98 protein-coding genes (1 of these 98 only partly in view) are annotated in these 113,508 nt (G+C 69.7%); 55 read left to right on the top strand and 43 right to left on the bottom strand.

What is annotated here, in order from left to right; translation table 11 throughout:
• Positions 1-605 carry the 5' portion of a glycosyltransferase family 2 protein gene (locus JUB11_RS14055; protein WP_207459177.1) on the bottom strand. 1,216 nt of this gene lie to the left of the window's left edge, so the window shows 605 of its 1,821 coding nt (coding positions 1-605); the start codon lies at positions 603-605; its stop codon lies beyond the left edge, outside the window.
• Between the two features lie 206 nt (positions 606-811).
• Between JUB11_RS14055 and JUB11_RS14050 the strand changes: the two genes are divergently transcribed.
• Positions 812-2,356, top strand: a complete 1,545-nt coding sequence (locus JUB11_RS14050; RefSeq protein ID WP_207459176.1) for an NAD(P)/FAD-dependent oxidoreductase — start codon at positions 812-814, stop codon at positions 2,354-2,356.
• Positions 2,357-2,406: 50 nt separating this feature from the next.
• Here the strand turns inward: JUB11_RS14050 and JUB11_RS14045 are convergent, their stop codons facing one another.
• Complete coding sequence (locus JUB11_RS14045) at positions 2,407-2,757, bottom strand: hypothetical protein (protein WP_207459175.1); 351 nt, start codon at positions 2,755-2,757, stop codon at positions 2,407-2,409.
• A 261-nt stretch (positions 2,758-3,018) separates the two neighbouring features.
• Between JUB11_RS14045 and JUB11_RS14040 the strand changes: the two genes are divergently transcribed.
• The 4 genes from JUB11_RS14040 (at position 3,019) to JUB11_RS14025 (ending at position 5,305) form a co-directional block, all read left to right on the top strand.
• Positions 3,019-3,558, top strand: coding sequence for a peroxiredoxin (locus JUB11_RS14040; protein ID WP_207459174.1), 540 nt, complete (start codon positions 3,019-3,021; stop codon positions 3,556-3,558).
• Between the two features lie 134 nt (positions 3,559-3,692).
• Complete coding sequence (locus tag JUB11_RS14035; RefSeq protein WP_207459173.1) at positions 3,693-4,226, top strand: carboxymuconolactone decarboxylase family protein; 534 nt, start codon at positions 3,693-3,695, stop codon at positions 4,224-4,226.
• Between the two features lie 166 nt (positions 4,227-4,392).
• The gene (locus tag JUB11_RS14030) at positions 4,393-5,064 is read left to right on the top strand and encodes a DedA family protein (protein WP_207459172.1); all 672 of its coding nucleotides are present in this window, start codon (positions 4,393-4,395) and stop codon (positions 5,062-5,064) included.
• Positions 5,065-5,134: 70 nt separating this feature from the next.
• Complete coding sequence (locus JUB11_RS14025; RefSeq protein WP_207459171.1) at positions 5,135-5,305, top strand: hypothetical protein; 171 nt, start codon at positions 5,135-5,137, stop codon at positions 5,303-5,305.
• A gap of 127 nt (positions 5,306-5,432) precedes the next feature.
• Here JUB11_RS14025 and JUB11_RS14020 read toward each other — a convergent pair whose 3' ends face one another.
• Positions 5,433-8,156, bottom strand: coding sequence for a TIGR02302 family protein (locus JUB11_RS14020; RefSeq protein WP_207459170.1), 2,724 nt, complete (start codon positions 8,154-8,156; stop codon positions 5,433-5,435).
• Between the two features lie 264 nt (positions 8,157-8,420).
• Positions 8,421-10,874 (bottom strand): ligase-associated DNA damage response DEXH box helicase, encoded by a 2,454-nt coding sequence (locus JUB11_RS14015; RefSeq protein WP_207459169.1) that lies wholly within the window; start codon positions 10,872-10,874, stop codon positions 8,421-8,423.
• A 222-nt stretch (positions 10,875-11,096) separates the two neighbouring features.
• Between JUB11_RS14015 and JUB11_RS14010 the strand changes: the two genes are divergently transcribed.
• The 5 genes from JUB11_RS14010 to JUB11_RS13990 all read left to right on the top strand — a co-directional run bounded on the left by JUB11_RS14010 (position 11,097) and on the right by JUB11_RS13990 (position 15,252).
• Positions 11,097-11,267, top strand: a complete 171-nt coding sequence (locus JUB11_RS14010) for a hypothetical protein (protein WP_207459168.1) — start codon at positions 11,097-11,099, stop codon at positions 11,265-11,267.
• Positions 11,268-11,498: 231 nt separating this feature from the next.
• Complete coding sequence (gene proV / locus JUB11_RS14005; protein ID WP_207459167.1) at positions 11,499-12,707, top strand: glycine betaine/L-proline ABC transporter ATP-binding protein ProV; 1,209 nt, start codon at positions 11,499-11,501, stop codon at positions 12,705-12,707.
• Positions 12,708-12,710: 3 nt separating this feature from the next.
• On the top strand, positions 12,711-13,655 hold the full coding sequence (locus tag JUB11_RS14000; RefSeq protein WP_207459166.1) for a proline/glycine betaine ABC transporter permease: 945 nt from the start codon (positions 12,711-12,713) through the stop codon (positions 13,653-13,655).
• Positions 13,652-14,317 carry a uridylate kinase gene (locus JUB11_RS13995; protein ID WP_207459165.1) on the top strand — a complete coding sequence of 222 codons (666 nt, stop codon included), beginning with the start codon at positions 13,652-13,654 and terminating at the stop codon, positions 14,315-14,317. The genes JUB11_RS14000 and JUB11_RS13995 overlap by 4 nt, the downstream gene beginning before the upstream one ends.
• A 59-nt stretch (positions 14,318-14,376) precedes the next feature.
• Positions 14,377-15,252 carry a glycine betaine ABC transporter substrate-binding protein gene (locus tag JUB11_RS13990; protein ID WP_207459164.1) on the top strand — a complete coding sequence of 292 codons (876 nt, stop codon included), beginning with the start codon at positions 14,377-14,379 and terminating at the stop codon, positions 15,250-15,252.
• Positions 15,253-15,315: 63 nt separating this feature from the next.
• Here JUB11_RS13990 and JUB11_RS13985 read toward each other — a convergent pair whose 3' ends face one another.
• Positions 15,316-15,834 (bottom strand): YetF domain-containing protein, encoded by a 519-nt coding sequence (locus JUB11_RS13985; RefSeq protein ID WP_207459163.1) that lies wholly within the window; start codon positions 15,832-15,834, stop codon positions 15,316-15,318.
• 275 nt (positions 15,835-16,109) lie between these two features.
• Between JUB11_RS13985 and JUB11_RS13980 the strand changes: the two genes are divergently transcribed.
• The gene (locus JUB11_RS13980; protein ID WP_207459162.1) at positions 16,110-16,559 is read left to right on the top strand and encodes a PRC-barrel domain-containing protein; all 450 of its coding nucleotides are present in this window, start codon (positions 16,110-16,112) and stop codon (positions 16,557-16,559) included.
• A gap of 88 nt (positions 16,560-16,647) precedes the next feature.
• Here JUB11_RS13980 and JUB11_RS13975 read toward each other — a convergent pair whose 3' ends face one another.
• Genes JUB11_RS13975 through JUB11_RS13965 form a run of 3 tightly spaced genes read right to left on the bottom strand, consistent with a single transcriptional unit; the run spans position 16,648 to position 19,397 of the window.
• Complete coding sequence (locus JUB11_RS13975) at positions 16,648-16,878, bottom strand: hypothetical protein (RefSeq protein WP_207459161.1); 231 nt, start codon at positions 16,876-16,878, stop codon at positions 16,648-16,650.
• A gap of 4 nt (positions 16,879-16,882) precedes the next feature.
• A complete protein-coding gene (locus JUB11_RS13970; protein ID WP_207459160.1) occupies positions 16,883-17,410 on the bottom strand; it encodes a hypothetical protein in 528 nt (175 codons plus the stop codon).
• A 1-nt stretch (position 17,411) separates the two neighbouring features.
• Positions 17,412-19,397: a BCCT family transporter gene (locus JUB11_RS13965; RefSeq protein WP_207459159.1), complete on the bottom strand. Its 1,986-nt coding sequence runs from the start codon at positions 19,395-19,397 to the stop codon at positions 17,412-17,414.
• A gap of 348 nt (positions 19,398-19,745) precedes the next feature.
• On the opposite strand from JUB11_RS13965, the gene JUB11_RS13960 reads away from it, so the two are divergent.
• Positions 19,746-20,594 carry an aldo/keto reductase gene (locus tag JUB11_RS13960; protein ID WP_207459158.1) on the top strand — a complete coding sequence of 283 codons (849 nt, stop codon included), beginning with the start codon at positions 19,746-19,748 and terminating at the stop codon, positions 20,592-20,594.
• 9 nt (positions 20,595-20,603) lie between these two features.
• On the opposite strand, the gene JUB11_RS13955 is transcribed toward JUB11_RS13960, so the two are convergent.
• The 3 genes from JUB11_RS13955 to JUB11_RS13945 form a co-directional block, all read right to left on the bottom strand.
• Positions 20,604-21,080 (bottom strand): GNAT family N-acetyltransferase, encoded by a 477-nt coding sequence (locus tag JUB11_RS13955; protein ID WP_207459157.1) that lies wholly within the window; start codon positions 21,078-21,080, stop codon positions 20,604-20,606.
• 134 nt (positions 21,081-21,214) lie between these two features.
• A complete protein-coding gene (locus JUB11_RS13950) occupies positions 21,215-22,924 on the bottom strand; it encodes a hypothetical protein (protein WP_207459156.1) in 1,710 nt (569 codons plus the stop codon).
• A 476-nt stretch (positions 22,925-23,400) separates the two neighbouring features.
• Positions 23,401-24,306, bottom strand: coding sequence for a LysR substrate-binding domain-containing protein (locus JUB11_RS13945; protein WP_207459155.1), 906 nt, complete (start codon positions 24,304-24,306; stop codon positions 23,401-23,403).
• A gap of 124 nt (positions 24,307-24,430) precedes the next feature.
• Between JUB11_RS13945 and JUB11_RS13940 the strand changes: the two genes are divergently transcribed.
• Positions 24,431-25,690: an alpha-hydroxy acid oxidase gene (locus JUB11_RS13940; protein ID WP_207459154.1), complete on the top strand. Its 1,260-nt coding sequence runs from the start codon at positions 24,431-24,433 to the stop codon at positions 25,688-25,690.
• A gap of 9 nt (positions 25,691-25,699) precedes the next feature.
• Here the strand turns inward: JUB11_RS13940 and JUB11_RS13935 are convergent, their stop codons facing one another.
• A complete protein-coding gene (locus tag JUB11_RS13935; protein WP_207459153.1) occupies positions 25,700-26,590 on the bottom strand; it encodes a LysR substrate-binding domain-containing protein in 891 nt (296 codons plus the stop codon).
• A gap of 109 nt (positions 26,591-26,699) precedes the next feature.
• Here JUB11_RS13935 and JUB11_RS13930 point away from each other — a divergent pair, with 109 nt between their 5' ends.
• Together JUB11_RS13930 and JUB11_RS13925 are read left to right on the top strand one after the other, a co-directional pair.
• Positions 26,700-27,098 carry a tautomerase family protein gene (locus JUB11_RS13930; RefSeq protein WP_207459152.1) on the top strand — a complete coding sequence of 133 codons (399 nt, stop codon included), beginning with the start codon at positions 26,700-26,702 and terminating at the stop codon, positions 27,096-27,098.
• Positions 27,099-27,169: 71 nt separating this feature from the next.
• The gene (locus JUB11_RS13925; RefSeq protein ID WP_207459151.1) at positions 27,170-27,838 is read left to right on the top strand and encodes a VOC family protein; all 669 of its coding nucleotides are present in this window, start codon (positions 27,170-27,172) and stop codon (positions 27,836-27,838) included.
• Positions 27,839-28,004: 166 nt separating this feature from the next.
• Here the strand turns inward: JUB11_RS13925 and JUB11_RS13920 are convergent, their stop codons facing one another.
• The 7 genes from JUB11_RS13920 to JUB11_RS13890 all read right to left on the bottom strand — a co-directional run bounded on the left by JUB11_RS13920 (position 28,005) and on the right by JUB11_RS13890 (position 34,615).
• A complete protein-coding gene (locus tag JUB11_RS13920) occupies positions 28,005-28,271 on the bottom strand; it encodes a Txe/YoeB family addiction module toxin (RefSeq protein WP_207459201.1) in 267 nt (88 codons plus the stop codon).
• Entirely contained in the window at positions 28,252-28,518 is a 267-nt protein-coding gene (locus JUB11_RS13915; RefSeq protein WP_207459150.1) for a type II toxin-antitoxin system prevent-host-death family antitoxin, read from the bottom strand. Before JUB11_RS13915 ends, JUB11_RS13920 begins: the two co-directional genes overlap by 20 nt.
• Positions 28,519-28,600: 82 nt before the next feature.
• A complete protein-coding gene (locus tag JUB11_RS13910; protein WP_207459149.1) occupies positions 28,601-30,247 on the bottom strand; it encodes a GGDEF domain-containing protein in 1,647 nt (548 codons plus the stop codon).
• Positions 30,248-30,352: 105 nt separating this feature from the next.
• On the bottom strand, positions 30,353-31,876 hold the full coding sequence (locus JUB11_RS13905) for a CinA family protein (protein WP_207459148.1): 1,524 nt from the start codon (positions 31,874-31,876) through the stop codon (positions 30,353-30,355).
• 94 nt (positions 31,877-31,970) lie between these two features.
• Positions 31,971-33,422: an alanine/glycine:cation symporter family protein gene (locus JUB11_RS13900; RefSeq protein ID WP_211112527.1), complete on the bottom strand. Its 1,452-nt coding sequence runs from the start codon at positions 33,420-33,422 to the stop codon at positions 31,971-31,973.
• A gap of 170 nt (positions 33,423-33,592) precedes the next feature.
• On the bottom strand, positions 33,593-33,829 hold the full coding sequence (locus JUB11_RS13895; RefSeq protein WP_207459147.1) for a hypothetical protein: 237 nt from the start codon (positions 33,827-33,829) through the stop codon (positions 33,593-33,595).
• A gap of 24 nt (positions 33,830-33,853) precedes the next feature.
• Positions 33,854-34,615 carry a YajG family lipoprotein gene (locus JUB11_RS13890; protein WP_207459146.1) on the bottom strand — a complete coding sequence of 254 codons (762 nt, stop codon included), beginning with the start codon at positions 34,613-34,615 and terminating at the stop codon, positions 33,854-33,856.
• Between the two features lie 314 nt (positions 34,616-34,929).
• On the opposite strand from JUB11_RS13890, the gene JUB11_RS13885 reads away from it, so the two are divergent.
• Positions 34,930-35,883 carry an aldo/keto reductase gene (locus JUB11_RS13885; RefSeq protein ID WP_207459145.1) on the top strand — a complete coding sequence of 318 codons (954 nt, stop codon included), beginning with the start codon at positions 34,930-34,932 and terminating at the stop codon, positions 35,881-35,883.
• Positions 35,884-35,975: 92 nt separating this feature from the next.
• Complete coding sequence (locus tag JUB11_RS13880; protein ID WP_207459144.1) at positions 35,976-36,872, top strand: S-methyl-5'-thioadenosine phosphorylase; 897 nt, start codon at positions 35,976-35,978, stop codon at positions 36,870-36,872.
• Between the two features lie 148 nt (positions 36,873-37,020).
• Here JUB11_RS13880 and JUB11_RS13875 read toward each other — a convergent pair whose 3' ends face one another.
• From JUB11_RS13875 to JUB11_RS13855, 5 genes are all read right to left on the bottom strand, one after another.
• Complete coding sequence (locus tag JUB11_RS13875; RefSeq protein WP_207459143.1) at positions 37,021-37,389, bottom strand: helix-turn-helix domain-containing protein; 369 nt, start codon at positions 37,387-37,389, stop codon at positions 37,021-37,023.
• Positions 37,370-37,645 carry a BrnT family toxin gene (locus JUB11_RS13870; protein ID WP_207459142.1) on the bottom strand — a complete coding sequence of 92 codons (276 nt, stop codon included), beginning with the start codon at positions 37,643-37,645 and terminating at the stop codon, positions 37,370-37,372. The genes JUB11_RS13875 and JUB11_RS13870 overlap by 20 nt, the downstream gene beginning before the upstream one ends.
• Before the next feature lie 356 nt (positions 37,646-38,001).
• Positions 38,002-38,370, bottom strand: a complete 369-nt coding sequence (locus tag JUB11_RS13865; protein ID WP_247887039.1) for a hypothetical protein — start codon at positions 38,368-38,370, stop codon at positions 38,002-38,004.
• Between the two features lie 147 nt (positions 38,371-38,517).
• Positions 38,518-39,453 carry a pseudouridine-5'-phosphate glycosidase gene (locus JUB11_RS13860; protein WP_207459140.1) on the bottom strand — a complete coding sequence of 312 codons (936 nt, stop codon included), beginning with the start codon at positions 39,451-39,453 and terminating at the stop codon, positions 38,518-38,520.
• Positions 39,454-39,537: 84 nt separating this feature from the next.
• Positions 39,538-40,113 (bottom strand): hypothetical protein, encoded by a 576-nt coding sequence (locus tag JUB11_RS13855; protein WP_207459139.1) that lies wholly within the window; start codon positions 40,111-40,113, stop codon positions 39,538-39,540.
• A gap of 192 nt (positions 40,114-40,305) precedes the next feature.
• On the opposite strand from JUB11_RS13855, the gene JUB11_RS13850 reads away from it, so the two are divergent.
• The 10 genes from JUB11_RS13850 (at position 40,306) to JUB11_RS32765 (ending at position 53,416) form a co-directional block, all read left to right on the top strand.
• Positions 40,306-41,328 carry a ligase-associated DNA damage response exonuclease gene (locus JUB11_RS13850; protein WP_207459138.1) on the top strand — a complete coding sequence of 341 codons (1,023 nt, stop codon included), beginning with the start codon at positions 40,306-40,308 and terminating at the stop codon, positions 41,326-41,328.
• Positions 41,325-42,911 (top strand): cisplatin damage response ATP-dependent DNA ligase, encoded by a 1,587-nt coding sequence (locus tag JUB11_RS13845; protein WP_207459137.1) that lies wholly within the window; start codon positions 41,325-41,327, stop codon positions 42,909-42,911. The genes JUB11_RS13850 and JUB11_RS13845 overlap by 4 nt, the downstream gene beginning before the upstream one ends.
• An 80-nt stretch (positions 42,912-42,991) precedes the next feature.
• Positions 42,992-43,627 (top strand): flavin reductase family protein, encoded by a 636-nt coding sequence (locus JUB11_RS13840; RefSeq protein WP_207459136.1) that lies wholly within the window; start codon positions 42,992-42,994, stop codon positions 43,625-43,627.
• An 82-nt stretch (positions 43,628-43,709) separates the two neighbouring features.
• The gene (locus tag JUB11_RS13835; protein ID WP_247887038.1) at positions 43,710-44,786 is read left to right on the top strand and encodes a hypothetical protein; all 1,077 of its coding nucleotides are present in this window, start codon (positions 43,710-43,712) and stop codon (positions 44,784-44,786) included.
• A 124-nt stretch (positions 44,787-44,910) separates the two neighbouring features.
• Positions 44,911-45,891 carry an FkbM family methyltransferase gene (locus JUB11_RS13830; RefSeq protein WP_207459135.1) on the top strand — a complete coding sequence of 327 codons (981 nt, stop codon included), beginning with the start codon at positions 44,911-44,913 and terminating at the stop codon, positions 45,889-45,891.
• Positions 45,892-45,968: 77 nt separating this feature from the next.
• Positions 45,969-47,990 (top strand): tetratricopeptide repeat protein, encoded by a 2,022-nt coding sequence (locus JUB11_RS13825; protein ID WP_207459134.1) that lies wholly within the window; start codon positions 45,969-45,971, stop codon positions 47,988-47,990.
• Positions 47,987-50,329, top strand: a complete 2,343-nt coding sequence (locus tag JUB11_RS13820) for a tetratricopeptide repeat protein (protein WP_247887037.1) — start codon at positions 47,987-47,989, stop codon at positions 50,327-50,329. The genes JUB11_RS13825 and JUB11_RS13820 overlap by 4 nt, the downstream gene beginning before the upstream one ends.
• Before the next feature lie 125 nt (positions 50,330-50,454).
• Positions 50,455-51,159: a hypothetical protein gene (locus tag JUB11_RS13815; RefSeq protein ID WP_207459133.1), complete on the top strand. Its 705-nt coding sequence runs from the start codon at positions 50,455-50,457 to the stop codon at positions 51,157-51,159.
• A 12-nt stretch (positions 51,160-51,171) separates the two neighbouring features.
• Positions 51,172-52,284 (top strand): UDP-2,4-diacetamido-2,4,6-trideoxy-beta-L-altropyranose hydrolase, encoded by a 1,113-nt coding sequence (gene pseG / locus JUB11_RS13810; protein ID WP_207459132.1) that lies wholly within the window; start codon positions 51,172-51,174, stop codon positions 52,282-52,284.
• 49 nt (positions 52,285-52,333) lie between these two features.
• Positions 52,334-53,416, top strand: coding sequence for a ketoacyl-ACP synthase III (locus JUB11_RS32765; protein WP_207459131.1), 1,083 nt, complete (start codon positions 52,334-52,336; stop codon positions 53,414-53,416).
• Positions 53,417-53,427: 11 nt separating this feature from the next.
• Here JUB11_RS32765 and JUB11_RS13800 read toward each other — a convergent pair whose 3' ends face one another.
• From JUB11_RS13800 to JUB11_RS13790, 3 genes are read right to left on the bottom strand one after another with little or no spacing between them, the layout of a single operon-like run.
• A complete protein-coding gene (locus tag JUB11_RS13800; RefSeq protein WP_247887036.1) occupies positions 53,428-54,357 on the bottom strand; it encodes a hypothetical protein in 930 nt (309 codons plus the stop codon).
• Positions 54,354-54,914 carry a GNAT family N-acetyltransferase gene (locus JUB11_RS13795; RefSeq protein ID WP_207459129.1) on the bottom strand — a complete coding sequence of 187 codons (561 nt, stop codon included), beginning with the start codon at positions 54,912-54,914 and terminating at the stop codon, positions 54,354-54,356. Before JUB11_RS13795 ends, JUB11_RS13800 begins: the two co-directional genes overlap by 4 nt.
• A complete protein-coding gene (locus JUB11_RS13790) occupies positions 54,911-55,708 on the bottom strand; it encodes an SDR family oxidoreductase (protein WP_247887035.1) in 798 nt (265 codons plus the stop codon). Before JUB11_RS13790 ends, JUB11_RS13795 begins: the two co-directional genes overlap by 4 nt.
• Positions 55,709-56,004: 296 nt before the next feature.
• On the opposite strand from JUB11_RS13790, the gene JUB11_RS13785 reads away from it, so the two are divergent.
• The 6 genes from JUB11_RS13785 (at position 56,005) to JUB11_RS13760 (ending at position 63,419) form a co-directional block, all read left to right on the top strand.
• On the top strand, positions 56,005-56,913 hold the full coding sequence (locus JUB11_RS13785) for a glycosyltransferase family 10 (RefSeq protein ID WP_207459128.1): 909 nt from the start codon (positions 56,005-56,007) through the stop codon (positions 56,911-56,913).
• A complete protein-coding gene (locus JUB11_RS13780; RefSeq protein ID WP_207459127.1) occupies positions 56,886-58,097 on the top strand; it encodes a glycosyltransferase in 1,212 nt (403 codons plus the stop codon). The genes JUB11_RS13785 and JUB11_RS13780 overlap by 28 nt, the downstream gene beginning before the upstream one ends.
• Positions 58,098-58,207: 110 nt before the next feature.
• Positions 58,208-61,288 (top strand): FkbM family methyltransferase, encoded by a 3,081-nt coding sequence (locus tag JUB11_RS13775; RefSeq protein WP_207459126.1) that lies wholly within the window; start codon positions 58,208-58,210, stop codon positions 61,286-61,288.
• Positions 61,285-61,977, top strand: a complete 693-nt coding sequence (locus tag JUB11_RS13770; protein ID WP_207459125.1) for an FkbM family methyltransferase — start codon at positions 61,285-61,287, stop codon at positions 61,975-61,977. Before JUB11_RS13775 ends, JUB11_RS13770 begins: the two co-directional genes overlap by 4 nt.
• Positions 61,974-62,777 (top strand): hypothetical protein, encoded by an 804-nt coding sequence (locus tag JUB11_RS13765; protein ID WP_207459124.1) that lies wholly within the window; start codon positions 61,974-61,976, stop codon positions 62,775-62,777. The genes JUB11_RS13770 and JUB11_RS13765 overlap by 4 nt, the downstream gene beginning before the upstream one ends.
• 18 nt (positions 62,778-62,795) lie before the next feature.
• Positions 62,796-63,419, top strand: a complete 624-nt coding sequence (locus tag JUB11_RS13760) for a DUF1919 domain-containing protein (protein WP_247887048.1) — start codon at positions 62,796-62,798, stop codon at positions 63,417-63,419.
• A gap of 17 nt (positions 63,420-63,436) precedes the next feature.
• Here JUB11_RS13760 and JUB11_RS13755 read toward each other — a convergent pair whose 3' ends face one another.
• Together JUB11_RS13755 and JUB11_RS13750 are read right to left on the bottom strand one after the other, a co-directional pair.
• Positions 63,437-64,459 (bottom strand): sulfotransferase, encoded by a 1,023-nt coding sequence (locus tag JUB11_RS13755; protein WP_207459122.1) that lies wholly within the window; start codon positions 64,457-64,459, stop codon positions 63,437-63,439.
• Positions 64,460-64,467: 8 nt separating this feature from the next.
• A complete protein-coding gene (locus JUB11_RS13750) occupies positions 64,468-65,676 on the bottom strand; it encodes a tetratricopeptide repeat protein (RefSeq protein WP_207459121.1) in 1,209 nt (402 codons plus the stop codon).
• 155 nt (positions 65,677-65,831) lie between these two features.
• Between JUB11_RS13750 and JUB11_RS13745 the strand changes: the two genes are divergently transcribed.
• Entirely contained in the window at positions 65,832-67,049 is a 1,218-nt protein-coding gene (locus JUB11_RS13745) for a glycosyltransferase (RefSeq protein ID WP_207459120.1), read from the top strand.
• On the opposite strand, the gene JUB11_RS13740 is transcribed toward JUB11_RS13745, so the two are convergent.
• Positions 67,018-69,591, bottom strand: coding sequence for a glycosyltransferase family A protein (locus tag JUB11_RS13740; RefSeq protein ID WP_207459119.1), 2,574 nt, complete (start codon positions 69,589-69,591; stop codon positions 67,018-67,020). The two genes, JUB11_RS13745 and JUB11_RS13740, sit on opposite strands and share 32 nt — an antisense overlap.
• Positions 69,592-69,835: 244 nt before the next feature.
• Here JUB11_RS13740 and JUB11_RS13735 point away from each other — a divergent pair, with 244 nt between their 5' ends.
• The 13 genes from JUB11_RS13735 (at position 69,836) to JUB11_RS33190 (ending at position 87,291) form a co-directional block, all read left to right on the top strand.
• Positions 69,836-70,957 carry an SRPBCC family protein gene (locus JUB11_RS13735; RefSeq protein ID WP_207459118.1) on the top strand — a complete coding sequence of 374 codons (1,122 nt, stop codon included), beginning with the start codon at positions 69,836-69,838 and terminating at the stop codon, positions 70,955-70,957.
• Positions 70,944-72,521 carry a glycosyltransferase gene (locus JUB11_RS13730; RefSeq protein WP_207459117.1) on the top strand — a complete coding sequence of 526 codons (1,578 nt, stop codon included), beginning with the start codon at positions 70,944-70,946 and terminating at the stop codon, positions 72,519-72,521. Before JUB11_RS13735 ends, JUB11_RS13730 begins: the two co-directional genes overlap by 14 nt.
• A gap of 83 nt (positions 72,522-72,604) precedes the next feature.
• Positions 72,605-73,657, top strand: a complete 1,053-nt coding sequence (gene pseI, locus JUB11_RS13725; protein ID WP_348771427.1) for a pseudaminic acid synthase — start codon at positions 72,605-72,607, stop codon at positions 73,655-73,657.
• 11 nt (positions 73,658-73,668) lie between these two features.
• Positions 73,669-74,445, top strand: a complete 777-nt coding sequence (locus tag JUB11_RS13720) for a glycosyltransferase family protein (RefSeq protein WP_247887034.1) — start codon at positions 73,669-73,671, stop codon at positions 74,443-74,445.
• A gap of 94 nt (positions 74,446-74,539) precedes the next feature.
• Positions 74,540-74,773, top strand: coding sequence for a phosphopantetheine-binding protein (locus JUB11_RS13715; protein WP_207459115.1), 234 nt, complete (start codon positions 74,540-74,542; stop codon positions 74,771-74,773).
• 68 nt (positions 74,774-74,841) lie between these two features.
• Positions 74,842-75,654 (top strand): alpha/beta fold hydrolase, encoded by an 813-nt coding sequence (locus JUB11_RS13710; protein WP_207459114.1) that lies wholly within the window; start codon positions 74,842-74,844, stop codon positions 75,652-75,654.
• Positions 75,651-75,923, top strand: coding sequence for an acyl carrier protein (locus JUB11_RS13705; RefSeq protein WP_207459113.1), 273 nt, complete (start codon positions 75,651-75,653; stop codon positions 75,921-75,923). Before JUB11_RS13710 ends, JUB11_RS13705 begins: the two co-directional genes overlap by 4 nt.
• Positions 75,920-77,140 (top strand): AMP-binding protein, encoded by a 1,221-nt coding sequence (locus JUB11_RS13700; protein WP_207459112.1) that lies wholly within the window; start codon positions 75,920-75,922, stop codon positions 77,138-77,140. Before JUB11_RS13705 ends, JUB11_RS13700 begins: the two co-directional genes overlap by 4 nt.
• Positions 77,137-77,886 (top strand): SDR family NAD(P)-dependent oxidoreductase, encoded by a 750-nt coding sequence (locus JUB11_RS13695; RefSeq protein WP_207459111.1) that lies wholly within the window; start codon positions 77,137-77,139, stop codon positions 77,884-77,886. Before JUB11_RS13700 ends, JUB11_RS13695 begins: the two co-directional genes overlap by 4 nt.
• Positions 77,887-77,905: 19 nt before the next feature.
• Positions 77,906-79,012 carry a ketoacyl-ACP synthase III gene (locus tag JUB11_RS13690; protein WP_207459110.1) on the top strand — a complete coding sequence of 369 codons (1,107 nt, stop codon included), beginning with the start codon at positions 77,906-77,908 and terminating at the stop codon, positions 79,010-79,012.
• Between the two features lie 163 nt (positions 79,013-79,175).
• Complete coding sequence (locus JUB11_RS13685; protein WP_207459109.1) at positions 79,176-81,038, top strand: flagellin; 1,863 nt, start codon at positions 79,176-79,178, stop codon at positions 81,036-81,038.
• A 177-nt stretch (positions 81,039-81,215) separates the two neighbouring features.
• Complete coding sequence (locus JUB11_RS13680; RefSeq protein ID WP_207459108.1) at positions 81,216-81,629, top strand: flagellar biosynthesis repressor FlbT; 414 nt, start codon at positions 81,216-81,218, stop codon at positions 81,627-81,629.
• 10 nt (positions 81,630-81,639) lie between these two features.
• Positions 81,640-87,291: a tetratricopeptide repeat protein gene (locus tag JUB11_RS33190; RefSeq protein ID WP_207459107.1), complete on the top strand. Its 5,652-nt coding sequence runs from the start codon at positions 81,640-81,642 to the stop codon at positions 87,289-87,291.
• 78 nt (positions 87,292-87,369) lie between these two features.
• Here the strand turns inward: JUB11_RS33190 and JUB11_RS13670 are convergent, their stop codons facing one another.
• The 3 genes from JUB11_RS13670 to JUB11_RS13660 all read right to left on the bottom strand — a co-directional run bounded on the left by JUB11_RS13670 (position 87,370) and on the right by JUB11_RS13660 (position 92,465).
• Positions 87,370-87,555, bottom strand: coding sequence for a YdcH family protein (locus tag JUB11_RS13670; RefSeq protein ID WP_207459106.1), 186 nt, complete (start codon positions 87,553-87,555; stop codon positions 87,370-87,372).
• Between the two features lie 213 nt (positions 87,556-87,768).
• On the bottom strand, positions 87,769-91,515 hold the full coding sequence (locus tag JUB11_RS13665) for a tetratricopeptide repeat protein (protein ID WP_207459105.1): 3,747 nt from the start codon (positions 91,513-91,515) through the stop codon (positions 87,769-87,771).
• Positions 91,516-91,607: 92 nt separating this feature from the next.
• Complete coding sequence (locus JUB11_RS13660) at positions 91,608-92,465, bottom strand: tetratricopeptide repeat protein (protein WP_207459104.1); 858 nt, start codon at positions 92,463-92,465, stop codon at positions 91,608-91,610.
• Between the two features lie 246 nt (positions 92,466-92,711).
• Here JUB11_RS13660 and JUB11_RS13655 point away from each other — a divergent pair, with 246 nt between their 5' ends.
• Together JUB11_RS13655 and JUB11_RS13650 are read left to right on the top strand one after the other, a co-directional pair.
• Positions 92,712-93,326, top strand: coding sequence for a hypothetical protein (locus JUB11_RS13655; RefSeq protein WP_207459103.1), 615 nt, complete (start codon positions 92,712-92,714; stop codon positions 93,324-93,326).
• 46 nt (positions 93,327-93,372) lie between these two features.
• The gene (locus JUB11_RS13650) at positions 93,373-93,594 is read left to right on the top strand and encodes a hypothetical protein (RefSeq protein WP_207459102.1); all 222 of its coding nucleotides are present in this window, start codon (positions 93,373-93,375) and stop codon (positions 93,592-93,594) included.
• 29 nt (positions 93,595-93,623) lie between these two features.
• Here the strand turns inward: JUB11_RS13650 and JUB11_RS13645 are convergent, their stop codons facing one another.
• The 3 genes from JUB11_RS13645 to JUB11_RS13635 form a co-directional block, all read right to left on the bottom strand.
• On the bottom strand, positions 93,624-94,043 hold the full coding sequence (locus JUB11_RS13645) for a flagellar basal body rod C-terminal domain-containing protein (RefSeq protein ID WP_207459101.1): 420 nt from the start codon (positions 94,041-94,043) through the stop codon (positions 93,624-93,626).
• A 96-nt stretch (positions 94,044-94,139) separates the two neighbouring features.
• The gene (opgC, locus tag JUB11_RS13640) at positions 94,140-95,258 is read right to left on the bottom strand and encodes an OpgC domain-containing protein (protein WP_207459100.1); all 1,119 of its coding nucleotides are present in this window, start codon (positions 95,256-95,258) and stop codon (positions 94,140-94,142) included.
• 41 nt (positions 95,259-95,299) lie between these two features.
• Positions 95,300-96,325, bottom strand: coding sequence for an ATP-binding protein (locus JUB11_RS13635; RefSeq protein ID WP_207459099.1), 1,026 nt, complete (start codon positions 96,323-96,325; stop codon positions 95,300-95,302).
• A gap of 440 nt (positions 96,326-96,765) precedes the next feature.
• Here JUB11_RS13635 and JUB11_RS13630 point away from each other — a divergent pair, with 440 nt between their 5' ends.
• Positions 96,766-97,617, top strand: coding sequence for a protein phosphatase 2C domain-containing protein (locus tag JUB11_RS13630; protein ID WP_207459098.1), 852 nt, complete (start codon positions 96,766-96,768; stop codon positions 97,615-97,617).
• Here JUB11_RS13630 and JUB11_RS13625 read toward each other — a convergent pair.
• Positions 97,601-98,560: a DUF4384 domain-containing protein gene (locus tag JUB11_RS13625; protein ID WP_207459097.1), complete on the bottom strand. Its 960-nt coding sequence runs from the start codon at positions 98,558-98,560 to the stop codon at positions 97,601-97,603. The genes JUB11_RS13630 and JUB11_RS13625 overlap by 17 nt on opposite strands.
• A 250-nt stretch (positions 98,561-98,810) precedes the next feature.
• Between JUB11_RS13625 and JUB11_RS13620 the strand changes: the two genes are divergently transcribed.
• The 4 genes from JUB11_RS13620 to JUB11_RS13605 all read left to right on the top strand — a co-directional run bounded on the left by JUB11_RS13620 (position 98,811) and on the right by JUB11_RS13605 (position 103,010).
• Complete coding sequence (locus JUB11_RS13620) at positions 98,811-100,409, top strand: DegQ family serine endoprotease (protein WP_247887033.1); 1,599 nt, start codon at positions 98,811-98,813, stop codon at positions 100,407-100,409.
• 115 nt (positions 100,410-100,524) lie between these two features.
• Positions 100,525-101,214 (top strand): response regulator transcription factor, encoded by a 690-nt coding sequence (locus JUB11_RS13615; protein ID WP_207459194.1) that lies wholly within the window; start codon positions 100,525-100,527, stop codon positions 101,212-101,214.
• Entirely contained in the window at positions 101,214-102,710 is a 1,497-nt protein-coding gene (locus JUB11_RS13610) for an ATP-binding protein (protein WP_207459096.1), read from the top strand. The genes JUB11_RS13615 and JUB11_RS13610 overlap by 1 nt, the downstream gene beginning before the upstream one ends.
• Positions 102,711-102,788: 78 nt before the next feature.
• On the top strand, positions 102,789-103,010 hold the full coding sequence (locus JUB11_RS13605) for a hypothetical protein (protein ID WP_207459095.1): 222 nt from the start codon (positions 102,789-102,791) through the stop codon (positions 103,008-103,010).
• Positions 103,011-103,073: 63 nt separating this feature from the next.
• Here the strand turns inward: JUB11_RS13605 and JUB11_RS13600 are convergent, their stop codons facing one another.
• The 6 genes from JUB11_RS13600 to JUB11_RS13575 form a co-directional block, all read right to left on the bottom strand.
• Positions 103,074-104,807, bottom strand: a complete 1,734-nt coding sequence (locus tag JUB11_RS13600) for an ATP-binding protein (protein ID WP_247887032.1) — start codon at positions 104,805-104,807, stop codon at positions 103,074-103,076.
• On the bottom strand, positions 104,804-106,354 hold the full coding sequence (locus JUB11_RS13595; protein WP_247887031.1) for an ATPase domain-containing protein: 1,551 nt from the start codon (positions 106,352-106,354) through the stop codon (positions 104,804-104,806). The genes JUB11_RS13600 and JUB11_RS13595 overlap by 4 nt, the downstream gene beginning before the upstream one ends.
• Before the next feature lie 147 nt (positions 106,355-106,501).
• The gene (locus tag JUB11_RS13590) at positions 106,502-107,683 is read right to left on the bottom strand and encodes an HPP family protein (protein WP_207459093.1); all 1,182 of its coding nucleotides are present in this window, start codon (positions 107,681-107,683) and stop codon (positions 106,502-106,504) included.
• A 391-nt stretch (positions 107,684-108,074) separates the two neighbouring features.
• Positions 108,075-109,589, bottom strand: a complete 1,515-nt coding sequence (locus JUB11_RS13585) for a multicopper oxidase domain-containing protein (RefSeq protein ID WP_207459092.1) — start codon at positions 109,587-109,589, stop codon at positions 108,075-108,077.
• Positions 109,590-109,600: 11 nt separating this feature from the next.
• A complete protein-coding gene (locus JUB11_RS13580; protein WP_207459091.1) occupies positions 109,601-111,310 on the bottom strand; it encodes a GMC family oxidoreductase in 1,710 nt (569 codons plus the stop codon).
• Positions 111,311-111,319: 9 nt separating this feature from the next.
• Positions 111,320-111,925 (bottom strand): sugar dehydrogenase complex small subunit, encoded by a 606-nt coding sequence (locus JUB11_RS13575; RefSeq protein WP_207459090.1) that lies wholly within the window; start codon positions 111,923-111,925, stop codon positions 111,320-111,322.
• A 271-nt stretch (positions 111,926-112,196) separates the two neighbouring features.
• On the opposite strand from JUB11_RS13575, the gene JUB11_RS13570 reads away from it, so the two are divergent.
• On the top strand, positions 112,197-113,300 hold the full coding sequence (locus JUB11_RS13570; protein WP_207459089.1) for an AI-2E family transporter: 1,104 nt from the start codon (positions 112,197-112,199) through the stop codon (positions 113,298-113,300).
• Positions 113,301-113,508 lie beyond the last annotated feature (208 nt).

Raw genomic sequence — 113,508 nt, 5'->3', positions numbered from 1 at the left:
CCGCGCCAGAACAGCCTGACCATGATCTCGGTGTCGAAATCCATGCGCCGGCCCACCGTCTCGGAGTCCATCACCGCCAGCGTCGGGGCAACCGGGTAGACGCGGAAGCCGCACATGCTGTCGGCGATGCGCAGCGACAGGGTTTCCACCCAGACCCAGACATGGGTCAGCCAGCGCGCGATCTGGCGCGAGCGCGGCACGGACCCGTCATAGATCGGGCGGCCGCTGACGAGCGCGCCGGGATTTGCCCGATGGGCGGCGATCAGGGCGGGCAGGGCGCCCGCGTCGTGCTGCCCGTCGGCGTCCATCTGGAGGGCGTGGGTGAACCCCCTCGCCAGGGCGCGCCGCAGCCCGGCGGCGACGGCGGCACCCTTCCCCTGGTTCGGATCCAGCCGGATCACCTCGACGCCGTCCTCGGGAGCGTGCAGCGCGGCGATGGCCGTCCGGGCCGGGTCGTCGCTGCCATCATCCACCAGAATCACCGCCAACCCGTGGGCGCGCAGCCCCTCCACCACCTTGGGCAGTGCCTTGTGGTGGTTGCGGCTCGGCACCACCGCGCACAGGTTGGGGGCGCTGGGGTCCGCGGAAGGGCGCTCTGACGGCATGATGGCTCCGGAAGGCGGGACGGAATCCGGCCCGGTATGGGGTCTGCTATCCTCCAGCCGCGCGGACCGGTCAAGCGGAGACGCCGTGACATCCGGTCCCGGCGCTGCTCGGACCGGACCGTCACGCGTGCCAAGCGCACGAGAAAGTGGTAAGCGTTCGGCCGAGCCTTTCCGGATCCGCGCCCCGCCTTCGGTTTCCAGCCCTCATGACCTCTCATCCGACCGCAGGCCGCGACGAGCATGGCTGGCCGACCCTGTTCTCGCTTCCCTGGCCCCGTGACGAAGACCGCCATCATGCCGTCGTCGTCGGCGCCGGCATCGGCGGACTGACGGCAGGCGCCCTCCTGGCGAGCCGCGGTTGCAAGGTCCTGGTGGTCGAGGCGCACGACCGTCCCGGCGGCTACTGCTCCTCCTGGCTCCGGAAGGTGCGGGGGCGGGACGGGCGGGTGGGGCGCTTCATATTCGATGCCGGCGTGCAGGACATCAGCGGGCTCGGGCCGCGCGGCCCGGTGCGGCGCCTGCTCGCCGCGCTCGGAGCGGAGAGGCGCATCGGCTGGCACCGGGTGCGCCACCGCTACCTTCAGGACGGGCTCCGGCTCGACATTCCCGACGATCCCGCCGAATTGCCTGGGCGCCTCGCCGCGCTGTTCCCGGGGGAGGCCGAGGGGATCGCGCGATTCCTGTCGGAGATCGAGGCGGTCTACCGCGACTTCTACAGCGATGTGGACCAGACCGGCGGGGTGCCCGTGCCGCCCGAAACGGCGGAAGCGATGCTTGCCTGGCCCGGCCGCCACCCGCACGCCTGGCGATGGATGCACCAGCCCTACGGCGCGATGCTGGACGGTTTTTTGTCCGACGCGCGGCTGAAGCACCTGCTGACGACCATCGCCGAATACGTCACCGATCAGCCGGAGCGGCTGAGCGTGGGCGAGATGGCGCCCCTGTTCGGCTATTACTTCGAGGGCGGCTTCTACCCGGCGGGCGGATCGCAGAAGCTGGCCGACCTGCTTCGCGCGGTGATCGAGGAGAACGGCGGGCGGGTGCTTCTGAAGACCCGCGCCGACCGCATCCTCGTCGAGGAAGGGCGGGCGGCAGGCATCGTCACCGCGGGCGGCGTCGCGCACCGGGCACCGCTGGTCTTCGCCAACAGCGACGTCGTCCGTACCCTGTCCGGCCTGATCGAGCCGGCCGGCCTGCCGCGCCGCTACGCGCAACGGGTGGGGAGCCTGCGCCGGGGGCCCTCCGCCATCCTCATGAGCCTCGCCGTGCATGGGCTGCCCGACCTGCCCGCCCGCGTCTTCCTGAGGACGCCGGAGGGGCTGCATTTCGGCATCGGCAACCCCAGCGCCGTCGATCCCACGCTGGCGCCGCCGGATTGCGCCGCCCTGACCCTCCTCTGCCTGATGTCGGAGGAGGAGGCCGCCCGGTGGTTCGGCACCGAACGGAGGGAATATCGGGCGAGGAAGGAGGCCTTCGGCGACCGGCTGACCGAGGCCGCGGAGCAGGCCGTGCCCGGTCTGCGCGGGCGGGTTCTCTACCGTCAGGTGGCCAGCCCCCCGACCTTCGCCCGCTACGCCCTGACCGAGAACGGCAACATCTATGGTGCTGCGCGCGGGCAATGGTGCCCGCCCGTCCGGTCCCCGATGCCCGGCCTGATGCTGGTCGGCGCCGGCTGCCAGAACGGGCCGGGAGTCGAGGCGGCGGTGATTTCCGGCATGAGGGCGGCCAACCTGGTTTTTCCACCGGGGTGACGCAACACCACGGCATTCCCAACGGAAAGGGCGCCCGACGAGGGCCGTCCTCAGCGGTCGGCCTGACCGTTCAGCCCACGGCTCTTCTGGGCGGCGAGGGTGGTGTGGCCCGCCCCGGTGAGCCGGACGGCCTGTGGGTCCTCGGCGCGCTCGATCAGCCCGTCCTCGATCAGCGAAGGGATCGCGGCGGCATCGCCCGTCTCGAGAAGAGGAGAGTCCTCGACCATCCGGATCGGCGTGGCCCAGCCGAGGCTGCGGTCCATGATGAAGGCCAGCACGCGGATCTGCACTTCCGTCAGCAGGCGGACCGGTTCCTGTTCGGATTCCTGCCGCGCCGGCTTTCCGGCGCCGGTGTCTTGGCCACCGGTGTTTCGGGGGACGAACCGAAGGCGCGGCTGCATGACCTGGAAAATTCCCTTCCCGCGGAACGTGGCCCTGGCCGGCGGCCCCGCGTTTTGTTGCGTTGCATCACTGCGCCCGGCCAAGCTTCATGTCAAGTTTGTAACCCGGTTTGGAACCCTCTTGGAGGTTGCCGTTCCAGCCGCAATCCATCGTGTCTTTCTATCGCAGCGTTGCGAAAAAACGATTTGACCGCTCACCTCGATCCGGGCATTTTTAGACCGGTTCTAAACAAAGCAGCCAATCAATAAGGAGCAAGGCGCATGTTGACCGTTGGCGATAAGTTTCCGGAATTCGATCTGACCGCGACCGTCTCGACGGACATGAAGAATGCGTTCGCGCAGATCAGCAACGAGTCCGACGCCGGCAAGTGGAAGGTCTTCTTCTTCTGGCCGAAGGACTTCACCTTCGTCTGCCCGACCGAGATCGCTGCTTTCGGCAAGCTGCACAGCGAGTTCACTGACCGCGACGCCGTCGTGTACGGTGGTTCGACCGACAGCGAGTTCGTGCACCACGCATGGCGCGTGCACCACGAGGACTTGAAGGACCTGCCCTTCCCGATGCTGGCCGACATCAAGCGCGAGCTGTCGACCGCTCTCGGCATCCTCGACAAGAACGCCGGCGTCTGCCTGCGCGCCACCTTCATCGTCGACCCGGAAGGCATCATCCGCCACGCCTCGGTCTACGACCTGTCGGTCGGCCGCAACCCGCAGGAGATCGTCCGCACCCTCGACGCCCTGCAGACGGACGAGCTGTGCCCCTGCAACTGGAACAAGGGCGAGCAGACCCTGAACGCCGCCTAAGCCCCCGCTAGGCGGTTGCGGACGGACGGGCGCCCATCACCCCCACCCCCCGAAGGGTGTCCGTCCGTCTCCGCGCCCCGTTCTTTTGCTGTTTTCAGAATTCCCATTTCCGAGACTCCGAGGATTTGCCCGCGATGAGCATCGACGCGCTGAGGGGCACGCTGCCCGACTACGCCAAGGACCTGAAGCTCAACCTGTCCACGGTGCTGACCTCGCCGAACCTGACGCCGCAGCAGGCGTGGGGCACCGCCGTCGCGTCGGCCATCGCGTCGCGCAACGACGCCCTGATCAAGGCCGTCGCCGCCGACGCCGTGGCGCATCTGGAGCCGGCGGCGTTCAACGCCGCCAAGGCCGCCGCCGCGATCATGGGCATGAACAACATCTACTACCGGTTCGTGCACCTGTCCGGCCACCCGGACTTCAAGACGCTGCCGGCCCGCCTCCGCATGAACATCATCGGCAACCCCGGCGTCGATAAGCTCGACTTCGAGATGTGGTCGCTCGGCGTGTCCGCGGTCAACGGCTGCGGCATGTGCATCGAGGCGCACGAGCGCGAGGTTCTGGGCAAGGGCGCCACGAAGGAGGCCGTTCAGGACGTGGTCCGCATCGCCGCCGTCCTGCACGCGGTCGCCGTGACGCTGGACGCGGAGCGCGCGCTGGCGTCCTGACGCCCCGCACCGCGGCATTGTCTGCAAAAACCCTTCTCCCGCCGGGAGAGGGGTTTTTGCTTTTCCGGATCCGGCGTTTCCGGCGGGCACACGCCCCGATGGAACCGGCACGGGATGTTCCTTGTTCCTGTTGTCCCTCTATCGTTTGGAACATCGGCGGTTCATCATGGATGGCGGCGGTCTGACGGGCTGGCTGGTGGATGTGCTCCACTCGTTCCATTATGTCGGCATCTTCCTGCTGGTGATGCTGGCGCGCGTGATCCCACCGGTGCCGGCGGAGTCGGCGATCCCGCTGGCCGGCATCGGGGCCGCGACTGGCGAGTTCAACCTGTTCGCCGTGGCGCTGGCCGGCGGGCTGGGCTCGCTCGCGGGCCAGCTCGTCTGGTTCCTGCCCAGCCGGCTCCTCGGCCGCGAGCGGCTGGAAGGGTTCCTGCGGCGCTGGGGCCACTGGCTCACCATCCGGCCCGACAAGGTGCGGTCCACGACCGAATGGTTCGCCCGGCGCGGCTGGATCGCCGTGCTGCTGTCGCAGCCGGTGCCAGGCGTGCGCACGCTGATTTCCATCCCCGCCGGCATCTGCCGGATGTCGATCCTCCGATATTGCCTGTGGTCCGGCGTCGGGTCCTTCCTGTGGACGCTGGTGCTGGCCTGGAGCGGCTACATGCTGTCGGCATGGCCGCTCGCCTACCGGCTCGTCGGCTGGTTCACGGTCGGGCTGCTGGTGCTGCTGGTGGGCATCTACCTGTGGCGGCTGGTTCAGCATTTCCGCGAGGCGCGGATGGAAAAGAAGACCGCCGCCCCTCGGCCGGCTCCGCCGAGCAATGTCCGGATGGTATAGGCCGTTGCAGACGGCCCGATTCGGCGTAACATGATGTTCGGTTGTCCACATCATGAAAGGAGGTGATCCAATGTCTCATGGAGCCAATCCGGTCGTTGCCGCCCTGTTCGGTCTCACCGTTCTCCTGACGGCGGGGATCGCCAGTGCAGAGTGCTCCCCGACGCACAGCGCCAAGGCGCAGACGCCGGCCAGCGACACCACCGCTCAGCCGACGAAGCCGTCGGGCAGCAACGCCGGCTGACGACCGGCAGCACCATGTGGAACGGGCCGCTCCCCAGGGGGCGGCCCGTTTTTTCTTGCCCATTTTCCGAAGCGCCCTTTCCGAGGCGCCGTGCCCCGGCCCCGGCACTCCGGGGCTGGCCGCGCGGTCAGAACTGCTTCAGCAGCCGGTCGATGTATTCGCGCTCCATGCGGGGACGGTCGTATTCACCGGAGCGGCGGCGCAGCTCGTCCAGGATCTCGCGGGCGCGCTGCAGCTCCGACTGCTCGGGGACCTTGACGTCCTCGCCCTGGACCGTGCCGAAGCCCGATGGGCGCCGGCCGAGCGGGTCACGGCCGCGCCCCTGCTGCTGGCCCCGGCCCTGCTGCTGCCCCATCATGCCGGGCATGGGCTGGCCCTGCTGGCCGGGCTGACCCTGCTGCCCCATCATCTGGTTCATCAGCTGCTCGGCGAAGCTCTGCATGCCCTGCTGCAGCTCGTCCATGGCCTGGGTCTGGGAGGGCACGGCGTCCCAGGGCTGGCCCTGCTGAAGCGCCTGACCCGAATCCCGCATCGCCCGCTCCGCCCGGCCGAGCGGGCGCGGGATCTCGCCCATCATGTCGCCCATCTGCCGCATCATCTCGCCCAGCTCGCGGCGCAGGGCCTCCTGCTGCTCGGCCTGCTGCTGGGACAGCGGGCTGCCCGGCTGTCCCCGCTGGTTCTGGCCGCGCTGCCCCTGCTGGCCCTGCTGCCCTTGCTGCCCCGGCTGGCGGCCGCGCGGGCTCTGCTGGCCCATCTGGCCCTGCATGTCCTGCTGCTCGTTCGGCCCGGCCATCTGCTGCTGGGAGTTCTGGAAGGTCTGGTCCAGCAGCTCCTGCTGCTTGCGGGACAGCTCCTCCAGCTGGCGCATCATGTCCCAGGCCTCGTTCTGGCCCTGCTGCGGCTGCATCTGCGCCATGGCGCCGGAGCGCATGTTCTCCATCATCTGCTGGAGCTGAGACAGCATCTGGTGGGCGGCGTCGCGGGCGCCCGTTTCCGCCATCTCCCGCATCTGGTCCATCATCTGCTGGAGGTCGTTGCGGTCCACCATCTGGTCGGCCATCTGCGGCGGCACCATGGGCATCGGCTCGCCGCGCTCCATGGCCTCGCGCATCTGTTGCTCCATGGCGTCCAGGAACTCGTCCATGGCGGTCTGAAGCTCGTCCATGAGCTTCTTCAGCTCCTCGTCGGACGCACCCTTGTCGAGCGCCTCGGCAAGGCGCTCCTGCGCGTCGCGCAGGTTGCGCTCGGCCATGGAGAGGCCGCCGTCCTCAATGCGTAGCGCCGTCTCCCACAGGAGCTGCTGGATCTCGGGAACGGCCTTTGCGCTGTCATCCAGCATCAGCCGGGCGACGGAGGTCCGCATGGCCAGGAAGGCCACCGGATCGCCGGCATAGTCGCCGACGCGCGAGGAGATCTCCGACAGGGCGCGCGCGACCTCGGTACGGGCGTCCGGGCGGCGGGTCAGCGTCTTGCGCTCGGCGACGATGGCGCGGGCGATGGGGTGGTTGAAGACGCGTTCCGGCAGCGTCATCCGGACGTCCTCGGTGCTGCCGGTCTGGCCGGCGCCGTCGGTGGCGACGGCCCGCACCATCACGTCCAGCCCGGCCCAGGGGTGGGCCGTCAGGTCATGGAAGGAGGCGTTCCGCATCTCCTTCGGCCGCAGGCCCGAGACGGGCAGCGCCAGCCGGATCGGCTCGCCGGCCGGTGGAGGTGCCGCGGCGGGAGCGCCGCCGTTCTGGTCGGCCGGCGGCGGCGCCAGCCGGACGTCGGCCGACACTTCGGCGATGCCGTAATCGTCGCGCGCGGCGACTTCCAGCCGCAGGGCGGCGCGTTCCCCGGCGGCCGGCGGGGCGACCCAGGCGATGGAGGGGGGAGCGTCCGGCGTGACGGTCACGTCCCAGGAGCCGAGCGTCCGGCCGCCCTGGGTCACGGCGATGCGGTCGCCGGACAGGAGCGGCTGCTGGATCTGGAAGGTCGCGGAGTCCACCGCCTCGAAATCGGCCGTCTTGTCGCCGGCCTGGAGCGACGGCGTGCCGCTGCCGCCGGTGACGCGGGCCAGCACGAGGCTGCCGGCGGGGATGGCGATGGCCCGGGGCGCGGCCGGCGCTCCGGCATCGCCCGTGGCCGCGACCGTTGCGTTGGTGTCGCCGCCGGATTTCAGGAAGACCGGGGGAAGGCCGGTGTGCTCCGGCGGCGTCACCCAGAGGTCGAGCGTCGCGGCGGCCGTTCCGGCACTGCCGGCCACGTTCGGGCTGAAGGCGGCGGCAAGGCGCGGCGCCCAGTCGCCCCAGCTGGCACCGGCGGCGACGAACAGCAGCAGCGCCACCAGGGAGCGGAGCGCGTAGCGGTCGTGCGCGGGAACGTTCGGGCGCGGCCAGGACACCCGCAGGCGGCCCAGCGCGGCGCGCATGCGCTCCTGGTGCAGGCGCCACAGCTCGGCGGCCAGCGGGTCGCCTCCGGCCACACTGTCGCGCAAGGCGTTCAGGGGGCGGTGCGGCAGCCCGCTGTCCCGCTCCAGCCGGCGGCGCGCCGTCGCCTCGTCCGGCACGGCGAAGCCGCGCAGGCCCCGGTAGAGGGCGAAACCGATGGCGGCAAGGAAAAGCAGCAGCGCCAGCAGGTGCAGCCAGCCCGGCAGCAGCCCGAAGACGCCGGACAGCGCCGCCGCCAGGAAGGCGCCGATGATGGTCACGCCCAGCCAGACGGCCGGCCAAAGCCGTTCCCAGGTCAGGGCCGCGCGGGCCTGCCACAGGCGCAAGGCCGGCGCCTCCGGGGCGCCCGTGCCCTTGCCGCCGTTCCCGTCGCGGGAGAGGATCTTCCAGGGGAAGCGGTTCCGCTCTTCGCCGTCGCTCATGCCGCACTCCCGTCCCGATGCGCGCCCCCAAGTCGGGGCCATGCCCGCCGGCGCATGTCAGGATATAGGCGGCCGACCGCGCCTTGTCGCGGGCGGCCCGCATTTCGTTGAAGGACAGACCGTCAGAAGACCATCCGTCCATGACCAAAATATGGCCGTCCCCTTTGGGATGGCTTGGGGGCGGCGAAGGGGATCGTGACGGCTCCGCACCGCGAAGGGAAGGGGGCAAAGGGACGGGTGGCGAGAGGCCGGCTGGCGCCAAAGTCATGGGGCCGGTTCCCCCAGCTCCGGCATGGCCTCGTCGACGAGGTCGGCGGCGGCCAGGGCCAGCAGCTCGTCGGTGGCGCTGCCCTCCACCCGCTCCCGCCCGATCTCCAGGATCACCGGCACCGCGAGCGGGGAGACGCGGGGGAGGTCCTTGTGCAGGATCCGCCCGCGGATCCGCGCCAGGAAGTCGGACAGGCGCCGCACGTCGGTCAGGCCGCCGGCCGCGTCGGCCCGCGTGGCGCGCAGCAGCACATGGCCGGGGTCGTGCTTGCGCAGCACGTCGTAGATCAGGTCGGAGCTGAAGGTGACCTGCCGCCCGGTCTTCTCCTGGCCCGGATGGCGGCGGTCGATGATGCCGGTGATCAGGGCGACGTTGCGGAAGGTCCGGCGCAGCATGGCGGATTCATCCATCCAGGCCTCCAGGTCGTCGCCCAGCATGTCCTGGTCGAACAGCGCGTCCATATCGTCCGGCGAGCGCAAGGACCAGACCGCCAGCGCGTAGTCGCTGGCGACGAAGCCCATCGGCCCGAGATCCAGCCGCTCCATCCGCCGTGTCAGCAGCATGCCCAGCGTCTGGTGCGCGTTGCGCCCTTCGAAGGCGTAGGCGACGAGATAGCGCCGGTCGCCGCGCGGGAAGGTCTCGGCCAGCAGCCCGTCGCGCGAGGGAAGCGCCGAGCGAAGCCGCTGGAGCTGGAGCCACTCCCGCACGTCGGCGGTCAGCCCGCCCCAGGCGGCGGGTTCGGCGAGCATGGCGCGCACGCGCCCGGCGAGCTGGGTGGACAGGGGCAGACGCCCGCCGGCATAGGCCGGCACCTTCGGGTCGCCCGTGCCGCCGCGCGCCACCTGCACCTCCAGGTCGCGGATGCCCAGGAATTTCAGGAGCTGGCCCGCGAAGAGGAAACTGTCGCCGGGGGTGAGGCCCTGGACGAAATACTCCTCCACCTCGCCCAGCACGGGCCCTCGCGGCAGGCGCACGCGCAGCATCGCCTCCTGCGTGATGGTGCCGACATTCAGCCGGTACTGCCGCGCCACCGCCGGCCCGGAGATCGCCATGCGCCCGTCCTCCGCCGGGACCAGCCGGCGGAAACGCTCGTAGGCACCGAGCGCGTAACCGCCGGTGGCGACGAAATCCAGCACCGCGTCGAACTCGGCGCGCGCGAGCCCGGCGTAGGGGGCCGCATTGACCACCTCCGCATAGAGATCGTCGGGGAGGACCGGCCCGGCGCAGGCCACGCCCAGCATGTGCTGGGCCAGCACGTCGAGCCCGCCCTGCCGGGGGCGGTCACCGTCGAGCGTGCCGTCGCGCACGGCATCGACGGCGGCGCGGCATTCCAGCATCTCGAACCGGTTGGCGGGGATGAGCAGGGCGCGGCTCGGCTCGTCCAGCCGGTGGTTGGCCCGCCCGATCCGCTGCACCAGCCGGCTGGCTCCCTTCGGCGCACCGATCTGCACGACCAGGTCCACCGCCGCCCAGTCGATGCCGAGGTCGAGTGAGGAGGTCGCCACCACCGCGCGCAGCGCGCCGGCGGCCATGGCCGCCTCCACCTTGCGGCGCTGCTCGGCGGCGAGCGAGCCGTGGTGGAGCGCTATGGGCAGCGAATCCTCGTTGCGCCGCCACAGCTCCTGGAAGACCTGTTCGGCCTGGGCGCGGGTGTTGACGAAGACCAGCACCGTGCGCTGGCGGCGGATGCGCTCGTACAGCTCGCCCATGGCGTGGATGGCGAGCCGGCCCGCCCAGGGCAGCCGCGCCCTGGTTTCCAGGATCTCGATCTCCGCGGCCGCCCCGGCGCGTCCCTGCACCAGACGCACGTCATCGGCGTCGGCGCGCCCCGTCCGCGACAGCCAGGCCAGCAGATGGGCGGGTTCGGCGACCGTGGCGGACAGGCCGACTCGCCGGGCCTCGGGCGCCAGCCGGGCGAGCCGCGCCAGTCCCAGCGCCAGCAGGTCGCCGCGCTTGGTCCCCGCCAGCGCGTGCAGCTCGTCCAGGATCACGCAGCGCAGCCCCCGGAACAGATCGGGCGCGTCCGCGTAGGAGAGCAGCAGGGCAAGGCTCTCCGGCGTGGTCATGAGGATCTGCGGCGGCTTCGCCCGCTGACGCCGCCGCTTGGAGTCCGGCGTGTCGCCGGTGCGCGTCTCCGCCCGGATCGGCAGGCGCATCTCGGCGACCGGCTCCTCCAGGTTCCGCTGCACGTCCACCGCCAGCGCCTTCAAGGGCGAGATGTAGAGGGTGTGCAGGCCCTCGCGCGGGCGTTCGGACAGGTCGATCAGGCTCGGCAGGAACCCCGCCAGCGTCTTGCCCCCGCCGGTCGGCGCGATCAGCAGCGCGCTCTCCCCCCGCTCCGCCGCCTCCACCATGGCGAGCTGGTGCGCGTGCGGCGCCCAGCCGCGCGACCGGAACCAGCCGGCGATGTTCGGGGGCAATGGGCTTGGGCCGGGAGTGGGAGGGATCATGCGTACGGAAGTCTCAAGGGGCAGGGACGGAGTGAAACAGTTTGGACCAGGAAAACGCTTTCGGCTTCGTTCGGGCTTCCCCTCCATGTTCGAACCGACGCTTCCGTGATGCCCGAAAACCGCTCTACGAAAGGGGGGTAGCGCACGGTGACAATATGTGGCGAAAAATGCTTTGAATTGAATCAATGGTTTGGTAGCATTGCCGGGAAGCGACAAAGTCCTATGAGCATGTCCTATGTCGATGCTCAGGTTGCTTTATCAAAGATCCGGAATTCTTGGATTCCATTTGAAGAAGGAGTACAGGCGGAGCGCAGGGAATATTCAGAGGGAATCTCTTTTGATCTTTTAGGTCTTCAACTTGGCTTTTCAGAAGAAGCCATTCTGGTGCGGTGATCTTCGCGTTGCGAAGCGCCCCCGTCGTGACCGCCTCGCGCATCGCCGCAGGTCCTCCTCCCGTCCGACGGTGCCGGCACCGGCCCTTCCCCTCGACCCATCCACGTCCGGCCATCCATGTCCGGCCGTCCAATCCGGCCATTCATTTCCGGTCTTCCGTGACCGGGCACCAGGCCTGGATCGGTTTCCCTGCGCTGCCGCCGCACGCTCGAAAACGAAAGGCGTCAGCGTATGTCCACCAAGATTGCCGTAAAAGGCGTCACCAAGATCTTCGGGAAGCACCCGGAGAAGGCGCTCGACCTGCTCCGGCAGGGGCGCTCGAAGGAGGAGATCTTCGCGCGCACGGGCCATTCTGTCGGCGTCCATGACGCCTCGTTCGATGTCGAGGCTGGCGAGATCTTCGTCGTGATGGGCCTGTCCGGCTCAGGCAAATCGACTCTCGTCCGCCTGCTGAACCGCCTGATCGAGCCGACGGCCGGCGAGATCCTGATCGACGGGCGCGACATCACCAGGATGCCCGCGCGCGAGCTGATGGAACTGCGCCGCCGAGACCTCGGCATGGTGTTCCAGTCCTTCGCCCTCCTTCCCCATCTGAAGGTCTGGCAGAACGCGGCCTTCGGCCTGGAGGTCGCGGGCGTCGATCCGGCGATCCGCCGCGACAAGGCGCAGCAGGCGCTGGAAGCCGTCGGGCTCGGCACCTACGCCGAGAGCATGCCGGGGCAGTTGTCCGGCGGCATGCAGCAGCGCGTCGGGCTCGCCCGCGCCCTCGCCAACGAGCCGTCGGTGCTCCTGATGGACGAGGCCTTCTCGGCGCTCGATCCGCTGATCCGCGCGGAGATGCAGGACGAGCTGCTGCGTCTCCAGGCGGAACAGCAGCGCACCATCGTCTTCATCAGCCACGACCTGGACGAGGCGATCCGCATCGGCGACCGGCTGGCGATCATGGAGGGGGGCCGCATCATCCAGATCGGCCGGCCGGACGAGATCCTGCGCAACCCGGCCAACGATTACGTCCGCTCCTTCTTCCGCAACATCGACGTCACGAAGATCCTGACCGCCGGCGACATCGCCCGGCGCGACCAGGTGACGCTGATCCGCCACGCCGGCGAGGGGCCGCGCGCCGCCCTGCGCCAGCTTCGCGAGCGGGACCGCGAATTCGGTTACGTGCAGGACGGCCGCAAGCGCTTCCAGGGCGTCGTTTCGGTGGAAAGCCTGCTCGCCGCCGGCGAGGGCGCCGGTGATGGCGCCGCCGGGCCGAGGACGCTCGACGATGCCCTTCTGCCGGGGGTGGAGCCGGTGCCCGCCGACCTGCCGATGGAGGAGGTGCTGCGCCGCGTCGCCGCCAGCCCCTGTCCGCTGCCGGTCGTCGGCGCCGACGGAACCTATCGGGGTGCGATCTCCAAGACGGCTTATCTGGAAAATCTCGGACGGACTCTCTGACCCATGGAATACCGGATTCCGCTCGGCCAATGGGCCGAGGCCATCGTCGATTTCCTTCTCGACCACGCGCAGGGCGGCTTCGACGCCGTCGATCTCGTGGTCGGCACCTTCGCCGACGGCGTGACCGACGGCCTTGCCGCCTTGCCCTCGCCGGTCCTGGGCGGGCTGTTCGTCCTGCTCGGCCTGTGGCGCCTGGGGTGGCGCTTCGCCCTCTTCACGGCGGCGGCCCTGCTGCTCATCGGCAACCTCGGCCTGTGGGACGCGACCGTGGACACGCTGGCTCTCGTGCTGACCTCCACCGTGCTGACGCTGCTCGCCGGCATTCCGCTCGGCGTCTGGGCGGGGCGCAACGACCGGGTGGACCGGTTCCTGCGCCCGACGCTGGACTTCATGCAGACCATGCCGGCCTTCGTCTACCTGATCCCGGCGGCGATGTTCTTCGGGCTCGGCAAGGTGCCGGGCGCCTTCGCGACGATCATCTTCGCCATGCCGCCGGCCGTGCGCCTGACCAGCCTCGGCATCCGCCAGGTGCCGCGCGAACTGGTGGAGGCGGGGCAGGCCTTCGGCTGCAGCGCATGGCAGCTCCTGTTCAAGGTGCAGATGCCGACGGCGCTCCCCTCGATCATGGCCGGCGTCAACCAGACCATGATGATGGCGCTGTCGATGGTCGTCGTGTCCTCGATGATCGGCGCGGGCGGCCTCGGCAACCAGGTGCTGAGCGGCATCCAGCGGCTCGACGTCGGGCTCGGCTTCGAGAGCGGGCTCGCCGTGGTGCTGCTCGCCATCCTGCTCGACCGCATCACCCAGAGCTTCGGGACCCGCTCCGCCGCCCTGGACCTGCGCGCTCTGCTCGGCGGCCTGCGCCGGCCGCGCGCCGCTGGCGCGGAGGAGGCACCCGCCCACGGGGATGCCGGCGCTCTCGCCGGGCGCGCGGTGGAATCGCCATGATCGGCGGCCTGGAGCGCCCGCGGCTGGACGCGCCGGCACCATCCCGGACAGCTGCCGGCCTCACGGTCGTCAAGATCGGCGCGGATCCGGCGGAGTGGGACAGCCTGTCCGAATGGCTTGAGCTTCTCGCGGCTCCGGACGGATGCCCGGCCGTGCTCGTGCCGGGCGGAGGCGCCTTCCTTACCGCCGTGCGCGAGGTGCAGGACAGCTGGCGCGTGCCGGAGGAGGTGGCGCACCGCATGGCGCTGCTCGCCATGGAGCAGCATGGGCTCATGCTCCACGGCCTCTGCCCGTCCCTGCTCCTCGCCGACGGGCTGGACGGGCTGCTGAACGCGGCGCGCGCCGGACGTCCCGCGGTCTGGCTGCCCGCGCGGACGGTGGCGGAGCGGCCCGCCCTGGCGCGGCAGTGGGCCATGGGGACCGACAGCCTGGCGGTCTGGCTCGCGGCCGAACTCGGCGCCGCCCGCCTGGCACTGGTGGGCTCCGGGGAAGGCTCCGGCAGCCCCGCCGATCCCCTGGCGCTGGCGCGGGAGGGGCTGGTGGACATGGCTTTCCCCGTCTGGAGCCACCGCTTCTCCGGCGAGATCTGGCGCGTCCATCGCGACGACATCGCCCTCATGGCCGCCCTGATCGCCGGGTGTGAGGCCCGGCGCGGCGCCTGAAACCGAGCACACGACATCAAAACAGTACCAACTTCAAAAAGCAGGGAAGGAAAAGACCTATGAACAGAATCGGAAAGACGCTGGCGGCGCTATCCGTCGCGGCCGCCGTCCTGGCCCCCGTCACCGGGGCCAACGCCGACGACAAGACGATCAACATCGGCTGGACCGCCTGGTCCGACGCCGAGGCGGTGACGAAGCTCGCCAAGAAGGTCCTGGAAGACCGCATGGGCTACAAGGTCGAGCTGACCATGGCCGACATCGGCGTCCAGTACCAGGGTGTGGCCACCGGCAAGCTCGACGGCATGCTGATGTCCTGGCAGCCGGCGACCCACAAATCCTACATCGACAAGGTCGGCAAGGACCTGGTGGACCTCGGCCCGATGTACACCCAGGCCAAACTCGGCTGGGTCATCCCCGACAGCATCCCGGCCAGTGAGCTGAAGACTATCGAGGACCTGAAGAAGCCCGAGGTGAAGGCGAAGCTGAAGGGCCGCATCCAGGGCATCGACCCCGGCTCGGGCCTGATGCAGCTGTCGGAAAAGGCGATGAAGGCCTACAGCCTGGACGGCTACCAGCTCGTCTCCGCCAGCGACGCCGCGATGCTCGCGGGCCTCACCCAGGCGGTGAAGCGCGACGACTGGATCGTGGTGACGAGCTGGAGCCCGCACTGGATGTTCTCCAAGTGGAAGCTGCGCTACCTGGAGGACCCGAAGGGCGCGCTGGGCGGCGAGGAGCACATCAACAAGCTCGTCCGCAAGGGCTTCGAGAAGGACCACCCGGAGGCCCACGCCTTCCTGACCCGCATGGTTCTGCCGATCGGCGACGTGGAGTCCATCATGGCCGAGGCCCAGGACAGCAGCTACGAGGCCGCCGTCGACAACTACATCAGGAAGAACCCGGACCGCATCGAGTCCTGGGTCACCGGCAAGAAGTAAGCCGGGAGGAGTCCCCGTGGCGGGAGGGAGCCGGACCGGCGCCCTCCGCCATGGGGCCGGCCGTCAGGCCTCCGCGCGCTGGACATTTTCCAGGGTCGGAACCGGCTGTTCCTCCGGATCTCCGGACAGCACGCTGAACGAGCCGTCCGTTTCCAGCACCAGCGCGAACACCTTGTCCAGGCCGGTCAGCCCCTGGGAGCGGAGCACGGCCATCACCTCCTCGCGTGTGACGCGCTCCTGCTTCAGGGCTGCGGGAAGAAAGCTGCCCCGGTACACGAGCATCGTCGGGTGCGCCTTGATCAGTTCCTGGAAGCCGGGCGAGCGCACGGAAAGCCAGGTGATGCTGTACTGAAGGCCGACGAGCAGCGTCATCGCCAGCACGCCTTCCGCCAGGGCCACCGATTTGCTGAGCAGCACGGTCGCGAGGGTCGAGCCGAGCGCCACCGTCACGACGAGGTCGAAGGCGTTCAGCTTCGTCAGAGTGCGCTTTCCAGACACGCGCAGCACCAGCACGAGCGCGGCGTAGGCCAGAATCCCCACCACGAGCACGCGCCCGAGCCCAGCCCAGCCGTTGAAGAACATGCTTGCCTCCTTTCCAAATGCGCCGAATGGCACGCGATCCATCTTTCGGCAGGGCCAACTCCCTCGTGCGGGAAACGTTCCCTGAAAGTGGATTGGATAGGATTTCAACGCCGCCGTGCGTGTGAGCAGAAAGTGTAATGTACATTCAAAACAAAAGTTCGCTGTTTGTTGCATTTTTCTGGCAAGAAGGATGAATGTGCTACTCTGGATTTTTTAGGAACCCGGTAAGATTGGCGTTGTTGGTCTGGGGTATCCCAAGCCATTTGGAGGTTTCCATGCACAAGTCTATTGGCGGTGCCGTCGTCGCATTATTCGCTCTCGGATCGGCCGGCGCCTTCGCTCAGCAGCCGCCTCCCGCGGGCTCGCCGCAGCCGCAGACCCAGCAGCAGCCTCAGGCTCAGCAACAGCCACGGGACCAGCAGCAGTCCCAGACTCAGCAGCCCCAGACCCAGCAGCAGGCCAATCTCCCGGCCAGCGCCGACTCCATCATCGGAAAGAAGGTCATGGGGCAGAAGGGCGAGGAGATCGGCGAGATCAACAACGTGCTGGTCGACAAGGACGGCAAGGTCGCGGCCCTGATCGTGCAGCAGGGCGGTGCCATGGGGCTGGGCGGCAAGCAGACGGCCGTCCAATGGGACAAGGTCCAGCTGAACGGCGACATGGTCACGCTCAACATGCCGCCGGAGCAGGTTTCGCAGCTGCCGGAATACCAGGGCGCGCAGTAACCCGGCCCAGGGGCAGGGACCGGCGCCGAAGAGGCGCGGAAGATGGGGCATCGCCGGTCGGGCGGTGCCCTTTTCGATTCCGTTCTCCTTATTCCTTTTCGATGGCGCGGCGCTCGGCGGGTTCGATGAGGATGGCGAGTTCCTCGTCGGCCATCGTCAGGCGGGGCGGGACCACCAGCCCGAGCAGTTCCTGCATCCGGTGTTCCTGCTCCGACAGTTGCCGGCAGGCGGGACGCAGCCGGAAGCGCGCCCAGGACGGCACCGGGCCGAAACAGCGCTGCCGGCGCCGGCGCGTGAAGATGCGGTCGAGCCAGGCCATGCCGTCACCCCATGAGATGGAAGGGCAGCAGCAGGAACGCCGCCGCCAGGAAAGTCAGCGACAGCAGCACGAGGCGCAGAGCCCAGGTGCGGCTGCGCGCGCTGACCGTGTTGCCCCACAGATGCTGCTCGAAGGCGATGGAGTAGCTGGCGGTCATCAGATCCATCATGCCGGCGGCGACCTCGTCCTCGCCCATCACGGCGCGCATCCGCTCCTCCGCCTCCATCAGGTCGGGCAGGCGGGGCGCCTCGTGATGGACGAAGAGCCATTCCACCATGAAGACCTGGTGGACGGCGGCGAGCAGCACCACCACGCTGGTGGTGGCGAGCACGGCGATGGCCATTGCGGCCGGCTCGCCCAGCCGTGATGCGTCGAACTGCACCAGCAGGTTGCCGAGGGCGAAGACCGAGAAGGAGATCGCGGACACCGGCGTCCCGATGCTGCTGCGGATCGATTCCCGGCGCGACCGCTCGCTCATGTAGATCTGCCGGAAATGCTCGTGGCGGAGTTCGCGTGTCGAGGGAAGCGGCATCTCACCAGCCCACCCATTTGCCGTATTCCTGCACGAAGTCGCGCAGGATGGCCTCGCGGTTCATGCGCTCCGGCGGAAGCTGCTTGTGCAGGCCGCCGCGCAGGATGACTTCGGCGCGCGTCTGCCACGGCTGCCCGTCGTTCTTGATCTCCGGGAAGGCGAAGGTCATGGGGTGGTAGGCCCGCGCGCGGACGCTGTAGGTGAATTCCTCCTGCCCGTTGCGGAGCACGGCGATCCCGGCGCTGAAGGAGGAGGTGTCGATCTCCGTCCCGCGGCCATGGCGCTCCAGTTCGGCCGCGATGTCGCGGAAGGCCGGCAGGACGTCCTCGGCGATGAAGCGCGCGACTTCCCGCCGCGCGGCGGCCGCACCCGGCGGGGCCGCCGCCTGTCCGCTCCTGCGGCCCATCATGGCGGCAAGGCCCTGCCGCCAGTCCCCGGCGCCCGGCGGCTCCGCCGGCGCGGCCGCCGCACCCGCGCCCGGCGAGGGCGCCGCGCGGCGGGCCGGTTCCATCCTGCGCTCGCTGCGCAGGCTCATGACGAGGCTCACGCACATCAGCACCATGACGACCGCGAAGGGCAGGGCGGTGGTGACCGCCGCCGTCTGCAGGGCCTGAAGCCCGCCGACCAGCAGCAGCAGCGCCGCGACCACGCCGGACAGCAATGCCCAGAAGATGCGGGTGGCGATCGGCGGGTCCTGGTTGCCCCCGGACCCGATGATGTCGATCACCAGCGCGCCGGAATCGGCGGAGGTGACGAAGAAGGTGATGACCATCAGCGTGGCGATGGCGGACGTGATGGTGCTGAGCGGCAGCCGGTCGAGCATGACGAACAGCGCGGTCGGCACGCTCTTCTTCACGGCGGCGGCCATGCCGCCGCCCTCGAACATCTCCATGTGGATCGCCGTCTCGCCGAAGACGGTGAACCACAGGAAGGTCAGCGCGACCGGCGCGAACAGCACGCCGCCGATGAACTCCCGGATCGTGCGCCCGCGTGACACGCGGGCGATGAACATGCCGACGAAGGGCGCCCAGGAGATCCACCAGCCCCAGTAGAACATCGTCCAGCTCGCCTGCCACTCCGCTCCGGCGTAGGGCAGCGTGCGGAAGCTGGTGTAGGGCAGCGTCCAAAGATAGCGCCCGATGCTCTCCACCAGCGTGGACAGCAGGAAGACGGTGGGGCCGAGCAGGAAGACGAAGGTCAGCAGCAGCAGCCCGGCCAGCATGTTCAGCTCGCTCAGGCGCCGGATGCCCCGTCCCACCCCGGTGACGGCGGAGATGGTGGCCACGACCGTGATCGTGGCGATCAGCACGACTTGCTGCCACAGGCCGACATCGAGCAGGCCGAGATAGTCGAGGCCGGCGTTGATCTGCATGACGCCGAGGCCGAGCGAGGTGGCGATGCCGAACAGCGTGCCGAAGATGGCGACGATGTCCACGGCATGGCCGGCCCAGCCGTGGATGCGGTCGCCCAGCAGCGGGTAGAGGGCCGACCGGACGGTCAGCGGCAGGTCGTGACGGTAGGCGAAATAGCCGAGCGACAGCCCAACGATGATGTAGATGCCCCAGGCGTGCAGGCCCCAATGGAGGAAGGCGAGGTTCATCGCCTCGCGCGCCGCGTCCGGGGTTCCGGCCTCGCCCACGCGCGGGCTGGTGAAATGCAGCATCGGCTCGGCGACGCCATAGAACAGCAGGCCGATGCCCATGCCCGCGCTGAACAGCATGGCGAACCAGGTGGGGTAGCTGAATTCCGGCTCGTCGTCGTCGTGGCCGAGCTTGATCGCGCCGTATGGGCTGGCGAAAAGCCAGAATACGAACAGCAGGAATCCGGCGACCGTGAGCACGTAGAACCAGCCGAAATTCCCCACGATGAAGGCCTGGACCGCCGAAACGCGGGCGCCGAACGGCTCCGTGAACAGCGCCGCCAGAAGGACGAACAGGAGGATCATCCCCGCGGCGGTGAAGGAAACGGTCTTGTTGATCCCTTGCATGAACACTCCGGCAGTTTCGCATCATCGGGCCTGGGAAAGGCGGCCTTCCTTGGCACGACAACGGCGGGAGCGCCCCGGTATCACGCAATTCGTCGCGATTCCGGCGAAGAAAGCCCGCTCGATTCGAAATTGCCTATCATCGGCCGGCGAATCTCCCCCGGCGGCCCGCATCCAGGCGCCGGAACCCTCCTGGACGCGCATGGACGGGAGCCGGGACGTGCAATCGGCTGTTGCCGGTACCGGACATGTTCGTTTTCCCGCATGCCGGCGATCCGTTAAGCTTGAGGGCGGGAACGGAAACGCCGAACATCACCCAAGACGCCGAAGCCATCCAAGAAGGGGTCCGCCATGCCGTCCGACAGCTTCCGCACCGTCACTCTTCCGTCCGGCGAGGCCGTCCCGGCGCTGGGTCAGGGGACCTGGTACATGGGCGAGAGCGCCCAGGCCCGGAAGCAGGAGGCCGACGCGCTGCGTCTGGGCATGGACCTCGGCATGACGCTGATCGACACGGCGGAGATGTACGCCGACGGCGGGGCGGAGGAGGTGGTCGGCGACGCCATCGCCGGCCGGCGCGACGAGGTTTTCCTGGTCAGCAAGGTTCTGCCGAGCAACGCCTCGGCGCGCGGCACCATCGCCGCCTGCGAGCGCAGCCTGAAGCGCATGGGCACCGACCGCATCGACCTCTACCTGCTGCACTGGCGCGGCGGCGTGCCCTTCCGCGAGACGCTGGAGGCCTTCGACCGGTTGATCCGGGACGGCAAGATCCGCCATTGGGGCGTCAGCAACCTCGACCCCGCCGACATGGAGGAATTGGTCGACCTGCCGCAGGGACGCGCCTGCGCCACGAATCAGGTGCTCTACAACCTGTCGCGCCGGGGCATCGAATACGACCTGCTGCCCTGGTGCCGGCAGCGCAACATCACACTCATGGCCTATTCGCCGATCGAGCAGGGCCGCATCCTCGGCAACCCCGCGCTGAAGGCCGTCGCCGCCCGCCACGGCGCCACCCCGGCCCAGGTGGCGCTGGCCTGGCTGCTGCGCCGCGACGGCCTGATGGTCATCCCCAAGGCCGGCAGCGCCGAGCATGTCCGCCAGAACCGCGCGGCGCTGGACCTGACGCTCAACGAGCAGGACCTCGCCGAGCTGGACCGCGCCTTCCCGCCCCCGACGCGGCCCCGGCCGCTGGAAATGCTCTGAAGCCCCGGCTCAGCCGAGCATCTTCCGGTATTGCAGGAACCCCGAGCGGTCGGCGATGCGGTCGTAGAGCTGCATGGCGTCGGTGTTGGTCTCGTGCGTCAGCCAGTAGACACGCGCGCATCCGGCCGCCCTGGCCTCGGCATAGACATGCTCGATCAGCGTCCGGCCGAGGCCGGCACCCCGCCGGTCCGGTGCCACGAACAGGTCCTGGAGATAGCAGTAGTCCCCGGTTGTCCAGCAGGAGCGGTGCATGATCCAGTGCACCATTCCGGCCGGCTCGCCGTCCACGAGCGCCAGAGCCCCGAAGACCGGTTCCCGCGGGTCGAGCAGGCGGTTCCAGGTGACCTCCGTCGTCTGCTCCGGAATCTCCACCTTGTAGAAGGCCTGATAGCCGCGCCAGAGCGGAAGCCAGGAGCCGCGGTCGGCGGATTCGAGGGCGCGAACCTGTGTGGTCGGCGGGGTGGAAATGGTTTGCGTCGTCGCCATGGCGGCCTCCGATAGGTCTGGGGCTGATAGTGCAACAGCGCCGTTTTTCGGAGAAGCCGTTTCCCGCCTGCGCCAAATGGCAACGGAACCGCGCCGGACCACCCGTCAGGGCGGCCCGGCGCGGGCCGGACACCTTACCGTTGGATCAGGTTGCGAACGGCGAAGGGATTATCCGGCGTTGCCTTGGTCGGTGCCTGCGGCACCGGTTCCACGGCGCCCAAACCGGCCTTCAAGGGCTTTTCGAGCGAATGGGCGAACAGGAATCCCCAGACGAAGTCGGTCTGCAAGGCATTGAGATTGGCCGGAGCCTGGCTTGACAGATACCAGTCCGGGTTCGGGGTACCGAAGTGGCTCTGCGCGTAGCCGGAAATGTTGAGGTCATTCATGAAAACCCCGAGCGGGATGCCCGGACCGGCGGCGTTCGTGGTGGCGCGCGCGTGGCAGCTGATGCAGGACGAGCTGTTCACGAATCCGCCCTCGGTGACCGAGTTGCCCAACCGCGTGAATTTGCCGGTGGAATCGGTGAATTCGGTCTGGGATCCCTTGAGGCGATAGCTGCGCCATCCGCTGGACGTTGCTGAGGGAGTCCATGTGCCGTTGGCCGCAAGCTGTGTCTCGCCGCCGACATTCAGGCTGGTGAGGAGTTGGTCGAGGTTCGGCGAGATCGCGCCACCCGGATAAACCTGGCCCGTCTGGTAGATCCAACTTGGAATCGGCAGGTTGTCGCATTGCAGGATAGGCATGGTGAAGTTGTTCGCCTGCCCCGCCGCCACTGGATCCGGGCTGGAATAGCCATAAGAGTCGTTGCAGCCCGTGTAATCGCAACGCCCCGGATTGTTCACGTGCTCGAAGGTTGTCCACACCCAATTCGGGGTGTCCTTCGAAGACATATGCATGGCGATAAGCCAGTATTCACCAGGCTCGAAAATCTGGCTGTTGTTGTCATCGCTCTGGGAAAAGTTCTGCGTCATCGTCAGCTTGATGTAGGGATTTTGCGGATCATCCCTCATGCCGATCTTTTCCGCGCGATCACGGCGGATCCAGTTGCTTTTGATCATCACGGATGCGACTGGAAAATCGATCTCTCCCGTGGCGCCGTTGGAATTCGCCAGGCGATAGGGTGTTCCATTGGTCCCCGACGAGAGGTTCGCGGCGTTCACGTTATAGACGGCCGTGATGCCCTCCGTGTTGTACAGATCGTTCTCGAAAATGAACTGGAACATGGGCTTGTTGCGGAAAACGACTTCCGCCATGGACTGGCGGAGTTCCCGGCCAGGGTCGGCCGAGGCGCCCGCGGTGAGCGGCTGTGCGTTCGGCTTGGCGAACGGGTCGACGATGTGCGCCTTCGACGGCGGCTGTCCCACCCGCAGGCTGTTCTGTGCGGACGCCTTATGCTTGTGGTCGCCGGGGTAATAGGGGCAGGCCTGCGGTGCCGATGCGCCCCCCTCGTCCTGATAACCGGGGTTTGTCGCGGCCGACGGATCGCAGCAATCGGTCTTGTTGTCGGCCGTGCAGAGCCGCAAGGGATTCAGTGGCCAGGTTTGCTGGTCCGAGGCCCAATCCGCCCAGAACTGCTGCTGGATCCCCTCGATGAACAGCTTCCAGGCGAAGGTATCCGGGCAGGTCATGGCGGGGTTGGAAAGTCCATCCCCGATCACGATGCGGCCATTCTCCACACGTGCGTCGCACGTCCTTGCGTTCAGCGGTTTGCTGAATTGATAGAAGTTCGCGTATATCGCGGTCTTGGGTGTCGCCTGACAGGCCTGTTGCGCCCAGGCTTGACCCGAGGCGACAAGCGACGCAACCACCACAGTGGCGTGGAATGCGCGCAACGAAGATCTCATGACACTATCCCCATTCGTTGTTGTGCCTGCCGGACGTCACGACGGCGTGCCCGCGGTCGGTCCGGAGGGGAACCGGACTGCGGCCGGGCGAGGTTGAAGCCGAGCGCAGGCAGGCAATAACGCGGGTCCGGCCGCCATCCCCCATGGCTCTCCGGGACCTCGCAACATCAGAAAAACACTCTTTTAAAAGCAAAACGTTCGCTATACGCGGACGCTAGGGAGGAAACAATACGAAATCAACTGTTATTTGCTGATATTCACAAGTAATAATAAAACCACTCCAAGGTATGGCAATTAACTGTTGGGTAACATGCGGGGAATACATACGAACTATTCAAAGAAAGTGTAATCTACGCATCCGGTTCTTGCCGGCTGGCCCGGGGTGAACGCGGGCCATGGCGGCTCCGCATCATCGGGGCATGGCTGCACATGCCTGCCAGTGCCCATCGTGGTGCAGCTGAAACTCGCCCACAGCTTCAGGCCCGCGTTGCCCTCTCAGCCTGCGGCAGCAGCCAGTCCCGCAACGCCTTCAGCGCGGGGAAGCCGGCCTTCTCCGGCGGGTAGAGCAGGTAATAGCCCCGGTTGCCGGGAAGTCCCTGGTCCAGCGGCACGATCAGGCGGCCGTCGCGCAGTTCCTCCTCGACGAGGCAGCGCGCAACCAGCCCGATGCCGATCCCGGCCTCGGCGGACTGGATGAGGTGAGCGGTGAACTCGAATTGTGGCCCTGGGCGCATGTCGCGCAGGGGCAGGCGTTGGAGGGTGAACCATTCCCGCCAGGCCTCGGCCCGCACGGCGATGTGGAGCAGCGGGTGGCGTGAGACGTCGGCGGGGGTGTGGACCGGATGGCGGGCCAGCAGGGCGGGGCTGGCGACCAGCACCATCTCCTCATCCTCCAGCCGGTCGGCCAGAAGGCCCGGCCAGGGCTCGACACCGACGTTGATGGCGGCGTCCATGCCGCTGTCCTTCAGGTCGTATTCGCCGATGCGCGTGTGCAGGTGCACGACGATGTCCGGGTGCCGTTCATAGAATCCGGCAAGGCGTGGCAGCAGCCAGCGCGAGGCGAAGGTCGGCAGCACCGCCAGGTGGAGCGTCCGGCTCTCCGCCCGGTGAGCGGCGACGCGCGCCCCGGCGCCGCGGATGCGCGCCAGGGCGGGCGCGATGTCGCGGGCGTAGATCCCGCCGACCTCCGTCAGGGTGACGTGCCGGCCGGACCGGTGGAACAGCTCCACCCCCAGAAGCTCCTCCAGGGCCTGGACCTGCCGGCTGACGGCGCTCTGCGTCAGGGACAGCTCCTCCCCGGCTTGGGTGAAGTTCTGGTGCCGTGCCGCGGAGTCGAAGGCCAGCAGCATCGACATGGACGGGGTGAGGCGGCGCTCGCTCATTCCGAAAACTCATCAGCAAGCGGAATAATGATCGCTTATCCTATGCACGGCACCACTCTAAAGTCCCGTTCGGAATGGTTGGGAACGGAAACGATCCGTGCCCGCAGGAAGGAGAACAGGGGCGATGTCCGACGGTTCGGCACCTGTGAATTCGGTGATCGGCGGCGGTGCCGCCCCGGGCAAACCCGCCGCGCGCCCGGCTGCGCCCGCCGGGGCTCCGCGCCGGCTGCGCCGTATCCTGTCGCTCGACGATTTCGAAAGTGCGGCGCGCCGTTACCTTCCGAAGCCGCTCTTCGGCTATGTCGCGGGGGCGACGGAGACCAACGCCTCCCTGAACGACAACCGGGCGGTGTTCGAGGAGATGCGCTTCCTGCCGCGTGTCCTGAACAACGTGTCCGGCCGCAGCCAGGAAGCGGTCCTGTTCGGGAAGCGCTACGCCTCGCCCTTCGGCATCGCGCCGATGGGGATCACGGCGCTGACCGGCTATCGTGGTGACCTGTCGCTGGCGCGGGCGGCGACGCGGGCGAACATCCCCATGATCATGAGCGGATCCTCGCTGATTCCCATGGAGGAGGTGGCGGAGGCCGCACCCGACAGCTGGTTCCAGGCCTATCTGCCGGGCGAGCCGCATCGCATCGCGGCGCTGATCGACCGGGTGGCGAATGCCGGATTCGAAACGTTGGTGGTGACGGTCGATTCCGCCGTTGTCCCGAACCGGGAGAACAACGTCCGCACCGGCTTCAAGACGCCGCTCGACCCCAGCTTGCGGCTGTTCTGGGAGGGGCTGACCCATCCCGGCTGGGCGGTGAACACCTTCCTGCGCACGCTGGTCCGGCACGGGATGCCGCATTTCGAGAACAATTACGCCGAACGCGGCGCCCCGATCATCTCCCGCAACGTGGCCCGCGACTTCGCCGGGCGGGAGCATCTGGACTGGACCGAGATTGCCCGCATCCGCCGGCAGTGGAAGGGCACGCTCGTCATCAAGGGCATCCTCCATCCCGAGGACGCGCGCCTCGCGCGGGAGAACGGCGCCGACGGCATCATCCTGTCCAACCATGGCGGGCGGCAGCTCGACGGGGCGGCCTCGCCGATGCGCTGCCTGCGGGCGGTGAAGGAAGTCTCCGGCGACATGACGGTGATGATCGACAGCGGCTTCCGGCGCGGCACCGACGTGCTGAAGGCGCTGGCGCTGGGCGCGCAGTGCGTCTTCGTCGGGCGGCCCTTCAACTACGCCTCGGCCATCGCGGGCGAGGCGGGCGTCAGCCACGCCATCAACCTGCTGTCGGCGGAGATCCGCGCCGACATGGGGCTGCTGGGCATCACCAGCCTTGCCGAGATGGGACCGGACAAGCTGCTTCCCGCCGGGCCGCTGCTGCGCTGAACCCCGCCGTTATGGAATGGGCGCGCCGGCGGGGAGCCGGAGCGCCAGCGTGTCCAGCAGGGTGCCGCGCAGGCAGGCCACGGCGGCGCCGGGTTCCTCTTCGGCGGCGTGGAGCATCAGCCGGACGGCCGGAAGGGCAGGCAGGCCCGCCGTCCTGTGATCGAGGACGCGCAAAGAGCCAGGCACGCCCACGGCGGTGCGCGGCGTGACGCCGAGCCCCGCCCGGACCGCCGCCCACAGGCCCGACAGGCTGGGGCTGGCGAAGGCGTGGCGCCAAGCAATGCCCGCGCGCTCCAGCGCCTCCGTGCCAGCGCTGCGGAAGGTGCAGGGCGGATCGAAGGCGGCCAGGGTCAAGGCCTCCCCCGCGTTGCGGCGGAAGCCGTCCCGCCCGATCCAGACCATCGGCAGCTCAAGGATCTCCGAGCAATGGGCGCTGCGCCGGTCGCCCCAGGCGAGCGCCAGGTCCAGCGTGCCGCGCTCCACCCCCTCGACCAGGGCGCTGCCGCGCTCCACACGCACCTCGACGCGGACATTGGGGTGGGTTTCGGCGAAGCGGCCGAGCAGGGCGGGCAGCCAGTCCTCCGCGAGGTCCTGCGGCACGCCGACGCGCACCCATCCTGCCACCCCGGCGTCGCGCAACGCCGCCACGGCCTCGTCGTTCAGGTCGATGATGCGGCGGGCGTAGGCGAGCAGCGTCTCCCCGGCCTCCGTCGGCACCAGCCCGCGCCCCTGCTTGCGGAAGAGCCGGTGGCCGACCTGTTCCTCCAGCTTGCGGATCTGGAGCGTGACCGCCGAGGGCGAGCGGCCGACCCGCTCCGCCGCCTTGCCGAACCCGCCCAGCGCCACGCCGAGGCAGAAGGTCCGCAGCACGTCCATGTCGAGGTTGGTCGGCAGGCGCATGGTTGAGTTCTGCTGCATCGTCGCTTTGGAACTTCGAAATTTTCAAAACCATGCTGGGCCGGCAGGCTGCGGAGGTCAAGCCACGACAGACCCTTCCCAGGAGACTCCCATGCCCTTCGTCACCATCAAGACCGCCGGCCCCGCACTAACCCCCGGCCAGATCGAGCGGCTGCAAACCGGCGCCACCCGGCTGATGGCCGGCACCATGCGCAAGAAGGCGGAACTGACCGCCGTGCTGGTCGAGCAGGTGCCGGCCGCAGGCTGGTCCGTGGGCGGTGTCCCGGTGCCGGTGGCGGCCCACCTCGACGTGAAGGTCACCGCCGGCACCAACACGGCCGAGGAGAAGGCGCGCTTCATCACGGAAGCCGCCGCCCTGCTGAAGGAGGTGCTGGGTGCGGAGGCGCTGCCGGTGGCGACCTACGTGGTCATCGACGAGTTGCCCGCCGATGCTTGGGGCTATGACGGGCTGACGCAGGAGCAGCGGCGTCCGGCGATGGCGCCGGCGTGATACATGCGGGCGACGGTGCCGCGCGCCTGCTGTAGAGTGGGGCCGCCCCTTCCATCGCCGATGGCCGTCCCATGCCCCCCAGTCTTGAGCTTTGCCACATCTTCCTGTTCGTCGAGCCGGGCGCGCCCGAGGCCGCCCGGCTGCGGGAGGCCGGCCTCGTGGAGAGTTTCCGCCGGGCGCATCCAGGTCAGGGCACGGCCAACCTCTGCTATTGCTTCGACAACGCCTATCTGGAACTGCTCTGGCTGGAGAGCGCAGAGGAGGCGAAAAGCCCGGCCATCGCCCGCACGGGCCTCGCCGAGCGTGCGGGGTGGCGCGCCAACGGGGCGAGCCCCTTCGGCATCGCGCTCCGCGCCGCCGGTCCGCTGCCCTTCGTGACCTGGGACTTCACGCCGTCTTATCTGCCGCCGGGCATGGCGATCCCCGTCTCGCTGGAGAGCGAGGATCCGGCGCATCCCTTCATCTTCCAGTCCCCCGGCAACGCCCGCCCCGATGCCTGGACCGACGGCCGCGCCGGCAACCGGCAGAGCGCTGCCGGGCTGGCGGAGATCGCCGGCGTGCGGCTCAGCCTGCCGGACGGAGCCGCGCCGGGACGCGACTTGGAGGCGCTGGTCGATGCGGGGCTCCTCACGGTCGAGCCCGCTGTCACGGACCATCCGCGCATGGTCCTGACCGTGTCGCGCCAGGACGGAGAACAGCCGCGTCGGCTGTCCTTGCCCGAGTTCGAATGGGTGGAGTGATACCGGGTTCGGAAAATTCCGACCTCCGAACCCGGTAAAGGGCCGCGACCGCGGCCCCGCGCCCCATGGCGCGGAAGTCCTGACCACAGGTCAGGACTTCATGAAAATCGTATGAGCCGGATAACGCGGGATGAGTCGACAACTCCTTGCCGCCTCAGCCCCTGGTTCAATAGTGATAACGGCAGGCGAGGATTTCTAAAGCCTGGGTAGCTCCAGTGCCGGTCACCCGGTAAACGAGGCGATGTTCGCTTGTGATGCGGCGAGACCACCAGCCGGAAAGCGCTTCCTTCAGTGGTTCCGGTTTGCCGATCCCGGAAAAGGGACTCCGCTCCGTGTCCCTGATGAGTTCGTTGATCTTGCGCAGAACGCTACGGTCGTTCTGCTGCCAGAACAAATAGTCGTTCCAGGCGTCCTCACCCCAGATCTTCTTCATCAATCAACGTCCGCTCCGTGCCCTTGCCGGCATCCAACTGAGCAATGCCCCGGAGCAGCCTTTCCGCGTTGGCGGGGCTTCGCAGAAGGTGAAGCGTCTCCATGAGGCCTTCGTATTCCTCTTCGGAGATCATCACGACCGACCGGCCCTTCTGGCGGGTGACGACCAGGGGAGCGCGGCTGTCGCAAACCTCGTCCATCAAGCTCGCGAGATTGTTGCGCAGTTCCGTATAGCTCACATGGCCCATGTAACTCCCCCAGGCGCTTTGGATTCCTGCCTGTACAGAAACATGGACATGATGCGCGGCCTTGTCAAACCTTGACGCTCCCTCACACCACCGCAGTGCAGCTGTCCGCCCTGTCGGTGCAGGCGACCGCCCGGTTGCGACCGGAGCGTTTGGCGGTGTAGAGCGCCTTGTCGGCCTGCTCCAGCACCTGGGCCAGGGTTGTGCCGTTCTCGGGCCAGCTGGCGATACCGATGCTGCAGCCCACCTGCACGGCCCGTCCGGCGACCAGCACCGGCTCGTTGACGGCGTCGATCAGACGCTCGGCGATCTCGGCGACGACCGGGGTGGGGCGGCCGGGGATCGGGTTGATCACGATGACGAACTCGTCGCCGCCGGTCCGCGCCAGCACGTCGTCGCTGCGCAGGCAGGAGGACATGCGGGCACCGGCCTGGCGGAGCACGGCGTCGCCCGCCTGGTGCCCCAGCGTGTCGTTCACCGGCTTGAAGCCGTCGAGGTCGAGGCACAGGATGGTGAAGGGCTGGGTGCCCGGACGGTTCGCCAGCGCTTCCGCGTACTGCTCGAAGAAGCGGCGGTTGGGCAGGGAGGTCAGCCGGTCCTGGTAGGCGGCGTCCTCCATCTTCACCAGATCGTTGCGCGTCTTGGTCAGCGAGGCGACGAGATCGCGCAGCGTGCGCGACAGATCCGCGATCTCGGCGGCCCCGCGCACCTCCGGGATCTCCACGCCGGGCTCGCCACGCCGTAGGCGCGCGGCGGAGTCGGCGATGGCCTGGAGCGGGCGGGTGATCCAGCCGGCGGCGAACCAGGCCAGCGCGCTGAACAGCAGAGCGAAGCCGGCGCCCCAGGCCATGATCTCGCGGCGCAGCGCCGTGGCGTCGGCGTAGGCCGCCTCCACCGGCTGGCGGGCCAGCACGGTCCAGCCCAGACCGGGATAGCTGGCGTGGCCGGGGCTGTGGGCGTAGCCGGTCACGTAGCTCTTGCCGTCGGCCCAGGTCTCGACCGCCCAGCCGATCTCTTCCGTCCTTGCGGCGGCGAGGCTGCCGACGGAAAGCGGATGGCCCATGCTGCCGGCCGGCCCGAGCAGGACCGTGCCGTCGGCGCTGACGATGAAGGTTTCCAGCCCGCGCCGGTCCTGCATCGGCCGCATCAGCGTCAGCATGACCTCCCGCGCCCAGTCCCAGGAGAAATGGGTGGCGAGCACGCCGACCGTCTCACCCTCGTCGTTCAGCATGGGGGTGGCGACATCGACGAACTTCATCGGTTCGCCGCTCGGGTTGGGCAGCAGCTTCGCCAGCATCACCGCCTCGTGCACGTCGCCGACGAAATGGCCCTTGATGCCTTCCTTGTAGACCGGGCGCGTCGAGGCGTTCACGCCGAGCAGGATGCCGCCGCTCGAGGCCATGATCCGGCCTTCCGTGTCCAGCGCGCCGACCCAGGCCAGCGTGTGGTCCTTGGCCTTCAGCTCGTCCACGAGCTTCTGCGCCACCGGCCAGTCCCGCAGCGCGTCGATTCGCGCCAGCACGCTGACCTGGTTGGAGCGGGCCCACATGTCCGTGTCGAGCTTGTCGGCCATCTGGAAGGCGGCCTCGGACAGGGAGCGTCCGATCGCCTGCTCCATCTGCCGTTCGGAACGCGAACCGATGACCGCGCTCATCAGTGCCGCCATGCCGACCACGAGCGTGGCGCCGGAAATGGCAACGACGCTCCGAAGTCCCTTCTTCTTCCACGGCATGTGGCCGACCTCCATCCGAATGCGCGCATACGATGCAAATCACTATGCGTTTCGCTATAGATGAAGCCCGCGCCCTTTAAGAAAATGCTAATCTTCGTGCGAAATCTACCGTTCGGCGCCGTGCCCTACCCGGGGCGTTCCCCGCGGCGGCGACAGGGCCATCAGCAGGGCCGTGCGGATGGTGTCGGCCAGCACGTCCTGCGGCGTTCCGGCGAAATGGTGTTCCTCCACCCGCAGCTCCGCGCCGCGCCGCGCGATGGCGATGTAGACGAGGCCGGCTGGCTTGCCGCAATCGGGGCCGGGGCCGCCCACCCCCGTCACCGCCAGCGCGACGGTCGCGCGGGCGGACAGCCGCAACGCCCCCTCCGCCATGGCTCGGGCGACGTCCGGATGGTAGGGCGTCTTCTCGCGCAGAAGGTCGGAGGAGACGCCCAGCGCGTCGGTCTTCATGTCCGTCCGGTAGGTGACGAAGCCGCCCTCGAACACCGCGGCGCTGCCCGACACGGGCGCCACGCTGGCCCCGATCAGGCCCGAGGTGCAGGACTCGGCCGTCACCAGCCGGTCGCCCGAGGCGGTGAAGGACTGGACCAGCCGCTCAGCCAGATAGGCGATGTCGGAGGGAAGGGTGAGCAGATCCTCCTCCCGGCGCAGGGCGGCGGGCCGGAAGAGCCGCCGGTCCAGCGCGTTGAGCCGGCCGAGCCGGTCGGAGGAGGGATGGCGCAGCCGTACGGGCATGGCGCGGTGCAGCCAGCCCCGGTCCAGGCGCCGCAGGACGACGTCCAGAACCTGCCGCGCCCGGCCGTCGCCGCCGATGTCCAGCAGGGCCGGCAGGCGGTCGGCTCCCTGGCCGGGGCTCATGAACAGCGCCTCCATCACGGCGAAAACCATGACGTCCCATTCCAGCGTGCTGGCCTCGCCCCAGGGCTCCGCGCCCGGCTCGACCCGCCACAGCGTCTCGGGAAGGCCGAATCGGCGGGCAAGCCAGGGGATTTCCCATCCCAGCAGAAGCGACTGCACCGGCGCCAGGTCCCCGGCCCCGGCGAGGCCCCCCTCCAGCCCGGCGCCCCGTTCGGACAGGCTGCCCGTCCGCGCGACGATTCCACCCTCGGCGATGGCCTGGTCCTGGAGGGCGAGCAGGCGGAGCTGCGCCCGCAGGCCGGCCCGCCGGGCCAGCAGCGCCTCCTCGCCGGCCGGGGCGGAGGGGCCGGTCCCGCCGGTTTCCGCGGCGAGCGTGCGGCAGGAGGCCGTCAGGTCCAGGTGCCTGTGTTCGATCCCCAGCGCGTCGCAGGCGGCGAGGCCGCGTTCCGCCGTGTCCGGCGTGGCCCCCGTGGCGCCCTCTTCCATGGAGAAGGTGCAGCCGATGACGCGCCAGCCGGCCCGCGCCAGCAGCGCCGCCGCCAGCGCGGAGCCGGCCCGGCCGGAGAGGGCGAGCACCGCCCCGTCCACGCCCGCCTGTTCCCGGATGTCCCTCATCTCCCGGATCAGGCTGGAGCCGGTCTCCTCCAACTCCTCCTCTCCGGGGAAGAGGCCGTCCGTCACCTGCTGTTTCAGCCGGCGGAGAAACCAGGGCGAGAGACCGTCCCGCCCGCCGCCATGGCCGAGTTCGATGATGCTGTCCAGCAACGACATGGATGCGCCCGCCCTGCCTTGGATCGTCAAGGGCACAACACGGCAGGGGCGAAGCCGGAACGCGGGATTGCGGAAAAATGACGGGCTCCGCCCATCACAGGGGACCACCGGGCCGGGAGGTTCCCGCGTCGGCCTCCCGCCGCCACACGCCCGTTCCGATCCGGCCGGGAAGGTGGGGGTTCGGGTGGGAGTTGAAGACCGGGGCTCCGCTGTGGCGGCCCTGCTCGTAATCCCTCAGCGCGCCAAACGCCCAGCGCCCGAGGAGGAGGATCGCCACGAGATTGACCAGCGCCATCAGCCCCATGGTGGTGTCCGCCAAGGCCCAGACCACCGGCAGTTCGCCGAGGCAGCCGCCGAAGATGGCGAGCAGCACGAGGACCTTGAAGGCCGCCAGCCCCTTGGACCGCGCACCGAGATAGGTGAGGTTGCCGTCTGCATAGGCGTAGTTGCCGAGGATCGAGGAAAAGGCGAAGCAGAAGATCACGACGCTCATGAACACGGTGCCGATCCCGCCGAAGGCGGAGGAGACGGCGACCTGGGTCAGGGTGGCCCCCTCCACCGCACCACTCTGCGTCGGGTCGTAGACTCCGGACACCAGGATGATGAGCGCGGTTGCGGTGCAGATGACGATGGTGTCCACGAACACGCCGACGGCCTGCACCAGCCCCTGCGAGGCCGGGTGCGGGAGGGTGGCGGTCGCGGCGGCGTTCGGCGCGCTGCCCATGCCGGCCTCGTTGGAGAACAGGCCGCGCTTGACCCCGTTCAGCAGCGCGGCACCGATCCCACCGACGGAGCCCGCGACCGCCTCGTCGAGCCCGAAGGCGGAGCGGATGATCAGGCTGAACGCCTCGGGGATGCGGTCGACATTCATGCCGAGCACGACGGCGGTCAGGGCGAGATAGGCGAGCGCCATGAAGGGCAGGAGCCATTCGGCGACCCGGGCGACGGCCCTTATCCCGCCGAACAGGACGGGGGCCGCCAGCAGGACCAGGATGCCCGCGGTCACGATCGTGGGCACGCCATGCGCGGTGCCGAAGGTGGCGGCGATGGTGTTCGCCTGGACCGCGTTGAAGGTCAGGCCGAAGGTGACGATCAGAAGCACGGCAAAGACGCTGCCCCAGAAGCGTGACCCGAGCCCGCGCTCGATGTAGTAGGCCGGGCCGCCGCGGTAGGTTCCGTCCGGCTGGCGCAGCTTGAACATCTGGGCGAGCGTCGCCTCGACGAAGGCCGTGGCCATGCCGACCAGCGCCACCATCCACATCCAGAAGATCGCCCCCGGCCCGCCGAGCGTGAGGGCGATGGCGACGCCCGCGATGTTGCCCGTCCCGACCCGCGAGGACAGGCCGATGCAGAAGGCCTGGAAGGACGAAATGCCCCCCTCCGAATCCTGGCGCGATCCCAGCAGCGCGGACCAGGCATGGGCGAACAGGCGGAGCTGGATGAAGCGCGAGCGCACCGTGAAGTAGAGCCCGGCCCCGAGCAGCAGATAGATCAGCAGATGGTTCCAGATGATGGTGTTCATCCAGGCGATGACGGTGTCGATCATCGGTCGGCCTTCTTTCGTGGGTCACAGGGGGCCTTGGTTCCAGCGACCAAACCCCGCGTGCAGCGGATTGTTCCGCTGCATCAACCCCGAGCGCACCGGAACCCCCGACGACGGCCACACGGCTGCATGCGCGGACACCGAAACGCGCCGCACTGCCTGTTCTTCGGAGGCTAGCGGCCCGCCAGGATGTAAAGGCAAATGCGCCCGATCGCCCAGCAGACGCCCCCGACCGCGGCGCCGAACATCGCGATGAGAGCCCGGTCGTCATTGGGCCCGGCGGACAGAAGGGCCAGTAGCACCCAAAGGCCGGCCAGGGCGGCGATGACGCAGCCTGTCCAATAGATGACGTTCCCAAGCCGTGCCAGCACGGCGGCCAGTACTCCCGACGGTTCGTTCCGCCTTCTCACCTGTTCCGATCCTCTTGCCTAGGACTACAGGCTTCCCAGAATGGCCTTACGCTGCTCCTGGTATTCCCGCTCGGTAATGAGCTTCCGGTCATAGAGCGCTTTGGCCGCAGCAAGGCGTTGCTCAACGGTAGAAGCTTGTGGAGCGGTCGGCACGGCGGCTGCGGGCGCCATGGGGAATGACGGGGTGCTCACCGCCGCCAAGAAGGCCGGGTTGTCCAGGGCTTGATCGACGGCAGCTTGCATGCTGTCGTTCGTGATCTTCCGTAAATCCTCGACGGAAGCGAGGATGCCGGTTTCGACGAAGCTGCCCTCATCGGAGCGGTTGTCCTCAATGGCCTTGTTGTAGACGGGCCGACCGGTAGATTTCTCGACGACGGAAAGCTGGAGATGTGTATGAGCCTCGCGCCGCACGAGCTGGCTGGAGTCGAGCCGTTTCACGCCGATTTCGAGGCCGTAAAGTCCCGTGTTCGATTCCGCCAGCAGTCCACGCGCGGCCAGTCCGTCCAGGAAAGCTTGGCGCACCATGTCCGGAACCGGCGTTGCTGCCGTCAACGTCTTGAGCGGGTTACCGTACCCGCCCCGAATGGCTCCGATGCGGGCGGTGTTCTCACGCGCATCGGTGACGCTGATAACCTCGACGACAGGCTTGGCGCCTTCCGGCTTCGAAAGGGTTGTAGGGGCGTTGTACCTGAGGGATACAGGTGTGCTGCTACAACCGGCCAGCCCGAAGCTCACCGTCAAAACCGCACCCGCTGCAAGGCTCTTCCAACCGTACCCCCGCGCCATCTTCGCTCCCCCATATTACCATTTGCATAGCGCCCAGCGAGCGCAACGAATGAGAGTGATGGTATGTCAGGTAATGATGAAGAGTCACGTGTGTTGAGGGTTAGAATTTTTCTCACAACCTGCCGCTGGCTGCCGCGCGTCAGCGGCGGTTTTTCCTTATCTGGCCAGAGCCACGAGGTTTGAGGAACGGAACCCCAATCGAAACACCAAAGTTTTTCCTTGGCTGACTAGATGACCTGCGCGTTTCCAGCCACATCGGCTTGTGCAAGTCTTCCAGAATGGCATCCGGTCGTACACAGGAAAAGGCACCGCTCATGAACAAACGTACCCTTGGCCGCTCCGGCCTGTCCGTTGCGCCGCTCTGCTTCGGCGGCAACGTGTTCGGCTGGACGGCCGACGAGGAGACCTCCTTCCGGCTGCTCGACCGTTTCGTCGAGGCGGGCTTCGATTTCATCGACACGGCGGATGTCTATTCGGCCTGGGCGCCCGGCAACCGGGGCGGCGAGTCGGAGACGATCATCGGCAACTGGATGAAGGCGCGCGGCAACCGGGACCGGCTCGTGATCGCGACCAAGGTCGGATCGGAGATGGGGCCGGGCAAGAAGGGGCTGAAGCCCGCCTACATCCGCGAGGCGGTGGAGGCCTCGCTGCGCCGGCTGCGGACGGATGTGATCGACCTCTACCAGTCGCATTGGGACGACCCGGAAACGCCCTTCGAGGACACGCTCGGCGCCTACGCCGACCTGATCAAGGAGGGCAAGGTCCGCGCCATCGGCGCGTCGAACCTCACCGCCGCGCGGCTTGGGGAAGCGCTCGATGTCGCCGCGCGCAATGGCCTGCCGCGCTACGAGACGCTCCAGCCGGAATACAATCTGTACGACCGGGCCGGCTACGAGGCGGAACTGGAGGCGCTGTGCCGGGCGCAGGGGCTGGGCGTCATCACCTACTACTCGCTGGCGAGCGGCTTCCTGACGGGCAAGTACCGGTCGGAGACCGACGGGGCCAAGAGCGCGCGCGGTGGCGGGGTGGTGTCCAAGTACCTGAACGACCGGGGGCGGGCGATCCTTGCCGCACTCGACGAAGTTTCGGCGGACCTCGGCGCCACGCCGCCGCGGGTGGCGCTCGCTTGGCTGATCGCCCGGCCGGGCCTCACCGCCCCCATCGCCAGCGCGACGAAGGAGGCGCAGGTGGACGAGCTGGTCGCCGCGGCAAGGCTGGAACTGCCGGCCGACGCCATCGAGCGGTTGAACAGGGCGAGCGCCGTCTGACGCTCGTCCGGTTCCGCTCCGCCGGAAGCCCGGTTGCCTTCATGGGGCCAAGCTGGAACACTGCCGTTCGGTGAACCACGGAGGCTTTTGAGATGGCGGAGAGCGGGAACGCGCCGGTGCTGGGCGTGATCGGCGGCAGCGGCGTCTATGAGATCGACGGGCTGGAGAACCGCCGTTGGGTGAAGGTCGAGACGCCCTTCGGCGACCCGTCGGACGAGCTGCTGACGGGGGAACTGGACGGGCAGAGGCTCGTCTTCCTGCCGCGCCACGGGCGGGGGCACCGCATCCCGCCGTCGGAGCTGAACTTCCGCGCCAACATCCACGCGCTGAAGCAGCTCGGCGTGACGGAGATCCTGTCGGTCTCCGCCGTCGGCTCCCTGAAGGAGGAGCTGCCGCCGGGCACCTTCGTCGTCATCGACCAGTTCATCGACCGCACCTTCGCCCGCGAGAAGAGCTTCTTCGGCACCGGGCTGGTGGCGCATGTCGCGCTGGGGAATCCGGTCTGCGGCCGCATGGGCGACCGGATCGAGGAGGCGCTGAAGGCGCTGGACATCCCGCACCGGCGCGGCGGCACCTACATGGTGATGGAGGGGCCGCAATTCTCCACCATCGCGGAATCGAACCTGTACCGGAGCTGGGGCTGCGATGTGATCGGCATGACCAACATGCCCGAAGCCAAGCTCGCCCGCGAGGCGGAGATGTGCTACGCGACCGTCGCCATGGTCACCGACTACGACTGCTGGCACTCAGGCCACGACCACGTCACGGTCGAGGCCGTCATCAAGGTGGTGATCGCAAACGCCGACAAGGCGCGCGGGCTGGTCAAGACGCTGGCCCCGGCGCTGAGGCACCGCCACGGCGCCTGCGGCAAGGGCTGCCAGACAGCGCTCGACAGCGCCATCATGACCGCGCCCGACAAGCGCGATCCGGCCCTGCTGAAGAAGCTGGAGGTCATCCTGGCGCGGACCCTGGGGCCGCAGGGCGGTTGAGTTGCCGGCAAGCAAGCCGTGCTGGTTCCGTTTGGCGTTGGAAAGCGTTCTTGCCACGGCAGCGCTTTCCGATGCCGGATGTCACGTTGCTGCGGTTGGAGCGGGCATGGAGAATCCCAGATGGTCAAATTCGGATTCCGCCCTCTCATCATTCATCGGCTAGCGCGTTCAGTACCGTCTCGGGCGCCTTGTCGATCACACGCAGCAACGCACGCGCGGCGCCCTGCGGCGAGCGTGTGCCCTGCTCCCAATTCCGGACGGTGGAGACGGGCACACCGACTTTGCGAGCAAAGACGCTCTGCGAGAGCCCCACTTTCCTTCGCACACGTCGCGCATAAGCTGCGGCATCGAGCGCCGCCTCCGCATCGTCCTGCGCAGCCTGACGCGAGATCTCAGCCTCTGTGGTGGCGTCCACCTTCGCCCAATCGATCCCAGCTACGGCGGGTGCTGTGTGGCCGCCCGGTCCGAAATGCGTGACGGAGCCATCCGGCTTCAGTTCAGCCTTCGCTTTGGTCATGCTTCCTTACCTCCCGTTCATTCGCCTTGCGTGCCGAAATGATGCGGATGAGCTTGCCACGAAACGTGTAGACGACGACGAAGAGCCGGCCGTCGATCCGCCCGTACAGCCGATGGCGGGTCTCCCCATACTCGTGCCGCGTGTCCAATTCGACCAGTCGCTGGGGATCGACGAAAACCGGCAGGATATCGGCGAAGCCGAAGCCTCGTTCCGCCCTGCACCTCGCGTCCTTCGCCTCATCCCAGTCGAATTTCATGAGCCAAGGCTACTTCAGTGAAGTAGCGCTGAGAAGGTCGAATTTCCAGGAGGCAGGGTGAGGTGGCCCCTGGCGTCGAGACCAGTGGCGAAGTTGGGGTCCCGCTCCATGATCCCCGGACTCCCAGGAGCAGGGCTTGGATGGGTGCGGCCTGGTTCGGGGAAAGCTGGCTGCGGTAAACTGGCGCGCAATCCGAACTCTGGAATTGGACGAAGAACAGAGGCGCAGGCCACCAAAGTTTCATCCCAGCAGGACCGCTGGGCGGGACAAGCGTGCCTATGACACCGGTCCAGGGGGGCCGGGAAACCACGACCGGGGCGGGGGAGGAGCCGCCCTGGTCGTGGACATGCGAAGGCTCAGTGGCGGGTGCGGGCCGGGGTGATGTAGACGCCGTCCCAGTCGACGCCGAACAGGGCGTCGTCGCCGGCTTCCTCGACCAGCTCGTCATACTCGCCAGCCTCGATCATGCCGAAGATCGAGGCAGTGCCCGAGGCGTCGAGGTCGCAGGTCACGACGCGGCCTCCGATCTCGACCGAGGTGAAGAAGACTTCCGGCAGTTCCATCGAATCGAGGTCGGCGACCACCGCGCATTCGATCTCGTGAACCAGGCGGACCGGCAGGGCGCCGCGGAGCTGATTGGCCTGGGCAGCCCAGACGACGCGCTGGACGCGCGTGGCCGGACGGGTGTCTTCGGCCACGTCGGTTTCGTCGGGCTGCGCGGACATGGCGACCATCCGGGTGATCAGATTCGACGGGCTCGACGCACGCATAAGAACCTCCGCTGTATGACCCCCTCAGATTGCCGGACGGAGGTTAACGCGGTCTTAAGCCGGAGGTCCGCAGAGGCGTTACCACAAACTAAGTACGTCCTACTACTTTTTCCGGGATAGGTCCGCGTAGGCTTTCGCGACCCGCGCCGCGACCGCCGCGTTGTTGCGGATCAGCGCGACGTTCGCCGTCAGGCTGCGCCCGCCGGTGATCCGCTCCAGCGCCGCCAGCAGGAAGGGGGTGATGGCCTTGCCGGAGATGCCCTGCCGCCCGGCCTCGGCCAGGGCATGGCCGATCGCCTCCTCCATCTCGGCGGCGTCCAGCGCGTCCTCCTCCGGGATCGGGTTGGCGAGCAGGACACCGCCCTCCAGGCCCAGGCTCCATTTGGCCTCCAGGATCGCCGCCACCTCCTCTGCCCGGTCGCAGCGGTGCGAGACGGGAAGGCCGGACCGGCGGCTGTGGAAGGCCGGAAATTCGTCCGTGCCGTACCCCAGGACCGGCACGCCGTAGGTTTCCAGCACCTCCAGCGTCTTGGCCAAGTCCAGGATGGACTTGGCCCCGGCGCAGACCACGCAGACGCCGGTCCGCGCCAGTTCGGTCAGGTCGGCGGAGACGTCGAAGCTGGTCTCCGCCCCCCGGTGCACGCCGCCGATGCCGCCCGTCGCGAAGACGGTGATCCCGGCGAGCCGCGCCGCGATCATGGTGGCCGCGACGGTGGTCGCCCCGATGGCCCCGTTCGCCAGCGCCACGGGCAGGTCGCGGCGGCTGAGCTTCATCACGGACGGCCCGCCCGTCGCGAGCCGTTCCAGCGCCTCGTCGTCGAGCCCGATCCGGATGCGCCCGTCCAGCACGGCGATGGTGGCGGGAATGGCACCCTCCGCCCGGATCACCTCCTCCAGGGCACGCGCCGTCTCCAGGTTGCGCGGGTAGGGCATGCCGTGGGAGATCACCGTGGATTCCAGCGCCACGACGGGCTTGCCCTCGGTCAGCGCGTCGGCGACCTCGGGCGTCGGGCACAGGCGGTCGTGCTGGGCAGGCATGGGCTGGCTCCTCCTGTCGCATCGGCGGCGCATGGTGCGGGCGGGCGCGGCCCGGCGCAAGAGAATGCGGAGGACGGGGCCCGGTCAGTCGAAGGGGCCGCGCGACGGCAGCACGGGGTCCCCTCCGACATTCGGACCGCTCACATGGGGTGTGCCCCTCGCTTCCGTCTCCACCCCGGCGAAGGGGTTGGTCCTATCCTCCAGGGTTCCGGCGCAACGCACCAGTTCCGGCAGCATCGCCTTGGTGCCCTCCAGCCGGTAACTGTAGGTGTGCTTTCCGACCGTCGCGGACATGATGCTGCCCGTCCTCAGCGGCCCGTAGAGGGTCGGCAGATCCGGGACGCTGATGGCGACCAGGGGTCCGTCGCCGAGCGCGCTGAAACCGTACGTCCGGCCACCGTCCACCGACAGGGTGACTTCGTAGATGGCTTCCGGAATCTGCCAATCGTCGTGGCCGATCAGAATCTTGAAACGACCATCCCTGGCGGCGAGGAAGCCCAGCACGGTTCCGTTCTTGTACTCGTCGGTCGTGTAACAGGCGTCGGGCAGAGTCTGGATGGTCCAGGTGGCGACGGTCGACCAGACCTTGGCCTCCTGGGAATGGGCGGTGTTGCACAGGGCGGCGAGGGAAGCGACGATCGCGACGGCCAGCGTCTTCATGGGACCACCTAGCTTCTTCCGGAGCGAACCGTCCGCCCCGCCGATACAGCCTAAGGTCGGCCCGATCCCGCTGGCAAAGGCCCAAACGGAATCGCTTGGAAGAGCCGCGGCAAGGCTTCGGGGTACTCCCCGCGGGTGGACCGGCGGAACATTCCTTCCGGGGCGTTGTTACGGAGATGGCGGCCCGAAGGAATGAAAGCCATTCAGAAACAACGCCCTAGCGACTGGATCAAGGTGCTGCCCGACGGCCTCTTCGTGGAGCCGGGCGGCTTCTACGTGGATCCCCTGCGCCCCGTGGAACGCGCCGTCATAACCCACGGCCATTCCGACCACGCCCGTCCGGGGCACGCGCGCGTGCTCGGCACGCCCGGCACGCTCGCCATCATGCGCCAGCGGCTCGGCGAGGGGGCGGGGGCGGCCCAGCAGGCGCTGGAGTATGGGGAGACCATCCGCATCGGCGAGGTGACCGTGCGGCTCGTTCCGGCCGGGCATGTGCTGGGCAGCGCCCAGGTGGTGATGGAACATGGCGGCTCCCGCGTGGTCGTCTCCGGCGACTACAAGCGCCGCGCCGACCCGACCTGCGCGCCGTTCGAGCCGGTGACCTGCGACGTCTTCGTCACCGAGGCCACCTTCGGCCTGCCGGTCTTCCGCCACCCGCCCGACCTGGGCGAGGTGCGCAAGCTGCTGCATTCCATGGCGCTGTTCCCGGAGCGCAGCCACGTCGTCGGGGTCTACGCGCTGGGCAAGTGCCAGCGGCTGATCTGCCTGCTGCGGCAGGCGGGCTACGACCGGCCGATCTACCTGCACGGAGCCCTGGAGTCGATCTGCGACCTCTACCGGCGCTTCGGCATCGACCTTGGCGAGACGCGGCCCGCCACGGTCGCCGCGAAAGACCAGCTCAAAGGCGCGCTGGTGCTCGGCACGCCGGCGGCCATCGCCGACCGCTGGGGACGGCGGCTGACCGACCCGGTCGTCGCCATGGCGTCGGGCTGGATGCGCGTGCGGCAGCGGGCGCGCCAGCGCGGGGTGGAGCTGCCGCTGGTCATCTCCGACCATGCGGACTGGGACGAACTGGTCCGCACGCTGGACGAGGTGGCCGCACCGGAGGTCTGGGTAACCCATGGGCGGGAGGAGGCTCTGGTCCATCATTGCGCCGGGCGCGGCATCAAGGCCAAGGCGCTGGCCCTGATCGGCTTCGAGGAGGACGAGGCGTGAAGCCCTTTTCCGAGCTGATCGACGCGCTGGTCTTCATGCCGTCCCGCAACGGCAAGATCCGCCTGCTGACCGACTATTTCGCCCATGTGCCCGACCCCGACCGGGGCTGGGCGCTGGCCGCCCTGACCGAGAGCCTGGTCTTCCGCGAGGCCAAGCCCGCCGCCATCCGCCAGCTCGCCGCCACCCGCGTCGATCCTGAACTGTTCGCGCTTTCCCACGACTTCGTCGGCGACCTCGCCGAGACGGTGGCGCTGATCTGGCCCGAGCGGCCCGAGCGCGCGAACAGCCAGCCCCCCTCCATCACCGAGGTGGTGGAAGCCCTGCAAGCGGCCAAGCGCGGCCAGGTGATGGAGCTGGTGGAGGGCTGGCTCGACACGCTGGACTCCTCGGGGCGCTTCGCTCTGCTGAAGCTCATCACCGGTTCCCTGCGCGTGGGCGTGTCGGCGCGGCTCGCCAAGACGGCGCTCGCGACCTGGGGCGGACGCGACCCGAACGAGATCGAGGAATGCTGGCACGGGCTGACCCCGCCCTACCTCGACCTCTTCGCATGGCTGGAGGGGCGGGCGGAGCGTCCGGCCGCCGGCCATGGCGCGGGCTTCCGCCCGCTGATGCTGTCCCAGGCCCTGGAAGAGGAGGACATGCCCGCGCTGAACCCCGACGACTACAGCGCGGAATGGAAGTGGGACGGCATCCGCGTGCAGCTCGTGGCGAAGGGCGGGGAGCGGCGCATCTACAGCCGCACCGGCGACGACGTGTCCGGCGCCTTCCCCGACCTGACCGACCACATGGTCTTCGACGCCGTGCTCGACGGGGAGCTTCTGGTGGCGCGCGAGGGCGAAGTGGCTCCCTTCAACGACCTCCAGCAGCGTCTGAACCGCAAAGCCGTCACGGCGCGCATGCTCCAGGACTATCCGGCCTGGGTCCGGCTCTACGACATCCTGTTCGACGGGGAGGAGGACCTGCGCGGCCTGCCCCTCACCGAGCGGCGGGCGCGGCTGGAGCGCTGGTACGAGGCGGTGAGGCCGCGCCGCATGGACCTGTCGGAGATCGTGCCCTTCGCCGGCTGGGAGGAGCTGAAGGCCCTGCGCGAGGGCGCGCGCGAGAACGCCATCGAAGGGCTGATGCTGAAGCGGCGCGACAGCCTCTACGTCGCCGGACGGCCCAAGGGGCCCTGGTTCAAGTGGAAACGCGGCGCGCTGACCTTGGACACCGTCATGATGTACGCCCAGCGCGGGCACGGCAAGCGGTCGAGCTTCTATTCCGACTACACCTTCGGCGTCTGGCGCGACGGCGAGGGCGGGCAGGAGCTGGTCCCCGTGGGCAAGGCCTATTCCGGCTTCACCGACGCCGAGCTGGCCGAGCTGGACCGCTGGGTGCGCAACCACACGGTCCGCAAATACGGGCCGGTGCGCGAGGTCTCCGCCGGGCTGGTGCTGGAGGTCGCCTTCGACAGCGTCCATCCCTCCACCCGCCACAAGAGCGGCCTCGCCATGCGCTTCCCCCGCGTCCACCGCATCCGCTGGGACAAGCCGGCGGCGGAGGCCGACCGGCTGGAGACGGTGCGGCGGATGGTGGTGGGGTAGCGCGAAGCGCCTTGCCGGATGGCCCGCCGGGCGCTCTTATCCGGGGAACGATCACCGACGCGATCCGGGAACGACCGCCAATGCCCACCACGCCCACCGACATCCACTTCTACGAACCGTCGCAGGGGCACGGGCTCCCGCACGACCCCTTCAACGCCATCGTCGGGCCGCGCCCGATCGGCTGGATCGGGTCGCAGGACAAGGAGGGGCGCCGGAACCTGGCGCCCTACAGCTTCTTCAACGCCTTCAACTACCGGCCGCCGATCATCGGCTTCAGCAGCATCGGCTGGAAGCACAGCGTCGCCAACATCCAGGACACCGGGGAGTTCGTCTGGAACCTCGCCACGCGCGCCTTGGCCGAGCGGATGAACGCGACCTCCGCGCCGGTGGGGCCGGAGGTGGACGAGTTCGAGCTGGGCGGGCTGACGCCGGTGCCGTCGCGGCTGGTGGGGCCGCCGCGCGTGGCGGAAAGCCCGGTGTCCTTCGAATGCCGGCTGACCCAGATCGTGCAGCTCCGGCGCGCCGACGGCGGAACGGTGGACAGCTGGCTGGTGCTGGGCGAGGTGGTGGGCGTCCACATCGACCGGGCGCTCCTGCGGGATGGGGTCTACGACACGGCCATGGCCCATCCGATCCTGCGTGCCGGCGGTCCGGGCGGCTATGCCGAGATCCGGCCCGACGTCATGTTCGACATGCCGCGCCCGACCGGCGCCTGAACCCCGGACCCGCCGGGGCCGTGAAGGTGCGTCTGGCCCCGGCTGCCGCCCATGGGCTATACCCGCAGGCGAAGGAGCACTCATGTCGTCCGATCACTTGCCCGAACAGCCGCCCGTACCCGAATCCATCGCCCGCCTCGGCGCCTGGGAGCGCCCGTCCGACATGCCGGACGCCCTGGCCGCGGAGGTCGCCGGCTGGCGCTTCGTGCTGCGGAGCCCCGGCGAGAACGCCTTCTACTCCAAGCCCGGCACGCCCTGGCGCACCCCGCAGGACGGGACCCTGCGCGTCGCCGCCCGCTGGGCGGAGGACGGCGACGGGCGTTCCGCCCCCGCCACGGACCGGCCGGTGCCCGAGGGCCATTGGGCGGTGGCCCGATTCGAGGGCGGGGTCTGGCGGGTGGAATCGGACACACCGGCGCTCGGCCGCGCCGCCGCGCGCGACCTGGTCCAGGCACGCGCGGACCGTCTCACCGCCGGGCGGCGCTGGGCGCGTGGGGATCTCGACCTGCTCCAGGCGCTGGTGGAGGTGGAGGCCGTGGGGCGCGAGGCGCTGATCGCCGGGAACGAGGGCAGGGTGCGCTCGCTCCGCTCGCTGCTGACGCTGCATCTCGCCTCCGAGGCGGCCGAGGAGCCGGCCGAACTGCCGGCCCCGGCCCGCCGCATCCTGGAGGAGGGCACCGGACCGGCCGTCTGGATGGACGCGGACGCCAAGGCGGTCGCCGCCGCGATTCTCGATTGGCAGGCGAAGAGGCAGGTCCGCGCCATCGCCCGCGCCGACCGGGGTGCCGCGCGGCGCGGGCAGGCCGACGACCTGAAGAGCGACATCGCCGAGGCGGCGCGCGGGGTCTTCCCGCGCATGCCGGCGGAGGTCGCCGCCGCCGCCGCCGCCCGCCTCGCCCCGAGCGTCGCCAAGCTCGGCCGGCGGCCCGGCATGCAGGCCATCGTGGACGCGGTGGTGGAGATCCGCATCGACCGCTGGCGGCAGGCCATCGCGTCGGACCCGGCGGTGGCGACCCGGCTGGAGCAGATGCAGCAGCGCGGCGACCCCGGCCGGGCGCGCAAGCGCTACCGCGACCAGCGGGCGCTGGAGCGCGTCGAGGCGGAGGTGAAGGAGTGGCGCGGCGATCTCGGCCCGGTCACCTCGCGCCTGCTCGGCTGAGACGGAACGGGTTGGGAGGCGGCCGGCCTCGGGCGGCCCCCAACCCACTGGCACCCGCCTTGCCCGCTGGCGGGAAAGCTGTGTATTGCTTTGGGCAGCTTCATCTGGACGGGCGGGCGCCGCGATGGCTTCGATCACCGACATCAACGACATTCCCCGGCATGCCCGCATCTTCATCTATGGCGCTGGTGTCGGCGGCGGAGCGCTCTATGGCTTCCTGACCGCTTCGGGGCGGCAGCGGGACGTCGGCGGGTTCATCGAAACCGTCCCGAAGGCGCGCCCCCTGACCGTGCGGTCCTTCTCACCGCAGGAATACGCCGAATTGCGCCGCCCGGACGACGTGGTGCTGATCGCCAGCACCAGCTTCGAGGACATGGCGGCGACCCTGGACAGGTTGGGGATCGACAATTACCGGATCGCCCTTCCGCTGCTCGCCGCCCATCTGGACGGGCAGCAGCTTTGGCCGCTCGAATTCTGCCGCCGCCATGTCCGGAAGGCCGGGCTGTCCATCGACGTGGGCGCCAACATCGGCCTGATGACGGCCCTGTTCGCCCGCTTTTCGGAACGGGTCATCGCCTTCGAGCCGAACAGGACGCTGGCCGGCAAGTTCGCCCGGTTGACCGCCGGATGCGCCGGGGTGGAACTGGTTCACCTGGCCTGCGGGTCCGCGAGCGGCCCGGCCCGGCTGCATCTTCCCCTCCCCGGTAACGAGGCGGGAGACCTGCTGTACGAGGTAACCGCCACCCTGAACGAACCGGGCTGGGCACACCAGGCGGTCGAGGTCGAGCAGGTCACGCTGGACGCGTTCTGCGCCAGCCGCGGCATCCGGCCCGACTTCATCAAGATCGACGCGGAATGGCTCGATTACGAGGTCATCCGGGGCGCCCGCCGCCTCATCGAGACGTCGGCGCCGGTGCTGCTGTTCGAGGCTTACCGCCTCGACGAGGATTGCCTCGGCATGCTGCGCCGCCATTACGAGCTGATCGCCATACCCGAGCATGACCAGATCGTCGCCCACGGCGCGGAGCCCCTGATGCCGCTCGACCGCTTCCTGGCGCGAAGCGGTGGCAAGCCGCCGCTCAACATCGGCGCCGTGCCCCGGTAGGGCGTGGCCGCGCTCGGCCGGACCGGCCGCCGGACAGGAACGGCCAGACAGGAACCGGCAGACATGAACCCGACATCATGAACCGGAAGACGGGCAAGGCGGGGCGGGCGGATCCGGCGGCGGAGCTGCTGGGGCGGGCGGTGGCGCTGCACCAGGCCGGCCGGCTTGCCGAGGCCGAGAGCCTGTATGCGGAGGCGTTGCGCGTCCGGCCGGGCCATCCAGACGCCCTGCATCTGCGGGGCATGATCGCCTGCCAGACCGGCCGCTTCGCCGAGGGCGCCGAACTGATCGGGCGCGCCATCGCCGGGAACGGGTCGGCACCCGACTACCACGCCAACCTTGCCCACGCCCTTCAGGCGCTGGGCCGGGCGACGGAGGCGGAGGCCGCCTGCCGCAAGGCGCTGCGGCTGCGCGGGAGTTTTCCCGAAGCCGCCAACACGCTGGGCAACGCGCTGTCCGCGCAAGGGCGTTCCGAGGAAGCCGCGCAAGCCTACCGCGAGGCGCTGAGGGGCCGGCCCGACTTCGCGGAGGCGCAAGGCAACCTCGGCGCCGTGCTGCGGGGGATGGGCCGTCCGGCGGAGGCCGAGCCTCTGCTGCGGGCGGCGCTCGCGCGTCAACCCGGCCTCAGCGAAGCGCGGGCGGCTCTCGGGCTGGCCCTGCTCGACCTCGGCCGGGAGGGGGAGGGCATCGGGGCCTTGCGCGCGGTGCTGGCGGAGCGCCCGTCGCACGGCCCCTCCCTGCTGGCCTTGGCCGGCGCCCTCCAACGTCGCGGCGATGGCGGTGCTGAGGCGGCCTACCGGCACTATTTGGCCGGTGAGCCGGGTGACGCGGAAGCCTGGAACGCCCTTGGGCTTCTGCACCAGGCGGCCGAGCGGATTGGGGGCGCGGCTTCAGCCTTCGCCCGTGCCCTGCGCGCCGATCCCGTCCTGGCGGAGTCGCTGACCAACCTCGGCACGCTGCGGCAAGGGCAAGGCCGCCTTGCCGAGGCGGAGGCGCTCCACCGCCGTGCCCTGGCGCTGCGGCCAGGCTACGCCGGCGCCTGGGCCAATCTCGGGCTTGCCCTTCAGAGGCGGGGCGGCGAGGCGGGTGCGGAGCGGTGCTTCACCCGCGCCCTCCGCGCCGAGCCGAACCAGGCGGTGGCCCGCTTCAACCGGGCGCTGCTGCGGTTGAAGCAGGGCCGGATGACCGAGGGGTGGGAGGACTACGCGCACCGCTTCGCCTCGCCCGCGCTCGGGCAGGCCCGCGTCACGGCGCTGCCGCCCTGGCGGGGCGAACCTCTGGCCGGCCGGCGGCTGCTGGTCTGGGGCGAACAGGGGCTGGGCGACGAGCTGATGTTCGGGAGCTGCCTGCCGGACCTGCTCGCGCGGGCGGACCGGCTCGGGGCCGGCGGTCTGCTGGTCGAATGCGACGCGCGGCTGGTGCCGCTCTTCGCGCGCTCCCTTCCGGGCGCGTCCGTCCGCCCGCATGACGGCAACCCCGGCGACGCCGACCTCCAGGTCGCCATGGGATCGCTTCCCGCGCTGCTGCGTGGGGCACTGGCGGATTTCCCGCCGCAAGGGGGCTGGCTCCTGGCGGACATGGACCGCGTGCGGCGCTGGCGGGACTGGTTCGCCGTGCAAGGCCCCGCCCTGACGGTCGGCATCGCCTGGACCAGCCGGCACGCCACCTTGTCGCGCCGTCCAGCCTACACGGCGCTGGAGCAGTGGCGGCCGGTGCTGTCCGTGCCGGGGGTGCGGTTCGTCAGCCTGCAATATGACCGGCGGGAGGAGGAGATCGGGCGCGCGGAGGAGCGGCTGGGCGCGCGGCTGCTGCGCTGGGAGGGGCTGGACCTCAAGGACGACCTGGAGGGTGCGGCGGCGCTGACCGCCGCGATGGACCTCGTGATCACGGTCGCCTCCTCCGTCGGCGAGATGGCGGGGGCGCTCGGCGTGCCGGTCTGGCGCGTCGGCGCCCGCGACTGGACCCAGCTCGGCGCCGCCGTCCGGCCCTGGTTCCCGACGATGGCGGTCGTTCCCCCCGGACCGGCCGGAACCATGGACGAGGCGCTGGGCGCGGCGGCGCGGCGGCTGACCGCGCTGGCCGGGGGGCGGCGGCCTTGAGCGGCCCCGCTCTCCTGCTGGCCGAGGCGCTGGGCCATCACCGGGCCGGCGCACTGGACGCGGCGGAGACCCTGTACCGCCGCATTCTCGACGCGTCGCCCGGCCACGCCGACGCCCTGCATCTGCTGGGCGTGCTGACCCACCAGCGCGGGCATCACGCGGAGGCGGCGCGGCTGATCGGGGAGGCGATCCGAGTCGACGGCACGGTCGCCGACTATCACCGCCATCTTGGCCTCGTGCTGCTGGCAATGGACCGGGCGGAGGAGGCCGCCGCATGCCACGGCCGCGCGCTGCAGCTGCGGCCGGACCATGCCGAGGCACGCTTCAACCTCGGCGTCGCGCTGGCGGCGCTCGGCCGCAAGGAGCAGGCGGCGGCGCAGTACGCCGAGGCGGCGCGTCTGCGGCCCGACTTCGCCGAGGCTCACCTGAATCTCGGGGCGGTGCTCCAGGATCTCGGGCGGGCCGGGGAAGCGGTCGCCAGCCACCGCCGCGCGGCGGAGCTGATGCCGGCGGACCCGCGCCCCTGGAGCAACCTCAGCGCCAGCCTGCGCCATCTCGGTCGCGCGGCGGAGGCGGGCGAGGCGATGCGGCAGGCGCTGGCACGCGGGGGCGCGGGAGATGCCACCGGGCTGGCGGTGCTGGCCGGGTCACTGCATGCGGAGGGCCGGCTCGCCGAGGCTGCGGAGGCCTATGTCGAGTCCCTGCGGATCGATCCGGGCGCCCCGCTGGTCCTGAACAATTTCGGCCTGCTGCTCCAGGATCTCGGGCAACCCGAGGACGCCGCGGCCTGCTTCGACGGGGCGGTGGCGCTGAAACCGGACTTCGTTGAAGCGCACGACAATCTCGGCTCGGTCCGGCGGGGACAGGGGCGGGCGGCAGAGGCTGTGGAGAGCCACCGCAAGGCGCTCGCCCACCGGCCGGACATGGCGGCGGCCTGGAACAATCTCGGCAACGCGCTGAAGGACCTGAACCGGACCGGGGAGGCGTTCCCGGCCTGGCGCATGGCCGTGCTACTGGATCCAGGTCTTGCCAGCGTTTGGTCCAACCTCGGCAACGGCCTGCGCGAGCGGGAGGATTTCGCGGGTGCCGCGGCGCACCACCGCCGCTCCCTGCGTCTGGCACCCGGCCAGCCCATGGCCGCCAACAACCTTGGCCATGCGCTTCAGGGCCAGGGACGTTTCATGGAGGCGGCCCGGTGGTTCCGGCGGGCGCTGGCGCTCGATCCCGCCTATGGCGAGGCCATGAGCAATCTGGGGCTGGCGGAGCAGCGGCTGGGCCGGACGGAGGCGGCGGAGGCTTCCTACGGCCGCGCCCTGCTCCTCGCGCGGGATCTGGCGCTGGCCCACTTCAACCGCGGGCTGTTGCGGCTGGAGCGGGGCGATTTCACCGGGGGATGGCCGGGCTACGCCTGGCGCTTCGCCTCCGGCCAGGTCGGCGCCGGCCGCCAGCCGGCCATTCCGGCTTGGCGCGGCGAGGATCTCGTGGGCAAGCGGCTGCTGGTCTGGGGAGAGCAGGGGGTCGGCGACACGATGCTCTTCGCCTCGGTCTGCGAGGATGCCGTGGCACGCGCCGGTCATGTGGTGGCCGGTCATGTGGTGATCGAGACGGACCGCCGGCTCGTGCCGCTCCTCGCCCGCTCCTTCCCGCAGGCGACGGTGCGCGCCCAGGCGGTGGACGCGCGCGGGCGGGAAACCCTCTCCTTCCCCGACTGCGCGCTGCACACGCCCGTGGGCTCCCTGGCGCGGGTGTTCCGCAGGTCCTTGGCCGCCTTTCCCTCCCGCCCGTCCTGGCTTGTTCCGGACCCGGCGCGGTTGGCGCTCTGGCGGGAGCGGCTGGCCGCACTCGGGCCGGGGCTGAAGGTCGGCATCGGCTGGCGCAGCCAGCTCATGACGGCGGAGCGGCGGACGGCCTACACGATCCTGGAGGACTGGGCGCCGCTGTTCCGCGTTCCGGGGCTGGTGTTCGTGAACCTGCAATACGGCGACTGCGCGGAGGAGATCGAACGGGCGGAAGCACGCTTCGAGGTGCGCCTGCACCGCTGGTCGGACCTGGACCTGAAGGACGATTTCGAGGCGGCGGCGGCGCTGGTGTCGAACCTGGATCTCGTGATCTCGCCGGCCATGTCGGCGGGGGAGCTGGCGGGGGCGCTGGGCGTGCCGGTCTGGCGCTTCGGCGGGCGGGACTGGACCCAGCTCGGCACGGGCGTGCGGCCCTGGTTCCCCTCCATGCGCCTGTGGCAGCCCCGTCCCGGCGAGGCCCTGCCCGACGTTCTCGCCCGCATGGCACGCGAACTGGCCGCCGGCGCCGAATCTCGACCGGGGCCATTAACGCTCGGTTAAGGATGCTTAACGTAGGTTGATCCTAGGGATTGGGGAGCGGGTGTCCGGATTCCCAATCCGGGTTCAAGTGGCTTTGGTCTCTGGCGCCGCCGTGGCGGACGCCGGGGAAACGAGGAGGGCAGGCTATGGCGGACAATGGGTTGGCCGGCGTCAATTCGCTGGTGTCGGGTCTGAAGGACTCCGTCAACGCTGCCGTCGCCGCCCTGGAAGCCAAGCGCAAGGCGGAGGCCGAAGCCTCTGCGAACGTTCAGGAATTCCAGAAGGAAGTCAACAAATCCTCCTCGACCAACCGGTCGCAGGCGACGGACATCGGTATCCTCGCCCGGAACACCACCCGCCTCAACGTCGTCAGCAATCTCGCGGCCAAGGACACGGTCGATTTCTTCAAGTTCCGCGTCACCAGCAAGGGCGAGGCGACCCTGGGCCAGATCGGCGATGAGGGGCTGCGCGTCCAGGTGATGTCCAAGCTGGGCGTCGTGGTCGCCGACAGCAACAAGGACGAAGGCAAGAATTACGAGAACTTCCAGTCCATGCAGAAGGGCGAGCTCCAGCTCGACCGCGGCGATTATGTCCTGCGCGTCTCGCGCGACAAGGGCACCGACGCCAACGAGGCGAAGAACTACGCGCTCCAGCTCAGCATGGGCAGCTACAGCAAGGATTACGACACGGTCGTCAAGCAGCCCTCGCGCAACGAAAACCCCTACCAGATCTCGGCCGGTCAGCAGGCCATGCTGGACGGGCTGAGCACGGCGGCCGCGGCCAGGGCCTCGATCCCCACCGGCCTTTCGGGCACCCAGAAGCTGATGGGCAGCTTCAGCCTGTTCGTCTGACCGGAGCCGGCGATGAATCCCGCCGCCGGCGCTTGCCACGGGGCGGCCACGGTCCTCTTCAGGGCCGACGCGTCACCTGAGATCGGGACCGGCCATGCCATGCGCTGCCTGGCCCTGGCCGAGGCGGTGATCGAGACCGGTGGCCGCTGCGTCTTTGCCATGGCGCAATCGAGCGAGGCTCTGGACCGCCGCATCGAAGCCGCCGGCGCTGGAAATAGAAGGGTCGCCGCCGAACCGGGCAGCCCGGAGGATCTCCGGATCACGCTCGCGATCGCCGTGGAGGAGGGCTGCCGGGCGGTGGCGCTCGACGGCTACCGCTTCGGCGAGGTCTACCGCGCCGGGCTGCGGGCGTCTGGCGCGCGCATTCTCGCCTTCGACGATCTGGGCGACCTTGCCAACCTGCACGCCGACGTGGTCGTCAACGCCGCCCCGACGGCGGCCGGGCTGCCCTATGCCCGGATCGCGCCGGATGCCACGCATCTGCTGGGCGCCGGCTATGTGGCGCTGCGCCGGGAGATCCGCGAGGCGGCGAAGGCGGAGCGCAAGCCCCTGGCCGAGCGGCGCTCGATCCTCCTGACCTTCGGTGGCTCCGATCCGCTCGGCCTGACGGGGCTTTGCATCGAGGTCCTGGCGCCCTCCCTCCCGGAAGGCGACCGGCTGACCGTGGCCGTGGGCGGCGCCAACCCGCGCGCCGGCGCGATCCGGGAGGCGGCCCTGCGGCATGGCGCGCGGGTGGAACTGCACGTGGACAGCTCCCGCATGGGCGCCCTGATGGCCGGGGCCGGGCTGGCGGTGTCGGCGGCAGGCACGACGGTCGGCGAACTGGCCGCACTCGCCGTGCCGACGATCCTGGTGGTGGCGGCCGACAACCAGGCCCCCGCGGCCGGCCCCGTGTCGGAAGCCGGCTGGTGCCGTGTCCTGGACGGGCGGCGGCCCGACGCGGTGTCCCGCCTGCGCGACCTCGCCCTGGCGCTCTGGCACGACCCGGCCGAACGGGCGCGCATGGCCGCGCGGGCGGTTGGCACGGTGGATGGCGACGGTGTCCGGCGCATCCTCGACGCGCTGCTCGGCACTCCGCCCGATCCCCGTTTACAGCCGAATCCGCCCTGTGGCACCGTGCCGTGAGGCCGGGGCGTGCCAGGGCCAGAGTTTTCCCATCGATGAGGGTTCTCCCGTGAAAGCGTTCGTGGAAAAGGTGCGGATCGCCGGTGTGCGTGCGGCGGTTCCGAGCCGGCGCCACTCCTTCGTGGAGGAGCCCGGCATCTTCACCAGCGAGGAAGCGCGGAAGCTCTTCGCCACCACCGGCGTGTATGAGCGCCGCGTGGCGCCGGCCCCGTTGATGGCCTCGGACATGTGCGTCGCGGCGGCCGAGGGGCTGATCCGGCAGCTCGATTGGGATCCCGCGACCATCGACGTGCTGATCTTCGTGTCGCAGGACGCCGACTACGTCCTTCCGGCCACCGCCTGCATCATGCAGCGGCGGCTTGGGCTGCCCACCTCCTGCGCCGCCTTCGACGTGCCGCTGGGCTGTTCTGGCTATGTCTACGGGCTGTGGATGGCGGGGCGGCTGCTCGGCGGGTCGGACGCGCGCCGGGCTCTGGTGCTGTGCGGCGACAACGCCACCCGCCATCTGCATCCGGAGGACCGGGCGACCCTGCCGCTGTTCGGCGACGCCGGCTCGGCAACCGCGCTGGAGGTCGATGCCGACGCGCCGCCCATCCCGGTGGTGCTGGGCACGGACGGCGCCGGGGCAAAGCACATCTTCGTCAAGGCCGGCGGCAAGCGCGACTGCCTGATCCCCACCGGCCAGCCACGTTCCCCGGAGGAGGAGGAACGGCTGATGCTGGACTCCCGCCTCAAGCTGAACGGTGCCGAAGTTTTCGCCTTCACCCTGAAGGCCGTGCCGCCGCTGCTGCGCACGACGATGGAGCATGCCGGCGTCACCATGGACGAGCTGGACCATGTGGTGCTGCACCAGGCGAACAAGTTCATGCTCGACCATCTGCGCAAGCGGGTGCAGATCCCCGAGGACAAGTTCGTCGTGGACATGCACCATTTCGGGAACACCAGCTCGGCCTCGATCCCGCTGGCGATCTGCCACCAGCTCTCCGGCCCGCTCGCAGGGCGCAGCAGCAAGCTGCTGATGGCGGGCTTCGGCGTGGGCTGGTCCTGGGGCGCCATGGTCGCCGACATCGGGCCGATCCCGGCGCCGGCCGTGGAGGAGATCCCCGGCGACTTCCCCGTGCTGGAAGTCTGACCGCCGCCGGCCTATCGCAGGTAGACGCGGTTCACGAACGGGTCGAGGCCCGCCGGGCGCTCCATCACCGGCGCCTGCGGCGCGTGCGGCGTCCGGTTCACCGTGTACTGGGCGGTGAGCAGGAGCCGAGCGTCCCGCTTCGGCAGCAGCCCCTTGTGCCAGCCGTAGGTGTCCGCGGCGAACCAGGTCCCCGCCGGCCCCGTGACGGTCACCTCGTTGCCGGCCCCGAAGGCCGCCCGGACCGTCTCGTCGGCGAGCGCCTTTCCGGTGCCCAGACGCGGGCTGTGATGGCTGCCCTTCATGAAGACGTGCGGGCCGGCCTCCGCATCAACGTCGGTCAGATAGAAGAAGACCTTGAAGCCGCGGAGGCTGTCGAAGTCGCGGTGGTAGCGCTGGGTTCCCTTGGCGGCGGAGCGGTCGGGGAAGGACCACCAGCAGCCGATGTTGTCGAGCGTCGGCTTGCAGCCGAGATAGAGTTCCGCGGCTTCGAGCAGCCGCGGATCGTTGAAAAGCCTGAGCACGTGCGGCGCGGACAGGATGTCCTCGACGCCGTGATAGCCCATGTTGGACTCCGTACTCGGCGGGGCGCCCGGCGGGAAGGCGCCGAGATGCGGCCGGTAGGGATCCCGGACGCGGCAGCCTTCGAAATGGGCGCGCATGTCCGCGACGATCCCGGGGGCGAGCGGCGGGAGGGGCGGCGTGATCCCGTCCGTGCGAAGATGTTGATGCCAGACCCGGGCGGCTTCCGAGGGCCGGAAAACGGGCGTGCGGGGCCGGGCCGACGCCAGGAGCCGCGCCACCCGATCCCGCGTCCGCGGCGCCGGGAACAGGGGCAGCAGGTCGTAGACGAAGCGGCGCCGGTCCATGGACGCGCGTTTCAGGAAGTCCGCCAGGGAGGGGATGCGCGTTCGCAGGCGCTCCGGGAATCCAGGTTCGGTCATGGCCATTCCCGGCCGTCCATGTCCATGAGAATGCCGTAGCGGCTCCGCGTGGTTCGCCAGTCCGTTTCCAGCATTTCGAAAATGTGCAGGTCCTGGGCTCTGCCGTCCTTGACCACCTGTTCGCGCAAGGTGCCGACATGGCGGTAACCGAGCATCGTCTGGCCCTTCACCACGCGTTCGTTGGAGGCGAGGATATGGTTCACCACCTTGCGCTGCCCCATCGTGTAGAAGACGTGGTTGAGCATGTGGGTGAAGTTGAAGGGACCCATGCCGGTGCGGCCGCGCCGATCCGCCATGTAGACGCCGAAGGTGCAGATCCGCCATTCCGGGTTGGTGACGGTGATCGACGCGTAGCCGACCGGGATCCCATCCACCATCATGATGCGGTGGACGTAATCGTCCCGCTCGTTGCTGCGCCGCAGCCAGGCCCGCTGCTTTTCCACGTCGTTCTCGACCGCCGTGAACATCTGGCTGGCGATTTCCGGCCGCAGGCGCCATTCCAGCAGCATTTCGGCATCGTCGGGGTTCGGGACGCGAAAGCTCAGCCCCTGCGTCATGCCGTTCGCCCGCCGTCCACGACCATGGAGGTCCCGGTGATCCAGCGGCCCGTGTCGGCGATCAGATAGGCGATGGCGTTGGCGGCATCGTCCACATGGCCGAAGCCAAGCGGCTGCAGTTTGCGCAGATGCTCGATCTGTTCGGGCGTCAACTTTTCGAAGCCGCGCTCGATCAGGTCGGTCATGACGATGGACGGAACGATGCAGTTCACCCGGATGCCGTCGGGCAGAAGCTCGGCCGACAGACCCTTGGTCGCCGCGATGACCCCGCCCTTGCTGGCCGCGTAGACGACGTTGGCCGGGGAGGCCGCCGTGGCGGCGGTGGAGGCGATCAGCACCAGCGAGGCCGTGTCCGCGTGCACGCCCTTCTGCCGCAGCCCCTTGGCGATGGCGAGGCAGGAGCCGAGGTTGACGCGCATCACCTCCTCGAAGAAGGAGGCCGAGAAGATGCGGATCGGGCGCAAGGTCTGGATGCCCGCGCAATGCGCCACCCCGTGGAAGGCGCCGCCCCGGGCGGCGAGGTCCTTCAGCCAGCCGGGAACCGCGTCGAGTTGGCCAAGGTCGAAGGCGGCGGCGTCATGGCCCCCGCCCTCCAGCAGCGCCAGCGTTTCCCCGAGCCGGGTCTCGTCGCGGCCGCTCACCGTCACCCGCGCGCCGAGCCGGGACAGCAGGACCGCCGTGGCGCGCCCGATACCGGCGGACGCGCCGGTGACCAGCATGCGCCGGCCGGTCAGGTCCATCGGGTTGTGAGTGGGGGGCATGGAGGACCGCGACAATTCATTCGAATGGAGCATTCTCCTAATTGCCGATCAATCCTGTCAAGCCGGGCCTCGCGCGCCGCCCATGCCGTGGGGCAACTCAGCCGGGGGAAACGGCTCGCTTTGAGCAAAGGCCCTGCGCCGGGTGCCTGGGTGCAATCCCCTCTTCCTGCCGCTCCTGGAGCGGAGCGCTCCATTAACAAAGCGGAAACCCTTTGACATCTAAATCAAGGAGGGCTGAAGCCCATCGGGGGGAGGCATCGCCGTGCGTCGAAGCCGTTGCCAGGGGCGAGACGCCGGCGGTTTTGGGAACGGGGTTTCAAGCAGGAACGATGGCTGAACCGGTGATCGCCGTAGTGAAGAGTTGGGACTGGCCGGATCTCCGGCGCCAGTTGCCCGGCCGCGAACTGCGCTGGGGCGGTGTCCGCTTCACCTTCGATACCGGGCAGCCGGCCGATGCCGCTGTCATCCTGACCGGGGCGCCCGCCGGCACGGTCCTGACCTGCCCTCCGGAACGCGTCTGGCTGATGATGCAGGAACCCCCGAACGAAGCGTTCGCCGCGTTCCATCAGGCACCGCCGGTGTTCAGCCGGGTCTATACGACCGACGACAGGCTTGAAGGGGAGCGCTACCGCAAGGTGCCGCCCGCCCTTCCCTGGCATGTGGACCGCGACTACGACTGGCTTTCCCGGTGTCCCATGCCGGCCAAGGACCGACACATATCCTGCATCGCCAGCGGAAAGGCGATCTTCTCCGGCCATCAGGCACGGCTCCGCTTCCTGGCTGATCTTCGAAAGCACCTTTCCTTCGACCTGTTTGGCCGTGGCTTCTGCGCCGTGGCCGACAAATGGGACGTGCTCGCGCCCTACCGGTTTTCGATCGCCGTCGAGAATTTCCGGGGACCACTCTACTGGTCCGAGAAACTCGCCGATTGCTTCCTCGCCTGGACCTTGCCCATCTACGTGGGCTGTACGGACATAGGGCGCTGGTTTCCACGTGATGCGGTGATCAGCGTGGACATGGATGACACCGACGCCATCGCGCGCCTTCTCGACACGCTCTCCCAGCCGGATTTGTGGGAATCGCGGCTGGATGCTCTTGCCGAGGCCCGGCGTCGCGTGCTCGACCGCTACAACATCTTTGCCTTCCTCGCCGCGGAATTCGAGGAGGCCGGCTCCGGCGGCCCGGCGCGGCGGGTGGAGATCCCCACCGCATGGCGTCCGCTCGCGGGTGCGTCGTGAAGGCGGATACCCGAACCGCACCCCGGTTCGCGATGGTCGTGCCCGTGCGGAACTATCCGCGCCACGCGCTTGCGCGGACGCTGGAATCCTTGAGATATCAGCGGGGCGGTAGCGATGACGTCGAGATCTGCGTGGCCGATTACGGGTCCTCGGAGGCCTGCGCGCGCGAAACGGAAACGACCGCGCGCGAATGGGGGGCTTTCCATCGCGTCTTCGACGAGCGGGGACCCTGGAACAGGGCGCGCGCCATCAATCTCGGCGTCCGAGCCACGGTGGCTCCGGTCATCATCGCCAGCGACGCCGACATCGTGTTCGCCCCAGACTTTCTGGACTGCCTGCGCGAACTGGCCGCCCGGACCGGCCCGGAATGGTACGCGCACATGCCCATGCTGGACCTGCCCAGGGGCGTCCAACTGGCACCGGAACGCATCGCGGAAGACTACCATCCCGTCGCGTCCCTGGCCGAACAGCGTGTCTGGAGCAAAGGGAACGTCGCCTTCACACGGCTCCTGTTCGAACGGCTGCGCGGCTGGGAGGAAGCCTTCACGGTGTGGGGGTGCGAGGACAACGAGTTCTTCGACCGCTGTTCGCGCAGCGATGCCCCGACGTTCGACCTGACCGGCCGGACCTCCTGCCTTCATCACTGGCACCCCTCCAATAAGAGAGGGGAGGAGGCGCGCGCCGCCATCGCCCGGAACCAGGTGATCTATTGGCCAAACGAAGGACGGTTGCCGGTGGTTCGCTCCGGGCCGCTCGCCGGGGAGCCGCCGCTCGATTCGCATCGCCCCTTCTCGCTGCCGCTGGTGTCGATGATCGTCGCCGGGCGCGAACCCGGCCTATCCACCGCTGTCCGTCTGCTGTGCGAACAATCCTACAAGGCGGTCGAGATCCTGCGGGCCGATCTCGACGCCGGCCGCTTCGTGGTGAGCGATGGGTTCGGTACGGTGACGCGCGAAGGCGAACTGCCGAGCAGGATCCCCGAGGACGCCATCGCCCATTGCCGGACATTGGCGACCGGCGACCTGCTGGCCGCCATGGACGATGGCTTCCGTTTCCCGAACGACGAACATCTGGTCTGGGCCATACTCATTCCCATGCTGAAAGGGGAACGGCCGTCCCGCCGCTTCACCTGGCGGTGCGAGGATCGCGGGCAAGGCCCGGAAGCAACGAGAGCATCACCATGAGCCTTCCTTCGATTGAGCCCCGTCCGGATGGACGCCGTCCCGTTGCAATATTGGTGACGATGCCTCTTGGAGGGGTCGGGTCTTCTGCCGTCACGGGGCTTCTCGGACTCATGGGCGCCGGCCTGGGGCGCGAATCCAGCCTTTCTTCCGCCTCCGCGATGAACCCCAAAGGCAACTTCGAACTGCGGACGCATGATGCTTTCCTGCGTCGTGCCTTCCCGGGGGTCTACCCCGACGCGGCCGGCCTGCCCAGCGAGGCGGCCATCGCCGATGCCGTGGACCGGCTGTTGCCCGAATACGAGGACCTCATCTCGGCCGAGTTTCCCGATGCCCCCGTGTTCGCCCTGAAGGTGCCACGCGGCCTCGCGCTTCCCTTCTGGCGCCGCATGCAGGACCGCTTCGATGTCCGCGTTCTGAAGCTGACGCGCCGCGAGGACGATCAGTGCGGCTCCATCGCTCATGTCTGGCAAACATCGACCGACCCGGTGAAACGCGACGGCGGTGAACCTCTTATCCGTGCGCAGCTGTCGCTTTGGTCCGGGTTCCTGAAGGAACAGCTTGAATGTGGGGACTTCCCGATTCTGGAACTGGCCTTCGAGTCACTGCTTGAGGACCCGCTCGCCTACAGCCACCGCCTTGCCGGATTCGCGCCGCTGTCCATTCCCTCCCGCGCCGTGATCGAGGATTGGGTGACGCGGGGGCTTGTGAAACGATGGGCAAAAGACGAAAAGGCCGAAGAGGCTGAACGCAAGCCCCGCCCCTTGCCCTTCAACCGGTTCGGCGGACGGGAAAACCATCGTCTCGGCGAGCCGATCAAGGCCGCGATGCTGGCAAGCCGCGCGCCGATTCTGAACGAAGACCATCTCCGTGACGCCCTCGCCGCGGAGCGTGTCATCGCCGCTGTGGAGGACGAGGAACTCGGGGCGATCGAGAAGCAGCAGCGCGACGACCCGGCCGATCCTCATTTCCACTATTGGTACGCGCTCGCCCGCGCCCGGCGGCGGGATCACGCCACGGCCCGCGTCCATTTTCAGGCCGCGCTCGACCTCGGCCTCACGCATTGGCGCGTCGCCTGGGCCATGGCGCAGACGGCCGCCGCCTTGGGCGACCTTGATCTGGTGGACCGCCAGTGCGCCCGCATTCTGCGTGACGCTCCGCGATTCTGGTTCGCTCGCGAACTGCCGAAGCACGCCCGCGGTTACTTCGCCCAAGGCGATCATGAGCAGGTGATCGAAGCCTTCTTCGAGGCCAACCCGCCGCGACGGAAGGTTTTCGTGGAGGTCGGCGGTTTCGACGGCGTGCATTACTCGAACGTTCGGCGGCTCTGCCGAAGCTTTGGCTGGACGGGGATATCCATCGAGCCGGTCGCCGCCAATCATGCCAAGCTCATGGAGAGCTATCGAGGCTGGCCCGTCGCCTGCCCGCGCTACGCGGTCGCCGCGGTGGAGGGAAGCCGTGATATTCATGTCTCCTCCTACCCGCATCTCCCGGAATGGGGCAGTGACGTCGCGACCTTCGTCGAGGAGCGCCGCGGGGAATGGACCGCGAAGTATCAGGCAGAGTGGAGCACCGAGACGGTTCGCACCAAGCCGCTGACGGCGATCCTGGAGGAACACGGGATCGGCATGGTCGATTTCCTGAGCGTCGACGTGGAAGGCGCTGACCTGGAGGTGCTGAGAAGCCTGGATTTCTCCCGGTTCCGGCCGCAGCTTCTTCTGGTCGAGGTCGGAGGGAGCCGGCAGGACATCCACGCCTTCCTGGACGAGGCGGGCTACGCCGTGATCCTGGACAATGGGGTGGACCTTTTCGCCGCGGATCGGAAGCCCTCCGCCCTCGGCAGGGATGAGGCGGCGCGGCTCCTGAACCCGCATCTTCTGACGCTGACCAGGTTGAACGAAACGGTTCCGGCCTTCCGTGCCGATGCGCTCGCCCTGGCCGACGGGCGCAGGTTCGACGTGATGGCCAAATACCTCTATGCACGCCATCGCCTGCTTGGGCTGGACTGTGATTTCGCCCGGAAGCTGTATCTGGCGCATATCGAAGTGTTCAATGGCTTCCAGGAGGGTGATGGTTCCGGAAAATCCGGGCCAGCGGCTTTTCTGGAGCGCTTCGATGCACTGATCGCATCGATGCGGCGTGATGGCTTCGACGAGGAGGGATCCCGGATCCCCATCGGACGAAATGGCCTGTTCATGGATGGCGGCCATCGCCTTGCCGTCAGTCTCGCCCTCCGGACGGGGGTGGGCTGCCTGCGCCTTGACGGCGATGGGGCAGTCTATGATTACCGGTACTTCCGTGACCGGACGAAGCACGTGCCGGGAGGCCTCGACCCGCGCTGTCTCGACGCCATGGCCTTGGCGTACGCGGAACTTCATCGCGGGGCGCGCGTGGCGACCCTTTTCCCGGCCGCCGACGCCGACCGGGACGAAGAGGCTCGCGCCCTGCTGGAACGTCATTGCCGCATCGTCTACGAGCGGAAGGTGGAGGTTGCCGGGCATGGCGCTCCTCTCCTGATGCGGCAGATGTATGAGGGAGAACATTGGCTGGGCGGCGAGAGCGACGGTTTCAGGGGGGCCGGCAACAAGGGCGCCCGCTGCTTCGACGGCAGCGGCCCGTTGCGTGTGTTTCTGATCGAGCCGGACGAGCCCGACCGGCTGCGGGACTGCAAGGCGGAGATCCGGGCTCTCTACGGTCGCGGGAACGATTCGCTGCACATCAACGACTCCCACGCGGAAACGCTGATCCTTGCCAGGATCTACTTCAATGCCAACAGCGTGGCTTTCCTCAACACGGCCCGCCCCCGGCCATTCGAACCGTTCAGTTCCCTGTTCGAGCGATACCGGACGGGGCTCGCGACACTCGTCCGCGAGCCGGATCATTTCTGTCTGGAAGGCAGCGCCGTCATGGCCCTGTATGGGATGCGGCCGGCGCGGGATCTGGATTATCTGTCCTTTCGGGACGAAACTCCTGACTTCGGTACGAAGCTGATCGGCAATCATGCCAGTGAACTGGCTCATCATGTCCATGGCCGGGACGAGATCATCTTCGATCCTGCCCACCACTTCTATTGGCATGGGGTGAAGTTCGCTGCGCCGCACGTCGTTCGGGCCATGAAGGTCAAGCGCGGCGAGGTGCCGAAGGATGTGCAGGACGTTGCCATGATCGACGCATTCCTGGGAGACCGCGCATGAGGGCCGGGGCCCGTGGCCAGCCATCGGGGAAGATGGCCGCGCGTGACCGCTTCGCCGACGCACACGCGCTGCTTGGCGGAAAGGCACGCCTGGTCCTCGACGTTGGGGCCAACCGAGGCGCGGTGACGCGGCATTTCCGGACGCAGTATCCCGAGGCGGTCGTTCATGCCTTCGAGCCGATCCCCAGCCTCGCGGACGAGCTTAGGCAAAACTTCGCCCAGGACAGCCAAGTGATCGTGCACGGCTGCGCGGTCGGTGCGAAGGCTGCCACGGTGCCTTTTCACGTAACGCGCAATCTTGTGTCATCATCCCTTTATCGTCCCAGCCAGATGTTGGGACGCTATCATGGAGAGAATGTCAGCATCGACGAAACCATGGAGGTTCCGGTCAGAACTCTCTCCGATCTGTTCGCCGGCCAGTTCATCGATCTCCTGAAGCTGGATATACAGGGCGGCGAGTTGCAGGCGTTCATCGGGGCGGGACCGAAGCTGCTGAGCCATGTTCACATCATTCTCACGGAGGTCATGTTCTCGCCCTCATACGAGGGCCAGGACCTGTTCGCCGATGTCGATGCGTATTTGCGGGGCAGTGGCTTCCGCCTGTTCAATCTCTACGACCTATACTCCCACCCGGACGGGCAACTGCTCCAGGGCGATGCCCTTTATGTGAACGGAACGGAACGGCCATGAGCAGGGACGGCACGGGCATCCTCGTGTTCGGTCACACACGGCTCGATCATATTCTCCTGACGCTCGAGAGCCTTGGCCGCCAGGGATGCCTCCCGCGGACGGAAGTCTGGCTGGACGGACATTCGGCCCACCAGGAATGGAAGCCGCGTGTCCGGGCCGTGCGCAAGGCAGTCGCCGATGCTTATCCCGAGGTGAGGCGGACCTTCTATGAGGGCCGTGTCGGTATCGAAAAGCTGATGCTCGATGCGCTGAGCGCCGCAAGCGAGCGGTATGAGCGGATCATCGTCCTTGAGGACGACTGCTTTCCGACGCGTGACGCCATCACCCTGTTCGAAGAGGCACTCGGCATCGCGGCCGCGGATCCGGCCAGCTATTCGGTGTATGGGCATCCCTTTCTCGTCCCCGCGGAGGGAGACACCATCACGCGGTTCCAGGGCTGGGGGTGGGCGACGTCCAGTGAAAAGCTTGTTGCGCTGTTGCCGGACCTGAGGCGTTGCTTTGCCATGAGCGAGCCTGAGTATCTCGCCTTCGTCGAGCGGAGCCTGACCCCGGATGTCTGCGCGCGTCTCGACGTCACGCCCGGCCGGGATGTCATAAACGTTCTGCGCTCCTTCTTCAGTTGGGATTCCTGCACGGCCCTGCTCGCCGCGCAACGTGGCCTTCACCACCGGCGCACCCGGAAGCGCGCGGTCTACAACTGTGGCATGGGACCGGACAGCAGCCATTTTGCGACGTCCGAGCTGTTGCGCAATCCGCCCTACAACATGATCTCGCTTCATGAAGCGTTCGATCATTGGTGAAGGCCTGGGGTGATTACCATGCATGGAAATATGTGGGCAGTCGTTTCCAGCAATTGTTGGGGCGCGGGGATCTATCAGGATCTCGAAGCCCCCTACAATTCACCCTTTATCGGCCTCTTCGTCATGCCCGGCGACTTCATCCGGCTTCTGCGGGACTTCAACCGCCATATGGAGGAGAATTTACGTTTTGCGGAGAATTCCCGTTATCGTGATGCGAATTATCCGGTAGGCATCCTTGGTGACGGCATCGAAATTCATTTCATGCATTACACGTCACAGGAGGGCGCGCGCCTGTCCTGGGAGCGACGCACGGACAGGATGCCCAGGGATCCCTCAAAGCTCTTCTTCCAGATCTCCGACCGGAGCGGGTTCACGCAAGAACATCTGCGCGCCTTCGCGGAACTCGACCTTCCGCACAAGCTTTGCATGGTCCGAAAGGGGCGCTTTGCCGACGCGGCACGGCATGGCGCGCTGGAAATGGATTCTCCAGAGGACAGTTGCGAGCCCGGTCCGAAGCTGTGGGAGGCCTGCAAGCGGCTGCCGGACTTCTGCCCATTCCGCTGGCTGTACGAAGGGGCTGGCCTCGGCGCCCCGGCCGATCTTCCCACGATGAAGCGGGCTTTACGCGAGAGCATCGCTTAGCGGCCGTTTCAGTGATCCTAACCGGTCCCAGGCGGAAGCCCGCCCCAACGGCCCACGGTTGGGATCACGCCCTCATACGCGCTCGCCCGGCCGAGATCGGAAAGGCGACGGTCCATGAGCCGCCGGCACCGCTCCTCATGAGCAAGGGTCACATCAGGACCCTTGTCCACGGCGCCGAGAGCCAGCACCTCCTCCACGGCCGCGCCGTAACCGAGCCGGGTCAGGCGATCCCGTCCCAGCGCGTCCAGCAGGGTTTGCAGGTCCGGGACCGACAGTTCACTTTTCCAGCGGTCGAGCGAATCCGCATGAGGGGCGGTTGTCTTCAGGATCTTGTGGTCGCCGAACTGCTTCTTCGACCGTCCGAGGGCCGTAAGGTCCGTCATCGCCCGAACCGATTCCTCCGGGCTCGGGAGGCCGAGATGCATCAGCAGCGCATGCAAGGCGGCAATGGGATCCGCGATCAGCCTTTCGTAGTGAACGACGTGGACACGGTCGCCGAGTGCGGTGGAGAAGCGCTCCAGCGCCCCCAATCCGGTCAGAAGGTCGAAGACCGCCGGATGGTCGTCCCCGGAACGGAGAAGCGCCGGCAGATCGAATCCCCAGGTGGAGCGATAGGAGGCCGCGATGGCGAAAGGATTCCGCCGCAGCCATACAAGCTTGGCATCGGGAAACACGTCGTTCAGATAATCGAGGATCAGATGATAGCGGGGCGTCTTGTCGAGAAAGAAGGTTTTCCCGCTGCCTTGCAGAGCCATTCCATAGAGAGTGGCGGCGGCGGCGCGGGCGGCGGAGCGCAGGCCTTCCTCGCCGGCGAAAAGGTCTAGCGCGGTGCCGACCAGTCGTGAGTCCGCCGGATGCCGCCGGTCGACCTGCCCCAGGGAATGCAGGGCAAGCATCACCCAGGGTTCCGGTGGCGAGGCGATCTCGGGATGATTGTCCAGAATCGCCGACAACAGGGTGGAACCGGAGCGGGGCAAGGCCAGGAGGAAGCCGAGATTCTGGCCGGTTCTTCCGATCCTTGTGCTCTCCAGGGCGGCCACCGTACGATTCAACCCTCGGGCAGGCCGGCGAGCCGGTCGATGCCCTGGACGAACGGCTGGATGAGTCGCAGGCCGAGGGCGACTTGGTGCGGTGCCAGGGCTGCAGCCTGCGTGAGGGCGACCTTGCCTTCCGCAGGCCGTCCCTGACCGAGCCGAACGGCGGCGAGAATCACGCCGGTCAGCGCGAGTTGCGGCGGATGGCGCAGAGCTTCCGTTGCATCGGCGTCAGCTCCGGCCAGATTTCCGAGCGCGAGCTGAACCATGGCCCGATGGGAAAGTGCCAAGCTTCTCAATGCCGGGTCGGAGCCTCCCGTCACGGCTCCATTCACATCGGCCAGTGCCTCGGCGGTTTGCCCCAGCCGCATCCGGCAGAAGCCGCGCTGGGCGAGCATGGCGGGCGAGGAAGGAGAGCTGTTGAGAGCATCGGTCAGGATGTGGACGGATTCGTCGGGCCGTCCGGCCAACTCCACGCTGCGGGCCAGCAGCAGCACCGTCGATGCCCGTGGCTCTTCGCACTGGCTGATGCCGAAGTTCTGAGCGGCCTCGTCGAAAGCCAGCGAGTACAGAAGCCCGAGCCCAAGATAATAGCGTGCCTTCCACCAATCCGGACGTTGCTCGACGGCAATGCGGAAGGCGGATACGGCTTCGTCCAGCCGGTTGAGCCACATGAGCGCATTGCCGCGCTCGATCTGGAAGCCTGCATCCTCGCCCATATGGGGGGCAGCCAGATCGAAGGCCTCCAGCGCTTCGGCGTAGCGCTTCTCATTCATTCGGACCTGGCCGAGGAAATTGAGCGACTCAACGGCACGGCGGGCAGCGCGCGGCGTCCCGGCAATGGCGGTGCGCAAGGCCATGGCGGCTTCGTCCGATTGGCCTTCCTCCAGAAGATCCTCCGCGATGTCGGCATGGCCGAGGGCTTCCGCGTCCGGGTCCAAGGACTTTGCGTTGTTCAGAACCGTGTCGGCCGCATCGGCCTGCCCGGCGGCGCGGAGAAGCGCCGCGAGGTGATGCGCGGATCCGAAATGGGAGGGATCGACAGCCAGAGCCCGCTGAAAGGCCGCCACGGCCGCAGCGGTTTCCTTCTGTTTGGCCAGAGCCACGCCCATCTTGTGGTGGTAATTGGAAAAGGCGTCATCGCGGATGCTCTTCCGCCACCGCTCGATGGCTTCAGGCGACAGGTCCGGTACGGGCGTTCTGGCGGTCGAGCGGTCGTTCATCAGCTGCCAAGAAGAGCGCGGGGAGGGAAAAGCCGCCGCATAGTGCAGGACTGCACCGTCCGCCGCAAGCCTCGCAGGAAGGCACATGGGGCCATTGACGTCCGACGGCCCGTTCATGCCATTGTTCACGCACCAACAGACGAGTCTTCCGTACGATGCCTTTTCCGACGGTCTTCGCCGTCGATCCGATGATGATCGACCGCAGCGGACACCATCATCACCTCATGACCGAACTCGGCGCGGTTCTGGCGGCGCGGGCGGTGGGCTTCCGTCTGTTCGTGCCGCGCTCGGCGGACCGCGAGAGCGTCGTGGCGCCGTTCGGTGCCGTCGCTTGCCTGGATCACCTTCCCTCGGCCCGGGTCTTCCCGATGCCCATCGCCGACATCGGGGCGGTGAACTACCGCTTCCATCTGGACCTCGCCCGGATCGGAGAAGCGGCCGGACCCGCCGACACGCTCTTCTTCCCCCGTTCGACCCACCGCAGCCTGTTCGGCATCCTGCGCTGGCTGGAGGAGCGGCCAGCTGGCACGCGCCCCCATTGCGTGCTGACGCTGGAGGCTCAGGAGTGCTTCGACGGTTTCGACGGCACCGTGCATCGCCGCAACACGGAGATCTATGCGACGATCCTGCGCGGGCTCGCCGCGCTCGACGGGCCGAAGCCGGTGCTTCTGGCTTTTTCCTCGTTCTACGCGAAGCATCTGGAGGCACTGGCGGACGGCGCGATCCACGTACGGCCCTTTCCCTTCTCCTACCTGCGCCCGCGGGAAGCGCTCCCGCGCCCTGGGCCGGAGACGGCGCCGGCCATCGGGCTGTTCGGCAACACCGGCTGGGAGCAGAAGGGGCTGCTGCCGTTACTTGATGCCGCGCGCCGGCTTCTGCGGAACGGCCGCGCGCTTCGCCTTATCATCCAGATCGACGAGCCCACGGAGGAGGGGCGGCTCGCGCCCTATCGCGACGTCCTGGAAGACCGGCGCGTGATCCTTCTGCGCGGGGGGCTGCCACCCGAGGAGTACGACCGCTGGCTCGGCAGCTGTTCCCTCGCGGTCCTTCCCTACGGGCCTGCCTACCGGTACCAGCCCTCCAGCATCCTGTTCGAGGCGCTGTCGCGCGGCCGGCCCACGCTCCTGCCGGAGCGGTCGGAAATGGCGCGCGACGTGGCCGCTCTGGGCGTCCGCCAGCCGCTCTTTCGCGAATGGAACGGCGAGGCTCTGGCCGCCGCCATCGAGGAGGCTCTGGAACGCCAAGCCCTTTACGAGCAGGAGGCGCTGAAGGCCGCCGCCCGTCTCCGGCAGGAGGCTCCGGGCACGGAACGTCTGGCGGACCTTCTCGACGCCCGGCGGTTCATGTCAGGAGACGCAGCCCCGCCGCGTTGATGGGGTGGGTGCAGCCGATCGGGTTGGGAAGAGTGCCAGCGAGCGTGCGGGCGATCTCCCGCCAGAATTGGCTGGCGATCAGCACCAGGTCCGCCTCCGGCGCCGTCCGCAAGGCCGAGGGAGGCAGGATCGGAAGGCCATCGAGTTCGCCGGTCTTCTGGCTGTCGACGAATCCGGCGACCCTCGGGCGCTGTCCCACGGCGGTCAGCTGTCGGAGCGCCGCGCGGCCGGCCGAGCCGGCGCCGAAGATCCAGACGCGCCCGGCCTGGGGCAGGGCGGACCAGGGTACGAAGACGCCGTCCAGCGCTTCGGAGACCGTCATCGCCAGAGGCAGGGCGTCCCCGCTTCCCGGCACCAGCTGGTCAAGTTCCAGCGACAGCGCGACTCGGTCGAACCGGTCGTCCGCGCCGATCCGGAGAGGATGGGCGAGATGCCATCCCGGACCGCGGCGATGGACCGCGAGGGGGCCGAGTGCCATGGTCTCAGCCGATCCGTCCGCCCGCCGGACATGCAGCCGCGCGGATAGTTCGGCGACCTCGGAACCGTCGCCGGAGTCGGCGAAATACCACCGCAGGACGGACTGGCCGGCAGGCAGGGAGACTGCCTCCGCCGTGGCCGCCCGGCTGTCCTCAAGCCGAAGCGTCCGGGACAGCAGGACGGGCGCGGTGCTTTCCATAGGTTCGGCCTTGAGGATTCCGGCGCCGAGCCGGTCGTCGATGGGCGGGAGGTTTTCCCGGCCATAGCCGCCCCCCTCGCCCAGCGCCGCGCGTCCCACCATGCGCAGCGAAAGCCTCTCAGCCTTCTCAGCCATCGCGGGATCCCGCCACCAGCCCGACTGGCCGGCACCATGATAATGGTAGGTGACGGTCGCCTCGCAGGAGAAGACGAACCGGCTCCGTTCGGCGAGGAGGTTGAGGAGATGCGTGTCCTCCCCGAGGTCCAGCCCCGACGGGGCAAGCAATTCCTCGTCGATCAGGCGCGTCGACGCGAGCCAGCAGTGCGGCGGCAAATGGGCTGCCGGGCTCCAGAGGCGGCGCGGGTTGGGGAAGAAGAAGGCGCCGAGCCGCAGCCGTAGCGCCGGGACGGGCAGGGGGATCGTGTCCGCGGCCGGGCTCCCGAAGCCGTCCTCGGCCATCTCGACCGCGCCGCAATAGGCGACCTGGGCCTCCGGCAGCGCGAGGCGCCGGCGCGCCGCGAGCGTTTTCAGCAGGGTCCGGACATGGTTCGGGTGCAACTCGTCGTCATCGTCGAGCAGCCCGAACCAGGCGGCGCCGCTCGCCTTCACGGCGGCGAGCCCCTCGGCCAGGGCGCGGTCGCTACCGGCGCCCGGCCGATGGAGGACCTTCAACGCGAAGCGCCAGGGACGGGCCAGCAGTTCGGCGTTCTCCGGCGTTTCCCGCCAAAGAACCACGACGACGGTCATCGGCACGCCCTGCCGCTCGAGGCTGGCGAGGGCGCGTTCGAGATAGGCTCTCGGCCGGCCTCCGGCGCGCACGACATAGGCGACGGCGGGCAGGTCGCCGTCCCCTTCGGAAGCAGGGCGATAGCCCCTGTCCGTCAGCACGGCCCGGTGCATGTCGAGCAGGCGCTGAAGGACGAGGGGCGCGGCACCTCGCGCCATCGCCTGCTCCCGCGCGCCTTCGGCCAGCGCCCGTGCGACCGCCTCGTCGCCGGACAAGCGGGCGAGGTGCCGTTCGACCTGCCAGCGCAGGAACGAAGCCGGAGCTTCGCCGTCCAGCAGTCCCGCTTGGCCATCGCTGCCGGGCACCGGGGCGACCTCATCGGATAGGACAAGGCAGCCGGCGGTGGCGAGGGCCACTCGGCAGAGATCGCCGGCCAACACCGATCCCGCGCGGCCCGCACCGCCCAGGCATAGAGCAACGCGGTGCGCGGCGGCCACGGCGGCCAGCGCCTTGCCGTCGGCGCAAATGCACTCGGCCGGCAGGCCCGACGCGGCGGCGGCTTCCACCGCGGCGGGAACCAGGCTGACGACGCGGATCCCGTGCCGCCGCGCCAAGTCCCGGCACAAGGCCACGCGTTCCCGGTCGGGCGGCGCCGTCAGCACCACGAGAAGCCCTTCGGCGGGTTCGGTCGTGCAAGCCCTGTGTTCAGGAGCCCTGTGCTCCGGCGGAGCCAGCGGCGGCAGATCCAGGATCGGCGCCGCCTGCTTGCGGCTGCCGAACAGGAGGTCGGCCAGGAAACGGCGGTCCTCCTCGCGGCCGACCAGGTACCCGTCATGGCTGAGGATCCGCGCGAGCGCCTCATTCGCCGGAACGGCATCCAGCTCCGACCGCTCGAACAAGGCGTAGCTCGGCACCGCCGACAGCTTCGGCTGAAGCGCGCACATCGTGAGGATAAAGGCAAAGCCTGGATCTCGCAGCCCGTCGGCCCGGTCGAGGACGACGCACCGCGCCGCGCCGGCCGCGCCGGCCGCGCCGGCAAGCCGCATGGCCGCCTCGCGCCGCGCCGGATCGCCGGGTGGGGTCAGGATTGCGAAGGCCGGGAGATCCTCCCCCGCCATCTCGTCGCGGTCATGCTGCAACGGAAAAGACCTCGTTCGGTTGCGCGTCCGGGTGCCGCCCACGCGGGGCGGCCATTCTGCGCCCAGCTCGAGAGCGGCGCAATCCGGGTCGCGACCGCTTGCGGGCGCTCCGCCTGACCTCCTATCATGGCGCTGTCGGGGCATGGGCTGGTTCCTGGTGCAATGCCGGCCGGCAGCGTCCAGCCCGAACAGGGACGCCTTGCAGAAAGGCCTCCCTCGAGAACAGGGACACAGCGTGGCTCCTATGCCATTCATACCGGTGAAAGCCGCCCCGGGCCTGGTGCCCGCCGCCTACCGCGACGCCTCGATCTTCGCCGACGAGCAGGACCGCATCTTCCGCCGCGGCTGGATCTTCGCCTGCCTGCGCGACGAGGTGGCGAACCACAACGACTATGTGGTCCGGCGCGTCGGCGGCATGGACGTGGTCGTTCAGAACTTCGACGGCGCGGTCCGGGCGTTTCAGAACGTCTGCACGCACCGCTTCGGCCTGATCCGCTCCGACGCCTGCGGCAACGGTCCCCTGCGCTGCCGGTACCATGGCTGGACCTTCGACCGGGAGGGCGTGCCGGTCGGGATGCCGGGGCACGCCGCCAACTTCGGGCTGGACGAGGCGGGACGCCGGGCGCGCGCCCTGCGCCCGGTCGAACTGGAGGCTTGCGGCGATTTCCTGTTCCTGCGCGTCGAGCCCGGCGGGCCGGGGCTGGAGGAGCATCTTGGCGGCTGCGCGGCGCTGCTGCGCCACCTGTCCGAGATCTTCGGCACCCGTGTCGATGAGCAGGTCCTGCCGTGGGAGGCCAACTGGAAATTCGGCGTGGAGAATGTGCTGGAGGTCTACCACGCGGACACGGTGCATCCGGACACCTTCCGCCGCTTCGTGCAGAAGGACTGGCGCTGCTCCTACGATGGGCCGCATTCGCGCGGCACCATCTCGCTGAGCGAGGACAGCGCCCGCTGGTGGGACAAGGCTGCCAAACTCCTGGCCTTGCGCCCCAGCCCGGATCTCCGTGAGTACGAGCATCTGCACGTCTTCCCGAACCTGGAAATCGCGGTCACGCGCGGGACCCTGATGAGCGTGCAGAGCTACGACCCGGCCGGGCCGGAACGCTGCGAGCTGCGCCTGCGGCTTTACTTCGCCCACGGAGACCGGCCGGATCTGGCCGGGCGGGGCGCCTGGACCGCCTTCGCCGACACCGCGCGGACGCAGAACCTGCGCCTGCTCGGGGAGGACCGGGAGGTCGCCGAGCAGGCGGCGCTGGGCGCCCGGCAGGTGGATTTCCCGTCCGTCCTCGGGCTGAACGAGGAGCGCATCCAGCATTTCCAATCCGTCTATTCGGGCTGGATGGGGGGTGGCGATGACCGCGGTTAGGGACGGGCTGGCCGGGGAACTGCTCGCCCTTCTGTCCGACCGTGCCTTCGACGCGGACAAGATCAACCGCTTCGCCGGCTTGTGTGGAGAGATCCGCGCGACGGCGAGCCTGGAGGAGCGGCTGGCGCTCGCCGAGCGGCTGCGCCGCGACGCGCCGTCGGGCGACACGATCCGCCTGCACTCCGTGCTCTTCCAGCTCACCGGCGACCTGTACCATTTCGAGCGCATCCTGCATTACCTGCTGCTCGGCCGGGATAGTGTCGGGCCGGAGCTGATGCACTACGTCTACTGGTGCATCTCCCGGCAGCTCTTCATGGGGGCCGCCGCGCCGGAGAAGGCCGCCGCCTTCCCGTCCTGCGACCTGTACCGCTTCTACGAGGAGCTGGTCCGGGCGGTGATGCGGCGCTGGCGCGTGGTGCCGCCGCGCGCCGTTCCACGCGGCGGGCCGGTCCGCCGGGTGGCGGTGGTGACCAACCAGTTCCTCGGCGACCAGCACCAGCCGTCGCGCGACTGCTTCGACTACGCGGCCCGCCTGCGCGAGGAGCAGGGCGTCGAGGCCGTCATCTTCAACGCCAACACCATGCCGGCGCGCGTGGAGTGCCTGTTCATCCCGCCCTTCGTCGCCACGGCGATTCCCGAGTACCAGGGCGTTCACACCGTGTCGATGTTCGGCCAGCAGCTGCGCATGGCGTCCTTCACGGAACCCGCCCTGACCGCTGGCAAGCTGGCGGATATCGTCGCGGCGGTGGACGGCTATGACCCGGACCTGATCGTCTCCTTCGGCGGCTCCAACATCGTCTGCGACCTCTTCGCCGAGGCGGACGCCCGCCCGGTGGTCTGCCTGCCCACGACGTCGGGCGTCACGATCTCGCTGGCGCAGCTCGTTCTGGGCTATGACGAGCAGGATTACACCCGCTCGATCCCGGAACTCTACCGCGCGCCCTTCGCGGGGCGTTTCCGGCCCTTCGCCCTGGGCTTCACCCCGCCCCCGACGGCGGAAGCGGCCGGCGACTTCGGGCTCGGCAAAGCCGGCTTCGTCTTCGCCGTGGTCGGCAACCGGCTCGACCAGGAAGTCGGGGAGGAGTTCCTGGAACTGTCGGACGAGATCCTCGACCGCTGCCCGGAGGCGGTGATCGCCTTCGCCGGAGAGGTGGAGACCCTGCCCGCGAGGCTTGAGGCCCGGCGGAACAGGGCGCGGCTGAGGAGCCTCGGCCGGATTCCCGACATCCGCGCCTTCTACCGGCGCTGCCATGCCTACCTCAACCCGCGGCGCCAGGGCGGCGGCGGCAGCGCCGCCTTTGCCCTGGCCGAGGGGCTGCCGGTCGTCACGCTGGCGCAGGGCGATGTCGCGGGCGTCGCCGGGCCGGAGATCGGCGTGCCCGACCGGGCGGCCTTCCTGGAGCGGGCCGGGACGCTCGTCCGCGACCCGGCCGAGCGGGAGCGCCAAGCGGCGCTGTCCCGGCACCGCTTCGGGACGGTGGGCGACCGCCGCCGATGCGTCGAACGCCTCCTGGCCTACGGCGAGGAGGCGCGCGCGCTCTGGCGGAGCGGCACCCGCCCGTGAGGCATGACCCGCGGACGCGATCCGTGGCAGAGTGGGGTCGGTCCCCGTTCCGAAACCGTCCCGAAACCCGAGTTAGCACCACCGTGAACAGCGTCACCATCGACGGCCGCCCCATCGGCCCCGGCCATCCGCCCTACCTGATCGCCGAGATGTCGGGCAACCACAAGGGCGAGCTGTCGCGCGCCATCGCCCTGGTCGAGGCGGCGGCGGCGGCGGGGGCGGACGCGGTCAAGCTCCAGACCTACACGGCCGACACCATCACCATCGACCATGACGGTCCCGGCTTCCGGCTGGAAGGGGGCCTGTGGAATGGGCGGACCCTGCACGACCTCTACCGCGAGGCGCACACTCCCTGGGACTGGCACGCGCCGCTCTTCGCCCGCGCCCGCGAGCTGGGCATCACCATCTTCAGCTCCCCCTTCGACGAGACGGCGGTCGAGCTGTTGGAAGGGCTGGACGCCCCGGCCTTCAAGATCGCCTCCTTCGAGATCGTCGACCTGCCGCTGATCCGCCGCGCGGCGCGCTCCGGCCGGCCGCTGATCGTCTCGACCGGCCTCGCCACGCTCGGCGAGGTGGCCGAGGCGGTTGAGGCCGCAGGCACGGCTCCCCTGGCGCTGTTGCATTGCGTGAGCGGCTACCCGACGCCGCCCGAGGACTGCAACCTGCGCACCATTCCGCATCTGTCCGAGGCCTTTGGTCTGCCGGTCGGGCTGTCCGACCACACCAGGGGCGTCGCGGTCCCCGTCGCCGCCGTGGCGCTCGGCGCGACCGTCATCGAGAAGCACTTCACCCTGTCGCGGGCCGATGGCGGCGTCGACGCCGATTTTTCCCTGGAGCCGGACGAGTTCAGGGCGATGGCCGAAGCGGCGCGCACCGCCTGGTCGGCGCTCGGCCGCGTGTCCTACGGTGTGGAGCCGAGCGAGGCGGGCGGGCGCGACTACCGCCGCTCGCTCTACCTGGTGGCCGACGTCGGTGCCGGCGAGCCGCTGACCGCGGCCTCGGTCCGCTCCATCCGCCCCGGCTTCGGCATGGCGCCCAAGCACCTGCCCGAGGTGCTGGGCCGCCGCGCGGCGCGGCCCCTGCGGCGCGGCGAGCCCCTGCGCTGGGACATGCTGGCGCCGGAGGAGGCGCCGTGACGGGAGGCGTCTTGACGGGAGGCGTCTTGACGGCGGCCCGCCCGCGCGTGGTCTGCATCTCCCAGGCGCGCATGACCTCGACCCGCCTGCCGGGCAAGGTGCTGATGGAGGCGGCCGGGAAGCCGCTGCTGGAGCATCATCTCGAACGGCTCGGACGCTGCCGGACCCTGGACGCCCTGGTCCTCGCCACGACCGTGAACGCCACCGACGACCCGCTGGAAGCGCTCGGCCGCCGGCTTGGCCTGCCGGTCTTCCGGGGCAGCGAACAGGACGTGCTGTCCCGCTTCGCCGGGGCCGCCGCCGAGGCGGGGGCCGACATCGTCGTGCGGGTGACCTCCGACTGTCCGCTGATCGACCCCGCGCTGGTCGACGGGCTCGTGGCGGCCTTCCTGGCCGGGCGGGGCGAGGTGCCGCCCCTGGACTATCTCAGCATAGACACCTCCCTCCTGCCGCGCGGGCTCGACGCGGAGGCCTTCACGCGCGCAGCACTCGACGAGGCCGCCGAACAGGCCGCCGATCCCGCCGAGCGGGAGCATGTCACTCCCTACATCTACCGCCGGCCCGGCCGGTTCCGGCTGGGCCGGCCCCTGCGCCCGGACGGCGCGGGGCCGGTGGAACTCCGCTGGTGCGTGGACGAGCCCGCCGACTTCGAGCTGGTCCGCCGGCTGCTGGAGGCGCTGCTCCCCGAAAATCCCACCTTCGGATGGCAGGATTGTTGCAAAGTGCTGGAGGCCCACCCCGATTGGGCCGGCATCAACCGCGAGGTCCGGCAAAAGACCGTGCACTGATGCCGGCTGATGCTAGGGCAGGGTCCGGCGACGGACGACGAACGAGAATGACCGGGAACGGGCGCCATGCCCCCCGGCGACAAGGAGACAGGCGATGAACCGCACGGAATTTCTGCTGGCGCTGGACGACATGCTGGAGCTGCCGGCCGGCACCCTGACGGGCACCGAGGAGCTGGATGGGCTGGAGGGCTGGGATTCGCTCGGCGTGATCAGCTTCATCGCCCTGGTGGACGAGAGGACGCAAAAGGTCGTCGAGGCGGAGAAGCTGGCGCAGGCCAAGACGGTCGGCGACCTGCTGGCGCTGGCCGGCGTCAAGGAGCCGGCCTGAGCCACGACCGCGCGATGAGGGTGGACGCGGCGCCGGCTCGCACCGGTGGCACCGCCGGGGCCGGGCGGATGACCCGGAGGACGGTGTACTTTCCGGGCGGCCCGGCCTCCTACCTGGCGCTCGGCCGTGAGCCGGAGGCGGGGAAGACCGCGGCTCCGCTCCTGCTCCTGCATGGCTTCGCCGGGGACCTCCTGACCTGGCAGCTCAACATGCCGGTGCTGGGCGCCGACCGCAGGGTCCTGGCCGTGGACCTGCCCGGGCACGGCCAGTCCACACTGGACGTCGGCGACGGCCGCGTCGCCGGATTCGCACCCTGGCTCCTGCGCTTCCTCGACGCGGTCGGGCTCGACCGCATGCATGTGGCCGGCCATTCCATGGGCGGCTATGTGGGGATGGAGCTGGCGCGGCTCGCGCCGGAGCGGGTGGCGAGCCTGACGCTGATCGCCAGCGCGGGGCTCGGTCCCGACTTCGACCTGGGCTTCCTGCGGCGGGTGACCGCAGTCTCCTCGGAGGAGGAGGGGACGGACTGCGCGGCACGCCTGTTTGCCGGCCCCTGCTGGCTGGTGGACCGCATCGGCGCCGTCCTGCACGCGCAGGCCGCCGATCCGGCGCGGCGCGCGGCGCTGGAGCGCATCACGGAGCAGTCCTTCGCCGTGGCGGCCGAGCGCTTCCCCCCGGTGGACTGGTCGGCCTTCCCGATGCCGGTGCAGGCGGTCTGGGGCGCGCAGGACCGCATCATCCCGCTGCCCTCGCCGCACATGCTGCCCCACGGCGCGCCGCTTCATGTCTTCGACAAGGCCGGCCACTTGCCTCATAGTGAGGCGGCCGGCCCGACCACCACGGTGCTGCGCGATTTCCTCAACCTTTGCGACGCGTCATGACCGATTCCATGCTCGCCCTCATCACCGAGGAGCTGTCCCGCATCGCCGCCGACAAGGGTGAGACGCTGCCGGCCGTCGGCCCGGACAGCCGTTTCCTCGACGGCGGCCTGCCCATCGATTCCCTGGATCTCGCCACTCTGCTGGTGGTGCTGGAGCAGCGCACCGGCCAGGATCCCTTCCGCGCCGGCTTCCGCCAGTTCGCCACGCTGGGCGAGCTGGCGTCGCTCTATGGTGCCGACGCGAAGGCTCCGGCCAGCGGCGGCGCATGAAGGCCGCCCCGCCCTCCTGGATCGGCGCACGCGCCCGCCTCATCGAGGACGGGCGTGAGGCAGGCTGGCCGGAGATCGCCGCCCTGGCGGACCGGCTGGAGCCTGCCTTCCGGCAGGGCGGCCCCGTTCCGTCAAATCCCAGTCCCGTGACCGCTCTCGTTGCCGCTCTGGTCGCCGCCGAGCGGGCCGGGGTGGAACTGCGCCTCCGGCGCCGGCCCGGCCCGGTGGCCGAGGCGGGCGGGGCGGAGCACGGTTTTTCCCTGCTGATGGAGACCTCCGGCACGACGGGCGAGCCGAAACGGGTGCGGCACGATTTCGCGCGGCTGTGCGGACGGCTGCGCGGATCCAGCGGCGAAATCGAAGCCCGTTGGCTCCTCACCTACGATCCGGCGGGCTTCGCGGGCCTCCAGGTGATCCTGACCGCCCTGGGCTCGGGAGCGGCGCTGATCGCCGCGCCGGGCGCGGGGATCGCCGAACTCGCCCGGCTGGCGGTGGAGCGGCGGGTCACCCACGTGAGCGGCACTCCGAGCTTCTGGCGCGGCTTCCTGATGGCGCTCGGGGATGACCGGCCGCCGCCGCTGCGGGCGGTCACGCTGGGGGGCGAGGCGGCGGACCAGCCTCTGCTCGACCGGCTCGGCGCCCTGTTTCCGGACGCGCGGCTGCGCCACATCTACGCCAGCACGGAGGCCGGCGCCCTCTTCGCGGTGGCGGACGGCCGGGCGGGCTTCCCGGCCGCCTGGTTCGGGGAGGGCGTCGATGGCGTGCGGCTGCGTCTGCGCGACGGTGTGTTGGAAGTGCTGAGCCCGCGCGCCATGACCGCTTTGGTCGAGGGTGGCGGGGAAGCCGGGGAGGGCGGCTGGCTGTCCACCGGCGACCTCGTCGAGATCCGGGGCGACCGTGCCCTGTTCGTGGGCCGCCTGGACGGGCGGGTCAATGTCGGCGGCGTCAAGGTCTCGCCGGAGGCCGTCGAACGGCTCCTGCTCGGCGTGCCGGGCGTGCGCGACGCCATCGTCCGGACGGCCGCGAACCCCATCACCGGCCATATCCTGACGGCCGAAGTCGTGCCCGAACCGGCGGTGTCGGAGGCGGACCTCCGCGCCCGGATCCGGGAGGCGGCGGCGGCGCTGGAGCCCGCGGCCCGGCCGCGCGCGATCCAGCTGGTCGGGGAGATTCCGCTTTCGGCCGCGGGCAAGAAGAGCCGGGGAGGAACGCCGTGAGCGAAGGGAATCCCGTTGGCGCGGGGCGGCACGTCATCGTCACGGGTGGCAGCCGTGGGCTGGGGCTCGCGCTCGTGCGGGCGTTGCTTGCCGACGGCTACCGTGTGTCCACCTGCAGCCGCTCGGAGGGCGCGGAGCTGCCCACGCTGTCCGGGCCGGACCTGTTCTGGGCGCCCTGCCGGATCGGCGATGCCGCCGAGGTGCGCTCCTTCTTCGACGCCGCCCTGGCCTGGGCCGGGGACGCGCCCTTGTGGGGGCTGGTCAACAACGCCGGCATCGCGCGCGAGGGCGTGCTCGCCACCTTCCCGGACATCGACAGCGAAGAGGTGATCCAGACCAACCTCGTCGGCGCCATCCAGACGGCGCGCGCCTTCCTGCGCGCCAAGCTGGTCCGGCGTGGGCCGGGGCGGATCGTCAACGTCTCCTCCATCATCGGCCAGCGCGGCTACAACGGGCTCGCCGCCTACTCGGCCTCCAAGGCGGGGATGGACGGGCTGACGCGGGCGCTCGCCCGCGAGGTCGGGCGTCTCCAGGTCACCGTCAACTCCGTCGCTCCCGGCTATCTCACCACCGAGATGTCGGGAACCCTCTCGGCCGGGCAGCGCGACCAGATCGTGCGCCGCACGCCGTTGGGCCGGCTGGGCGGGGTGGAGGACGTGGTGCCGGTGGTCCGTTTCCTGCTCGGCGACGGCGGCGCCTTCATCACCGGTCAGACCATCGTGGTCGACGGCGGGATCACCTGCTGAGGGCGGAGGGGAGCGGGCCATGGTCGCCAGCGTGATCGAGGGCGTGGGCATCGCCGGGCTCGCCGCCTGCCTGCCCGAACGGCGCGAGACGGTGGAGGAGCTTGCCCTGCGCTTCGGCGAGGAGGCCGCGCGCAAGATCGCAAAGGCCACGGGCATCGAGGCCCGCCACCTCGTGCCGCCACACCAGTGCGCCTCCGACCTCGCCGAGGCGGCCGCCCGCCGGCTGCTCGACCGGCTCGGCTGGGACCCTGGCTCGGTCGAGCTGCTGGTCACCGTCTCACAAACCCACGACCATATCCTTCCGGGCAGCGGCTTCCTGCTGCACCGGCGCCTGGAGCTGCCGAAGGGGGCGGCGGTGCTGGACCTCGGGCTCGGCTGCTCGGGCTATGTGTACGGGCTGTGGACCGCCGCCGCGATGCTGAAGGCGGCGGGGGCGCGCCGGGCGCTCCTGGTCGCGGCCGACACCATCTCGCGCGTCATCGATCCCGGCGACCGCACCGTGGCGCCGCTGTTCGGCGACGCCGCCACGGCGACCGCGCTCGAACTGGATCCCGCAGCCCCGCCGATGGCCTTCGCGCTCGGCAGCGACGGAGCAGGCGCACCTTATCTTTCCGTGCCCGGCGGGGGCATGCGGCGCCCGGATGAGCCGGCGCATCTCTTCATGGACGGCACACAGGTCTTCGCATTCACCCTGCGCGAGGTGCCGGACAGCGTGCGGGCGGCGCTCGCCCTGGCGGGCTGGGGCATGGCGGAGGTCGACCATCTCGTCCTGCACCAAGCCAACGCCCAGATGATCCGCCACCTCGCGCAGAAGCTCGGCGCCACGCCGGAGCAGGCCGTGGTGGCGCTCGCCGGCTTCGGCAACACCAGCTCGGCCTCCATCCCGCTGGCGCTCGTGGCCGCCCTGCCGGACCGGCTGCGGGCGGGGGCGGCGAGGCTCCTGTTGTCGGGCTTCGGTGTCGGCTGGTCCTGGGGCAGCGCCGCAGTCACGGTGGGGCCGCTGCGGGCCTGCGAGACGATGCTGCTCGGCGCGGATGGCCGCGCCATTCCATTGGAGTCCTCCTCGGCAAAAGATGCCGGGGCGGCAAAGGGTGCCGGGGAACCGGCAGTTTCTGCCGGTCGGTAGGAAAATTCTGCCTACTCCCTTCCTGCCGGGAGGCAGGGATTTCCGGGGGAGCCAGGCAAATTCGAACTGGCCCGCTTATTGCGTCATGGGAATCCGGGGGAAGTAATCCCCCTCCGCCCGAATTAGTCGGTGCCGGACACAAATCCTCCAAAGGAGTGACCCCATGGCTTTCAATGACGTCTCGCTCACCTCGGGCATGCGCACCAACCTCCTGCAGCTGCAGAAGGTGAACGGCCAGATCGAGCGGCAGCAGAATGTTCTCGCGACCGGCAACAAGATCAACTCGGCGCTTGACGGCCCGACCTCCTTCTTCGCGGCCAAGGGCCTGACCCAGCGCGCCGGCGACCTGACCGCCCTCAAGGACACGATGGGCCAGGCGGTCAGCACCATCAAGGCGGCCGACAAGGGCATCAGCGCCATCACCTCGATGATCGAGCAGGCCAAGGGCCTGACGACCGCCGCTTACTCCGCGCTGGGCAGCGATGCCGGCTCGGTGGCCACCCGCAAGTCGCTGGCCGCCCAGTTCAACGGCCTGAAGGAGCAGATCGACAAGCTCGCCACCGACTCCGGCTACGCCGGCAAGAACCTGATCGCGGGCAACGGCCTGCGCCTCGACGCGACCAGCTCGTCGCGCGCCGCGGTGAACAGCCTCGTCGGCGTCGACAACGCCCGCGTCACCAACGTGAAGTCGACCGACACCTACACGATCCGCGTTTCCGGCGACGGCTCGATCGAAGGCAAGGCGGGCGACATCGGCGACGCCGAACAGGCGCACGGTCTGGTCGGGCTGAAGCTGTCCGGCACGATGAACTCGAGCGCAGGCAACTTCTCCGACGTGCAGATCGAGGTGCGCGGCGCCACGGGCCGCGAGCGTTCCTTCATCCTCTCGGATGGCGAGGAATCGCGCACCATCAACTACTTCGACAACAGCCAGACGGTCGCCACCGACCTCAAGACGGCCGCCAAGAGCGGCACCGCCCAGGTCAGCTCGGTCGAGATCAAGGGCACGATCGAGGAAGGCGACACCTTCACCATCACGGTCGAGAACCAGACCTTCACCTACAAGGCGACGGCCGGCGACACGATGATCGGCGAGGACGCCCGCGAGGAGGTCGCGACGCGGCTGCAGGAGTCGATCAGTAACGCCCTGCTATCCGGCGGCCGCCTGTCCAGTTCGGACCTGGCGACCGTCAGCTTCGACGGCAACACCGTAACGCTCACCGGCCAGACCACGGCCGGCGTCGTCCGCGACGTTTCCGTCAGCGCGAAGGCCGAGAACGCCCTGACCAAGCGCATCTCCGAGAGCTTCGCCTCGGGCACGGTCGTGTCCTTCACGGTCGACCGCAAGCAGCTCGAGGCTGCGGCCAACGGCGGCAACGGCATCTCCAGCATCGAGAAGAACGTCGACATCTCGGTCTCGGTCACCAACCTGACCGGCAACACCGTGACCCGCAGCGGCAACTCCGAACGCGGCTCGGGCAAGCTGAGTGACGGTGAGCAGTCCTTCGCCTTCGACAGCGGCACCGTCCGCATGAAGGTGGACGAGAAGGAGATCATGCAGGCGGCGACCGCGAACGCGGCGGCCAACATCGTCACCACCCAGGTCACGGACGCCAACACGTCCAACGACGTGACGGTGCAGCTGAACGAGCGCAACACCAACTCGATCTCCGTGCAGGCCCAGAACCTGACGACCAGCGGCCAGGGTCTGGGCGTGGACTTCGCGCAGAACGACTGGGCGGACCGCGCGGACATCGACAAGGCGGTCGAAGGCATCGATGGGGCCCAGCAGAAGCTGCGGTCGGCGTCGCAGAACCTCTCGACGAACCTGAACATCATCACGACCCGCGAGAGCTTCACCAAGGAGTTCAGCGACGTGCTGGTCGAAGGCGCCAACAAGCTGACGCTGGCCGACCAGAACGAGGAGGGCGCGAGCCTGCTGGCGCTTCAGACGCGGCAGCAGCTCGGCACCATCGCTCTCTCGCTGGCCAACCAGTCCCAGCAGTCCATCCTCCGGCTGTTCTAAGCCGGAGAGTTCGGGTAGGATCGGGCCCGGCGGGCGGCGGCGTGAGCCGCCGCCCGTTTTCTTTTCCGGTCCACCGGCGGGACGGCCCCGGCCGCGACCCTTCCGGCGGCCGGAGCGCCGACTTCCGAACCGCGTCGCCACGACACATTCGATCCGCCAGCTCCGGGTTTCCCGTTCATGCCCCTGAAGTTCGTTCTCCGCCCAAACGAGAAGGTCATCATCAACGGCGCCGTCATCGGGGCCGGAGACCGTCCGGGTGCCTTCTTCCTCTACAACACCGCGAATTTCCTTCGCGGACGCGAGGTGCTGAAGGAAGAGCAGATCGACGGGATCGAGAAGAAGCTCTATTTCGTCATTCAGCTCGTCTACATCTTCCCGGAGGACTCCGTCCTGAACCTCCAGCGTTTCGCCTCCATCCTGGCGGAAACACGCGCCGCACGCCCCGACCAAGCGAAGGCACTCGACGAGATCGAGGCGCTCGTGGCGGACCGGAACTACTACAGGGCGCTGAAGCAGTGCCGGAAGCTGTTCCCGTCCGGCGCCGAAAGCCAGGACCCGGGAAACGACGCCCCATCGGATCCGGATCGGTGAGCGGCACGCGGTGGCGGAGCACGGGGACGGTGCCGGCACGGGAGAGGTGAACGCGGTCTCCGGGCCGGCCGATCTTCTCGCCAGGGCCAGGGAGCATCAGGCCCACGGCCGTAAGGCCGAGGCGGCCTCCTGTTTCCACGAGGCGGTGAAGGCCGATCCCGCGAGCGCGGAGGCTTGGCGGGGGCTCGCTCTGACGCTCGCCGCCCTGCACCATCCGGATGCCGAATGGTGCCTGGAACAGGCGTTCTCCCGCATGCCCGGCGATGACCTGCTCGGCGGAGCGCTGGGGAGGCTGCTGGCGCGGCGCGGCCGGCACGCGGAAGCCGAGGCTGTCCTCGCGCGGGCCGTTCGCCATAACCCCGCCTCCGCTCTTCTCCAGATCGCCCTCGGCAACGCCCTGCAGGCGCAGGGACGGGAGTCGGAGGCCGCCGCGCGGTTCCAGGACGCGATCCGCTGCGGCGATCGCCACGAACCCGACGCGCTCTCGGCGCTTTTCATCAATCTGGGCGCGGTGATGCTGCGCCTCGGCGACGGCGGGAGCGCGCTGGGGGCGTTGCGCCGCGCCCTGGCGCTCGCCCCGGCGGATCGCCGCGCCCTGAACAATCTCGGCATGGCCCTGAACCAGTCGGGCCGGCCGGTCGAGGCCTCGGCCGCGTTCCGCCGCGTCCTGAGCCTGAACCCGGCTGACGGCAAGGCGCTCGACAACCTGGGCGGCCTTCACCAGGACCGTCGCAATCACGAGGCCGCGGTCCGGCTGCGCCGCCTGTCCATCGTGGCGGCACCCGGCAGCGCCGATCCCTACGCCAACCTCGGCGGCCTGCTCCTCGACCTCGACCGGTTGGCCGAAGCCGAGCGGGCCTGCCGGCGGGCGCTTCGCCTGGAGCCGGGCATCGCGGCGGTTCGCGACGGGCTTGGCGCCGTCCTGCAGGCGCTCGGCCGGTGGGCCGGGGCGGAGGCGGAGCATCGCGCGGCACTCGCCCTGGACCCTGCGGAACCGGCGGCCCACGCCCATCTCGGCATCCTCCTGTCGCGCTGGGGCTCTGGCAGCGCGGCGGAGGCTTCCTTGTCCCGCGCCCTGAGGCTCGACCCGGAGCACGCGCCGGCCCGCCTCCACCTTGCTTTCGTGCTGCTCGACCGTGGCCTCGGCCCGGAAGGTTGGAAGAACTACGCCTGGCGGTTTCGGGCCAAGGGGTACGCGAACCGGGCCATCGAGGCTCCCTCCTGGGATGGGGAGCCGCTGGAGGGCCGGCGTCTGCTGGTCTGGCGGGAGCAGGGGGTCGGGGACGAGATCCTGTTCGCCTCTTGCTTTCCGGATCTCGCCGGGCGTGCCGGCGGGCTGGTGATCGAATGCGATCCCCGTCTCGTCACGCTGTTCGCCCGTTCCTTCCCCAGGGCATCCGTCCGGCCGCAGTCCGTTGCCCCGGATGGAAGCGAAACGATCCGGCCTCCCGACTGCGAGTTTCATGCGCCTGCCGGAGGCGCGCCTCGGTTCCTCCGGTCCGGCTTGCGGGCCTTTCCCTCCCGCCCGTCCTGGCTTGTTCCGGACCCGGCGCGGGTGGTGCTCTGGCGCGATCGGCTGGAAGCGCTCGGGCCGGGGCTGAAGGTCGGCATCGGCTGGCGCAGCCAGCTCATGACCATGCAGCGCCGGGCGGCCTACACGAACCTGGAGGACTGGGCGCCGCTGTTCCGCGTTCCGGGGCTGGTGTTCGTGAACCTGCAATACGGCGACTGCGCGGAGGAGATCGAACGGGCGGAAGCACGCTTCGGGGTGCGCCTGCACCGCTGGGCGGAGCTGGACCTGAAGGACGATTTCGAGGCGGCGGCGGCGCTGGTGTCGAACCTGGATCTCGTGATTTCGCCGGCCATGTCGGCGGGGGAGCTGGCCGGGGCGCTGGGCGTGCCGGTCTGGCGCTTCGGCGGGCGGGACTGGACCCAGCTCGGCACGGGGGTGCGGCCCTGGTTCCCCTCCATGCGCCTGTGGCAGCCCCGTCCCGGCGAAGCCCTGCCCGACGTCCTCGCCCGCATGGCGCGCGAACTCGCCGCCGGGTTGGCGGCTTCGAGGACCGCGCCGGCCTCCCAAGTGAAAGCCGCCGGAACGGCTGGCGCGGGAACTCCTACGGACCCTACGGCGGGGCTTCCGCCCGCTCTCCTCTCGCGGGACAGCGGCCGGCTGCTGGCGGCGGCGCTCGAAGGCTACCGCGCCGGCGATCTGGACGATGCGGCGCGGCTCTGCGCGCTGATCCCCGACGGGGCGCCCGAAGGGGGGGCGGCGCTTCATCTTCTCGGCCGGGTGGAACTGCGCCGGGGCAGGCCGGACCTGGCGGCCGGCCTGCTGGCGCGCGCGGCGGAGCGGGATCCCGGCAACGCGTCCGTCCATGCGGGACGCGCCACGGCGTTGCGGGCGGTCGGGCGGGTGGAAGAGGCCTGCGCGAGCCTGCGCAACGCCGCCGCGGCCCAGCCGGAGTCCGCCGTGCATTGGCTGAACCGGGCGGCTCTCCTGGGCGCGCTCGGGCGGGTGGCGGAGGGCTTCGACGACTGCCGGCGGGCGATCCGCCTCCAGCCGGACCTTGCTCTTGCCCACACGCATCTGGGGGGGCTGCACGCGCAGCGCGGCGATGCGGCGGAGGCCGCACGCCGCCTCCGCCGGGCGCTGGCACTCGCGCCGGACGCGGCCGATGCGACGACCAACCTGGGCAACGCGCTGCACGCCCTGGACCGCATGCCCGAGGCCGTGTGGCTGTGGAGGCGGGCGGCGCGGCTGGCTCCGGACGGCACGCCCGGCCTCGCGGCCAGCTTGACGAATCTCGGCAACGGCGAGGCGGCGCTGGGACGGACGGGGGCGGCGGAGGCGGCCCACCGCCGGGCGCTGGCATTGGCTCCCGACATGGCCGAAGCGCATGCCAATCTGGCGCATGTGATGCGGCGCCTGAACCGCCCGGAGGCGGCGGAGTCCGGCTACCGGCGGGCCTTGTCGGCCAACCCCGCTTTCGCCATCGCGCATTACAATCTCGGGCTTCTTCGTTTGGAAAGGGGCGAGCTTCGGCCGGGCTGGAATGGGGTTGAGCGGCGCTTCGCCACGCCGGAGTTCCAGGGGCAGGAGCGGCGCCTCGCTGCCCGCGTCTGGCGCGGCGAGAACGTCGCCCGGGCCCGCATCCTGGTGTGGCGCGAGCAGGGGGTGGGCGACGAGCTGATGTTCGCGTCGTGCTACGGCGACCTCATGGCGCGCGCGGGCCATGTGGTGATCGAGTGCGACCGCCGCCTGACCTCGCTCTTTGCCCGCTCCTTCCCCGGCGCCACCGTGCGGCCGCCGACCGCCGATCCGCGCGACGTGGATGTGTGCGTCGCCGCCGGCAGCCTGCCGCGCCTGCTGCGCCCGGACGCGAAACGCTTCCCCTCCCGCCCGTCCTGGCTTGTTCCGGACCCGGCGAGGGTGGCGCTCTGGCGGGAGCGGCTGGAAGCGCTCGGGCCGGGGCTGAAGGTCGGCATCGGCTGGCGCAGCCAGCTCATGACCACGCAGCGCCGGGCGGCCTACACGAACCTGGAGGACTGGGCGCCGCTGTTCCGCGTTCCGGGGCTGGTGTTCGTGAACCTGCAGTACGGCGACTGCGCGGAGGAGATCGAACGGGCGGAAGCGCGCTTCGGGGTGCGCCTGCACCGCTGGTCGGACCTGGACCTGAAGGACGATTTCGAGGCGGCGGCGGCGCTGGCGTCGAACCTGGATCTCGTGATCTCGCCGGCCATGTCGGCGGGGGAGCTGGCCGGGGCGCTGGGCGTGCCGGTCTGGCGCTTCGGCGGGCGGGACTGGACCCAGCTCGGCACGGGGGTGCGGCCCTGGTTCCCCTCCATGCGCCTGTGGCAGCCCCGTCCCGGCGAAGCCCTGCCCGACGTTCTCGCCCGCATGGCGCGCGAACTCGCCGCCGGGGCGGCAGGCTCACCGCCGACGGAGGGGGGCACCGGGCACGCCGCCCGTGATGCCGCCGCGGAGGATGTCGAGACGCTGCTGGAAGAGGCTGTCGGCCACCACCGCGCCGGACGTTCTGACAACGCAGCGGCGCTCTATGCGGCAGCGCTCGCGCGCGATCCGGACCATCCGGTGGCCCTCCACCTGTCCGGGCTGCTGGCCCACGAAGCGGGGGACCAGGTTTTGGCCGCCGCGCGCATTGGCCGGGCAGTCGCGCATCGCCCCGATTACGCCGCCGCACAGGCAAGCCTTGGCACCGTTCTGCTGGCGCAGAACCGGCCGGAAGAGGCGGCCTTGCGCTTTCGCGCGGTGCTCGCGTTGCGCCCCGGCGATGCGCCGGCGATGACGAATCTCGGCAACGCGCTGGACGCCTCCCATCATGATGAGCGGTCGATCCTCGCTCATCGGCGCGCGGCGGACGCCGATCCTTTCCTGGCCGCGGCACACGACAATCTCGGCGCCGTGCTCTGCCGGCTTGACCGGGCGGAGGAGGCCGAGGCCCGGCACCGACGTGCCCTTGCCCTGGATGCGGGGCTGGTCGCGGCCTGGATCAACCACGCCATTGCGTCGCGCCGTCTCGGCCGCCAGCCGGGCGCGCGGTCGTCGCTCGCCCGTGCGCTCGCCCTTGATCCCGCCTCGGGCGACGCCATGGCCAATCTCGGCCGGCTGCTGCGGGACGGCGGGATGGCCGTTGCGGCGGAGCGCTGGTGCAACCGCGCGCTCGCCGTCGCTCCGGGTGAACCGACCGCCGCCTTCAACAAGGCGCTCCTGCAGTTGGGCCGCGGCGATCTGGGCGCCGGCTGGGACGGCTATGACCGGCGCTTCCTGACCCGCGCGCTCGCCGGTGCCGCGCGCGCCACCGGTCTGCCGGCCTGGACCGGGGAGGATCTCGCCGACCGGAGCATCCTTGTCTGGGGGGAACAGGGCATCGGCGACGAGCTGATGTTCGCCTCCTGCTACGGGGACCTGATCCAGCAGGCCGGTTCCTCGGTCATCGAGTGCGACCGGCGCCTGGTGCCGCTCTTCGCCCGGTCCTTTCCGCGCGCGTCCGTCCGCGCCGCAGCCGGACCGCTGGCTCCCGTGCCGCCTGGGCCAGGCCTCCAGGCGGCAGCCGGCTCACTGCCCCGCTGGCTGAGGCCGTCGCTTGCCCGTTTCCCGACCCGGCCCGCCTTCCTGGTCCCCGACGCCGGACGCGCAGCCACCTGGAGGGAGCGCGTCGCGGCACTCGGGCCGGGACTGAAGGTCGGGATCGCCTGGCGAAGCGGCCTGATGACCGCGGACCGGCTGGCGAACTACGCGCCGCTCGACCGCTGGGGACCGGTGTTCGCGGTGCTCGGCGTGACTTTCATCAACCTTCAGTACGGCGACTGCCATGCCGAGCTGGACGCCGCCCGCCGGGACATGGGCGTGGTCTTGCGGGACTGGAGCGACCTGGACCTCAAGGACGATCTCGACGGGGTGGCCGCCCTCATCTCCTGCCTGGATCTGGTCCTGTCGCCGGCGAGTTCGGTGGGAGAGCTGGCGGGGGCGCTGGGCGTGCCGGTCTGGCGTTTCGGGGCCGCCGGCGACTGGACCAGGCTCGGCACGGGCGCACGTCCCTGGTTCCATTCCATGCGGCTCTTCCTGACCGGCCCCGGCCAAGCCGTCCCGGATCTGCTGCCGGTGATGGCGCGGGAGTTGCGGCGGCTGGCCGGGCCATGAGACCCCAAAAAAACCAGAGGCGGTGCGATGCGCGCCGCCTCTGGCCTTTGGTCTTCGTAATGATTTGGGAAGGTTAGGTCAGTGAGTCCTGCTGGAGGAGGATTGCGACAAGCGGTCGATCTCTTCCTTTACGTGCAATTTTTCAAGCTTCATTCGCTTGAGCGCGCCTTCATTGGGCCAGGACCGCTTGCTTTCTTCAATGATGGCTTGGTCGAGGCGAAGGTGCTTCTGCTGCAGGGAGGATAGGCGAGCATCTGAATGCATGATGTGCTCTCCGTCTGATGAAACGGATACTGCCGGCGACCGGCAGGCCGCACTCGGCAGTGTTCACCCATCAGGGCTATTCCTCAACACAAAAACGTCACACTACCCCTATTACGGAAGACTTGGCCCTCCTTCCGCCAGTCGAAGGCGGAGGCTCATTCTCCTTCGGTCTAGGAGGACTACCGCTTTTCGCCAGGAGCTCCGCCGCCCCGTTCAGGCTTGCTCCGTCCCAGCCCGCCTCGCGCTATGGCTGTCGGCCGCCAGGACCCGTGCGATGCGGGCGATCACCGCGCCGAAATTCTCGCCGGGGCGCGGCTGCCACATCCGCATGGATGGAAACCAGGGGCGGACCGCCGTGCCGAGATGCGTCCAGTCCCGGCCGCCGAGCCGCCAGACCGGAACGCCCAACGCCCCCGCCAGCTCGCCCGTGGAGGTCGGGGCGACGATGACGAGGTCGAGGTTGGCGATCAGCGCCGCGGTCCCCTCGAAATCATCCTTGAGGTCGAGGTCCGGCCAACGGTGCAGACGCGTCCGCCCGTCCTGCTCCACCGACGCGATCTCCGCCGCGCAGTCGTCGTATTGCAGATTCACCAGACGCAGGCCGGGCAGATCGAACAGGGGACGCCATTGTTCGATGCGCGTGTAGGAAGCGGCGCGGTAGGCGTCGATCACCTGGCTGCGCCAGCCGATCCCGACCTTCAGGCCGGGGCCGAGTGCGGCAACCCGCTCCCGCCAGAGGGCGGCGCGCTCCGGTTCCGGTGTCAGATAGGCGCCGTCCGCCGCCGTCCGCGCGGGGAAACGGTCCAGCCGCCGCCGCAACAGCGCCGGGAGCGAGCCGGCGGCCATCTGCAGGTCGGCCTCGGTTCCTCCCGTGTCCGGTGCTTCCGCCCGCACCGTTGCCCAAGGGAAGGCCCGGCGGAACAGCGGGACCAGGCGCCGGTCGCATTCCATGACGACCTCGCCGTCAAGCCTCTCCAGCTCCCCGTAGCAGGAGGCGAAGAGGATCTCGTCGCCGATGCCCTGTTCGGCCCGCAGGATCAGCCGCCGTCCCTCCAGCGGCTCTCCGGTCCAGAGGGGAAGCGGGGGCCGGCCCGCACCCTGGGGAACACGCGCGGCGGCGCGCTGTTCGTAGCCGGTCCAGCCGGTTTCCAGATCGCCCGCCGCCAGCCGCAACAAACCGTGGTTCCAGCCCGCCAAGCCGTGTCCGGGATCGAGCCTCAAGGCTCGCCGCAGGTGCCGTTGAGCGGCCGCCGCGTCGCCGCCGGCGCGCGCCATGGTGCCGAGGTTGTTGTGCGGATCGACCGTGTCCGGACGCAGCGCCAGCGCCCGCCGGTAATGGGTGGCCGCCTCCGCGAAGCGGCCCTCCAACTCGTGGGCGTGGCCGAGATTGGTGTGCGCCGCCGCGTTGTCGGGGGCGGTGGCGACGGATCGGCGATGCCACCGTCTCGCCGCCGCGAGCGCCGCCTTGTCCTTGTGCAGGGCGAGACCGAGATGGGTCAGCGCCTCCCCGAAGTTCGGCCGCGTGGCCAAAGCGCGGGCGAAACAGGAACGCGCGTCCCGGTGCCGGTCCCGCGCCTGATGCGCCAGCCCCAGATGGTTCCAGGCCTGTGGGAAGTCCGGATCCCGGCGGAGGGCGGCGGTGATCATGGCCACCGCCTCGTCGTGGCGTCCCGACTGAAGGGCGGCGAGGCCGAGCAGATGCAGGGCGTCCGGATGGTCCGGGGCGTGATCGAGCACGGCCCGGTAGACGGCGGCGGCCTCGTCGAGCCGGCCCTGCCGGTGCAGGTCCATCGCCCGTCCCAGCAGGCCATCGATGTCCGGCGGCGTGGCGGACGGTGCCGCGGGCGGCACGGCCGAAGCCGCGGGCGGCGCGAAAGGACCCTGCTCGGCCGGCGGGTTCCCGGTCCCAGCCGCCGCGCCGGCCTGTGCCGGGCCGCTCCCCAGGTCGCGCGCCATGCGGGCGAGGACGTCGGGCAGGGCTTCGCCGGGACGGGGCTGCCACAGGCGCATGGAGGGAAACCAGGGCCGCACGCCCGTGCCGAGCTGGGTCCAGTCCCGCCCGCCGAAGCGCCAGACCGGCACGCCCAGCGCTCCCGCCAGCTCCCCCGCCGACATGGCCGGCGAGATCACGAGATCCAGGTTCGACGCTAGCGCCGCCGCCGCCTCGAAATCGTCCTTCAGGTCCAGGTCCGCCCAGCGGTGCAGGCGCACCCCGAAGCGTGCCTCCGCCCGTTCGATCTCCTCCGCGCAGTCGCCGTACTGCAGGTTCACGAACACCAGCCCTGGAACGCGGAACAGCGGCGCCCAATCCTCCAGGTTCGTGTAGGCCGCCCGGCGCTCCGCCGTCATGAGCTGGCTGCGCCAGCCGATGCCGACCTTCAGCCCTGGCCCGAGTGCGGCCAGCCGCTCCCGCCAGTGTGCCGCCTTTGCCGGGTCCGGAACCAGCCAGGAGGGCTGTGGCGTGAAGCCGGACAACTGCTCCCGCAGAAGCCGGGGCAGGGAGCCCGCCGGGATCTGGAGATCGCAATCCGGCGGGTTTATGGTTTCGCGCGCGGTCTCCTGCGCCGCCCCCTTGACCGCCCCCTCTGCCGCCGGCTCCATCCCGGCGCTTTCCGCCCGTATGGTGGCGCCGGGAAAGGAGCGGGCGAGGAGCGGCACGAGGCGGCGGTCCGCCTCGATCGTCACCGGCCCTCCGGCCCACTCGACCACGTCGGCGTAGCAGGAGGCGAACAGGATCTCGTCGCCGACGCCCTGCTCGCGCCAGATCAGGAGACGCCGCCCCTTCAGCAGTTCGCCCGTCCAGAGCGGCGCGCCGATGCGCCGGTCGGGCCTTGCCTCGCCCGCCGCGAAGCGCCGGTCGTAGCCGAGCCATCCGCGCCCGAGGTCGCCGCGCCTCAGCGCCAGGAGCGACAGGTTGAAGCTGGCCGTCGCCAGGCCGGGCTCCGCCGAAAGCGCCGCCTCGAAGCAGGAGGCGGCCTCTTCCAGCTTGCCCTGGGCCTGAAGGGCGTTGCCGAGATTGTAGCGGGCCTCCGGAAAGTCGGGGCGCAGCTCCAGCGCCTTCCGGTGGCACTGTTCCGCCTGCGCGTGGCGGCCCAGCCGCTTGAGGACGCTGCCGAGGTTGTTCAGCGCGGCGGCGTGGCGCGGAGCGTGGCGGATCGCCTCGCGGTAGGCGAGTTCCGCGCTCTCGAACGCGCCGCGCTGCTGGAGCATGGCGCCGAGATTGTAGTGCGCGTTCCCGTCCTCCGGGCGCAGGGCCACGACGGCCCGGTGCTGCGCCAGCGCCGCGTCGAGCCGGCCGCGCCCGGCCAGCGCGTCGCCGAGGTTGGTGCGCGCTTCGGCCATGGCGGGGGCGAGCGTCACGGCGCGCGCGAAAGCCGCGATCGCCGCATCATCCGTCCTGCCTGTTCCGCCCGCGTGGCCGAGGATGCGCAACGCGTTGCCCAGATTGTACCAGGCCTTGGCGTAATCCGGGCGCAGGATCAGGGCGGCCCGGAAGGCCTGGACGGCCTCGGCGGGCTGTTCCAGCGCCTGCAGTGCGTTGCCCAGGTTGAAGCGGGCAGCCGGCGCGTCCGGGCGCAGGCGCGCGGCATGGCGGTGCGCCTGCGCGGCTTCGGCGTGGCGGCCGAGCGCGGCCAGGGCGTTGCCGTGATTGTCATGGAAGTCCCAAACGCCGTCCAGCCGCGCGATGGCGCGCCCGATCAGCTCGAGCGCGGCGGCGGGCTGGCCCATCTGAAGCGCGAGCACGCCGCTGAGATGCAGGGCGTCCGGATTGTTCGGAGCGTCCTTCAGGACGGCGCGGTATCCCTCTTCCGCCTCCCGGTAGCGGCCCGCCTGGTGGTGTCCGACCGCCTGCGCGAGCAGGGCGGACGCCTGTGCCGGGCTGGACGCGGCCGGGGAATGAGGAGGCTGGCCGCCGGACGCGCGCCGCCGGCCCGCTTCCGGGCGCCTGTTCTTCGTCATCGACCGTCCGCGCTCAGTGCCTGCCTGCCGTTCGGCGGAAAGGATCGGCCGCACATGGTAAAGAAGCCGTTATTCCCGCGCCCTTCGCCATCTCACCCGCGCGCCGCGTGCGGGGAGGGCGGCGCGTCGCCGCCCGTCTCGCCCGTCTCCTCCGCCCTACGGTCGAGCAGGGAAAGGGTGATGGCGAGGTTCCGGCGGGCGTCGGCGTGGCGCGGGTCGAGCCGGACCGCGCGGGCGAAGCTCGCCGACGCCTCTTCCAGCCCGCCCGAACGGCCGAGCGCGATGCCCAGGTTGAAGGAGGCCGCGGGGAAATCCGGGATGATCGCCAGGGCGCGGCGATAGGCGGCGGCGGCCTCGTCCTCGCGGGCGGCGGCGTAGAGCGCGTTGCCATGGAAGAAGGCGATGTCCGCGTCGAGCGGCGCCAGTTCGGCGGCGCGGGCGAGGCTGGGCAGCGCGTCGCCGCTGCGGCCGGCCTCGACCAGCAGGCGTCCATGTTCGAGCAGAAGGCCGGCGAGCCGTTGCCGGGGCTCCTCGGGCATGGGGTCGGACGCGACGGCGTGTTCCAGCGCCAGGACGGCGCCGCCGCTGTCCCCGGTCGCCCGCAGGGCCAGGGCCAGTTCGGCCCAGGCTTCGGCATGGGCCGGCTCCAATTCCAGGGCGCGGCCGTAGGCCGCCCTCGCGGCCTCCATGCGATGTGCCACCCGAAGGATGCTGGCGCGGTTCGCGTGCATGTCCGCCGAGTCCGGCCGCAGGGCGAGCGCGCGGGCGATCAGGCCGAGCCCGGCGTCCGGCTGGCCGGTCTGTCCGGCCAGGACGCCGAGGAAGTGCAGGGCATCCGGCTGCTCCGGCTCGGCGTCGAGGATCCGCGTGTAGAGTGCCTGCGCTTCGCCGAAGCGCCCGGCGATGTGGAGTTCGAGCGCCTGCGCCAGCGCTTCTTCGATCGTTGCCATGCGGGCGACCCTAATGGAGCCATCCCGGCGCGTCCATACGGGCATCCGCCCGGATGCGCATCCGAACGAATGCGCATCCGAACGAATGCGCGGCGGGCGCGGGGCAGGGGGGAGCACCCGGTCCGCTCGGCGGATCGGCATAGGCCGATACATGGTGAAGAAAGTCTTTATGCCCCCCCCCCCTTTACGCGACCGCCCGGGCGCTGTAGCTTAATATTCACCTAAAATTCTTCGGGTGCGTCGGTCATGAACGTGGCATCCGCCTCTTCGACGGCCTTTCAGCCGCGCGGCATCGTGCAAACCCCTGCGGGCGACGCAGCCGCGCAGGCCGGCACCCGGACTCCCGCCGCGCCGGCCGCCGACCGGCCGGATGTGCGTTTCGGCGCTGCCGCCGGCCCTCCGCCCAATGTGGACCTGGAGCCGCTGACCGGCCGGTACCCGGTCATCGCCTACAGCTACGACGCGGACGCGGCGCGCCTCGTCATGCTGTACCGCGACCCGGCGGACGGAAAGACCGAGGCACAGATCCCGACGGCGGCGGCGTTGAAGCAGTACAAGGCCGCGCGCCAGGCCGAGAAGGACGCCGAGCGGCAGGCCCTGATGATCGTCGTCGGCGGCGAGGGCTCCGGACCAGGGACCGCCGGGCCGGACGCGGCCGGGCAGGGGAACGCTGGAGGTGGCGGGCGAAGGACGGCCTCGCGCATCGGTGGTCCATCCATGCCCTCCGATGCGGCTTCCGCCGCGCCTTCTCCTGTGGCATCCTCCATCCTGTCCGCCGGTCCGTCAGTCGGCGGATCCTCGACCGCAGGCTCCGCGCGGGCCTTCGCCGAGGTGGCCGGCCGCGTGGACGTAACCGTCTGAACGGCTTGCCAGCCTGCCTCAATCCTGAAGGGAGCGCCGCGCGCCCATGTCCCTGGAAATCGGTTCTTCGACCATGGGTGCCGCCATCGGCCTGAAGCAGGCGCAGGGGCAGGTCGCCTTCGGCGTCAAGGCGCTGGGGATGGCCGCCGACCAGCAGCAGCAGTCGATCACCGCCCTCCTGTCTCCCGGCACCGGGGCGGCCACCGGATCGGGTGCCGGCGGCAACGTCACCGAAACACGCGGTCAGAATCTCAACATCGTGGTCTGACCCTTGGTCCGGCCGGCACCGTCCGGCCCTCAGACCTTCGCGTCCAGCAGCGACTTGACCATTTCGTCCTCGGTGCGGACGACGGCCACGTTTGCCTGATAGGCCCGGCCGGCGGCGATCTGATTGATCCGCTCGCGCGCGAGATCGACGTTCGGCGCGCCGACCATGCCTTCCGCGTCGGCCATGGCGGAGTCCGGCTCGTATTCCGGCAGGAAGGCGGGGGTGATCGGGGTGAAGACCGCCCGGGTTCCGGCCCCGCCATTGCCCGCGCGCGTTTCGGTCTGGGCGACGCCGACCGGCGCGTAGGGGGCGGGCTTGCCCTGTGCGGCGGCGGTGCTGCCGGGAAGGGCGCCCTTGGTCAGGACGTTCGCCGTGTTGGAGGCCGAGGCTTCGACCCGACGGGTCTGGGCCATCATGCCGCTGGCGGCGATCTGAAGCGTGACGGACATCGCGGCTTTCCTGCTCTCCTGCCCCGGCTTCCTCAAGCTTAAGCACGATCCTGCCGGTTGCGGCAAGCCCGTCCCGTCAGGCCCATACCGACGAAGTCACGTCGCCGCCCGCGAAAGCCGGGCCTGCTCGATCACGGCGCGGCTCCATTCGATCAGGAGGGCGAAGGCGAACATGATGCCGACCCCGCCGAAACCAGTCAGGATCTGGACGGGGATGCGGTCGCCCAGCAGCGTGTTTCCGATGTCCGCCATCGGCGCCAGGATCACGCCGAGGCAGAACACCTCCAGCGAATGGCGGCCGATCCGCCGCAGGTTGCGGCTCAGCGGCCGGTCGAGCCAGGGACCCGCCGGCACCCAAGCCGCCACCACGGCGGCGAGCGCCAGGGCGTGCAGAAGGCGCAAGGGGGCGAGGCTCGTCTTGCTGATCGGGTAGATCAGCTCGGCGGCGGCCCTCGGCATGATGGCGTCGTGCAGTTCCGGAAACCGCCAGGAAAGCGCCAGCAGCGCCGACAGAAGCAGGTAGCCGATGGCGGCGGCGAGCAGCGGACGGGGAAGCCGCCAAGGCCGCCCCTCCCGCGCGCGCAGGGCGGCGGCGGCACCCAGCAGGAACAGGAACTGCCAGGCCAGCGGGTTGAAGAACCACCACTCCCCGCGCTGTCCCGGCATGTTCCAGTCCAGCAGGAGCGTCAGCGCGTAGAGCAGCCCGGAGGCGCCGAGCACGAGGCCGCGGGCCTTCATCAGCCCCGGCAGGAGCGCCGCCATGGCCAGGAGAAGCAGGATGTAGAGGGGCAGCGGGTCCATCAGGTTCGGCTTGAAGCGCAGGGTCAGGGCATCGACCAGCGCCTGTTCGGTGTCCAAAACGAAATAGCCGAGATGCATCTCGGCGACGAAGTCGCGGGTTTCCACCCTGGCGTTGGCGACGAAGACCACGCCCATCAGCAGGACCATGAGGAAGATGTGGGCGACATAGAGGGTCCAGGCGCGCCGGAGGACCCGGATGGCGGCGGGAAGCCAGCCGTCGCGCGCCATCGCCCCGCCATAGGCCAGGGCAGCGCTGTAGCCCGCGAGGAACACGAAGGTTTCCGCGGCGTCGCTGAGGCCCAGGTTGCGCGGCGACACCAGCCCGAGAAGGCTTCCGGGGACATGGTCCCAGAAAATGAAAACCAGGGCGAGGCCCCGGTAGAGATCGATGCGGCCGTCCCGTCCGGCTTTCATGGATTCTCCCGATCCGTCGCGCGGATCCGTGCCCTCGCGCATCAGACGTCCTGTGGTGCCAGTTCGCCCACGGGAAGGCGCACGGTCGTGCGGAGCCCGCCGCCGTTCCCCTCGCCGACATCAAGGGATCCCTGGAACTGTTCGGTCAGCTGCCGGACGATCTGGCTTCCAAGGCCGCTCCCCTGCGGTGCCGTGGAACCGGCACCGCCGGCGAGTCCGACGCCGTTATCCTGGACGGTCAACACGAAATCGTCGCCGTCCCGTCGGAAGGCGACGTCGATGCGCCCCGCGCGCCCGTCGGGGAACGCGTATTTCAGCGCGTTGGTGATCAGCTCGTTCGTGATGATGCCCAGCGACAGGGCGGCCCCGGGGTCGATGTCCGCGGGTTCCACTCGCGCGTGCAGCCCGACGGGGCGGACCGCCTGCATCAGCCGCAGATCCTCCACCAGCTGCTCGAGGAAGAGCTTCGCGTCGACGAGCCGGCTCCCGTCCTGCTGGCGGAGCCGCCCGTACACCTTGCCGAGGATGCCGATGCGTTCCGTCGCGCGGTCCAGCGCCTCGTGAAGGTCGCCGCCCTGCGCCTTGGCGAGCTGAAGATGGGCGATGATGAACTGGATGTCGTTCCGGATGCGGTGGTGCACCTCGCTCAGCAGCAGGTCCTTTTCCTGGTCGGAGGCCGCGAGCCGCTCCTTTGCCTGCTGGAGCGACCGCAGCGCGTTTCGCAGCACGTCCATGACCAGCGTCATCGCGGTGCCCAGCAGGCCGAAGATGATCAGGACCAGAAGGTCGTCGGCGCTTTCCACGGCGAGGCGGAAGAGCGGCTCCGCGAAGAGCATGGCTTCGGCGGCGACGCTGAGCCCGGTCGCCAGCAGGCCGGAGCGCTTGTCGAACAGCAGCGCGGCCAGGAAGATCGCCGGCAGGTAGAGCAGGACCAGCAGGCTGGGCGCCGCCTCGCGCAAGCTCATCCAGATCAGCGTCGTCACGAGGATCATGAAGGCCGTCAGGCCGTAGCGCCACAGCCAGGACGGCTGGGCTCGGGTCAGCAGCGTGATCAAGTAGCTTTCCATGGAACTCAAGGCGCGCTCCGCCCGGCTCTGCCGCCCCTGTGGGGAGCCATGTCCATCACGCCCGAGGGGAACGCGGCGGCAAGGCCCGGAGGGCACCTCGCCCGGCCCCTCGGGCCGAAGGGCCGTCTTCTGCTCCGGTCATCGGGGGCGTGGTTGGCGTGCATGGGCGGATGTGGAGCGGGAACGGCCAGTGTCGCCTTCAGGCCGGCCCGCGAGTAGCTGTGAAACCTAACAGGGCGGTGACCGGTTCCCCGGCGGCACCGGATGCCCGTGAGTCCGGCCATCGCGTCCGGCCATGCCCGTCTTCCCGCTGGGCATGCGACGCTGTATCTTTGTCGGCGCCTGGAGCATCATCGGAGGCGACGGGTGCGCGGGCCTTTCCCTGCCGCGCCCTGGAACGTCCAGATTCCCCGCCAGCACCGCCGGAGCCGCCTTTCCTCATGCCGCAGACCGCCTGTCAGATGAGCGCCTCCGGACAGACGGACGTCGGGCGGGTTCGGGCGCGCAACGAGGATTACTGGAGCCTGGAGGCGGACATCGGCCTGGCACTCGTCTGCGATGGTATGGGCGGCCATGCCGGCGGCGACGTCGCGAGCCGGACCGCGGCCGCGACCATCTGCGCCTCGGTGCGTGCCCACCTCCGCGAACGGCTTCTCGGCGGGGCCGGGGGCCGCGGAATGCCCGACGGCGAGACCGCCGCCGCCATCGTCCAGGCGGCCGTGCGGTCGGCGAACCGCCGGCTCCACGCGCTGAACCGGGAGAGGGGCTTTCCCGAAGGGCGCGGCATGGGCACGACGGTGGCGGGGTTGTGGCGGCTGCCGGGCAGCGACCGGCTGATCGCCTTTCACGCCGGGGATAGCCGCCTGTACCGCCTGCGCGACGGCGAGCTGGCCCAGCTCACGCGCGACCACAGCCTGTACCAGATGTGGCTGGACGGCGGCGCCGAGGGCACGGCGCCGCCCAAGAACATCATCGTGCGCGCGCTGGGCACGGGTGCCAAGGTCGAGCCGGAGATCGCCGTCCACGCCGTCGCGGCGGGCGACCTCTATCTGCTCTGCTCCGACGGGCTGAACGCCATGCTTCCGGACGAGGCGATCCGCCTGTTGCTGCTGCGGTCCGCCAATTCGCCGGCAAGCGCGCCGGCGGGTCAGGACGAAAAGGGGCTGGAGAGCGCCTGCGCCACGCTGATCGAAGCGGCGAACCAGGCCGGGGGACAGGACAACGTCACCGTGCTGCTGGTCCGCTTCGACCGGCCCGTCTCCGACGCCGACCCGGTCACGGAGGCGCTGTGACGAGGAAGAGCGCGGCGGCGACCGGGGAGAGCGATTCGCCCTCCACCCCGGCCGCGCGCAGGGCGCGCCGCAGCTCGGGCAGATAGTCGGCGATCGGTTCGGCTTCCGGGCGCGGGGCCGTGAAGAGCGGCGTCCCGCTGGCGACGGCCACGATCAGCTCCTGACCATAGGGCGGGCCGACGCTCCAGTGGCGTCCGGTGGCCGTCTGGTCGCCCAGGCGCCGCACGCTCCCCGCCTCCATCCGTCCGCTGGTCTCCAGCGGGTTCGGGAGGAGATGGACCACGTTTCCGTCCGAACCGTAGAAATCCACCTGCACATGCGCCGGGAAGTCCGGCGCCTCGATCTCGAAGCGCAGCCGATCGCCGCCCTTGAAGCTCCGCTCGCCCGACGCGGTGCGGATGACCAGCGGCGGCGAGCGGCGGAGGTTCGCGGCCCGCGCGTCGGCCAGCACGGCAAGCGGCTCGCAGAAGGCGGCACCGATGGCGGCGACGGACAGGCTGTGCGGGTGCCCCGGCGCGTGCCGGTCGAGAATCGGCCGGACCCGCGCGCCGGCGCCGTCCCCGGCATCACCTCGGGCATCACCTTCCGCATCGCCCGCGGCTCCGTCGTCCCAGGCGTTGCCGGAGACGACGAGCAGGCCGTCCTCCCGCCGCTCCAACTCGATCACCGCGCAGCGCAGCCCGGCGAGTTCGGCCCTCAGCGCCGCGAGGTCGAGTTTCGTCACGGACACCGGCGCGGCGGCATCGGCCGGGGCGCCGCCCGGATCGGCGGTGATGGGCTGAACCGCGGCCTCCGTCTCCGCTTCCGCTGCCTGCGCCGCAGGCCAGCCGCCAGCATCGCCCAGGAAGGGCAGGAGGAGGGCGGCCAGCGCGAGCGCGCGCCGGCACCGTTCCGGGGATCCGGGCGCGCCGCCCCGCTCCAGCATCCAGCTCTCCTGCGGCACTCCGTCATCCTCGCACACAAGCGTCGGCGCCACTGTACCCTGCCGCGACGGGCGGGCCAACGTAAGTTGTTGAAATCGTTCCACGGGCCAGCGCCGGATTCCGGCCGTTCCATTCCTGAAAAATCTTTAATGCCCCGGCAAGGCGGCGGTCAGGGGAGATCCCCTACTTAAGGGCGCAAGGCCGGTTCAGCCGGTCCATCCGGATCGCCAGACCTCATCGCAGATCCCATTGCAAGACACGGAGCGCCCCATGACCGCCGGCCACAACGCCGACTTCACCGACGCCACCACCGCCGCTGCCTCGGCCATGTCCCCGCGCCGGCGGCTGCGCCGGACCCTCGCGGCGCTGATGCTCGGCACGACCATGCTGGCCGGCCCTGTCGGCATCGCCGCCGTCGCGACCTCCCACGAAGCCTCGGCCCAGGCCGTCATCACCCAGGAAGCGCCGGGAAGCTTCGCCGAACTCGCCGCCAGGGTGTCGCCCGCCGTCGTCAACATCTCCACCACCCGCACGGCCGAGGCCGGGCGTGGCCCCGCCATGCCGCCGGGCTTCCCGCCGGGCACCCCCTTCGAGGAGTTCTTCCGCCAGTTCCGCCAGGGTCCGGAAGGTGGTCCGGAGGGTGGTCCGGAGGGTGGCCCGAACGGCGCGCCGGAGGACGGGGAGGGGCAGCAGGGCGGCAAGGTCGGCGCGCTCGGCTCCGGCTTCATCATTGATGCCTCGGGCTATGTCGTGACCAACAACCACGTCATCGACGGCGCCGACGAGATCGAGGTCACGCTCCAGGACGGAACGCAGCTTCCGGCCAAGCTGATCGGCCGCGACGCCAAGACCGACATCGCCCTGCTGAAGGTGGAGCCCGCGGCGCCGCTGCCGGCCCTCGAATGGGGCGACAGCGACAAGGCCCGCGTCGGCGACTGGGTGCTGGCCGTCGGCAACCCCTTCGGGCTGGGCGGCACGGTGACCAAGGGCATCGTCTCGGCGCGCGGCCGCGACATCCACAGCGGCCCCTACGACGACTTCCTCCAGCTCGACGCCGCCATCAACCGCGGCAATTCGGGCGGCCCGACCTTCACGATGGACGGGCGGGTTCTGGGCATCAACACGGCCATATATTCGCCCAACGGCGGCTCGGTCGGCATCGGCTTCGCCATCCCGGCGAACCTCGCCAAGAACGTCGTGGCCCAGCTCAAGGAGAGCGGCCGGGTCGAGCGCGGCTGGCTCGGCGTGAAGATCCAGGCGGTCACCCCGGACATCGCGGAGAGCGTCGGGCTTACCGAGGCCAAGGGGGCGCTCGTCGCCGACGTGACGGCGGGCAGCCCCGCCGCCCGCGCCGGCCTGCGCCAGGGCGACGTGATCCTCGGCTACGACGGCAAGCCGGTCCGCGAGCTGCGCGACCTGACCCGCCGCGTCGCCGACACCAAACCCGGCGGCAAGGCCGAGCTGACGGTGGTGCGCCAGGGCCGGGAGCAGACGGTCACCGCCTCCATCGACGCGCTGCCGTCCGAGCCGCAGCAGGTCGCGGCGGCCGAAACCGCGCCACAGGCCGAGGCGGTGGAGCCGGTGCAGGGCCTCAGGCTGGCGCCGCTCGATCCCGCCGCGCGCGCCCGCCTCGGCCTCGGCGAGGGCGTCACCGGCGTGGTGGTGACCGGCCTGACGGAGAAGGCCGGCGAGACGCCGGTCCGGCCGGGCGACGTGATCGTGCAGGTCGGGGGCGAGGCGGTGAAGACGCCGGCCGAGCTGTCGGGCCGGATCGCCGACGCCGCCAAGTCCGGCCGCAAGAGCGTGCTGATGCTGGTCAACCGTAGGGGGGCCGAGAACTTCGTCGCCTTCAAGCTCGGTCAAGCCTGACCCGCCTGGCGTTCATGGTCGGCCCGGCCCCCTCCGCCCCATCCGGCGGAGGGAGCCGGGCCAGTTTCCCCGTGCCGGCTTGGCCCGGGGCGTCGGGGAGTCTACATTCATGGACATGAAGGTACTGGTCATCGAAGACGACCGGCAGGCCGCCTCCTATCTCGCCAAGGGGCTGAAGGAGGCGGGCCATGTCGTCGACGTCGCCAACGACGGCAAGGAGGGGCTCTTCCTCGCCGGGTCGGAGCATTACGACGTGCTGATCGTGGACCGCATGCTGCCCGGTCGCGACGGGCTGTCGCTGGTCGAGATCCTGCGGGCGACGGGGAACGACACGCCCGTCCTGTTCCTGTCGGCGCTCGGCAGCGTGGACGACCGGGTGAAGGGGCTGCGGGCGGGCGGCGACGACTACCTGACCAAGCCCTTCGCCTTTTCCGAGCTGCTCGCCCGGATCGAGGTGCTGGGCCGCCGGCGCGGCGGAAGCGGCCAGCCCCAGACCAAGCTGACCGTCGCCGATCTGGAGATGGACCTGCTGTCGCGCTCCGTCCGCCGCGCCGCCAGGCCGATCGAGCTTCTGCCGCGCGAGTTCAGCCTGCTGGAATATCTCATGCGCAACGCCGGCAGCGTCGTCACCCGGACCATGCTGCTGGAGAATGTCTGGGACTATCACTTCGACCCGCAGACCAACGTCATCGACGTGCACATCGCCCGGCTGCGGCAGAAGATCGACAAGGACTTCCCCCAGCCGCTGATCCACACGGTGCGCGGGGCGGGCTACAGCCTGCGCGCGCCCGAGCCGGCGGCCTGATGGCCGGCCGGCGCTTCGCCCTTCCGCCTCTCGCCTTTCCGCGCCTGCCGGCCGGGATGCGGCTGCTGCGCACGACCCCCTTCCGGTTGGCGCTGCTCTATGTCGGGCTGTTCGTCCTGTCGGTCGGCGTCATCCTGCTGGTGGTCTACCGCACGACCGCCGGCTTCCTGGAGCAGGAGATCGGAGACACCATCGCCGCCGAGGTGGCCGGCCTCCAGGAGCAGTACCAGCGCCGCGGCCTCCAGGGGCTGGCGGAGGTGGTGCGCGGCCGCAGCGGCATCCCCCACACCAATTCGCTGTACCTGCTGACCACCCCCGACGGCAAGGTGCTGGCCGGCAACCTGTCGGGCTGGCCGCCCCTGCCGCCGGGCCAGCTCTTCGATTCCACGGACTGGGTCCATTTCAAGGTCGCCGACAATGTCGGCGTCGCCGACCGCCCCTCCACCGCGAAGGCCGCCACCTTCACGCTTCCCGGCCAGTTCCGCCTGCTGGTCGGCCGCGACATGAGCGAACTCGACCAGATGCGCGAGCGCATGGTCGCCTCGCTCGGCTGGATCGTCGGCGTCACCATCCTGCTGGCGCTCGGCGGCGGGCTGCTGCTCAGCCGCGGTGCCATGCACCGGATCGAGATGATCAACCGCACGACGCGGCAGATCATGTCCGGCGACCTCGGCGGCCGAGTGCCGCCGGGCAGCGGCGGGGACGAGCTGGACCGGCTGGCCCAGAACCTCAACGCCATGCTCGACCAGATCGAACGGCTGATGACCGGCATGCGGCAGGTGACGGAGAGCGTCGCCCACGACCTGCGCACGCCGCTGACCCGCCTGCGCTCGCGCATCGAGCTGGCGCTGATACAGGAGACGGACGACGACGCCGTCTACCGCGCCGTGCTCCAGGACACCATCGCCGAGGCCGACCGGCTGCTGGCGACCTTCGCGGCGCTGCTCTCCATCGCCGAAGCCGAGTCCGGCGCCAAGCGCACGGACTTCGTCCCGGTCGCCCTGGCGGAGGTGGTCGCGCTCGCCGCCGACCTGTACGAGCCGGTGGCGGAGGAGCGGGGCCAGACCCTGTCCATCGCCATCCGGGGCGAGCCGACCGTGCGCGGCAACGGCCAGCTCCTGGCGCAGGCCCTGTCCAACCTGCTCGACAACGCCATCAAATACACGCCCGAGGGCGGGCGCATCGCGCTGGAGCTGCATGGCGCCGCCCCCGGCCAGGCGGCGCGCATCACCGTCGCCGACGACGGGCCGGGCATCCCCGAGGAGATGCGGGGCGAGGTGCTGCGCCGCTTCGTCCGGCTCGACGCCTCGCGCGCCTCGCCTGGCAACGGGCTTGGCCTCAGCCTCGTGGAGGCGGTGGCCCATCTGCATGGCGCCAGCCTGCTGCTGGAGGACAACCGGCCCGGCCTGCGCATCAGCATCCTCCTGCCGCCGGAGGCCGCCGCGGAAGGCGCTTCCGGAACCGGCGGTGCCGGCGCGCCCGCGCGGGCCGCCTGAACCGGTGGGGAAGGCCGGAACCTCCGGCCGGCGTTCCGGTTGAGCCCTCCACCGATACGAGCGAAGGAGGAACCGGCCATGGCCGAGGACCGCACCGAGTATCACCGCAGCGGCGGCGACACGAGCCAGCCGCACGGCACCAAGGGGCCGAACACGGACAAGAATCCGGACAGCCCGCGCGTGAACAACCTGCCCGGCGTCCAGCAGGAGGCCGAGCACAGCACCAACCCGACCAACCCCGTGAAGATCAGCCCCAGCCACGGCTCCGGCGCCCCCGGCCGCATGCCCGGCGAGGGCTGAGGCCGGCGATCCGCGAGGCCCCGCTTTCCCTGCGGGCGGCGGGGCCTCGCCCGCCGGCACGATTCATTCGCCCGGCATGCGCTCCAGCGCCGGATTGGAGGCCGCCAGCATTGACGCCACCTTGGCGGTCAGGCTGTCGAGCGCCACCGGCTTGCTAAGGAGTTGCGTGCCTGCCCCCAGCGCTTCATCGTCCATCCCCGCCCCGTGGGCGTAGCCGGTCAGGAAGAGCACCTTCAATCCGGGCCGCAGGCGCCGCGCCATCTCCGCCACCTGCCGGCCGTTCATGCCGGGCAGCCCGACGTCCGTGGTCAGCAGGTCGATGGGGGCCGCCGATTCCAGGATGCTCAGCGCGGAGGGTCCGTCCTCGGCCTCCAGCACGTCGTATCCCCGTTCCTGGAGCGTGTCGGCTATGACCATGCGGACGAGGGCCTCGTCCTCCACGACGAGGATCGTCCTCGCCACGGGCATCCCGGCGGGCGGGGCGTCCGGTCCGTCGCCGGCCGCGCCGTCCATCTCCGCCGGCCCCGCGACGGGACCGCTGTGCAGGGGCAGGTAGAGCGTCACCGTCGTGCCCTCGCCGACGGCGGTGGCGATGCGGATGTGGCCGCCCGACTGGTGGACGAAACCGTGGAGCTGGCTCAGCCCCAGCCCCGTTCCCTGGCCGACCGGCTTCGTCGTGAAGAAGGGCTCGAAGGCCTGCTCCAGCACGTCCGGCGTCATGCCCATGCCCGTGTCGGTCACGGACAGCAGCGCGTAACGCCCCGGCTCCACCCCGGCCTCGGCCGCGGCGGCGGTCTCCCGCAGGTCGGCGTTCGCCGTCCGGATGGTGATGCGCCCGCCGTCCGGCATGGCGTCGCGGGCGTTGATTGCCAGGTTGAGCAGCGTGTTCTCAAGCTGGTTCGCATCGACCCACGAGGCCCACAGGCCGGTCTCGGCAATGATCTCCACCGTGACCGGAAGGCCGACGGACCGCCGGATCAGATCCTCCATTCCCGCCACCACGGCGTTCAGGTCCACCGCCTTGGGCTGGAGCGGCTGGCGCCGGGAAAAGGCGAGCAGCCGCTGGGTCAGGGCGGCGGCGCGGTCGACGGACTGCCGGGCCGCCCGCGTGTAGGGCTCCAGCTCCGCCGCTCCCGGGGAGGATCCGGACAGGACCCGCCGCTCGATCAGCTCCAGGCTGCCGCTGATCGCCTGGAGCAGGTTGTTGAAATCATGGGCCACGCCGCCGGTGAGCTGGCCGACCGCCTCCATCTTCTGCGACTGGCGCAGCTTCTCCTCGGCGCCGAGCTTTTCCGCGACCTCTTCCGCGACGCGCCGCTCCAGCGTCGCGTTGAGGTCGTGAAGCTCCTTGAGCCGCGCGCGGGCCTCATACTGCCGGCGGCGGCCGCGGAGTGCGGTCAGGGCGGCGCTCACGAAGGTCGCGGGATGGAACGGCCGTTCCAGGAATCCGGCGTTGCCCAGCAGGTCCTGCAGCCGTGCCAGCGCCGGGTTGCGCTCCAGACCTCCGCCGCGGCTGGTCAGCACGATGAAGGGAAAGTCCGACCAGGGCGGCTGCCGCCCCACCCAGCCGGCCAGCGCGTGCAGATCGGCCGTCCGGACATCCTCGTCGGCGAGGACCGCCAGGCCCGCCCCCAGCTCCAGCTCCCGCAAGAGGCCGCCGAGGTCCGCGCAGGCCTCGGCCGCCAGCCCGGCTTCGCGCAGGATCGAGGCCGCGATGGTGGCATCGCGCCCGCGCGAGGCGAGGATCAGGACGCGTTCGGGCGATGCGGACTCGCCGGCTTCGGACAAGGGCGTCAATCCCCTTCATCCCCGGGCCCGGGCCCGGGGCCGGGTGCGAGTGCGGATGCGGCCCTGAATCCGGGTCCGTCATGGCCGACCCAGGTGGGCACGCCGCGCAGGACGCCCTGGAAATCCTGAAGCGGCTCGCCGATGGCGATGCCGCCGCCGCCGATCCGGAATTCCCGGATCGTGCTTTCGTGCGCGCCGCTCCGCTTCTTGATCACCGAGATCGCCCGGCGCACCTCGCCGATCGCCTCGAAATAGCGCAGCAGCAGCACCGTGTCGGCAAGATAGGTCATGTCCACGGGCGATTTCATGTCCCCGACCAGCCCATGCTGGGCCACGGTGAGGAAGGTCGTGGCCCCCTGCCGGTTCAGATACTGAAGCAACTCGTGCATGTGCAGGATGAGGAATCTTTCGTCCGGCATCGCGGTCTGATAGCCGTTCAGGCTGTCGATCACGACCGTCCTGACGCCCGAACGGTCCACACGGTCCCGGACCTTGTGCGCGAACTCGCCGGGCGACAGCTCCGCGGCGTCCACCTGCTCGATGAACAGGTTCCCGCCTTCCCGCATCCCATCCAGATCCATGCCCATTGCCCTGGCACGCTCCGTCATGAGGCCGAGTTCCTCCTCGAAGACGAACAGGGCGGCGCGCTCGCCGCGCTCCACGGCCGAGGCCGCGAAGCGCAGGGTGAACAGGGACTTGCCGGTCCCCGACGGGCCGAGGATGACGGCGCTCGTTCCACGCTCGACGCCGCCGCCGAGCAGGGAGTCCAGCTCGCCGATGCCGCTGGTCAGGGGCTCGCGGGCGAAGTCGGTCTTGTGCTCGGCCGCGACAAGGCGCGGGAAAGCGGTGACGCCCCCCTTGCCGATGGTGAAATCATGGTAGCCGCCCCGGTAGGCCTGGCCGCGGTACTTGACGACGCGCAGCCGCCGCCGCTCGGCGCCGTAATCGGGCGACAGCTCCTCCAGCCGCACCACCCCGTGCGCCACGCTGTGCACGGTCTTGTCGTTCGGGTCGGCCGTCATGTCGTCCAGCAGCAGCACGGTGGCGCCATAACGGGTGAAATAATGCTTCAGCGCGAGGATCTGGCGGCGGTAGCGCAGCGATCCCTGGGCGAGCAGCCGAATTTCGGACAGGCTGTCCAGAACGACGCGTGACGGCCTGACCCGCTCCACCGCTTCGAAGATCAGCCGCGTCGTCTCGCCGAGTTCCAGGTCCGATGAATAGAGCAGGCTCTGCTGCTGGTCGCTGTCCAGAAGGCTTTCGGGCGGCACGAGTTCGAACACCTCGATCCCGTCCAGGCCCCAGCCGTGCGAGGCGGCGCCGTCGATCAGCTCCTGCGCCGTTTCCGACAGGGTGATGTAGAGCCCCCGCTCGCCCCGCGCCGCCCCCTCCAGCAGGAATTGCAGCGCGACCGTGGTCTTGCCGGTGCCCGGATTGCCCTCGAGCAGGTAGAAGCGTCCGCGCGTGAGGCCGCCGGACAGCACGTCGTCAAGGCCGGGGACGCCGGTGCGGGCCTTGCCGGCAGGAGCAAGGGGCGGGGTGGAGGTCGGGGGCAAGGGCAGTTTCCATATCCAAAAAAACGCGGGTAAGCATCGGAGATGGAGAGTGCCGTCGGACCGACCAACCCGGTGCGGCATGCTATATCCAAACGGCCTGAACCGGACAGGTTAATCGGTGCCCGGCACCTTGATCGCTCCGGCCCGTCACGCCACGAAACGCTCGTTCAGCCGGCCCTGGTAGAGCCCGGCGACGAGGTCCGATTGGGTCACGACCCCCACGAGCTTTCCGGCTTCGTCCACGACGGGGATCTGGTGCAGCCGCAGGCTGGACATCAGCGGGACCAGCTCGGCGATGGGTTTGCCGCCGGGCGCCGTTCGGACCGGCTGCGTCATGATGTCGGCGGCGACGCGCGACCGGCCGATGCGCGCCGGAACCGCGCGGCCCAGCAGGCGGCGCAGGCCCGCCAGCACGCTTTCGCGCGGGCTCCAGTTGGCGTGGGTCAGGAAGTCGGTCTGGGTGACGATGCCGACCACCCGGCGCTCCGCGTCGATGACGGGAACGGCCTTGACCTGGTGCCGGCGCATCCGGTTCCAGACCTGCTGGACCTCCTCGTCCGCTCTCACGGCGACCACGTCGCGCGACATGATGTCGGCGCAGGTGATCTCGCCGAAGCGCCGGTGGTAGGCCTTCATCTCCGCCTGGCGGAACAGGCTGTCGAGATCGTCCCGGCTGATGTCGAGCACCTGGTTGTATTGCTTCAGCACCTCGTCCAGATCGGCGGAGGTGAAGCCGATCCGCTCGCCCGGGGGCGCGTCGGCGGTGGTCCGGACGGGCGCCGGTTCGGCCTGGTGCGGGTAGCGGCGCCGGGTCAGGTTGTTGAAGAGGATGGCGACGGACAGGATGATGACGGAATTCAGCAGGACCGGCGCCAGCACGAAGCCGTAGCCCTGGGCGTGCACCGCCGGCCCGCCGAGCACCGCCGTGAGCGCCACGGCACCGCTCGGCGGGTGCAGGCAGCGCAGCGCGAACATCAGCCCGATGGCGACGGAGGCGGCGGCGGCGGCGGCGATGAACGGATCCCCGATCCAGCGGGCGCAGGTCACGCCGACCAGCGCCGCCGTCAGGTTGCCGCCGATGATCGACCAGGGCTGCGCCAGCGGGCTCGCCGGGGCGGCGAAGAGCAGCACCGCCGACGCCCCCATCGGCGCGATCAGCAGCGGCCAGTCGGCCCCCGGCCCGACCGCCGCGCGCGTCGCCAGCCCGGTCGCGAGCAGCCCGACCAGCGCACCGAGGCAGGCGCGCAGCCGTTCGGTCCAGTTCACGTTCATCGGGGAAGGGGCGAAGCTGAGGAACCAGCGTTTCCGGGCGTCGCGTGCTGCTGTCACCTGTGGAACTCCGGAATGTCCTGCGGGGGCGCCCGATGAGCGGCGCCGGATTGGGAAGTTTAGCGACCCGGCGCGGGATCGCCACGGTCTGATGCCGGTATTTTGTGCGCCATGCGGAAAATCTAGGCTTGAGCTTGCCCATTGTCTAACCATTCCGGGGCATTCCAGCCTTGCGCCGGGAAGGAGGGGACGGCGGAGCGTAAAGCGACCGCGCTCCCGCCCGTGCTGCACTGCAAAGAAAAAGCCCGCCTCCGAGAGGCGGGCTTCAAGTCGACTATCAGCGAGAATGACTCCTTGGCTTCCCACTTCAAATAGAGCGCCGGAGTCCCGCGAACAGTCAGGAAAGCGGATTAACGCCAACGTCTAGGAGCGAACACGGATCCGGTTCCCGTCACGTCACGGTGATGGCCTGCATCATGCCCATGTCCTCGTGCTGCAAGGTGTGGCAGTGGAAGACGAAGGTGCCGCGGAAGTCCGCGAAGCGGGTGCGGAAGCGCACGCGCTTGTTCGGCGGCAACTCCACGGTGTCGAGCCACAACCCCGGCTCCACGAGGCCGCCGGACAGCATCTGGAACGGGTTCACGTGGATGTGGAAGGGGTGGATCTCGTTGGTCTGGTTGTAGATCTCCCACTCCTCGACGGCGCCCAGCGGGATCTCCCAGGGATCCCGGCAGGTGAAGGGAACGCCATTGATGGTGTAGGTCGGGTGCGGTGGGCCGCCGGTCATCCCGAACTCCAGCCGCCGGCCCATGGTGACCTCCTCGTCCCGGATCGGCTCCAGCGCGCGGTAGGAGGGCAGGGCGCCGGTGAAGAGGACCTGGTCCAGGGCCGGCGCCTCGTGCACCACGATCGTGAACAGCGTCCCGATGTTGGGGCCGCCGTCCACGGCGTAGCGGCCCGCCCGTTGCGGCGCCCGCACCAGAAGGTCGGCGCGGTTGCCGGGGACCAGCCGCATCGGGCCGGTCAGGGCCTTGGCCGCCGGCAGCGGGTTGCCGTCGGTGCAGAGGAGCGCGGTGCCCATGACATCCGGCGGCGCCAGCCACAGGGACCGGTCGTGCGTCGCGTTGACGACCCGCCAGCGCTGCACCTCGCCCGGCTTCATGGTGAGGACGGGCTGGAGCTGGGCGTTGACGTAGGTCGGGCCGGACTGCTCCAGCAGCGCTTCCCGCTCGCAGGTGCCGTCCGGGTCCACCGTCTGGCTCTGCACCATCAGGACCACCTCGCGGGCGGCCCTGATCTCGGGGATGTCGTCCACCGCCCCTTCGACGATCAGGCAGCCGGCCATGCCGCTCGACACCTGCAGGGCGACCGAGCCGTGATGGTGCGCGTGGTACCAGTAGGTCCCCGGCGGATGGTCCGCCGGAATTTGGTAGGCGTAGCGGTAGTCGCTGGGGAGCGTCTGTTTTTTCTCCAGGCCGCTCACCGGCTTCGGCGCCAGGGTCAGCAGGATGTCGTCGCCCGGCTGCATCGGCGAGACGTGCAGCCCGTGCAGGTGCATGTTCGTCGCGTTGAAGGCATGCGGGACGTTCTCGCGGTCCGGACGCGTCGTGCAGGTTCCCTCCACCGCTTCCCAGGGCAGGTCGTTGTGCAGGTGCAGGCGAAGCTCGTCGCCGGCCCGCAGCCGCAGCGTGCGCCCGACCGGCAGCCCGTCGTAGCCGCGCAGGTGGACGGGCCGCCCGGCGAGGTCGTGCCGGGCGTAACGGGCATGGATGTCGGTCGCGAGCAGCCGGTTCTTCGACCGGACCTCGTGCGGCTGGGCCAGCGGCTGGCCGGTGACGGGAAGCCCGTCCGCCGCCCGGCCCTTGGCCGGGCGGTTGAGAAGGAGCATCGTCCCGGCGCCTGCTGCGGCGGCCGCCGCGCAGAGCCCGCCTTCCAGCAGGGCGCGGCGGCTGATGGAGAAGGTCATGGTTCCCCCCTTCACGCGAGCGACGTCGCGACGATGTGGTCGGTCGCCCGCAGGGCGAGCGCGGCCAGCGTCAGCGAGGGCGAGCAGATCGAGATGGTCGGGTAGGCCGAGGTGCCGACGATGAAGAGGTTCCCGTGGTCGTGGCTCTGGCAGTAGCTGTTCACCACGGAGGTCTTCGGGTTCTCGCCCATCACGGCGGTGCCGCCGAGGATCGCGTAATCGACCGTCAGCTGCGTGTTGTCCGGCCCGTCCTTGCCCATGCAGTCCAGCGGCGAGGTGATGTCCCTCGCCCCCATGTTGCGCAGGATGTCCCGGTCGCGCTCGGCCGCGGCCTTCCAGCCCGCGATGGAGTATTCGTCCACGCGGAAGTCCACCTGGGGCAGCGGGATTCCGAGCGAGTCGCGCCGGCTCAGGTCCGGAACCACGCCGTTGCGCTCGTCCGGCAGCACCTCGATGGAGCTGGACAGATGCACCTGACGCGCCGTGTTCTCGCGCACCCGCTCGCTCAAGGCCGACCCGATCGTGCCCTCGTGGAGCGCCTGCATCGCCTCCTTCATCGGCCCCTGCGTCATGTCGAAGCCGCCGTTGACGATGAAGGTCGCCGCCGCCGCCCGTTGGGAGCGGAAGGCGCCGTCGCGCAGGCCCGTCACGCCGCCCGTGGCGCTGACCGGGCCGCGGAAGGGCCAGACCGGCTGCGGCGCGTAACCCATCGTGTCGGCGTCCACGTTGCACATCAGGTTGCGCCCGACGAGGTTGGAGCTGTTGGCGACGCCGCGCGCCCGCTGGTTCGTGGACATCAGCAGCAGCTTCGGCGTCTCGATGGCGTGGGCGGCGAGGATGAACAGCTTGCCCCGTGCCTCGCCCCAGCCGCCGTCGGACAGGCGGTACTGCACCGCCTTGATCCGGCCGTCGGTCCCGATCTCGACGTTGTAGACCACGCGCCCGTGCTTCAGATCGGCGCCGGCCTGCACCGCCTTGTGCACATGGACCGAGCCGTCATACTTCGCGCCGATCGGGCAGATGAAGCGGCAGCTCGCATTGCCGCAGCATTGCGGGCGGCCGTCATAGCCCTCCGGCAGCGACACGCGGGCGTGCGGGTAGCCGCCGACACCCCAGCCCAGCGGCTCCGCCGCCCGCGCGATGGAGCGGTCGAGCCAGGAGATGGGCACCGGCGGCATGGGATAGGGCGTGCTGCGCGGCGGTGCTATGGTGTCCGGCCCGCCGGCCACGCCCCAGGCCGCCTCGGCCCGGTGGTAGAAGGGCTCCAGCTCCGCGTAGGACACGGGCCAGTCCTGCCCGACGCCATAGACGCTCTTCATGCGGAAATCGTTGATCTGGAAGCGCTCGGCATGGCCCGTGAAGTGCCAGGACGCGCCGCCGACTCCACGGATGTACAGACCCTGGAACGGAGCCTGGACCCGCGGCGAATCGCCCGCCTTCGGGCCCTGCTGGCCGTAGAACGTCCAGGGTGTTTCATCGCTGGGGTAGGGCGCGTAGTGAGCCATCTCGTAGGGCGAGTTGGCGCGCTTCACAGGCTCCGAGCGGAAGCGCCGGACGGCCTCGGTGCGGTCGATGTCCGGTCCGGCCTCGAGGATCAGCACCTTGCGCTTCTGGCGCGCCAGCTCATAGGCCATCAGGCCGCCGGCGATGCCCGCGCCGATCACGACCACGTCGGCGGACAGCCGCTCGCGGGCCGGTTCGTTTTCCTGGATCGGGTTCATGTCGTCTCCTCAGGCCGGCTGGGCGCCGGTGGGCGGTTCATGCCAGTAGCCGAAGGGGCCGCCGCAGGTGGCCGAGGGCTTGGTGAAGCTCTCGCAGACCGTCCAGGCCAGCGCCTCGTCGTAGGTGATCACATGAGCGCCGTCGCTCAGCGTGCCGTAGGGCAGGGGCGAATCCGGGCAGGATGCCGGGGCGTCTTCCTTGGTGTTTTCTTTGGCGGGCACCATGCCGGTGTACCAGGTGGCGACCAGCGTCCGGGTCATCTCCCAATGGGGCGAGTCCTTGCCCAGCTTTTGCGCCAGCTCCTCGTCCGGGGTGTCCAGCGCGATCCGGCAGAGGTCCGCGTAGTCCTTGCCCTCCGGCAGCGCCGCCAGCGTCCGCCAGATGCTGGTGCCCAGCTGAATGTAGCTCCGGTCGAGTTCCAGCCCGCACAGCTTGGACGAAGCCGTGAGAAAGTCGTGGGGCATCATCAGCGGCTTGGACGCCGCTTCTGCCGCTTCCGCGACAGGCACAGTCGCCACGCCCGGCAGGGCCGCCACGACCGCCGCGCCCGCCAGCCCGGCCAGCAGCTCGCGCCGCGTGGCGCCGCCCTGGTCCGTCCTCGCGCCTTCCTCCATGAGCATACTCCCGCATGAAAAGACGTGTACCGTTGCCCAGGCGCTCCTACCGGCGGCTTCCGCCGGGGTAGAGCATGCGCGCGTCAGGCGTCCCTATCCAAAGTAGGTACAATTTAAGGCATATCTGGCTATGCCAGCAATAGCCATTCGGCCTGGTTCGGTCCCTGGACGGAAGAGGTCACGGGGGGCACGCTCTGACGCGGAAGCCGAGCGCCCTGCAACTCTTCGCGTCCGGTGCCGTTTCACCCGCACCAGGACGCGCGAGGATGGAATGAACGACACCGGCACGGGGGACAGGAGCGGCACGCGGCAGGCGGCCGAGCGGGCGGCGCGGATCGAGGAGGAGACGGCCGGGCGCCCGCCTGACCGGCGGATCTCGACCGAGCTGAAGATCTTCACCTGGAAGGTGCTGATCGCGGCCGGCATCGGCGCCGTGCTGTTCCTCTGCTGGCAGGTGGCCAATGCCCTGCTGCTGGTCTTCACCGGCGTGCTCTTCGCCATCCTGCTCCAGCACATGGCGCAGGGGGTGCACCGCTGGACGTGGCTGCCCCAGGGCTGGGCGCTGGGTCTCGTGCTGGTGGCGCTCGCCGGGCTGGTGGTCGGCGGCGGCTTCCTGATGGGGCAATCGCTGCTCGGCCAGTTCGGGCAGCTCAGCCAGCAGGTCAACGCCGCCATCGGGCAGCTCCCACCGGAGATCCAGGACCAGATCACCCAGCAGGGCTCTTCCGCCTCGCTGCTGTCGCGGGTGCAGTCGGTGGCGACGGGGGTGATGTCCTTCCTGGGCGACGCGGTGGTGGTGCTGTTCACCGCCATCTATCTGGCGGCCTCCCCCGGCCTGTACCGGCGCGGCGTGGTCCTGCTGGTGCCCCCGCGCGGCCACACCCGCGCGGAGGAGGTGATGGACGTGATGGGCGGGTCCTTGTGGAAATGGCTGATCGGCCAGCTCGCCTCCATGGCCGTGGTCGGGCTGCTGACCACCGGCGGCCTGCTGCTGCTCGGGATCCCCGCCGCGCCGGCCCTGGGGCTGATCGCGGCCCTGATGGAGTTCGTGCCGCTGATCGGCCCCTTCATCGCCGCCGTGCCGGCCCTGCTGATCGCCTTCGCCCAGTCGCCCAACGACGCGCTGTGGGTCGCCGGCCTCTACATCCTGATCCAGCAGATCGAGGGCAACCTCGTCCTGCCCATGATGCAGAAGCGCGTCGTGGACCTGCCCCCCGTCATCACGCTGGGCGCCATCGCCGCCGGCGGCCTTCTCTTCGGCATCCTCGGCATGTTCCTGGCGACTCCGCTGGCCGTCGTCGCCCTGGTGCTGATCAACATGCTCTACATCGAGGACAAGCTCGGCGAGGGGCGGCACTTCCCGAAGGAGGGGTGAGGGGGTTCGGGCAGGCGCAAAGGCTCAAGACGGAAATGCTACAACGCGGAAGAAGAACGCAAGGTTACGACCTGCTGGGAAAACAAGTACCTCTCCGTCGTCCCCGCAAAAGCGCATATGCGCTAACTTTGACGGCCGTTTTCTCCCTCTCCCCGCTGGGGAGAGGGCGGGGCCCAGCCCGCCAGGGCTGGGAGGGTGAGGGGGACCG

Source organism: Azospirillum sp. SYSU D00513, assembly GCF_017356015.1.
GTDB lineage: Bacteria > Pseudomonadota > Alphaproteobacteria > Azospirillales > Azospirillaceae > Azospirillum.
This window is presented reverse-complemented; position numbering and strand designations above follow the sequence as displayed.

Excerpts from the sequence above, each read along its gene's own strand:
- JUB11_RS13700 (WP_207459112.1), top strand. The coding sequence starts at position 75,920 with ATGAAGGCCGCCCCGCCCTCCTGGATCGGCGCACGCGCCCGCCTCATC.
- JUB11_RS13645 (WP_207459101.1), bottom strand. The coding sequence starts at position 94,043 with ATGTCCGTCACGCTTCAGATCGCCGCCAGCGGCATGATGGCCCAGACC.
- JUB11_RS13880 (WP_207459144.1), top strand. The coding sequence starts at position 35,976 with ATGGCGGAGAGCGGGAACGCGCCGGTGCTGGGCGTGATCGGCGGCAGC.
- JUB11_RS13750 (WP_207459121.1), bottom strand. The coding sequence starts at position 65,676 with ATGAACGACCGCTCGACCGCCAGAACGCCCGTACCGGACCTGTCGCCT.
- JUB11_RS13985 (WP_207459163.1), bottom strand. The coding sequence starts at position 15,834 with ATGTTCTTCAACGGCTGGGCTGGGCTCGGGCGCGTGCTCGTGGTGGGG.
- JUB11_RS13770 (WP_207459125.1), top strand. The coding sequence starts at position 61,285 with ATGAGGGCCGGGGCCCGTGGCCAGCCATCGGGGAAGATGGCCGCGCGT.
- JUB11_RS13905 (WP_207459148.1), bottom strand. The coding sequence starts at position 31,876 with ATGTCGTTGCTGGACAGCATCATCGAACTCGGCCATGGCGGCGGGCGG.
- JUB11_RS13605 (WP_207459095.1), top strand. The coding sequence starts at position 102,789 with ATGGCCGAGGACCGCACCGAGTATCACCGCAGCGGCGGCGACACGAGC.
- JUB11_RS13995 (WP_207459165.1), top strand. The coding sequence starts at position 13,652 with ATGATCGGCGGCCTGGAGCGCCCGCGGCTGGACGCGCCGGCACCATCC.
- JUB11_RS13830 (WP_207459135.1), top strand. The coding sequence starts at position 44,911 with ATGGCTTCGATCACCGACATCAACGACATTCCCCGGCATGCCCGCATC.
- JUB11_RS13800 (WP_247887036.1), bottom strand. The coding sequence starts at position 54,357 with ATGACCGAACCTGGATTCCCGGAGCGCCTGCGAACGCGCATCCCCTCC.
- JUB11_RS13670 (WP_207459106.1), bottom strand. The coding sequence starts at position 87,555 with ATGCATTCAGATGCTCGCCTATCCTCCCTGCAGCAGAAGCACCTTCGC.
- JUB11_RS13900 (WP_211112527.1), bottom strand. The coding sequence starts at position 33,422 with ATGATCGACACCGTCATCGCCTGGATGAACACCATCATCTGGAACCAT.
- JUB11_RS13835 (WP_247887038.1), top strand. The coding sequence starts at position 43,710 with ATGTCGTCCGATCACTTGCCCGAACAGCCGCCCGTACCCGAATCCATC.
- JUB11_RS13945 (WP_207459155.1), bottom strand. The coding sequence starts at position 24,306 with ATGAGCGAGCGCCGCCTCACCCCGTCCATGTCGATGCTGCTGGCCTTC.
- JUB11_RS13860 (WP_207459140.1), bottom strand. The coding sequence starts at position 39,453 with ATGCCTGCCCAGCACGACCGCCTGTGCCCGACGCCCGAGGTCGCCGAC.
- JUB11_RS14010 (WP_207459168.1), top strand. The coding sequence starts at position 11,097 with ATGAGCATGTCCTATGTCGATGCTCAGGTTGCTTTATCAAAGATCCGG.
- JUB11_RS13710 (WP_207459114.1), top strand. The coding sequence starts at position 74,842 with ATGACCCGGAGGACGGTGTACTTTCCGGGCGGCCCGGCCTCCTACCTG.
- JUB11_RS13620 (WP_247887033.1), top strand. The coding sequence starts at position 98,811 with ATGACCGCCGGCCACAACGCCGACTTCACCGACGCCACCACCGCCGCT.
- JUB11_RS13850 (WP_207459138.1), top strand. The coding sequence starts at position 40,306 with ATGAAAGCCATTCAGAAACAACGCCCTAGCGACTGGATCAAGGTGCTG.
- JUB11_RS13705 (WP_207459113.1), top strand. The coding sequence starts at position 75,651 with ATGACCGATTCCATGCTCGCCCTCATCACCGAGGAGCTGTCCCGCATC.
- JUB11_RS13660 (WP_207459104.1), bottom strand. The coding sequence starts at position 92,465 with ATGGCAACGATCGAAGAAGCGCTGGCGCAGGCGCTCGAACTCCACATC.
- JUB11_RS13915 (WP_207459150.1), bottom strand. The coding sequence starts at position 28,518 with ATGGGCCATGTGAGCTATACGGAACTGCGCAACAATCTCGCGAGCTTG.
- JUB11_RS14035 (WP_207459173.1), top strand. The coding sequence starts at position 3,693 with ATGAGCATCGACGCGCTGAGGGGCACGCTGCCCGACTACGCCAAGGAC.
- JUB11_RS13990 (WP_207459164.1), top strand. The coding sequence starts at position 14,377 with ATGAACAGAATCGGAAAGACGCTGGCGGCGCTATCCGTCGCGGCCGCC.
- JUB11_RS13950 (WP_207459156.1), bottom strand. The coding sequence starts at position 22,924 with ATGAGATCTTCGTTGCGCGCATTCCACGCCACTGTGGTGGTTGCGTCG.
- JUB11_RS13780 (WP_207459127.1), top strand. The coding sequence starts at position 56,886 with ATGGCGTCCGCTCGCGGGTGCGTCGTGAAGGCGGATACCCGAACCGCA.
- JUB11_RS13890 (WP_207459146.1), bottom strand. The coding sequence starts at position 34,615 with ATGGCGCGGGGGTACGGTTGGAAGAGCCTTGCAGCGGGTGCGGTTTTG.
- JUB11_RS14025 (WP_207459171.1), top strand. The coding sequence starts at position 5,135 with ATGTCTCATGGAGCCAATCCGGTCGTTGCCGCCCTGTTCGGTCTCACC.
- JUB11_RS13955 (WP_207459157.1), bottom strand. The coding sequence starts at position 21,080 with ATGGCGACGACGCAAACCATTTCCACCCCGCCGACCACACAGGTTCGC.
- JUB11_RS13690 (WP_207459110.1), top strand. The coding sequence starts at position 77,906 with ATGGTCGCCAGCGTGATCGAGGGCGTGGGCATCGCCGGGCTCGCCGCC.
- JUB11_RS13785 (WP_207459128.1), top strand. The coding sequence starts at position 56,005 with ATGGCTGAACCGGTGATCGCCGTAGTGAAGAGTTGGGACTGGCCGGAT.
- pseG (WP_207459132.1), top strand. The coding sequence starts at position 51,172 with ATGAATCCCGCCGCCGGCGCTTGCCACGGGGCGGCCACGGTCCTCTTC.
- JUB11_RS14050 (WP_207459176.1), top strand. The coding sequence starts at position 812 with ATGACCTCTCATCCGACCGCAGGCCGCGACGAGCATGGCTGGCCGACC.
- JUB11_RS13655 (WP_207459103.1), top strand. The coding sequence starts at position 92,712 with ATGAACGTGGCATCCGCCTCTTCGACGGCCTTTCAGCCGCGCGGCATC.
- JUB11_RS13680 (WP_207459108.1), top strand. The coding sequence starts at position 81,216 with ATGCCCCTGAAGTTCGTTCTCCGCCCAAACGAGAAGGTCATCATCAAC.
- JUB11_RS13775 (WP_207459126.1), top strand. The coding sequence starts at position 58,208 with ATGGGCGCCGGCCTGGGGCGCGAATCCAGCCTTTCTTCCGCCTCCGCG.
- JUB11_RS13685 (WP_207459109.1), top strand. The coding sequence starts at position 79,176 with ATGGCTTTCAATGACGTCTCGCTCACCTCGGGCATGCGCACCAACCTC.
- JUB11_RS13745 (WP_207459120.1), top strand. The coding sequence starts at position 65,832 with ATGCCTTTTCCGACGGTCTTCGCCGTCGATCCGATGATGATCGACCGC.
- JUB11_RS13610 (WP_207459096.1), top strand. The coding sequence starts at position 101,214 with ATGGCCGGCCGGCGCTTCGCCCTTCCGCCTCTCGCCTTTCCGCGCCTG.
- JUB11_RS13960 (WP_207459158.1), top strand. The coding sequence starts at position 19,746 with ATGCCGTCCGACAGCTTCCGCACCGTCACTCTTCCGTCCGGCGAGGCC.
- JUB11_RS13795 (WP_207459129.1), bottom strand. The coding sequence starts at position 54,914 with ATGACGCAGGGGCTGAGCTTTCGCGTCCCGAACCCCGACGATGCCGAA.
- JUB11_RS13825 (WP_207459134.1), top strand. The coding sequence starts at position 45,969 with ATGAACCGGAAGACGGGCAAGGCGGGGCGGGCGGATCCGGCGGCGGAG.
- JUB11_RS13630 (WP_207459098.1), top strand. The coding sequence starts at position 96,766 with ATGCCGCAGACCGCCTGTCAGATGAGCGCCTCCGGACAGACGGACGTC.
- JUB11_RS13910 (WP_207459149.1), bottom strand. The coding sequence starts at position 30,247 with ATGCCGTGGAAGAAGAAGGGACTTCGGAGCGTCGTTGCCATTTCCGGC.
- proV (WP_207459167.1), top strand. The coding sequence starts at position 11,499 with ATGTCCACCAAGATTGCCGTAAAAGGCGTCACCAAGATCTTCGGGAAG.
- JUB11_RS13970 (WP_207459160.1), bottom strand. The coding sequence starts at position 17,410 with ATGCCGCTTCCCTCGACACGCGAACTCCGCCACGAGCATTTCCGGCAG.
- JUB11_RS13730 (WP_207459117.1), top strand. The coding sequence starts at position 70,944 with ATGACCGCGGTTAGGGACGGGCTGGCCGGGGAACTGCTCGCCCTTCTG.
- JUB11_RS13875 (WP_207459143.1), bottom strand. The coding sequence starts at position 37,389 with ATGACCAAAGCGAAGGCTGAACTGAAGCCGGATGGCTCCGTCACGCAT.
- JUB11_RS14040 (WP_207459174.1), top strand. The coding sequence starts at position 3,019 with ATGTTGACCGTTGGCGATAAGTTTCCGGAATTCGATCTGACCGCGACC.
- JUB11_RS13575 (WP_207459090.1), bottom strand. The coding sequence starts at position 111,925 with ATGGAGGAAGGCGCGAGGACGGACCAGGGCGGCGCCACGCGGCGCGAG.
- JUB11_RS13965 (WP_207459159.1), bottom strand. The coding sequence starts at position 19,397 with ATGCAAGGGATCAACAAGACCGTTTCCTTCACCGCCGCGGGGATGATC.
- JUB11_RS13935 (WP_207459153.1), bottom strand. The coding sequence starts at position 26,590 with ATGCGCCTGCCGACCAACCTCGACATGGACGTGCTGCGGACCTTCTGC.
- JUB11_RS13925 (WP_207459151.1), top strand. The coding sequence starts at position 27,170 with ATGCCCCCCAGTCTTGAGCTTTGCCACATCTTCCTGTTCGTCGAGCCG.
- JUB11_RS13865 (WP_247887039.1), bottom strand. The coding sequence starts at position 38,370 with ATGTCCGCGCAGCCCGACGAAACCGACGTGGCCGAAGACACCCGTCCG.
- JUB11_RS14000 (WP_207459166.1), top strand. The coding sequence starts at position 12,711 with ATGGAATACCGGATTCCGCTCGGCCAATGGGCCGAGGCCATCGTCGAT.
- JUB11_RS13715 (WP_207459115.1), top strand. The coding sequence starts at position 74,540 with ATGAACCGCACGGAATTTCTGCTGGCGCTGGACGACATGCTGGAGCTG.
- JUB11_RS13980 (WP_207459162.1), top strand. The coding sequence starts at position 16,110 with ATGCACAAGTCTATTGGCGGTGCCGTCGTCGCATTATTCGCTCTCGGA.
- JUB11_RS13885 (WP_207459145.1), top strand. The coding sequence starts at position 34,930 with ATGAACAAACGTACCCTTGGCCGCTCCGGCCTGTCCGTTGCGCCGCTC.
- JUB11_RS13765 (WP_207459124.1), top strand. The coding sequence starts at position 61,974 with ATGAGCAGGGACGGCACGGGCATCCTCGTGTTCGGTCACACACGGCTC.
- JUB11_RS13815 (WP_207459133.1), top strand. The coding sequence starts at position 50,455 with ATGGCGGACAATGGGTTGGCCGGCGTCAATTCGCTGGTGTCGGGTCTG.
- JUB11_RS13920 (WP_207459201.1), bottom strand. The coding sequence starts at position 28,271 with ATGAAGAAGATCTGGGGTGAGGACGCCTGGAACGACTATTTGTTCTGG.
- JUB11_RS13635 (WP_207459099.1), bottom strand. The coding sequence starts at position 96,325 with ATGGAAAGCTACTTGATCACGCTGCTGACCCGAGCCCAGCCGTCCTGG.
- JUB11_RS14020 (WP_207459170.1), bottom strand. The coding sequence starts at position 8,156 with ATGAGCGACGGCGAAGAGCGGAACCGCTTCCCCTGGAAGATCCTCTCC.
- JUB11_RS13650 (WP_207459102.1), top strand. The coding sequence starts at position 93,373 with ATGTCCCTGGAAATCGGTTCTTCGACCATGGGTGCCGCCATCGGCCTG.
- JUB11_RS13570 (WP_207459089.1), top strand. The coding sequence starts at position 112,197 with ATGAACGACACCGGCACGGGGGACAGGAGCGGCACGCGGCAGGCGGCC.
- JUB11_RS14045 (WP_207459175.1), bottom strand. The coding sequence starts at position 2,757 with ATGCAGCCGCGCCTTCGGTTCGTCCCCCGAAACACCGGTGGCCAAGAC.
- JUB11_RS13585 (WP_207459092.1), bottom strand. The coding sequence starts at position 109,589 with ATGACCTTCTCCATCAGCCGCCGCGCCCTGCTGGAAGGCGGGCTCTGC.
- JUB11_RS13855 (WP_207459139.1), bottom strand. The coding sequence starts at position 40,113 with ATGAAGACGCTGGCCGTCGCGATCGTCGCTTCCCTCGCCGCCCTGTGC.
- JUB11_RS13930 (WP_207459152.1), top strand. The coding sequence starts at position 26,700 with ATGCCCTTCGTCACCATCAAGACCGCCGGCCCCGCACTAACCCCCGGC.
- JUB11_RS13615 (WP_207459194.1), top strand. The coding sequence starts at position 100,525 with ATGAAGGTACTGGTCATCGAAGACGACCGGCAGGCCGCCTCCTATCTC.
- JUB11_RS13665 (WP_207459105.1), bottom strand. The coding sequence starts at position 91,515 with ATGACGAAGAACAGGCGCCCGGAAGCGGGCCGGCGGCGCGCGTCCGGC.
- JUB11_RS13790 (WP_247887035.1), bottom strand. The coding sequence starts at position 55,708 with ATGCTCCATTCGAATGAATTGTCGCGGTCCTCCATGCCCCCCACTCAC.
- JUB11_RS14030 (WP_207459172.1), top strand. The coding sequence starts at position 4,393 with ATGGATGGCGGCGGTCTGACGGGCTGGCTGGTGGATGTGCTCCACTCG.
- JUB11_RS13940 (WP_207459154.1), top strand. The coding sequence starts at position 24,431 with ATGTCCGACGGTTCGGCACCTGTGAATTCGGTGATCGGCGGCGGTGCC.
- JUB11_RS13760 (WP_247887048.1), top strand. The coding sequence starts at position 62,796 with ATGCATGGAAATATGTGGGCAGTCGTTTCCAGCAATTGTTGGGGCGCG.
- opgC (WP_207459100.1), bottom strand. The coding sequence starts at position 95,258 with ATGAAAGCCGGACGGGACGGCCGCATCGATCTCTACCGGGGCCTCGCC.
- JUB11_RS13580 (WP_207459091.1), bottom strand. The coding sequence starts at position 111,310 with ATGAACCCGATCCAGGAAAACGAACCGGCCCGCGAGCGGCTGTCCGCC.
- JUB11_RS13840 (WP_207459136.1), top strand. The coding sequence starts at position 42,992 with ATGCCCACCACGCCCACCGACATCCACTTCTACGAACCGTCGCAGGGG.
- JUB11_RS14015 (WP_207459169.1), bottom strand. The coding sequence starts at position 10,874 with ATGATCCCTCCCACTCCCGGCCCAAGCCCATTGCCCCCGAACATCGCC.
- JUB11_RS13735 (WP_207459118.1), top strand. The coding sequence starts at position 69,836 with ATGCCATTCATACCGGTGAAAGCCGCCCCGGGCCTGGTGCCCGCCGCC.
- JUB11_RS13975 (WP_207459161.1), bottom strand. The coding sequence starts at position 16,878 with ATGGCCTGGCTCGACCGCATCTTCACGCGCCGGCGCCGGCAGCGCTGT.
- JUB11_RS13870 (WP_207459142.1), bottom strand. The coding sequence starts at position 37,645 with ATGAAATTCGACTGGGATGAGGCGAAGGACGCGAGGTGCAGGGCGGAA.